At 70.5% G+C, this 115,343-nt stretch carries 102 protein-coding genes and 1 tRNA gene (2 of these 103 cut by a window edge); 37 read left to right on the forward strand and 66 right to left on the reverse strand.

Features of this window, described 5'->3' with window-relative positions:
• Nucleotides 1-253: the 5' end (the start) of an excinuclease ABC subunit UvrB gene (gene uvrB / locus N5079_RS10035; RefSeq protein WP_261583328.1), read on the reverse strand. Its footprint begins 1,859 nt before the window's first position; 253 of the gene's 2,112 nt are visible here — the first part of the coding sequence; it begins with the start codon at nt 251-253; its stop codon lies off the left edge, out of view.
• A gap of 184 nt (nt 254-437) precedes the next feature.
• On the opposite strand from uvrB, the gene N5079_RS10040 reads away from it, so the two are divergent.
• From N5079_RS10040 to N5079_RS10050, 3 genes are read left to right on the forward strand one after another with little or no spacing between them, the layout of a single operon-like run.
• Nucleotides 438-1,481 (forward strand): hypothetical protein, encoded by a 1,044-nt coding sequence (locus tag N5079_RS10040; RefSeq protein ID WP_261583329.1) that lies wholly within the window; start codon nt 438-440, stop codon nt 1,479-1,481.
• Nucleotides 1,478-2,137 (forward strand): hypothetical protein, encoded by a 660-nt coding sequence (locus N5079_RS10045; RefSeq protein ID WP_261583330.1) that lies wholly within the window; start codon nt 1,478-1,480, stop codon nt 2,135-2,137. The genes N5079_RS10040 and N5079_RS10045 overlap by 4 nt, the downstream gene beginning before the upstream one ends.
• Nucleotides 2,110-2,940, forward strand: a complete 831-nt coding sequence (locus N5079_RS10050; RefSeq protein ID WP_261583331.1) for an inositol monophosphatase family protein — start codon at nt 2,110-2,112, stop codon at nt 2,938-2,940. The genes N5079_RS10045 and N5079_RS10050 overlap by 28 nt, the downstream gene beginning before the upstream one ends.
• 10 nt (nt 2,941-2,950) lie before the next feature.
• Here the strand turns inward: N5079_RS10050 and N5079_RS10055 are convergent, their stop codons facing one another.
• Nucleotides 2,951-3,076 carry a TetR/AcrR family transcriptional regulator C-terminal domain-containing protein gene (locus tag N5079_RS10055; RefSeq protein ID WP_261583332.1) on the reverse strand — a complete coding sequence of 42 codons (126 nt, stop codon included), beginning with the start codon at nt 3,074-3,076 and terminating at the stop codon, nt 2,951-2,953.
• A gap of 11 nt (nt 3,077-3,087) precedes the next feature.
• Here N5079_RS10055 and N5079_RS10060 point away from each other — a divergent pair, with 11 nt between their 5' ends.
• Nucleotides 3,088-3,423, forward strand: coding sequence for a hypothetical protein (locus N5079_RS10060; protein WP_261583333.1), 336 nt, complete (start codon nt 3,088-3,090; stop codon nt 3,421-3,423).
• Between the two features lie 158 nt (nt 3,424-3,581).
• On the opposite strand, the gene N5079_RS10065 is transcribed toward N5079_RS10060, so the two are convergent.
• A complete protein-coding gene (locus N5079_RS10065; RefSeq protein ID WP_261583334.1) occupies nt 3,582-4,772 on the reverse strand; it encodes an SLC13 family permease in 1,191 nt (396 codons plus the stop codon).
• Between the two features lie 138 nt (nt 4,773-4,910).
• Between N5079_RS10065 and N5079_RS10070 the strand changes: the two genes are divergently transcribed.
• Nucleotides 4,911-10,586, forward strand: a complete 5,676-nt coding sequence (locus N5079_RS10070) for a TIR domain-containing protein (protein WP_261583335.1) — start codon at nt 4,911-4,913, stop codon at nt 10,584-10,586.
• 313 nt (nt 10,587-10,899) lie between these two features.
• On the opposite strand, the gene coaE is transcribed toward N5079_RS10070, so the two are convergent.
• The 4 genes from coaE to N5079_RS10090 all read right to left on the reverse strand — a co-directional run bounded on the left by coaE (nt 10,900) and on the right by N5079_RS10090 (nt 14,792).
• Nucleotides 10,900-11,493: a dephospho-CoA kinase gene (coaE, locus tag N5079_RS10075; protein ID WP_261583336.1), complete on the reverse strand. Its 594-nt coding sequence runs from the start codon at nt 11,491-11,493 to the stop codon at nt 10,900-10,902.
• A 9-nt stretch (nt 11,494-11,502) separates the two neighbouring features.
• Nucleotides 11,503-11,976 (reverse strand): GNAT family N-acetyltransferase, encoded by a 474-nt coding sequence (locus N5079_RS10080; RefSeq protein WP_261583485.1) that lies wholly within the window; start codon nt 11,974-11,976, stop codon nt 11,503-11,505.
• Nucleotides 11,977-12,050: 74 nt separating this feature from the next.
• Nucleotides 12,051-13,520 carry a 30S ribosomal protein S1 gene (gene rpsA / locus N5079_RS10085; RefSeq protein ID WP_261583337.1) on the reverse strand — a complete coding sequence of 490 codons (1,470 nt, stop codon included), beginning with the start codon at nt 13,518-13,520 and terminating at the stop codon, nt 12,051-12,053.
• A gap of 201 nt (nt 13,521-13,721) precedes the next feature.
• Entirely contained in the window at nt 13,722-14,792 is a 1,071-nt protein-coding gene (locus N5079_RS10090; protein WP_261583338.1) for a polysaccharide deacetylase family protein, read from the reverse strand.
• A gap of 53 nt (nt 14,793-14,845) precedes the next feature.
• Between N5079_RS10090 and N5079_RS10095 the strand changes: the two genes are divergently transcribed.
• Nucleotides 14,846-15,601, forward strand: a complete 756-nt coding sequence (locus tag N5079_RS10095) for a DUF2127 domain-containing protein (protein WP_261583339.1) — start codon at nt 14,846-14,848, stop codon at nt 15,599-15,601.
• Nucleotides 15,602-15,616: 15 nt separating this feature from the next.
• On the opposite strand, the gene polA is transcribed toward N5079_RS10095, so the two are convergent.
• Nucleotides 15,617-18,298, reverse strand: coding sequence for a DNA polymerase I (gene polA, locus N5079_RS10100; RefSeq protein ID WP_261583340.1), 2,682 nt, complete (start codon nt 18,296-18,298; stop codon nt 15,617-15,619).
• A gap of 98 nt (nt 18,299-18,396) precedes the next feature.
• On the opposite strand from polA, the gene N5079_RS10105 reads away from it, so the two are divergent.
• The 5 genes from N5079_RS10105 to N5079_RS10125 all read left to right on the forward strand — a co-directional run bounded on the left by N5079_RS10105 (nt 18,397) and on the right by N5079_RS10125 (nt 23,227).
• On the forward strand, nt 18,397-18,801 hold the full coding sequence (locus N5079_RS10105) for a PaaI family thioesterase (protein ID WP_261583486.1): 405 nt from the start codon (nt 18,397-18,399) through the stop codon (nt 18,799-18,801).
• Between the two features lie 369 nt (nt 18,802-19,170).
• Nucleotides 19,171-20,448 carry a branched-chain amino acid ABC transporter permease gene (locus N5079_RS10110; RefSeq protein ID WP_261583341.1) on the forward strand — a complete coding sequence of 426 codons (1,278 nt, stop codon included), beginning with the start codon at nt 19,171-19,173 and terminating at the stop codon, nt 20,446-20,448.
• A 13-nt stretch (nt 20,449-20,461) separates the two neighbouring features.
• On the forward strand, nt 20,462-21,454 hold the full coding sequence (locus tag N5079_RS10115) for a branched-chain amino acid ABC transporter permease (protein WP_261583342.1): 993 nt from the start codon (nt 20,462-20,464) through the stop codon (nt 21,452-21,454).
• Nucleotides 21,444-22,373: an ABC transporter ATP-binding protein gene (locus N5079_RS10120; RefSeq protein WP_261583343.1), complete on the forward strand. Its 930-nt coding sequence runs from the start codon at nt 21,444-21,446 to the stop codon at nt 22,371-22,373. Before N5079_RS10115 ends, N5079_RS10120 begins: the two co-directional genes overlap by 11 nt.
• Nucleotides 22,370-23,227: an ABC transporter ATP-binding protein gene (locus N5079_RS10125; RefSeq protein WP_261583344.1), complete on the forward strand. Its 858-nt coding sequence runs from the start codon at nt 22,370-22,372 to the stop codon at nt 23,225-23,227. The genes N5079_RS10120 and N5079_RS10125 overlap by 4 nt, the downstream gene beginning before the upstream one ends.
• A 123-nt stretch (nt 23,228-23,350) precedes the next feature.
• On the opposite strand, the gene N5079_RS10130 is transcribed toward N5079_RS10125, so the two are convergent.
• Entirely contained in the window at nt 23,351-24,646 is a 1,296-nt protein-coding gene (locus N5079_RS10130; protein WP_261583345.1) for an ABC transporter substrate-binding protein, read from the reverse strand.
• A 253-nt stretch (nt 24,647-24,899) separates the two neighbouring features.
• Nucleotides 24,900-25,496 carry an ANTAR domain-containing response regulator gene (locus tag N5079_RS10135; protein WP_261583346.1) on the reverse strand — a complete coding sequence of 199 codons (597 nt, stop codon included), beginning with the start codon at nt 25,494-25,496 and terminating at the stop codon, nt 24,900-24,902.
• 118 nt (nt 25,497-25,614) lie between these two features.
• Between N5079_RS10135 and N5079_RS10140 the strand changes: the two genes are divergently transcribed.
• Nucleotides 25,615-25,687, forward strand: a tRNA-Leu gene (locus tag N5079_RS10140).
• A 132-nt stretch (nt 25,688-25,819) separates the two neighbouring features.
• Here the strand turns inward: N5079_RS10140 and N5079_RS10145 are convergent.
• The 6 genes from N5079_RS10145 to pyk form a co-directional block, all read right to left on the reverse strand.
• Nucleotides 25,820-26,506 (reverse strand): class I SAM-dependent methyltransferase, encoded by a 687-nt coding sequence (locus N5079_RS10145; protein WP_261583347.1) that lies wholly within the window; start codon nt 26,504-26,506, stop codon nt 25,820-25,822.
• A gap of 172 nt (nt 26,507-26,678) precedes the next feature.
• Nucleotides 26,679-27,110 carry a type II toxin-antitoxin system VapC family toxin gene (locus N5079_RS10150; protein WP_261583348.1) on the reverse strand — a complete coding sequence of 144 codons (432 nt, stop codon included), beginning with the start codon at nt 27,108-27,110 and terminating at the stop codon, nt 26,679-26,681.
• On the reverse strand, nt 27,107-27,340 hold the full coding sequence (locus N5079_RS10155) for a CopG family transcriptional regulator (protein WP_261583349.1): 234 nt from the start codon (nt 27,338-27,340) through the stop codon (nt 27,107-27,109). Before N5079_RS10155 ends, N5079_RS10150 begins: the two co-directional genes overlap by 4 nt.
• Before the next feature lie 85 nt (nt 27,341-27,425).
• Entirely contained in the window at nt 27,426-29,288 is a 1,863-nt protein-coding gene (locus tag N5079_RS10160; RefSeq protein ID WP_261583350.1) for an ABC transporter ATP-binding protein, read from the reverse strand.
• Nucleotides 29,285-31,090 (reverse strand): ABC transporter ATP-binding protein, encoded by a 1,806-nt coding sequence (locus N5079_RS10165; protein ID WP_261583351.1) that lies wholly within the window; start codon nt 31,088-31,090, stop codon nt 29,285-29,287. The genes N5079_RS10160 and N5079_RS10165 overlap by 4 nt, the downstream gene beginning before the upstream one ends.
• Before the next feature lie 123 nt (nt 31,091-31,213).
• Nucleotides 31,214-32,644, reverse strand: a complete 1,431-nt coding sequence (gene pyk, locus N5079_RS10170; RefSeq protein WP_261583352.1) for a pyruvate kinase — start codon at nt 32,642-32,644, stop codon at nt 31,214-31,216.
• A gap of 209 nt (nt 32,645-32,853) precedes the next feature.
• Here pyk and N5079_RS10175 point away from each other — a divergent pair, with 209 nt between their 5' ends.
• Nucleotides 32,854-33,603, forward strand: coding sequence for a hypothetical protein (locus N5079_RS10175; RefSeq protein WP_261583353.1), 750 nt, complete (start codon nt 32,854-32,856; stop codon nt 33,601-33,603).
• A 9-nt stretch (nt 33,604-33,612) separates the two neighbouring features.
• On the opposite strand, the gene N5079_RS10180 is transcribed toward N5079_RS10175, so the two are convergent.
• The 4 genes from N5079_RS10180 to gltB form a co-directional block, all read right to left on the reverse strand.
• Nucleotides 33,613-33,984, reverse strand: a complete 372-nt coding sequence (locus N5079_RS10180; RefSeq protein ID WP_261583354.1) for a DUF2784 domain-containing protein — start codon at nt 33,982-33,984, stop codon at nt 33,613-33,615.
• A 78-nt stretch (nt 33,985-34,062) separates the two neighbouring features.
• A complete protein-coding gene (locus N5079_RS10185) occupies nt 34,063-35,730 on the reverse strand; it encodes a S8 family peptidase (RefSeq protein WP_261583355.1) in 1,668 nt (555 codons plus the stop codon).
• 103 nt (nt 35,731-35,833) lie between these two features.
• Nucleotides 35,834-37,318 carry a glutamate synthase subunit beta gene (locus N5079_RS10190; protein ID WP_261583356.1) on the reverse strand — a complete coding sequence of 495 codons (1,485 nt, stop codon included), beginning with the start codon at nt 37,316-37,318 and terminating at the stop codon, nt 35,834-35,836.
• Nucleotides 37,319-37,331: 13 nt separating this feature from the next.
• Nucleotides 37,332-41,858 carry a glutamate synthase large subunit gene (gltB, locus tag N5079_RS10195; RefSeq protein ID WP_261583357.1) on the reverse strand — a complete coding sequence of 1,509 codons (4,527 nt, stop codon included), beginning with the start codon at nt 41,856-41,858 and terminating at the stop codon, nt 37,332-37,334.
• A 158-nt stretch (nt 41,859-42,016) separates the two neighbouring features.
• On the opposite strand from gltB, the gene N5079_RS10200 reads away from it, so the two are divergent.
• Together N5079_RS10200 and N5079_RS10205 are read left to right on the forward strand one after the other, a co-directional pair.
• Nucleotides 42,017-43,546, forward strand: a complete 1,530-nt coding sequence (locus N5079_RS10200; protein ID WP_261583358.1) for a bis-aminopropyl spermidine synthase family protein — start codon at nt 42,017-42,019, stop codon at nt 43,544-43,546.
• Nucleotides 43,547-43,673: 127 nt separating this feature from the next.
• Complete coding sequence (locus N5079_RS10205; protein WP_261583359.1) at nt 43,674-44,522, forward strand: LLM class flavin-dependent oxidoreductase; 849 nt, start codon at nt 43,674-43,676, stop codon at nt 44,520-44,522.
• A gap of 170 nt (nt 44,523-44,692) precedes the next feature.
• On the opposite strand, the gene N5079_RS10210 is transcribed toward N5079_RS10205, so the two are convergent.
• The 14 genes from N5079_RS10210 to N5079_RS10275 all read right to left on the reverse strand — a co-directional run bounded on the left by N5079_RS10210 (nt 44,693) and on the right by N5079_RS10275 (nt 55,295).
• Nucleotides 44,693-45,553, reverse strand: coding sequence for a hypothetical protein (locus N5079_RS10210; protein ID WP_261583360.1), 861 nt, complete (start codon nt 45,551-45,553; stop codon nt 44,693-44,695).
• On the reverse strand, nt 45,550-46,269 hold the full coding sequence (locus tag N5079_RS10215; RefSeq protein WP_261583361.1) for a VIT1/CCC1 transporter family protein: 720 nt from the start codon (nt 46,267-46,269) through the stop codon (nt 45,550-45,552). The genes N5079_RS10210 and N5079_RS10215 overlap by 4 nt, the downstream gene beginning before the upstream one ends.
• Nucleotides 46,266-47,255, reverse strand: a complete 990-nt coding sequence (lgt, locus tag N5079_RS10220; protein WP_261583362.1) for a prolipoprotein diacylglyceryl transferase — start codon at nt 47,253-47,255, stop codon at nt 46,266-46,268. Before lgt ends, N5079_RS10215 begins: the two co-directional genes overlap by 4 nt.
• 78 nt (nt 47,256-47,333) lie before the next feature.
• A complete protein-coding gene (locus N5079_RS10225; RefSeq protein WP_261583363.1) occupies nt 47,334-48,080 on the reverse strand; it encodes a DsbA family protein in 747 nt (248 codons plus the stop codon).
• Between the two features lie 22 nt (nt 48,081-48,102).
• Entirely contained in the window at nt 48,103-48,597 is a 495-nt protein-coding gene (locus N5079_RS10230) for a MauE/DoxX family redox-associated membrane protein (protein ID WP_261583364.1), read from the reverse strand.
• A 172-nt stretch (nt 48,598-48,769) separates the two neighbouring features.
• Nucleotides 48,770-49,564, reverse strand: a complete 795-nt coding sequence (gene trpA / locus N5079_RS10235) for a tryptophan synthase subunit alpha (protein ID WP_261583365.1) — start codon at nt 49,562-49,564, stop codon at nt 48,770-48,772.
• 16 nt (nt 49,565-49,580) lie between these two features.
• The gene (gene trpB, locus N5079_RS10240) at nt 49,581-50,786 is read right to left on the reverse strand and encodes a tryptophan synthase subunit beta (protein WP_261583487.1); all 1,206 of its coding nucleotides are present in this window, start codon (nt 50,784-50,786) and stop codon (nt 49,581-49,583) included.
• Between the two features lie 56 nt (nt 50,787-50,842).
• On the reverse strand, nt 50,843-51,667 hold the full coding sequence (gene trpC, locus N5079_RS10245) for an indole-3-glycerol phosphate synthase TrpC (protein ID WP_261583366.1): 825 nt from the start codon (nt 51,665-51,667) through the stop codon (nt 50,843-50,845).
• Nucleotides 51,668-51,812: 145 nt separating this feature from the next.
• Nucleotides 51,813-52,244 carry a DUF2752 domain-containing protein gene (locus tag N5079_RS10250; RefSeq protein ID WP_261583367.1) on the reverse strand — a complete coding sequence of 144 codons (432 nt, stop codon included), beginning with the start codon at nt 52,242-52,244 and terminating at the stop codon, nt 51,813-51,815.
• 4 nt (nt 52,245-52,248) lie between these two features.
• Nucleotides 52,249-52,647, reverse strand: coding sequence for a CD225/dispanin family protein (locus N5079_RS10255; protein ID WP_261583368.1), 399 nt, complete (start codon nt 52,645-52,647; stop codon nt 52,249-52,251).
• 108 nt (nt 52,648-52,755) lie between these two features.
• On the reverse strand, nt 52,756-53,457 hold the full coding sequence (locus N5079_RS10260) for a Trp biosynthesis-associated membrane protein (RefSeq protein WP_261583369.1): 702 nt from the start codon (nt 53,455-53,457) through the stop codon (nt 52,756-52,758).
• Nucleotides 53,454-53,804 carry a phosphoribosyl-AMP cyclohydrolase gene (gene hisI, locus N5079_RS10265; protein WP_261583370.1) on the reverse strand — a complete coding sequence of 117 codons (351 nt, stop codon included), beginning with the start codon at nt 53,802-53,804 and terminating at the stop codon, nt 53,454-53,456. Before hisI ends, N5079_RS10260 begins: the two co-directional genes overlap by 4 nt.
• A 44-nt stretch (nt 53,805-53,848) precedes the next feature.
• A complete protein-coding gene (locus tag N5079_RS10270) occupies nt 53,849-54,559 on the reverse strand; it encodes a cache domain-containing protein (protein ID WP_261583371.1) in 711 nt (236 codons plus the stop codon).
• 4 nt (nt 54,560-54,563) lie between these two features.
• Nucleotides 54,564-55,295, reverse strand: coding sequence for a FadR/GntR family transcriptional regulator (locus N5079_RS10275; protein ID WP_261583372.1), 732 nt, complete (start codon nt 55,293-55,295; stop codon nt 54,564-54,566).
• Between the two features lie 106 nt (nt 55,296-55,401).
• Between N5079_RS10275 and N5079_RS10280 the strand changes: the two genes are divergently transcribed.
• The 4 genes from N5079_RS10280 to N5079_RS10295 all read left to right on the forward strand — a co-directional run bounded on the left by N5079_RS10280 (nt 55,402) and on the right by N5079_RS10295 (nt 59,727).
• Nucleotides 55,402-56,460, forward strand: coding sequence for an ABC transporter ATP-binding protein (locus N5079_RS10280; protein WP_261583373.1), 1,059 nt, complete (start codon nt 55,402-55,404; stop codon nt 56,458-56,460).
• A gap of 107 nt (nt 56,461-56,567) precedes the next feature.
• Complete coding sequence (locus N5079_RS10285; protein ID WP_261583374.1) at nt 56,568-57,803, forward strand: ABC transporter substrate-binding protein; 1,236 nt, start codon at nt 56,568-56,570, stop codon at nt 57,801-57,803.
• A 257-nt stretch (nt 57,804-58,060) separates the two neighbouring features.
• Nucleotides 58,061-58,933, forward strand: a complete 873-nt coding sequence (locus N5079_RS10290) for an ABC transporter permease (RefSeq protein WP_261583375.1) — start codon at nt 58,061-58,063, stop codon at nt 58,931-58,933.
• Nucleotides 58,930-59,727: an ABC transporter permease gene (locus N5079_RS10295; protein WP_261583376.1), complete on the forward strand. Its 798-nt coding sequence runs from the start codon at nt 58,930-58,932 to the stop codon at nt 59,725-59,727. Before N5079_RS10290 ends, N5079_RS10295 begins: the two co-directional genes overlap by 4 nt.
• On the opposite strand, the gene N5079_RS10300 is transcribed toward N5079_RS10295, so the two are convergent.
• Complete coding sequence (locus tag N5079_RS10300; protein WP_261583488.1) at nt 59,724-61,505, reverse strand: ABC transporter ATP-binding protein; 1,782 nt, start codon at nt 61,503-61,505, stop codon at nt 59,724-59,726. The two genes, N5079_RS10295 and N5079_RS10300, sit on opposite strands and share 4 nt — an antisense overlap.
• Nucleotides 61,505-63,295: an ABC transporter ATP-binding protein gene (locus N5079_RS10305; protein WP_261583377.1), complete on the reverse strand. Its 1,791-nt coding sequence runs from the start codon at nt 63,293-63,295 to the stop codon at nt 61,505-61,507. The genes N5079_RS10300 and N5079_RS10305 overlap by 1 nt, the downstream gene beginning before the upstream one ends.
• Nucleotides 63,296-63,520: 225 nt before the next feature.
• Here N5079_RS10305 and N5079_RS10310 point away from each other — a divergent pair, with 225 nt between their 5' ends.
• The 4 genes from N5079_RS10310 (at nt 63,521) to N5079_RS10325 (ending at nt 66,184) form a co-directional block, all read left to right on the forward strand.
• Complete coding sequence (locus tag N5079_RS10310) at nt 63,521-64,156, forward strand: TIGR03085 family metal-binding protein (protein WP_261583378.1); 636 nt, start codon at nt 63,521-63,523, stop codon at nt 64,154-64,156.
• A gap of 88 nt (nt 64,157-64,244) precedes the next feature.
• Complete coding sequence (locus N5079_RS10315; RefSeq protein WP_261583379.1) at nt 64,245-64,409, forward strand: hypothetical protein; 165 nt, start codon at nt 64,245-64,247, stop codon at nt 64,407-64,409.
• 93 nt (nt 64,410-64,502) lie between these two features.
• The gene (locus tag N5079_RS10320) at nt 64,503-64,664 is read left to right on the forward strand and encodes a hypothetical protein (protein WP_261583380.1); all 162 of its coding nucleotides are present in this window, start codon (nt 64,503-64,505) and stop codon (nt 64,662-64,664) included.
• Between the two features lie 122 nt (nt 64,665-64,786).
• Nucleotides 64,787-66,184 (forward strand): glutamine synthetase family protein, encoded by a 1,398-nt coding sequence (locus tag N5079_RS10325; protein WP_261583381.1) that lies wholly within the window; start codon nt 64,787-64,789, stop codon nt 66,182-66,184.
• Between the two features lie 16 nt (nt 66,185-66,200).
• Here N5079_RS10325 and N5079_RS10330 read toward each other — a convergent pair whose 3' ends face one another.
• Both N5079_RS10330 and N5079_RS10335 read right to left on the reverse strand, forming a co-directional pair.
• Nucleotides 66,201-66,677 (reverse strand): MarR family winged helix-turn-helix transcriptional regulator, encoded by a 477-nt coding sequence (locus N5079_RS10330; RefSeq protein WP_261583382.1) that lies wholly within the window; start codon nt 66,675-66,677, stop codon nt 66,201-66,203.
• Between the two features lies 1 nt (nt 66,678).
• Nucleotides 66,679-67,056: a DoxX family protein gene (locus N5079_RS10335; protein ID WP_261583383.1), complete on the reverse strand. Its 378-nt coding sequence runs from the start codon at nt 67,054-67,056 to the stop codon at nt 66,679-66,681.
• 109 nt (nt 67,057-67,165) lie between these two features.
• On the opposite strand from N5079_RS10335, the gene N5079_RS10340 reads away from it, so the two are divergent.
• The 5 genes from N5079_RS10340 (at nt 67,166) to N5079_RS10360 (ending at nt 71,020) form a co-directional block, all read left to right on the forward strand.
• A complete protein-coding gene (locus N5079_RS10340) occupies nt 67,166-68,170 on the forward strand; it encodes a LacI family DNA-binding transcriptional regulator (RefSeq protein WP_261583384.1) in 1,005 nt (334 codons plus the stop codon).
• Between the two features lie 40 nt (nt 68,171-68,210).
• Complete coding sequence (locus N5079_RS10345) at nt 68,211-69,185, forward strand: MDR family NADP-dependent oxidoreductase (protein ID WP_261583385.1); 975 nt, start codon at nt 68,211-68,213, stop codon at nt 69,183-69,185.
• Nucleotides 69,186-69,197: 12 nt separating this feature from the next.
• Nucleotides 69,198-69,578, forward strand: coding sequence for a MerR family transcriptional regulator (locus tag N5079_RS10350; protein ID WP_261583386.1), 381 nt, complete (start codon nt 69,198-69,200; stop codon nt 69,576-69,578).
• Nucleotides 69,579-69,867: 289 nt separating this feature from the next.
• Nucleotides 69,868-70,212, forward strand: coding sequence for a hypothetical protein (locus N5079_RS10355; protein WP_261583387.1), 345 nt, complete (start codon nt 69,868-69,870; stop codon nt 70,210-70,212).
• 328 nt (nt 70,213-70,540) lie between these two features.
• Entirely contained in the window at nt 70,541-71,020 is a 480-nt protein-coding gene (locus N5079_RS10360) for a hypothetical protein (protein ID WP_261583388.1), read from the forward strand.
• A gap of 68 nt (nt 71,021-71,088) precedes the next feature.
• Here the strand turns inward: N5079_RS10360 and hisF are convergent, their stop codons facing one another.
• The 10 genes from hisF to N5079_RS10410 all read right to left on the reverse strand — a co-directional run bounded on the left by hisF (nt 71,089) and on the right by N5079_RS10410 (nt 78,505).
• Nucleotides 71,089-71,859, reverse strand: coding sequence for an imidazole glycerol phosphate synthase subunit HisF (gene hisF, locus N5079_RS10365; RefSeq protein WP_261583389.1), 771 nt, complete (start codon nt 71,857-71,859; stop codon nt 71,089-71,091).
• Entirely contained in the window at nt 71,856-72,263 is a 408-nt protein-coding gene (locus N5079_RS10370) for a RidA family protein (RefSeq protein WP_261583390.1), read from the reverse strand. The genes hisF and N5079_RS10370 overlap by 4 nt, the downstream gene beginning before the upstream one ends.
• Entirely contained in the window at nt 72,260-72,979 is a 720-nt protein-coding gene (gene priA, locus N5079_RS10375; RefSeq protein WP_410007764.1) for a bifunctional 1-(5-phosphoribosyl)-5-((5-phosphoribosylamino)methylideneamino)imidazole-4-carboxamide isomerase/phosphoribosylanthranilate isomerase PriA, read from the reverse strand. The genes N5079_RS10370 and priA overlap by 4 nt, the downstream gene beginning before the upstream one ends.
• A gap of 2 nt (nt 72,980-72,981) precedes the next feature.
• Nucleotides 72,982-73,320: a hypothetical protein gene (locus N5079_RS10380; protein ID WP_261583392.1), complete on the reverse strand. Its 339-nt coding sequence runs from the start codon at nt 73,318-73,320 to the stop codon at nt 72,982-72,984.
• A 9-nt stretch (nt 73,321-73,329) separates the two neighbouring features.
• Nucleotides 73,330-73,968: an imidazole glycerol phosphate synthase subunit HisH gene (gene hisH / locus N5079_RS10385; RefSeq protein ID WP_261583393.1), complete on the reverse strand. Its 639-nt coding sequence runs from the start codon at nt 73,966-73,968 to the stop codon at nt 73,330-73,332.
• Nucleotides 73,959-74,111 carry a hypothetical protein gene (locus tag N5079_RS10390; RefSeq protein ID WP_261583394.1) on the reverse strand — a complete coding sequence of 51 codons (153 nt, stop codon included), beginning with the start codon at nt 74,109-74,111 and terminating at the stop codon, nt 73,959-73,961. The genes hisH and N5079_RS10390 overlap by 10 nt, the downstream gene beginning before the upstream one ends.
• On the reverse strand, nt 74,111-74,743 hold the full coding sequence (hisB, locus tag N5079_RS10395) for an imidazoleglycerol-phosphate dehydratase HisB (RefSeq protein WP_261583395.1): 633 nt from the start codon (nt 74,741-74,743) through the stop codon (nt 74,111-74,113). The genes N5079_RS10390 and hisB overlap by 1 nt, the downstream gene beginning before the upstream one ends.
• Nucleotides 74,740-75,813, reverse strand: a complete 1,074-nt coding sequence (locus tag N5079_RS10400; protein WP_261583396.1) for a histidinol-phosphate transaminase — start codon at nt 75,811-75,813, stop codon at nt 74,740-74,742. Before N5079_RS10400 ends, hisB begins: the two co-directional genes overlap by 4 nt.
• Entirely contained in the window at nt 75,810-77,117 is a 1,308-nt protein-coding gene (hisD, locus tag N5079_RS10405; RefSeq protein ID WP_261583397.1) for a histidinol dehydrogenase, read from the reverse strand. Before hisD ends, N5079_RS10400 begins: the two co-directional genes overlap by 4 nt.
• A gap of 71 nt (nt 77,118-77,188) precedes the next feature.
• Nucleotides 77,189-78,505: an RICIN domain-containing protein gene (locus N5079_RS10410; protein ID WP_261583398.1), complete on the reverse strand. Its 1,317-nt coding sequence runs from the start codon at nt 78,503-78,505 to the stop codon at nt 77,189-77,191.
• An 84-nt stretch (nt 78,506-78,589) separates the two neighbouring features.
• On the opposite strand from N5079_RS10410, the gene ybaK reads away from it, so the two are divergent.
• On the forward strand, nt 78,590-79,087 hold the full coding sequence (gene ybaK / locus N5079_RS10415; RefSeq protein WP_261583399.1) for a Cys-tRNA(Pro) deacylase: 498 nt from the start codon (nt 78,590-78,592) through the stop codon (nt 79,085-79,087).
• 4 nt (nt 79,088-79,091) lie between these two features.
• On the forward strand, nt 79,092-80,483 hold the full coding sequence (locus N5079_RS10420) for an amidase (protein WP_261583400.1): 1,392 nt from the start codon (nt 79,092-79,094) through the stop codon (nt 80,481-80,483).
• Here the strand turns inward: N5079_RS10420 and N5079_RS10425 are convergent.
• On the reverse strand, nt 80,480-80,953 hold the full coding sequence (locus N5079_RS10425; RefSeq protein ID WP_261583401.1) for a hypothetical protein: 474 nt from the start codon (nt 80,951-80,953) through the stop codon (nt 80,480-80,482). The two genes, N5079_RS10420 and N5079_RS10425, sit on opposite strands and share 4 nt — an antisense overlap.
• Nucleotides 80,954-81,007: 54 nt before the next feature.
• Between N5079_RS10425 and murA the strand changes: the two genes are divergently transcribed.
• Together murA and N5079_RS10435 are read left to right on the forward strand one after the other, a co-directional pair.
• Nucleotides 81,008-82,312: a UDP-N-acetylglucosamine 1-carboxyvinyltransferase gene (murA, locus tag N5079_RS10430; protein ID WP_261583402.1), complete on the forward strand. Its 1,305-nt coding sequence runs from the start codon at nt 81,008-81,010 to the stop codon at nt 82,310-82,312.
• Nucleotides 82,313-82,364: 52 nt separating this feature from the next.
• On the forward strand, nt 82,365-84,869 hold the full coding sequence (locus N5079_RS10435) for a transglycosylase domain-containing protein (protein WP_261583403.1): 2,505 nt from the start codon (nt 82,365-82,367) through the stop codon (nt 84,867-84,869).
• A gap of 26 nt (nt 84,870-84,895) precedes the next feature.
• Here the strand turns inward: N5079_RS10435 and dnaE are convergent, their stop codons facing one another.
• Both dnaE and N5079_RS35510 read right to left on the reverse strand, forming a co-directional pair.
• A complete protein-coding gene (gene dnaE / locus N5079_RS10440; RefSeq protein ID WP_261583404.1) occupies nt 84,896-88,414 on the reverse strand; it encodes a DNA polymerase III subunit alpha in 3,519 nt (1,172 codons plus the stop codon).
• A gap of 86 nt (nt 88,415-88,500) precedes the next feature.
• Nucleotides 88,501-89,526 carry a chorismate mutase gene (locus N5079_RS35510; protein ID WP_410007765.1) on the reverse strand — a complete coding sequence of 342 codons (1,026 nt, stop codon included), beginning with the start codon at nt 89,524-89,526 and terminating at the stop codon, nt 88,501-88,503.
• 305 nt (nt 89,527-89,831) lie between these two features.
• On the opposite strand from N5079_RS35510, the gene N5079_RS10455 reads away from it, so the two are divergent.
• Both N5079_RS10455 and N5079_RS10460 read left to right on the forward strand, forming a co-directional pair.
• Nucleotides 89,832-92,516: a serine/threonine-protein kinase gene (locus N5079_RS10455; protein WP_261583405.1), complete on the forward strand. Its 2,685-nt coding sequence runs from the start codon at nt 89,832-89,834 to the stop codon at nt 92,514-92,516.
• A gap of 45 nt (nt 92,517-92,561) precedes the next feature.
• Nucleotides 92,562-92,792, forward strand: coding sequence for an SAM-dependent methyltransferase (locus N5079_RS10460; RefSeq protein WP_261583406.1), 231 nt, complete (start codon nt 92,562-92,564; stop codon nt 92,790-92,792).
• Here N5079_RS10460 and N5079_RS10465 read toward each other — a convergent pair.
• Entirely contained in the window at nt 92,789-95,545 is a 2,757-nt protein-coding gene (locus tag N5079_RS10465; RefSeq protein ID WP_261583407.1) for an AfsR/SARP family transcriptional regulator, read from the reverse strand. The two genes, N5079_RS10460 and N5079_RS10465, sit on opposite strands and share 4 nt — an antisense overlap.
• A gap of 369 nt (nt 95,546-95,914) precedes the next feature.
• Between N5079_RS10465 and N5079_RS10470 the strand changes: the two genes are divergently transcribed.
• Both N5079_RS10470 and N5079_RS10475 read left to right on the forward strand, forming a co-directional pair.
• Nucleotides 95,915-97,588, forward strand: a complete 1,674-nt coding sequence (locus N5079_RS10470) for a serine/threonine-protein kinase (protein ID WP_261583408.1) — start codon at nt 95,915-95,917, stop codon at nt 97,586-97,588.
• A 93-nt stretch (nt 97,589-97,681) separates the two neighbouring features.
• Complete coding sequence (locus N5079_RS10475; protein ID WP_261583409.1) at nt 97,682-99,217, forward strand: serine/threonine-protein kinase; 1,536 nt, start codon at nt 97,682-97,684, stop codon at nt 99,215-99,217.
• Here the strand turns inward: N5079_RS10475 and N5079_RS10480 are convergent.
• The 3 genes from N5079_RS10480 to N5079_RS10490 are packed head-to-tail and all read right to left on the reverse strand — an operon-like array spanning nt 99,214 to nt 101,082.
• Nucleotides 99,214-100,143: an RluA family pseudouridine synthase gene (locus N5079_RS10480; protein WP_261583410.1), complete on the reverse strand. Its 930-nt coding sequence runs from the start codon at nt 100,141-100,143 to the stop codon at nt 99,214-99,216. The two genes, N5079_RS10475 and N5079_RS10480, sit on opposite strands and share 4 nt — an antisense overlap.
• The gene (lspA, locus tag N5079_RS10485) at nt 100,136-100,723 is read right to left on the reverse strand and encodes a signal peptidase II (RefSeq protein WP_261583411.1); all 588 of its coding nucleotides are present in this window, start codon (nt 100,721-100,723) and stop codon (nt 100,136-100,138) included. Before lspA ends, N5079_RS10480 begins: the two co-directional genes overlap by 8 nt.
• The gene (locus N5079_RS10490; RefSeq protein ID WP_261583412.1) at nt 100,687-101,082 is read right to left on the reverse strand and encodes a TraR/DksA family transcriptional regulator; all 396 of its coding nucleotides are present in this window, start codon (nt 101,080-101,082) and stop codon (nt 100,687-100,689) included. Before N5079_RS10490 ends, lspA begins: the two co-directional genes overlap by 37 nt.
• 521 nt (nt 101,083-101,603) lie before the next feature.
• On the opposite strand from N5079_RS10490, the gene ileS reads away from it, so the two are divergent.
• A complete protein-coding gene (gene ileS / locus N5079_RS10495; RefSeq protein WP_261583413.1) occupies nt 101,604-104,762 on the forward strand; it encodes an isoleucine--tRNA ligase in 3,159 nt (1,052 codons plus the stop codon).
• Nucleotides 104,763-104,833: 71 nt separating this feature from the next.
• Here ileS and N5079_RS10500 read toward each other — a convergent pair whose 3' ends face one another.
• The 11 genes from N5079_RS10500 to murD all read right to left on the reverse strand — a co-directional run.
• A complete protein-coding gene (locus N5079_RS10500) occupies nt 104,834-106,552 on the reverse strand; it encodes a hypothetical protein (protein ID WP_261583414.1) in 1,719 nt (572 codons plus the stop codon).
• Between the two features lie 32 nt (nt 106,553-106,584).
• On the reverse strand, nt 106,585-107,448 hold the full coding sequence (locus N5079_RS10505; protein ID WP_261583415.1) for a DivIVA domain-containing protein: 864 nt from the start codon (nt 107,446-107,448) through the stop codon (nt 106,585-106,587).
• Between the two features lie 49 nt (nt 107,449-107,497).
• A complete protein-coding gene (locus N5079_RS10510) occupies nt 107,498-107,785 on the reverse strand; it encodes a YggT family protein (RefSeq protein WP_261583416.1) in 288 nt (95 codons plus the stop codon).
• Between the two features lie 83 nt (nt 107,786-107,868).
• Nucleotides 107,869-108,417 (reverse strand): cell division protein SepF, encoded by a 549-nt coding sequence (locus N5079_RS10515; protein ID WP_261583417.1) that lies wholly within the window; start codon nt 108,415-108,417, stop codon nt 107,869-107,871.
• Nucleotides 108,418-108,535: 118 nt separating this feature from the next.
• Complete coding sequence (locus tag N5079_RS10520; RefSeq protein WP_261583418.1) at nt 108,536-109,243, reverse strand: YggS family pyridoxal phosphate-dependent enzyme; 708 nt, start codon at nt 109,241-109,243, stop codon at nt 108,536-108,538.
• Nucleotides 109,236-110,627, reverse strand: a complete 1,392-nt coding sequence (gene ftsZ / locus N5079_RS10525) for a cell division protein FtsZ (protein WP_261583419.1) — start codon at nt 110,625-110,627, stop codon at nt 109,236-109,238. Before ftsZ ends, N5079_RS10520 begins: the two co-directional genes overlap by 8 nt.
• A 226-nt stretch (nt 110,628-110,853) precedes the next feature.
• Complete coding sequence (locus tag N5079_RS10530; RefSeq protein ID WP_261583420.1) at nt 110,854-111,528, reverse strand: cell division protein FtsQ/DivIB; 675 nt, start codon at nt 111,526-111,528, stop codon at nt 110,854-110,856.
• Nucleotides 111,525-112,922 (reverse strand): UDP-N-acetylmuramate--L-alanine ligase, encoded by a 1,398-nt coding sequence (murC, locus tag N5079_RS10535; protein WP_261583421.1) that lies wholly within the window; start codon nt 112,920-112,922, stop codon nt 111,525-111,527. The genes N5079_RS10530 and murC overlap by 4 nt, the downstream gene beginning before the upstream one ends.
• Nucleotides 112,919-113,998: an undecaprenyldiphospho-muramoylpentapeptide beta-N-acetylglucosaminyltransferase gene (gene murG, locus N5079_RS10540; protein ID WP_261583422.1), complete on the reverse strand. Its 1,080-nt coding sequence runs from the start codon at nt 113,996-113,998 to the stop codon at nt 112,919-112,921. The genes murC and murG overlap by 4 nt, the downstream gene beginning before the upstream one ends.
• Before the next feature lie 18 nt (nt 113,999-114,016).
• Nucleotides 114,017-115,279 carry a putative lipid II flippase FtsW gene (gene ftsW, locus N5079_RS10545; RefSeq protein WP_261583423.1) on the reverse strand — a complete coding sequence of 421 codons (1,263 nt, stop codon included), beginning with the start codon at nt 115,277-115,279 and terminating at the stop codon, nt 114,017-114,019.
• Nucleotides 115,276-115,343 carry the end of a UDP-N-acetylmuramoyl-L-alanine--D-glutamate ligase gene (gene murD, locus N5079_RS10550; RefSeq protein ID WP_261583424.1) on the reverse strand. Its footprint extends 1,324 nt past the window's final position, so the window shows 68 of its 1,392 coding nt (coding positions 1,325-1,392); the start codon falls outside the window, past its right edge; its stop codon occupies nt 115,276-115,278. Before murD ends, ftsW begins: the two co-directional genes overlap by 4 nt.

A 115,343-nucleotide genomic window follows, 5' to 3' on the forward strand; every position in this document is an offset into this window, starting at 1 on the left:
CGTTGGCGAACTGGGCGGCGAGCGTCTTGTTCGGCTGCATGACCAGCGTGGGCCGCTGAAGCCGCTCGATCAGCCACGCCACGGACGCCGTCTTGCCGGTGCCCGTGGCGCCCAGCAGGACGTTGTCCTTCTCCCCCGCCTTGACGCGGCGCTCCAGTTCCTCGATCGCCGCGGGCTGGTCGCCGGAAGGGGTCATCTCGGTGACGACCTCGAAGGGCGCCACCTTGCGCTGCAGGTCCGTTACCGGTCTCATCGGTCGCTCACCACTCCTCGTTCCTCTGCATAACCTACGCGCGCCCACCGACAATTCCGGTGCGGCCGTCGCACGCGACGGGGTCGTCCCGCGCGGGAGCCGTACGGCATGAGCGGTCTTGGCCGGGGCATGACGCTCTCGTTACCATGCGAGGGGGCGACACGGACGGATGCGGGGCTGACCTATGGCGGGGTTCAAGCAGGCCGTCGGACGTTCCCTGACGTGGGCGGCCAAGAACGTCGACGGGGCGATCGCGCTCGTCCTGGCCGTCGTCGTCGGCGTGCTCGGCGTCCTGCCCGACTCCGTGATCCCCGACAAGGGAAACTGGAAGTCGCAGCTCATCAGCGGCACGACGCTCGTCATCCTGGCGCTCGTCGCCACCGCGCTCCTGCGGGACCGGGTCCGGCAGAAGCCCGTCGAGGACGCGATCAACGCGACCTCGGGACTCCTCGCGGAGCTGCCCGGGCGGCTGCGCCGCCTCGACGAGCTGGAGAGCCTGGTGGCCGGCACCAGGAGGGCTCTGGAGGACATGTCGATCGTCCGGGTCCTGGGCAGCCAACATGAGATCACCCAGGCTCACGCCGACGCGCGGCGCGGCACCGACCGGTGGATCTTCAAGGGCGGCACGGGCACCTACATCCGGGCGGTGACCCTCCCGGAGTGTGTCGCGGCGGCCAGGCGGGAGAAGCGGCACCTCACGATGCGACTGGAGATCATCGACCCGTCCGACGAGGACGTGTGCGAGGCCTACGCCCACTATCGCCGGTCGCTGTCCGACCGCCCCGACGGCACGGGCGAGCTGTGGACGACCGAACGCGCCCGCAAGGAGTCGTTCGCCACCGTCCTCGCCACGTTCTGGTACCGGCAGCGGTACGGCCTGCTGGACGTCGGGGTGGGCCTGTCGGCCACGATGACGACGTTCCGGTGGGACCTGTCCAGTCACGCGGTGATCATCACGGTGGAGGACCCCAACCGCGCCCTGACGGCCCTGGCCGGGACGTTCTACTACGAGAGCTGCGACACCGAACTGCGCGCGAGCTTCGAACAGGCGCGCAAGGCGCCGATCGACCGCTACAAGGCGGTGCCGCTCAGCGACGAGCCGACCATCGAGGAGGTCCGCAGGCTGTTCGACCGGATCGACCTCCCGCTGCCCAAGTCCTTCACCGACCGCGAGGTCGTCGAGATCACCCGGAAGGCCCTACGCGCCAAGGACCCGTACGCATCATGAGATATCAGGATCTGCTCGGCGAGCTGAGCGGCGATGGCGGCGGCGTCCACGACTGGGCGCTCGGCGTCCTGGGTGACATCGCCCTGGGCCGCTCGGACGTGGCCGCCGTCCGCCACCCCCTCGGGTTCCTCTGCCTGCCGCTCGAACGCTCCGGGGAGTCCGGCGTGTGCGTGCACATCTGGTCCGCCGCGCTCAGGCACGCCCGCAGCACGACCTCCCAGGTCCACTGCCACAGCTGGGATCTGGTCAGTCACGTGCTCTACGGCCAGGTGCGCAACGTCCACGCGGTCGTGACGGACGTCGCGGAGGGGGCGACCCACCGGGTCTTCGAGGTCGCCAGCGCCCCGGACGGCGACGTCATCCGGCCGACCGGGCGGACGGTCCGGTACGCCACGGGACGCGTCGAGCTGTTCGGTCCCGGCGAGACCTACACCCTCGGGGCGGGGTCGTTCCACAGCAGCGTGATCCCGGAGGACGGCGAGGCCGCCACGGTGGCGCTCGGCCGGAGCAGGCCGGGACGGGGCGACCTGTCCCTCGGCCCGCTCACCACCCGGCTCCACCACATCAGGCGGGAGCGCTGCGACGCCCGCGAGACCGCCCGTGCCGCCGAGCTCGCCAGGAGGAACCTGTGGACTTCCAACACGCCCGGCTCGTAGCCGTCGAGGCCGCGGAGGCCGCCGGGGCGCTGCTCCGCGAACGCGCGGCGGGGGTGGTGGGCGTCCGCCCGAAGGGTTCCACGGGCGACGTCGTAACCGATCTCGACCTGGCCGCCGAGCGGGCGCTCCTCGACCGGATCGGGGCGGCGTTCCCGGCTCACAAGATCATCGCGGAGGAGTCGGGGGTCCACGGAAGCGGCGAGTGGACCTGGCTGATCGACCCCCTCGACGGCACCAACAACGTGGCGATCGGCCTCTCGGCGTACGTCGTGGGCCTCGCCCTCTGCTCCGGCGGCCGCCCGGTGCTCGGCGTGGTCCACGACCCCGTCCGCGGGCACACCTGGTCGGCGATCAGGGACGGCGGGGCGCTCGGCCCCGGAGGGCTCCTCGTCGCGCCCCAGCGGCGCGACCTCCCGCACGGCCCCGTGCTGGCCTGGACCCAGGGGTACGGCGTGGCCCGCGCCGACCCGGCCGTCCGGTCGCTCAAGATGACCATGGAGGTGCGGGCCCGGCGGGTGCTCCAGCTCTGGGCCCCGCTGCTTTCCTGGGTAATGCTGGCGAGAGGCGACATCGACGGCATGATCGGCTACCGCGCCGAGGCCGTCGACCTGCCCGCCGGAGCGCTGATCGCGCAGGAGGCGGGCCTGGAGATCCGCAACCTCGACGGGGGCCCCTTCGAGGAGGACATCGACGGCCCCCGGGATGACCGCAGCTTCGTCGCCGGCCGGCCCGAGATCGTCGAGTCGCTCCTCGCCCTCGTCGCCGAGGCCAGGCGGCTGGCGCCCGCGCTGCCCCCCGCCTGAACCGGCCGGGTCAGCTCCTGCCGGCCGCGATGCCGTCGAGGACCCGTTCCAGCCCCTCGGCGAACGCCTCCTCGGGCGAGACCCGCTCGGACTCGGCGAGGATCCTCGCGAGCGCCGGATATGGCCCCGTGGCCACCGTCCGGGCGAGTGTTCGGCTGCTGCGCCTACCAGGGGGCCGCCGCCCGGGGCGGCATGGCCTGGGCGGTCGTGGACCGTACGGCGAGGCCGCCACGGCTCAAGGAGGTGCTGAGGCGCGACGAGAAGGCGCAGGCCAAGGAGATCGTCGAGTGCATGGACGTCTTCCGCGAGGAGGGGGTGGAGGCCGCCTTCCTGTTCGCCTTCGAGAGCTACAGCTACCCCTACTCGCCGGACCCGCCGTACGACCTCGATCTGGCCGCCTACGGCGTCGTCCGATGCCTGCCGGACGGGTCGTGGCGGCCCAAGGAGGCGTTCCACGCGTACGCCGCCTGGCCCCATTCGTGATCCCTCACCAATCCGTGGAGCCCTTCGCCATCGCTCCCGGCTATCGCTCCCGCCCATTGAGGCTGCCCGGCGTTCTTCGAGTTGCGGAACAGCCTGCGCCAGGCACGACGTCTGCCGCTTGAACGGGCCACCCCGCTCAGCGGATCAGAGGCGCGAGCTCACGTGGTGACCAGCAGGGCGCCGACCGTGGCGATGAGGCCGACCGCGGCGAGCCCCGCGCCGGTGGCCATGAACTTCCCGAGCGGGACCCGGACGTCGCGGCGGCGGCACCACTCGAACCACAGCAGCGTGGCGAGCGATCCCCACGGGGTGACGACCGGGCCCAGATTGGTGCCGATGAGCAGCGACAGCAACTGGGTGTGGTTGGCCACCGGGATGACCTGCTCTCCCGCGACGTAGGCGGGCAGGTTGTTCACCAGATTGGACAGCCCCGCCCCGGCGGCGGCCGCCCGGTAGGGGCCGTCGCCGTCGCCGTCGGTGCCGATGATCGCGCTCATGACGTCGGCCAGGCCGAACCTGCTGAGCGTGGGCACCACGAGGAACAGACCGGTGACGAAGACCAGGAGCCGCCACGGGATGAGGCTCCAGACGAGCTTCGAGCGGTCGCGCCAGGCGAACGCGGCGACCACGGCGACGGCCGCGACCAGGGCCGCCACCTCGATCCGCAGCCCGGCAAGGATCGCACCGATGAAGAGCACGCAGGCCGTGCCGGCCACCGTGAACAGCAGCCGGTCGTCCACCGCCGGAGCGGGCGGCGGCACGTAGCGGTCCTCGCCCCGCTCCCCGCGCCGCCAGAAAAAGACCCACAGGAAGGCCATCGTCACCGCGACGGCGACCAGTTCGGGCGCCCACATCCGGGCGGCGAACTCCCGCGCGCCGAGCGCCACCCGGTTCATCGCGAGAAGGTTCGTGAGATTGGAGACCGGCAGGAGCAGGCTGGCCGTGTTCGCCAGCCATACCGTGGTCATCGCCAGCGGGAGGGGCGCGATCTTGGCCCGGGGGGCGAGGGCCAGCATGACGGGAGTGAGCAGCACGGCCGTCGTGTCCAGGTTCAGAAATATCGTGACCAGCGACGCGAAAGCTGTACAGAGCAGGAAAAGGGCCGGATAGCTGCCACGGCCGACGATGGCGATCCGGGTCGCGATGACGTCGAAGACCTGGGCTTCCTTGGTCAGCTCCGCGAGGACGATCACCGCGCCGAGGAACAGCAGCAGGGGCGCGATCCGGTCGACGCTCTCCCTGGCGGTCGCCGCGGGCAGCAGCCCGGTGGCCACGAAGACCAGGCCCGCGGCCAGCAGGCCGATCCGGATCCAGTCGAGAACGCTCAGCCGCCGCAGCCCACCCGCCACGACCACACCCTATACAAGGATGATCGAAGCCCTCCAAACCGTCGGCCACAGCGTGAATACTGGCCTCATGAGTCAACCGATCTCAGAAGTCGGCATGAGATCGCGGCGACACGTGATCGTGGCGACGTGGCCGGTCGCATGAGCGGACGCGAGGACGCGCGGACCGAGATCCGCACGGAGATCTTCGTCAGCTACTCCCCCGCCGACGAGCGCTGGGCCACGTGGATCGCCTGGCAGCTGGAGTCCGCGGGCTACCGCACGATGCTCCAGGCATGGGACTTCGTGCCGGGCACCAACTTCATCGACTTCATGGACCGGGGCGTCAGCGAAGCGGATCTCGTCGTCGCGGTGCTGAGCCGCAACTACCTCCAGTCGCGGTACGGCAGGCTCGAATGGCAGGCCGCGCTGCGCGCCGACCCGGACAACCCGTCCAACAAGCTCGTCACGGTCCGGCTGGAGGACTGCCCGCTCGAAGGGCTGCTGTCCACGATCACCTGGGTCGACCTGGTCGGCGTGGCGGACCCGGACGAGGCGCGGCGGCTCCTGCTCACGAGGATCCGGCAGTCCCTGGCCGGCCGCGCCAAGCCCGCCGAGCAGCCCCGGTTCCCCACCGGGCCGGCGACACCGCTGCGGCCGCACATCGCCGGCGCGGAAGCCGTACCGGAAGCCGTGCGGACCCCGCGGGCGCGGCGGACCCCGGCGGCGGCCCCGGTGTTCCCGACGGCGGCGCGGCAGGGCGGGGCGGCGTCGGTCACGATGCTCCACATCGCGGGGCCGCGGTTCGGGCGCGGGCTGGCCGAGGCCGACGACCCTCTCGACGCGGGAGAGCTGCAGGCGAGCATCTGGGCGGACCTGACCCGGCTCGCCGACGCGGGGGCGCCCCGGCCGGACCTGCTGCTGGTGACGGGCGACCTGACCGAGTCGGGCAGCATCCGGGAATGCGAGCAGGCGCTGACGTTCCTGACCGGCCTGCGGGTGCTGCTCGGCCTGGAGCCCGGGCGGCTGGCCGTGGTCCCCGGGCCGAGAGACGTGACGAAGGCGGCGTGCCGGGCCTACTTCGCCACCTGCGAGGCCGACGACGTCCGCCCGCAGCCGCCGTACTGGCCGAAGTGGCGTCACTTCTCCAACCTGTTCAAGGAGATCTACCAGGGGCTGGACGGCCCGGCGTTCGACAGCGCCCAGCCGTGGACGCTGTTCGACCTGCCCGAGCTGAGGGTGGCCGTCGCGGGGCTGAACTCGACGATCGCGATGAGCCACCGCGAGGAGGACGACCACGGATACATCGGCGAGGCCCAGGCGGCGTGGTTCGCCGAGCGGCTGCGGGCCTTCGACGGATGGCTGCGGGTCGGCGTGATCGCGCATCCGCCGCAAGCCGCCCTGCGGGACGCGCTGACCTTCGAACGCCTGCTGGGCTCCCGCCTCGACCTCGTCCTGCACGGCCACGACCCCCGGCGGCCGGGCTCCGAGGACGTGTGGGAGCTCGACGGCCTGCCGTGCGTCCCCGCGCTCGCCCCCGGCCGCCACCAGCTCATCGAGGTCACCCCCCAGGGGCTGCGCCGCTGGACCCGCGACCGCGGTGACCTGCGCGCCCCCGAGTCCATCCCTCACGGCTGGCGGCAGTGGAGGCCGGAGAGCCCGCCTCCCCCCGAGCCGGAGCCGGAGTCGCCCGGCGTGGTGGACGCCGTGGAGAGCCCCGCCGGGCTGCTCCTGGACCGGATCAGCGAGGTGTGCGAGACTCGGTTCGAGCGGGCCAAGATCCGCCGAGTGGCGGCCGAGCCGCCGCACCTGCTCGTGACGCACCCCGAGGACGGCTTCGTCCGCCAGTTCATGGTCGGCGCCCATGTGGGGGCGGTCGCCGCCGACCAGGTCGAGGCGTTCCTCGGCCACGTCCGCGCCGCCGGCCTGGAGCACGGGTCCGAGCTCGTCTACCAGGGGCCCACCCCGCCGCAGGCCATGCGGGACGACGCGCTGCGGCGCGGCGTGCGGCTGCGGAGCTTCACCGAGTTCCAGGGGCTGCTCGACCTGTCCGACTACGTCGCGGGGCAGACGGCGCGGCTGCGGACCGACCGGCGCTACCCGCCCGAGCTGTACGTGCCGCAGCGCTTCCGGGAGCTCGACCGGGCGGGCGGCGGCGTCCGGGACGACCTCACCGGCGAGCTGATGCGGCTGCTCGCCGCCGACCACGGCCGCTTCGTGCTCGTGCTGGGCGACTTCGGCCGGGGCAAGACCTTCTCACTGCACGAGGTGGCCCGCCGGATCCCCGCCGAGCTGCCCCACCTGACGCCGATCCTGATCGAGCTGCGCGCCCTCGACAAGGCCCACTCGGTCGACGGCCTAGTCGCCGCGCACCTCGCCAACCACGGCGAGGAGCTGATCGACCTCAAGGCGTTCCACTACATGCTCCGGCAGGGCCGGATCGTGCTGCTCTTCGACGGCTTCGACGAGCTGGTCACCAGGGTGACCTACGAGAGGGCGGCCGACCACCTCGACACGCTCCTGCAGGCGGCCGAGGATAAGGCGAAGATCGTGGTCGCCGGCCGCACCCAGCACTTCAAGTCCCAGAGCCAGGTGATGACGGCGCTCGGCGAGAAGGTGGGCCTGCTGCCCAACCGCCGGGTGCTCACCATCGAGGAGTTCACCCAGGACCAGATCCGCGCCTACCTCGTCAACAGGTACGGCGGAGAACGTGCGGCGGACGACCGGATGGACCTGCTGCGCGGGATCGCCGACCTGCTCGGGCTCGCCCAGAACCCGCGGATGCTGAGCTTCATCGCCGACCTGCCCGAGGAGCGGCTCCGCGCCGTCGCGAGGGCCGGGCAGGCCATCAGCGCGGCGGCCCTTTATCAGGAGATCCTCGACACGTGGCTGGCCTTCGAGGAGAACCGCACTCGCGGAGTCGCGGGATCACCCGGCGGGCTCGCCAGGCAGGAGCTGTGGCGGGCCGCCACCACGCTCGCCCTCCGCCTGTGGGAGACCGGCGAGACTTACCTGCGGCACTCAGAGCTCTCCGAGGTCGCCGAGGCCCTCACCGATCTCACCGCGCATCTCAGCGCCGATCAGGCCGCGCACGCGGTCGGCGCGGGCAGCCTGCTCGTCCGGACCGACGAGGGGCTGTTCGGGTTCATCCACGCCTCGGTGGTCGAGTGGCTGGTCGCGCGGCACCTGTCCACCTCGCTCGACGCCCTGGCGCTGCGGCCGCTCTCCGCCCTCACCGTCGACTTCCTGTGCGACCTCGCCGACACCGGACGGCTCCATGCCTGGGCGGCCAGGACGCTGGCCGCCCCCGACGCCGACGACGTCTCACGGGCCAACGCCATCAAGGTGACCACGCGGCTGCGCACGCCCGCCCGCACCGACCTGCGCGGCGCCCGGCTGAGCGGCGAGGACCTGTCGTACCGGGAACTGTCCGGCGTCGACCTCACCGGCGCCGACCTCACCGACGCCCAGCTCGTCGGGGCCAACCTCTCGCACGCCGTCCTCCGCGACGCCCGCCTGGCGGGGGCGCGGCTCGACGAGGCCGTGCTCGCGGGGGCCGACCTACGCGGCGCGGACCTCACACGGGCCAGGCTCGGCCGGGCCGACCTGCGGGATGTCGCCCTCGACGGCAGCCGGTGGGACAGAGCCGCCGTCATCGACGCCACGGGCGTCCCGGCCGGCGCCCCCGAGCTGCGCGGCGCGGCCATCGCCCCAGACGCCCCGGTCACCGCCGAGCTCGCCCCCGCCCTGGTCGGCGTGCCGTACGGATATCACTTCCAGAGCAGCAGGCTGCCCGAGCCCGTCGCGTACCGGCCCGACGGCGGCGTCCTGGCGATGGGCAGCGAGGACGGCGGGGTGCTGATCTGCGACAGCGCCACGGGTTCCGTCCTGCGCACCCTGCACGGCCACCGGGGCCGGGTCTACAAGGTCACGTACGGCGCGGCCGGCCTGGTGACGGGCGCGAGCGACGGCACCGTGCGGGTCTGGGACCCGGCGACAGGAGCGGAGAGGCACGTCCTGCGGGGCCACCCCGACGGCGTGTGGCCAGTCGTCTCGGACGGCGACCTGGTCGCGGCGGGCGGGGCCGACGGCGTCATGCGGATCTGGTCCTCGGGAGACCTCGTGCTGACGCTTCCCGGGCACACCGCGCCGATCTACACCGCCGTCTTCCTGCCCGGCCTGCTGATCACCGGCGACTCGGGCGGCGCGATCCGCGTCTGGGATCTCGCGACCGGCCAGATCCGCCGGCAGCTCCACGGCCACAGCGGCGCGGTCTACCGGCTCGTCCTCAGCCCCGACGGCCGCCTATTGGCCGCCGGAGACGGCCAGGGCGTGCTGCGCCTCTGGGACCCGCGGACCGGCGAGCTGTTGCACGAGCTCACCGGCCATCCCGGGCGGATCTACACCCTCGCCTTTCATCCCGAGGGTCGCCTCCTGGCGTCGGGCGACACGGAAGGCGTCGTGCGGCTCTGGGATCCGGTGAGCGGGGAGCCCGCCGGGATGCTCCCGGGCCACCGAGGCGGCGTCTACCAGGTCCTGTTCAGCCCGTCGGGAGAGCTGCTGGCGACCGGCGACAGCGACGGGGCCGTGCGCCTGTGGGACGTGGCCGGTTCTGAGGGACGGTCCGAGGTGCGGGCCGAGCTCATGGGCCACCGGGGATCGGTGTGGCCGTTCGCGTTCCGGCCGGACGGGCAGCAGCTCGTCACCAGCAGCAACGACGGGACCACGCGGCTGTGGGACCCGGCAACCGGGCAGTGCCGCCAGACGCTGCGCGGCCACGGCCGCCGGATCACCGCCGTCCGGTTCTCCGCGGACGGCAGCACGCTCGCGACCTGTGGAAACGACGGATATGTGCGGCTGTGGGACCCGCGCACCGGTCGCCGCCTGCGGTCGATGACCGGGACCGCCGACCGGCTGGTCTCGGCCCTGTTCAGCCCGGCGGGGCCGCTGCTGGCCACGGCGAGCAACGACGGTGGCGTCTACCTGTGGAACACGGCCGCCGGAACCTACGAGCGCGAGCTCAACGTGGAGACCGACCACGTGTGGGCCGAGGCGTTCAGCCCCGACGGCGAGTTCCTCGCCACCGCCAACGACGACGACAGCGTCCGGCTGTGGTACCGCGCGACCGGCCGGCAGGTCGCCAACCTGGCCGACCACCGAGGCCGGGTCCGGTCGATCGCGTTCAGCCCCGACGGGCGGCTGGTGGCCACCGGCTGCGACGACCGCCTCGTGCGGCTCTGGGACGTGGAGAGCGGGGCGTGCTGGGCGACGCTGCGGGGCCACCAGGACCGGGTCCACTCGGTCGTGTTCAGCCCGGCGGGAGACCTGCTGGCGAGCGCGAGCAACGACGGCACCGCGCGGGTCTGGGACGCCCGCTCGGGCGAGATCCGTGACGTGCTGGACAGCGGGACGGGCCGGCTGTGGACGGCCGCGTTCAGCCCCGACGGCGAACTGCTGGCGACTGGAGGGGACGACCTCGCCGTCCGCCTGTGGGACGTGGCCTCCGGGGCACGCGTCCGGACGCTCACCGGCCACACCCGGCGCGTCTGGTCGGTCGCCTTCCACCCGTCGGGAGACCTCCTGGCCAGCGCCGGGGACGACGGCGTGGCCATCCTCTGGGACGTCGCGTCCTGGACACCGCGCGCCACGCTCCTCGGCCTGCCCGAAGGCTGGGCGGCGTTCGCGCCCAGCGGCCTCTACAAGGTGGAGGGCGACGTGGCGGGCCAGTTCTGGTACGTGATCGGCATGTGCCGGTTCGACCTGGGCGAGCTCGACGAATATCTCCCCGAGGTCCGCCGGCTCGCCCTGGACGAGCCCTTCACTCCACCCTCGCCGTGATCATGCATGGCTTCCCGGGAAGCTCGGGGACGTGCGGTTTCCCGAATCGCGATCATGCACGGATTCCGCCGTACACCGCCTGACGAGCGCCGCCACTCTTCGTGATCATGCAGTCTCCGATCCGGCGAGCGCGCCTCGTAGCGCATGATCACGCCGCACGAAACACCAGGTGGGAGGGTGCGTGCGGGAACACGTGCATGATCACGCGGTGGGAAGCACCAGGCAGGGCTGTACGTGCGGGAACATGTGCATGATCACGCGGTGGGAAGCGCCGGGCAGGGCTGTACGTGCGGGAACACGTGCATGATCACCCTCAAGGTCGAGCGCGGAGGTCGGACCAGATCTTGGACACCTGGGCGTCCAGGGCGTCCAGGGACCCCTCGTTGTCGATCACGATGTCGGCGACCTTGAGGCGGCCCTCCCGAGAGGCCTGGGCGGCGATCCGCGCCCGAGCGTCTTTCTCTGACATGTCCCGATATTTACGAAGACGTTCCAGGCGGATCTCGTCGGAGGCGTCCACGACGATCACCACGTCGTACAACGAGGCCAGGTTGTTCTCCGCGAGGAGCGGGACGTCGTAGACGACGATCGCCCCGTCGGGGGCGGCCCGCTGGAGCTCCCCCACCCGTGCGCCCACCTTCGGATGGACGATGCCGTTGAGGATCTTGAGCTTGTCCGGGTCGGTGAAGACGATCGAGCCGAGCCTCTCGCGGTCGAGCGTCCCGTCCGGACGCAGCACGCCCTCGCCGAACGCCTCGACGATCTCCGCGAGCCCCGGCGTGCCGGGCTCGACCACCTCGCGGGCGATCTTGTCGGCGTCGATGACGACCGCGCCGCGCTCCGCGAGCCTCTTGGAGACCTCGCTCTTTCCCGACCCTATGCCGCCTGTGAGGCCAACCTTCAGCACGCCCGAAGCCTATCCGGCCGCCGCGTGCGCGTCGCGGCGGAGATGAACCAGCGTGAGGTGGTCCTGCAGGCGCTCCCTGCTCGTCTCGCGGTAGCCGAGGCGGCGGTAGAGCCGCAGGTTGCCACCGGACAGGTGGCCGGTGAACAGGTCGAACGCCGCCGCCTCCGGCACCGCCTCGTGGAGCGCGGCCAGCAGGGCGCCCCCGATCCCCTGGCCCTGCCGGTCGGGGGCGACGACGAGGCGGCCGACGAGGCAGGTGGAGCCGGACAGCCGCCCACGGACCGAGCCGACGATCCGGGGCCCCGCCGTCGCCTTCAGCACGACGCCGGTCTCGACGACCTCACGGACCTGGTCGAGGGACTCGACGAGCGGCCCGATGAAGGGGTCGCCGTACAACTGGGCCTCGGTCACGTAGGCCGCCCGCTGGAGGGTGAGGATCTCCCCCGCGTCGCCGGGCAGCGCCCGCCCGATGTCCACTGCCATATCCACAAGCACGCGGTCACCCTATGACACGAAAAGGCCCCGCCGAAGCGGGGCCTTCCGTCACTGCTGAGCGGTCAGCTCTGGCCTCCGGCCAGCTTCTCCCGCAGAGCCGCCAGGGCCTCGTCGGAGGCGAGGGCGCCGCCGGTCGACTGCGCCGCGGCCGGGGTCTCACCGCTGTAGGACGACGGGGCGGCCTCGCTGGCCTCCGCCTCCTCCTGGCGGGCCTTCTCGACCTGCGACTTGTGGGCCTCGAAGCGGGCCTGGGCCTCGGCGTACTGCCGCTCCCACTCCTCGCGCTGCTTGTCGAAGCCCTCGAGCCACTCGCCGGTCTCGGCGTCGAAACCCTCGGGGTAGATGTAGTTGCCGGCGTCGTCGTAGGTCGCCGCCATGCCGTACAGCGTGGGGTCGAACTCGACGTCGGCACCGATCGCGCCCTCGTTCGCCTGCTTCAGCGAGAGGGAGATGCGGCGGCGGTCCAGGTCGATGTCGATGATCTTGACGAAGATCTCGTCGCCGACCTGCACGACCTGCTCGGGGATCTCCACGTGGCGCTCGGCCAGCTCGGAGATGTGGACCAGGCCCTCGATGCCCTCCTCGACGCGGACGAACGCGCCGAACGGCACCAGCTTGGTGACGCGGCCGGGGACGACCTGGCCGATCTGGTGGGTCCGGGCGAACTGCTGCCACGGGTCCTCCTGCGTCGCCTTGAGCGACAGCGAGACCCGCTCGCGCTCCATGTCGACGTCGAGAACCTCGACCGTGACCTCCTGGCCGACCTCGACGACCTCGGAGGGGTGGTCGATGTGCTTCCAGGACAGCTCGGAGACGTGCACCAGACCGTCGACGCCGCCGAGATCCACGAAGGCGCCGAAGTTGACGATCGAGGACACGACGCCCTTGCGGACCTGGCCCTTCTGGAGGGTGTTGAGGAACGTCTGGCGCACCTCGGACTGCGTCTGCTCCAGCCAGGCGCGGCGGGACAGGACCACGTTGTTGCGGTTCTTGTCCAGCTCTATGATCTTCGCCTCGAGCTCGCGCCCGACGTACGGCTGGAGGTCGCGGACGCGGCGCATCTCGACCAGGGAGGCCGGGAGGAAGCCGCGGAGGCCGATGTCGAGGATGAGACCACCCTTGACGACCTCGATGACCGTGCCGGTGACGATGCCGTCCTCGTCCTTGATCTTCTCGATCGTGCCCCAGGCCCGCTCGTACTGAGCGCGCTTCTTGGACAGGATCAGGCGGCCTTCCTTGTCCTCCTTCTGGAGGACCAGGGCCTCGACGTGCTCCCCGACCTCGACGACCTCAGCCGGGTCGACGTCGTGCTTGATGGAGAGCTCACGCGAGGGGATGACACCCTCGGTCTTGTAGCCGATGTCGAGCAAGACCTCGTCTCGATCGACCTTGACAACGGTGCCTTCAACGATGTCGCCGTCGTTGAAGTACTTGATGGTCTCGTCGATCGCGGCGAGGAAGGCCTCCTCGGAACCGATGTCGTTGACCGCTACCTGCGGGGTGCTCGAGGTGGCCTCAGTGCTGCTCGTCATGTGTGGAATTGCTCCGAACCGGACAGATGTCGTTGTGACAGAAGCGCGGCGGGCCTGTTTTCGTTCACCGGTGGCTGCTCGTGGAAGCTACGGATGACCGAGCGCGAGCCCGCTCCGTCCGAGACGCGCGCGAGCCCACAGCGCAGCGATCAGCATATGAGACATGGCGGGCGCGGTCAATCCGGGCTGAGCAGGCAAGCGCTAGTACGCGATGATCTCTTTTGCCTTGCTTGAGATGATTTTGCCCTCAAGTTTCTTCGGGACCGACACATGGGTGGGGTCGCCATCCGACGTGTATCGCTCCTGCGGGTGTTTGTCCAGCCAATCGAGCCAGTACGTCGTGCACCAGCGGCGGCAGTCGCCGTGTTTTCCGTTCGACTGGATCCTCGGGATCGCGTATCGGCTGAACGATTTCGCGTACGGCGAAACCGACGGCTCGGCTCCTGCGAGGAAGACGCCGTCGAAGTGATACGCCGTCCCGTCCCACTCCCCGTCATGCGCCGCGGTCAGCTTCTTCGGCCGGGAGCCGTACGGCAGCGCGAACGTCGTGGAGGCCGGGACGCCGAGCTTCTTGAGCAGCCGCTCCTGCCTGACGATCTGCTCCTTGACCTGCTTGGTGGTGAGGCGGTGGAGATCGGGATGGGAGGAGGTGTGGTTGGCGACCTCGAAGCCGTGGCCGAGGAGCCATTTCACGGCCTGGGCCTGCTGGGCGGGGTCCTTCAGCCCGAAGGGGTTCCGGTTGATCCAGAACGTCGCGACCGGCCGGAAGTTCGGGTGCTTGGCGGCGACCTCGTAGATGAGGCCCACCGCCGTGTCGTTCTTCGGCATGCCGCCCGCGTCGACCGCGAAGTGGCTCGGGTTCCCATCGTCGAACGTCAGGACGACCGGGTGCGTCCCCGCCGGAGTGTTGATGGTTCCGGACACGAACTCGGCCGCCGTGATCGGCACGTAGTTGTCCTTGGCGAGCCTCTCCAGCTCGCTCCGCACCTGCGCGGGGGTCCGGTCGATGGACGCGATCCGCTTGGGCAGCAGCCGGTGATACATGATCACCGGTATCAGCCCGGCCTCGTTGGCCTGCGCCTTTCTCGCGGACTCGGCGGTCGCGCTCACGGGCGGGGGCAGCCGGGCGCCGGGCAGCGCGGGCGCCGGCTTCACCTTGACCCGCGCCTCCGGGCGGCCCGCCGACGGGAGGAGCGCCAGCACGATGAGGCCGATGACGACCACGACCATGTTGGCGACCACCGTCACCCGGGCAAGATTGCGCACAGTCATCCGACCCTATTACCCCGCCACACACCGACGTTCATGTGTGCTGAAATTCCCTTGTGAATTGGAGTCTGAGAGCCTGCGGGCGGCACGGCCACGTCACCTACGCGCCAGTCGAGCAGCCGTTGCGCGACCGCCTGCGCGCCGAGACCGCGCTGGGCGAGGCATGGCGATGCCTGCGCTGCGGCGACTTCACCCTCGGGGAGCCGCACGGCTCCGGACCGGCGGAGGACGCGCCGATCGTGCTGCGCGGCCACGCCCTCAGGGACGCGACCATCCTGCGGCTGCTCGCCGTCTTCCGGTGGGCCAAGGGCCTGCTCGTGCTCGGCGCGGCATACGGCGTGTGGCGGTTCCGCGCCCATCACGACGCCGTCAACCGGGCCTTCCACGAGGACCTCCCGCTCCTCCAGCCGCTGGCCGACAAGCTCGGCTGGCACCTGGAGGACTCCGGCGTGCTCCACACGCTGCGGACCGTGCTCGCGGCGGAGACGCGGACGCTGACCTGGATCGGGCTCGGCCTGCTCGTCTTCGGCTCCCTGCTCATGACCGAGGGCGTCGGCCTGTGGCTGCTGAAGCGCTGGGGCGAGTACTTCGCGGTGGTCGCCACCTCGCTGTTCATCCCCATCGAGATCTACGAGATCGTCGAGAAGGTGACCTGGCTGCGGATCGTCATCCTGTTGATCAACATCGCGGCCGTCCTCTACATCCTGCTCAGCAAGAGGCTGTTCGGCCTGCGCGGCGGGCACGCCGCCTACGAGGCCGAACGGCACGAGGCGAGCCTCCTGGAGGTGGAGGCCTCAGCCGTGGCGCAGTGACCCGGGGGACCCGGTTCAGTGACCGGCGTCCTCCCAGGTCGAGCCGACCCCGACGGAGACGCCGAGCGGGACGCGCAGCTCGTAGGCCGCGCACATCTGCTCCCGCACCATCTCGGTCAGCTCGTCCAGCTCGCCCGGGGCGACCTCGAACACCAGCTCGTCGTGGACCTGGAGGAGCATCCGGGAGCGCATGCCCTCAATGGCCCGCTGCACGTTGAGCATCGCGACCTTGATGATGTCGGCCGCCGAGCCCTGGATGGGCGCGTTGAGCGCCATCCGCTCGGCCATCTCCCTGCGCTGCCGGTTGTCGCTGGTCAGGTCGGGCAGGTAGCGGCGGCGGCCGAGGATCGTCTCGGTGTAGCCGTCCTTGCGGGCCTGCGCCACGATCGCGTCGAGGTAGTCGCGGACCCCGCCGAACTCCTCGAAATACTCGTCCTTGAGCGCCCTGGCCTCCGCGACCGGGATGTTCAGCTGCCCGGAGAGCCCGAAGTCGGACAGGCCGTAGGCCAGGCCGTAGTTCATCGCCTTGATCCGGGCCCGCAGCTCGCCGTCCACCTGCTCCGGCGGCAGGTCGAAGACCCGGGCCGCGGTCGCCTGGTGGAAGTCGTGGCCCGACTCGAACGCCGCGATCAGCGACTCGTCCTGCGACAGGTGCGCCATGATCCGCAGCTCGATCTGGCTGTAGTCGGCCGTCAGCAGCGTGTCGTAGCCCTCCCCCACCACGAAGCCCTTCCGGATCCGGCGGCCCTCGGCGGTCCTGATCGGGATGTTCTGCAGGTTGGGCTTCTCGCTGGACAGCCGCCCGGTCGCCGCGATGATCTGGTTGAACGTGGTGTGGATCCGCCCGTCGTCGCCGATCTCCTTGATCAGGCCCTCGACCGTCGTGCGGAGCTTGGTCTGGTCGCGGTGCCTCAGCAGGATCGTCGGCAGCTCGTTGTCGGTCTGCAGCGCTAGCGAGGCGAGGGCGTCCGCGTCGGTCGTGTAGCCGGTCTTGATCTTCTTCGTCTTGGGCAGGCCGAGCTTGACGAAAAGGATCTCCTGGAGCTGCTTGGGCGAGCCCAGGTTGAACTGCTCCCCCACGACCTCGTGGGCGGCCTCGACGGCCTGCTTCACGGCCGCGCCGAATTCGGCCTCCAGCGCCGCGAAATACTGCCGGTCGGCGGCGATGCCGGTCCTTTCCATCTCGGCCAGCACCCGCACCAGCGGCAGCTCCACATCGATGACCAGACGCGTCCCGCCGCGCTGGGACAGGTGGCCCTCCAGGGCCTCGGCCAGGTCGCGCACGGCCTGGGCGCGCAGCGCCAGGTCCCGCGCGGCTCCGGCGTCGGCGTCGTCGAACAGCGAGCCCTGCCCGTTGGGCGCGGACTCGGCCCGCAACTCCCGGTGCAGGTAGCGCAGGACGAGGTCGTCGAGCGGGAACGAGCGCTGCCCCGGCATGGCCAGGTAGGCCGCCAGGGCCGTGTCACAGGTGAGCCCGCGCAGGTCCAGCCCGAGCGCCCACAGCGCCAGCAGCGGCCCCTTGGAGTCGTGTACGGCTTTCGCCTTCGACTCGTCGGCCAGCCACGCCGCCAGGGCGGCCTCGTCCTCGGGGGTGAGCTGGGTGGGATCGATGTAGGCCGCGCCCGTGGCGGAGGCGACGGCGATGCCGTCCAGCCGGCCCGTGCCGCTGCCGTACGCCCCCTTGAACTCCAGCCCGGCCCGGCCCTTGGGGAGGGCCTGGAGCCAGCCGGCCACCTGGCCGGGCTCCAGCACGGTCACCTCGAGCTCGAAGCCCGCCTCGGCCTCCGGCTCCGTCGTGCCGAGCGTCTTGAAGAGCCGCTCGCGCAGCTCGCCGCGGATCTGCAGCGAGTCGAGGAGCTTGTTGACCTCCTCGCGGTCCCACTGGCCCATCGTGAGGCCGGCCACGTCGGCGTCGAGCGTGACGTCGCGCTTCAACTCGGTCAGCATCCGGTTGTGGATCACCTGGCCGAGGTGCTCGCGGAGCTTGTCGCCGACCTTGCCCTTGACCTCGTCGGCCCGCCTGACCAGCTCGTCCAGCGAGCCGTACTCGGCGATCCACTTGGTCGCGGTCTTCTCGCCCACGCTGGGGATGCTGGGCAGGTTGTCGCTCGGGTCGCCGCGCAGCGCCGCGAAGTCGGGATACTGCGCCGGGGTCAGGCCGTACTTCTCGATCACGGCCTCGGGGGTGAACCGGGTCATGTCGCTGATGCCCCGCCTGGTCATCAGCACCGTGACGTTCTCGTTCACGAGCTGCAGGGCGTCGCGGTCGCCGGTGACGATCAGGACGTTCATGTCCTTGCCGGCGGCCTGCGTGGCCAGCGTCGCGATCAGGTCGTCGGCCTCGAACCCAGCCAGCCACAGGCGCGGGATCCGCAGCGCGTCGAGCAGCTCGTAGATGAGCTGCATCTGGCCGCGGAAGTCCTCAGGGGTCTCCGACCGGTTGGCCTTGTAGCCGTCGAACGCCTCATGCCGGAAGGTCGGCTCGCTCCGGTCGAAACAGACCGCCACGTGGCTCGGCTGCTCGTCGCGCAGGATGTTGGCGAGCATCGAGGTGAAGCCGTAGACCGCTTCCGTGTGCTGCCCGTCCGTCGTCATCAGGTTCGCGTCCTTCAGGGCGTAGAAGGCGCGGTACGCAAGAGAATGCCCGTCCAGAAGCAGCAGGCACGGACGGGTGGGGGTCGGTTCACTCTTCGGCACACCCGCAGCCTAGTCTCCCTCTACGACAGAAACCCCAGGCTCTTCCCACAGGAGGCGTCCCCTTGACCTTGACCGATCCCGAGGAATTCCTGGAGTTCATGAACAAGTCCGGCGAAGGCCACCTGCCCGAGCGCATGGGAATCGAGATCCTGGAGGCGAGCGCCGAAAGGGTCGTCGGCCGCATGCCCGTCGAGGGCAACACCCAGCCGTACGGCCTGCTCCACGGAGGCGCCTCCTGCGTGCTGGCCGAGACCCTCGGCTCGATGGGAGCCGCCCTGTACGCCGGGGAGGGAGGGGGCGCCGTCGGCATCGAGATCAACGCCACGCATCACCGCTCCGCCTCGTCGGGGCACGTCACCGGCGTCGCGACGCGCCTGCACGGCGGCCGGACGCTCGCGACCTACGACATCGAGATCAGCGACGACCAGGGGCGGCGCGTCTGCACCGCCCGGCTGACGTGCATGCTGCGCGACACCGGGACCGTGAACGGCTCGGCTTCCTGAAACCGGGCGCTCGCGATATTCGCCCTCATAACGGAACAGCTTGCGACTCTCTTTGCACGCGGGCCCCTCAGGTCGCTACCGTTGTGGCCCCGAGCCCGTGGGAGACCGAGTAGACAACGTGCAGAGCCGGGGAAGCTGTGCACGGACCCAAAGGTCCACCGCGGGCTCATCGGCTTTCCCGCGTTAATCGGTATGACCTGGGAAGCTTTCTCACGCCAGTGACACACCCTGGTCACCGATTGGTGACGAACGGGCCCGAATCGGGCGACCTGGGCTTATGCTCCGGCCACAACGTCGCCGACAGGGCGATGTCGCCTGTTCGGAATGGGGGGGCACCACCCCGCCATGACCTAAATAGAGGGAGCACCATTGCGCAGAGCCGTGATCGCGTTCACGGCCTTCCTGGGTGGACTCGTCCTACTCCTCTCCTCCCCCGCCTGGGCGGACGGGGAGGCACTGAAGGGCACACTCCAAAACCAAGGCCAGCCGGTGAACGGCGTGAAGATCAGCGTGACGACCCAGGACGGCAAACCCGTCGCAGAGGTCACGTCAGGCGCGGACGGCAAGTGGCAGGTGCCCGTCCCCAAGGCTGGTGAGTACAAGGTCACCCTCGACCAGAAGACGCTCCCCTCCGGGGTCGCCCTCAAGTTCAAGGACAAGGACACGCTCACCGTACAGGTGTACGAAGGCAGCCAGCGTAACGTGCTGTTCGCCCTCGGGGCCGCCGGACAGCAGGGCAACGGCCCGGCCTCCTCTGACTCGTCGTTCTGGAACCGCGTCGCCCAGCTCACCTTCGAAGGCTTCAACCTCGGCCTCATCATCGCGCTCGCGGCCATGGGCCTGTCCCTCATCTTCGGGACCACCGGGCTCACCAATTTCGCCCATGGCGAGCTGCTGACCCTGGGTGCGATGTCCGCCTACTTCTTCAACGTCGTCCTCGGGATTCAGCTGATCCCGGCGACCGTGATCGCCGTCATCGTCGGCGGGGCCTTCGGCTACCTGCAGGATCGATTCTTCTGGGGCAAGCTGCGGCAGCGGGGCAGCAGCCTGCTGGCCATGATGATCATTTCCATCGGCCTGGCCCTGTTCCTTCGCTACCTGTTCCTGTTCCTGTTCGGCGGGGAGAGCGCCGCCTACACCGACTACAACGCCCAGGCCGGCATCCAGGTCGGGCCGATCTCGGCCGCGCCCAAGAACTTCATCGCCATGGGCATCGAGCTCGCCGTTCTGTTGATCGTGGGCCTCGCGCTCCTGAAGACCCGCACGGGCAAGGCCGCCCGAGCCGTCGCGGACAACCCGGCGCTCGCCGCGTCATCCGGCATCAACGTCGACAGGGTCATCCGCATCATCTGGACCGCGGGCGGGGCCGTCGCGGCGCTCGCGGGCGTCATGCTGGGCCTCTCCCAGAACGTCGGCTACCAGATGGGCTTCCAGATCCTGCTGCTCGTCTTCGCGGGCGTCACCCTGGGCGGGCTGGGCACCGCATTCGGCGCCCTGGTCGGCTCCATCGTCGTCGGCCTCTTCATTCAGCTGTCCACCCTCGTGGTACCGACCGAGCTGAAGACCGTCGGCGCACTGCTGGTGCTCATCCTCGTCATGCTCTTCCGGCCGCAGGGCATCCTGGGCCGGCGCGAGCGCATCGGCTGATCGGAGACCACACGTGGACTGGAACAGCATCTTCGTCACCACGGTCAAGGCCTCGATCGGCCTCGAAACCGTCGTTTACGCGCTCGCCGCCATCGGCCTCAACGTCCAGTTCGGCTACGCGGGACTGCTCAACTTCGGCCAGGCCGCCTTCCTCGGCGTCGCCGCATACGGCCTGGCGGTCACTGTCGCCACCTTCCAGCTGCCGTTCTGGCTCGGCATCGTCATCGGGCTCGCCGCCACCGTCGTGCTCGCGTTCCTCCTCGGAATCCCGACCCTGCGACTGCGCGCCGATTACCTCGCCATCGTCACCATCGCCGCGGCGGAGATCGTCCGGCTCATCTTCCGGGCGGTCAAGTTCAAGGATGTCTTCGGCGGATCCGACGGCCTCCAGAGCTTCTCCGGCGACTTCTACGCGATGAACCCCTACGCGCCCGGCTCGTACGGCATCGGCTCGATCACCTTCACCGAGCGGACGATGTGGGTCCTCACGGTCGGCTGGATCCTCGTCGCGCTGTCCTGCGCGCTGGTCTACCTGCTCATGAAGAGCCCGTGGGGCCGCGTCCTGAAGGCCATCCGCGAGGACGAGGACGCCGTGCGCAGCCTCGGCAAGAACGTGTTCTCCTACAAGATGCAGGCGCTGGTCCTCGGCGGCATCATCGGCTGTCTCGGCGGGTTCGTCTTCGCCCTCGGCCAGGCCTCCGTGCAGCCCGACCTGTACGGAACCGAGTTCACCTTCTACGCGTACACGATCGTGATCCTCGGCGGGGCGGCGCGTGTCTTCAGCCCGGTCGTCGGCGCGGCCATCTTCTGGGTGCTGCTGGTCTTCATCGGCAACACGCTCGCCGAAGCGGTCGGCTCCGGGGTGATCCCCTCGTCGATCATGACGGTCAGCCAGGCCGGCTCGGTCCGCTTCATGCTCGTCGGCCTCGGCCTGATGCTGTTGCTCATCTTCCGGCCCCAGGGCATCTTCGGCGACAAGAGGGAGATCGCGCTCGATGCACGCTGACACGACCACCGCCAAGAAGGAGGCCGCGCTGGCCGTCTTCGCGGGCCTCGAGACCGAGCCGGGCGTCCCCAAGCCGGACCCGATCCTGGTCATCGACAAGGTCGTCCGCAGGTTCGGCGGCCTCACCGCGGTCGACGTCGACCACGTCGAGATCCAGCGCGGCTCGATCACCGCCCTCATCGGGCCCAACGGAGCGGGCAAGACGACGTTCTTCAACCAGCTCACCGGCTTCGACACCGCCGACGCCGGATCCTGGACCTTCAACGGCAAGCCGATGAACGGCGTCCCCGCACACCGGGTGGCCAGGCAGGGAATGGTCCGCACGTTCCAGCTCACCAAGGCCCTGTCCAAGCTGACCGTCATGGAGAACATGCGGCTGGGCGCGCAGAACCAGCGCGGGGAGAACTTCTTCCGCGCCCTCATCCCCGGCAGCTGGCGCGGCCAGGAGGACGAGATCACCGAGCGGGCCGAGGAGCTCCTCGAGCGCTTCAAGCTCGCCGCCAAGCGCGACGACTTCGCCGGCTCCCTCTCAGGCGGCCAGCGCAAGCTCCTCGAGATGGCCCGCGCCCTCATGGTCGGCCCCGAGCTCGTCATGCTCGACGAGCCGATGGCCGGGGTGAACCCCGCGCTCACCCAGTCCCTCCTCGGGCACGTCAAGAACCTGCGCGAGGAGGGCATGACCGTGCTGTTCGTCGAGCACGACATGGACATGGTCCGCGACATCAGCGACTGGGTCATCGTCATGGCACAGGGCGCGGTCATCGCGGAGGGCCCGCCGGACACGATCATGTCGGACCAGCGCGTCATCGACGCCTACCTCGGCGCCCACCACGACGCGCCGATGTCCGTCGAGGAGGCGGAAGAGCAGCTTCACGAGGCCGAGGCCGAGCTCGAGGCCGAGATCGAGGAGAAGGCATGAGCGAGCCCGAGCCGAACGGCACACCGACGGAGAGCGCGACCGCGGACATCCCGGCTGAAACCGTGGCGGACACCTCAGATGTGGGCGGCAGGGCCGCCGTCACCGACCGCACGGACCACCTCGCCGGAGCCCAGGACGCCGTCCTCCGGGCCGACGAGCTGTACGCCGGGTACGTCCCCGGCGTCAACATCCTCAACGGCGCCGACCTCTACGTGAAGAAGGGCGAGCTGATCGGCATCATCGGCCCCAACGGCGCCGGTAAGTCGACCCTGCTCAAGTCCCTCTTCGGGCTGGTCAACGTGCGCAGCGGCACGGTGACCCTGAACGGCGAGGACATCACCAACCTCAAGGCCCATTCCCTCGTCGCCCGGGGTGTCGGCTACGTCCCGCAGACCAACAACGTCTTCCCGAGCCTGACCATCGAGGAGAACCTCGAGATGGGCGCCTTCCAGGTGCCGGCCAAGTTCAAGGAGCGCTTCGAGTTCGTCTGCGAGATCTTCCCCGCCCTCAAGGAGCGGCGCAAGCAGCGGGCGGGGTCGCTGTCCGGCGGCGAGCGCCAGATGGTCGCCATGGGCCGCGCGCTCATGACAGAGCCATCCGTCCTGCTCCTCGACGAGCCCTCGGCCGGCCTCTCCCCCAAGCTGCAGGACCTGGTCTTCATCCAGGCCCAGCAGATCAACAAGGCGGGTGTGACGGTCATCATGGTGGAGCAGAACGCGCGGCGCTGCCTGCAGATCTGCCACCGCGGCTACGTTCTCGACCAGGGCCGCAACGCCTACATGGCCAGCGGCAAGGACCTCATCAACGACCCCAAGGTCATCGAGCTCTATCTGGGCACCCTCGCCCGCGCCTGACCCCGCGTCCGAAGGCCCCGGCGAACCTTCCGCCGGGGTCTCCGCCTCCGCGGCGGCCATGCCGTATACAGCACGAAGGGCCCGGTCCGAGAGGACCGGGCCCTTCTGCGCTAGAGCTGAGGATCAGCCGGAGATCTTGCCGGTGTTGAAGGCGATGTTCTTGAAGGTGTTGTCCGGGCCGTACTGGTAGATCCCGATCGTGGCCTCGGCCGGGTCACCCGCGTCGTTGAACTCGATCGGACCGGAGACACCGTCGTAGTCGATGTCCGTGCCGGCCGCGATCAGGTCGGCGCACTCCTTGAAGGTCTTGCACTTGGTGCCGCCCTCGGAGACCGTCTGCAGGTGCTTGGCGATGTCGGTGCCCGCGTCGCTCTTGGCCTCAAGGGCCGCCAGCGCGGTGAGGACCGTTGCGTCATAGGACTCGGGGGCGTAGTTGTAGACCGTCAGCGACGGGTCCACGGCCTTGAGCTTGTCCTTGAAGTCCTTCGTGGAGTCCACGCCGGGCGTGGTGCCCTTGATGCCCTTCAGGGTGCCCTTCGGGAAGTCCTTCGAGTAGTCGGCCAGGTTGCCGTCCACAAAGTAGATCTTCACCTTGTCGGGGCCGATGCCCTGCTTGATCAGTTCAGGGACGATCTTCTTGGTCTCGTCGAAACCGATCAGAGCGATCGCCTTGGGGTTGGCGGCCTTGATCTTCGACACGTCCGCCGAGTAGTCCGCGGCCTTCGGGTCGTAGATCACCTTCTCGACGACCTGGCCGCCACCGCCCTCGACGGCCTTCTGCGTGTTGTCAGCGAGGCCGGTGCCGTACGCGTCCTGGAGAGCCAGGATGCCCACGGTGTCATTGCCGTCGGCCACGATGAGGTCACCCAGGACGCGGCCCTGGAGAACGTCCGGCGGAGCCGTACGGAAGTAGAGGCCCTTGTCGTTGTAGGAGGTCAGCTTGTCGGAGGTGTTGGCGGGCGAGATCTGCACCACGCCGGCTCCCGTGATCTTGTCGATCACCGACAGCGACACCGACGACGAAGCCGCGCCGACCACCACGTCGGCCTTCTGCTGAAGCAGCTTGTCCACCGACTGCGAGGCAATGTTCGTCGACGTGTCACCCGAGTCGGTGTCGACCTCTGTGACCGGCTTACCGAGGACGCCTCCGGCGTCGTTGATCTCCTTGACCGCCAGCTTCACGCCGGCGAACTCCGGCGGGCCGAGGTAGGCGAGCGAACCAGTCTGCGGCAGCAGGGTGCCAACCGTGAAAGTGCCGTCCGCGACGACCGCCGCCGGAGCGGTCGAGGACGCCGGGGGCGCCGAGGACGCCGAGGACGCCGGCGCGGCGCTCTCCGTGCCACCGCCACAGGCTGTCAGGGCAAGGCTGGCAGCCGCGGCGACGGCCAGCGCGCGCCCAAGGGGGGCAATGCGGATCATGAAGCATCTCCTTCATCCAGGCCCGGGAAACGTCAGCGCTGCCGACCCGTCCCGATCGAATGCTGGAAAGGTACATACCTCAAGGGGCCCCTGACCAGGAAAGCATCAGAACTGTCCACACTTGGATGCGGAGTCGTAATAACTCCTCAACTTAGCGGCGCAACGCATCTGACCAGGATTCCGACCACTTCTCCCGAGTGCGCCCCGTGATCACGTGGCCCGACCTTACCGGCGGGTACGGCCCCAGCCCACCTCAGGCCGACGGCTCGGACGATCCGGCTCCCTCGTTCACGACGATCTGCGCCACCTGGCGCATGCTCATGCGCCGGTCCATGGACGCCTTCTGGATCCACCGGAACGCCTGCGGCTCGGTCCAGCCGTGCTGGGCCATGAGCAGCCCCTTCGCCCGTTCCACCAGCTTCCTGGTCTCCAGCCTGTCGGAGAGGGTGGTGACCTCCTTCTCCAGCGCCGCGATCTCCTCGTGGCGGCTGACCGCCATCTCGATCGCCGGGACCAGGTCACCCTTGGTGAACGGCTTGACCAGGTAGGCCATCGCCCCCGCGTCCCTGGCCCGCTCGACCAGGTCCCGCTGCGAGAATGCGGTCAGGATGAGGCATGGTGCGATCCGCTCGGACACGATCCGCTCCGCCGCCGAGATCCCGTCGAGAACCGGCATCTTGACGTCGAGGATCACCAGATCGGGCCGGAGCTCCATGGCCAGTTTGACCGCGCTCTCCCCATCACCGGCCTCTCCAACCACGGCGTAGCCGTCCTCTTCGAGCATCTCCTTGAGGTCGAGGCGGATCAGTGCCTCATCTTCCGCGATCACCACTCGCCGCTGCGTACTCACGCACAAGAGGTTACCGACGTCCGCTACATTAGGACCACGCCAGGGCCGCGCGGCCGATCACAGGTCCGCTAAGCTCTAGGCGACGGGTTCGGACAAACGAACATAAGTCCGGATTGAAGCCTCGGTACCCCAATGGCAGAGGGAGCGGATTCAAAACCCGCAAAGTGTGGGTTCGAATCCCACCCGGGGCACTTCAACTTGTAGGGGCAGCGAAACTGCGAGTGGTGGATGGCATGGTAGCCGCATGCAACCCCCCCACGACACCGTGGACCGCGCCCTCGTCGATGCACGCCTGAGCGACCTTAATTGGAACTGGTGCCCGGTTATGGTGCGGGAACGGCGCGGAGCCAGGTGTGGTCGGGGGTCAGGTAGGCGTCGACGACTAGACCGGCGGCCCCCAACTCAGCCGTCAACGCGTCCTGTGTAAGTCTCCGCGTGGTGAAGGAATGGGTCCAGGTCCGAGCGCCTACCTCGTAGCGCATCGTGGCGGACACCAGGCCGGGCGCCGAGCGGCTGAGCTCGGTCATCGTGAAGGTCACGCCGCCCTTGGTGCCGCCCTGACCTCGCTCCCAGGCGTCCTGGATCTCGGCGGGCTGCCATTGGATCAGCGCGCCGCCGCCCTCGGCGAGGTGATGGCGGCAGGTGTCCAGCAGCCGCCGCCGTTCATGGTCGTCGGGGGTGTTGACGAGGTGCGAGGCGAGGAGAACGGTGTCGAACCGCTGGTCCAGACGGAGATCCTGAATTCGGGCGCAGACGGTCTCGACACCGGCGACACGGGCCAGCATGTCCGGGGACTCGTCGACCGCGACCACGGAGAACCCGAGCGCGGCCAGGGCATGGGCCAGCCGACCCGGCCCGGACCCAAGGTCGAGGATCGTACGGCCGTCGCCGACAGCGGCCTGGATGATCGCGGGTTCCTCTCCGGGAGGCAGGAGCGCGTAGAACTCCACGGCACAGCCATCGGGCGCGATCGGCCCGGGGCCGCTGCCACTGTTCGGGGGGATCGCCACCACCCCACCCTACGAGCCAGCTAAACGCGCGCGAGACCGGTACCGCGGTCGCCGCCAAGGCGGTACAGGAGCACGCCGAGGCGATACGTCACGCGCAGTCGCATGGCATGCCCTCCCTTCGCGACGCCATGCTTCCAACCGGCGTCGCCGTCCCGCAACGGTTTCCCGGCTATCACCTCAGCGCTATGGGGTTGTGCCAGGTGACGCCGGGAAAGCGGGCGAAGTCGGAGTCGGCCGAGCAAACGCCGACGCCGTGCTCGAGCGCCAGGGCCGCCAGGTGGGCGTCCGTCACCAGGTTGCCGCGCACGTCGCCGCGGATCAGGAGATCTCGCAGGACGTCGGCATGCCGGGGCGTCGGCAACGGGACCCAGGCGGGTCCCGCATCGAGCCAATCCTCGACATAGCTCCACGCCTGCTCAGCAGTCAGTGGGTGCGCCGAGACGCGCGGATGGGTCGAGATGCGAAGGAACGCCGTGAGGGAAGCCCATGGCAGCCCGATCCTGACGGGGCCGTTGAGCGCGCTTTCCAGCCACTCCAGTGATGTCTTGTGGAACGGGCTCGTCTCGTCGACCGCGTAGAGCAGGATGTTGGCGTCGACGATCATCTCTCGTCCCCCAGTTCGTCGAGCAACTCCAGCGCCTCCGCGACATTGGAAACGTCGACACGCATTCCCAGCGCCTCGGTCCGTTGGCGAAACGTCTTAGGAGCCGGACGCGCTCGGAGCCCCTCGCGCACCAGTTCGTTGATGGCCTCGCTCAGGCTGATGTGCCGTTCGCGCTTCAGTTGCTCCACCGCCGCGAGAACATCGTCGTCCAGCCTTAACGTCGTCCGCATGCCCTTAAGTATGTCATCACCGATGCTGGCAGAGAAACATCAATGATGTCGCGTAGCGCCCAGGAGCCCTACAAGATTGAGGCGCTCAGGCGAGGCTGTCGAGCCAGGCCTGGTGGAGGCGGGCGAACCGGCCGGATCGGGTGATGAGGTGCTCGGGCGGGCCGTCCTCGACGACGCGGCCGCCCTCCATGACGAGCACCCGCTCGGCGATCTCCACGGTGGACAGGCGGTGGGCGATGATGATGGCGGTGCGGTCGGCCAGGATCGTGCGGAGGGCCCGCTGGACGAGCCGCTCGCTCGGCACGTCGAGGCTGGAGGTTGCCTCGTCGAGGATCAGCACGGCGGGATCGGCGAGGAAGGCCCGGGCGAAGGCCACGAGCTGCCGCTGCCCGGCCGACATTCGGCCGCCGCGCTTGCCGACCTGGGTCTGGTAGCCATCGGGCAGCGTCGCGACGAACTCGTGCGCGCCGATGGCTTCGGCGGCCTCGGCGACGGCGGCCATGGACGCCTCGGGTCGCCCGAATCGGATGTTGTCGGCGATCGTCCCGGTGAACAGGAAGTTCTCCTGGGTGACCATGACCACGTGGCGGCGCAGCGTGGTCTCGTCGAGGTCGCGCAGGTCGAGGCCGTCGAGGAGGACCCGGCCGGTCACCGGATCGTAGAAGCGCGAGATCAGCTTGGCGAGGGTGGTCTTGCCCGCTCCCGTGGTGCCGACAACGGCGACGGTCTGGCCCGAGGGGATCTCCAGGTCGAGGCGGGGCAGGACGGGCGGACCGCCGGCGTAGGCGAACTCCACGGCGTCGAACCGGAGCGCGCCGCGGGGGCGGGCCAGCGTGGCGGGGCGCCGGGGCTCCGCGACGTCCGGCTGCTCCTCCAGCACGCCGGAGAGCTTCTCCAGGGCGGCCCCGGCCGACTGGAGGGCGTTGTAGAACTGGCTGATCTCCTGCATCGGCTCGTAGAACTGGCGCAGGTAGAGCAGGAAGGCGGCCAGCACCCCGACCGTCACCGTGCCGCGCACGGCGAGCCACCCGCCGTACAGCAGGACGATGGCCACGGTGACGTTCCCGATGAGCTTGATGCCGGGCATGAAGATCGCCACGAGGCGTGAGCCGCGCGTGTTGGCGTCGCGGTAGTCGGCGTTGAGCTTCTCGAAGATCTCCTGGTTGCGGGGCTCTCTGCGGAAGGCCTGCACGGCGCGGATGCCGGTCATGGACTCGACGAAGTGCACGATGACGAGTGCGACGGTCTCGCGGGTCCTACGGTAGGCCGCGCTCGACTGGCGGCGGAACCACCGGGTGAACAGCAGCAGGACGGGCAGCGGCAACAGAGCCACCAGGCCGAGGTGGACGTCGAGCACGAGCAGCATGGCGGCCGTGCCGAAGAGGGTGAGCACGGCTGTGACGAGCCCGTCGAAGCCCGAGTCGAGCAGCTCCGCGATGGCCTCGACATCCGAGGTGAGCCGGGCGATGACCCGGCCGGAGGTGTACTTCTCGTGGAAGGAGAGGGACAGCCTTTGGAAATGGTTGAACACGCGGCGGCGCAGTTCGAGCAGGATGTCCTGCCCGATCCGCCCGGAGAGCTGGAGGAACGCCTGCCGGGTGACCGCCTGGGTCAGCGCGGCCGCGACGATGGCCGCGACGATCGTCAGGAGCGTCCCGGCTCCCCTGCCGTGTGTCATCGGCGGGATGCCGCTGTCGATGCCGGTCTTCACGAGGTACGGCAGGGCGAGGCCGGCGGCATTGGACACCACGATGACGGCGGTGAGCACGCCGATCGCCTTGCGGTGGGGCCGCAGCAGGTCGCCGAGCAGCCGGCGCGAGCGGGTCCGCAGCAGGAGCGAGACGGTCTCGGGGATGTGCTCCTTGTCCTCGGCGGCCACGCCGCGCCATCTGTCGGTCGCTTCGCCAGCCGTCGCGCCGGTCGTCTTGTCAGCTGTCGTGCCGGTCATCGCACCGCCTGCTCGGGGTCGAGGTCGGCGTCCTGGGCGAGCAGGGCGCGGTACTCCGGGACTCCGGACAGCAGGTCGGGATGCCGGCCGATGTGGGTGATGGTGCCGTCGCGGAGAAGGGCGACCCGGTCGGCCAGCAGCACGGTGGAGGCCCTGTGGGCGACGACGAGGCCGGTCGCGTCGGCGAGGACCCGGCGCAGCGCCTCCTCGACGAGGGCCTCGGTCTCGACGTCGAGGGCGGAGAGGGTGTCGTCGAGGACGAGGATCCTGGGTTTGCCGAGGACGGCGCGGGCCAGGGCCAGGCGCTGCCGCTGGCCGCCGGACAGGGACATCCCCTGCTCGCCGATCCGGGTGTCGAGCCCCCAGGGCAGGTCGTAGGCGAAGGTGGCCTGGGCGATCTCCAGGGCTTCGCGGATGTCGTCGTCGGTGGCGTGGCGGTGGCCGAGCGTGAGGTTCTCCCGGACGCTCATCGAGAACAGCGTCGGCTCCTCGAACGCGGTGGCGACGACCGAGCGCAGCGCGGGCAGGGACAGGTCGCGCACGTCGTGCCCGTCGATGGTGACCCGGCCGGCGGTGACGTCGCAGAGCCGGGGGACGAGGGCGGTCAGGGTGGTCTTGCCGGACCCGGTGGCGCCGACGATGGCGACCGTCTCCCCCGGGGCCACGTCGAGCCAGACGTCGCGCAGCACGGGCCGGTCGCCGCCGGGGAAGCGGAACTCCACGCCCTCGAACCGGAGGTGTCCGCGCGGCTCCTCGATGACGCGGGTGCCGCCGGTGATCTCGGGGACGGTGTCGAGCACCTCGATCACGCGGTCGGCGGAGGTCATCGCCTCCTGGCCCATGGCGAGGATGTAGCCGAGAGAGGCGACCGGCCAGACGAGCTGGAGCACGAGGGTGGTGAAGGCGACCAGCGTGCCGATGGTCAGCGAGCCGTGGGCGACGGCGAGCGCGCCGAGCAGCAGCACCATGGCGAGGGTGACGTTGGGGACGACTTCGAGGAACGTGAAGAACCGGGAGGCGAGGCGCACCTTGGCGAGCGACGTCCCGTGGATCTTGCGGGCGGTGTCGTCGAAGGTCTCGTAGAGGTGGCGCCGCCGGCCGAACGCCTTGATGGTGCGGATGCCCACCGCCGACTCCTCGACGAGGGTGGCGAGGTCGCCCTGCTGGTCCTGGACCTGACGGGAGATGCCGATGTACCGCTTCTCGAACCGGAGCGAGATCGCCACGATGGGCACCGCCGACGCGGTGACGAGCAGCCCGAGCGGCCAGTACATCCGCAGGAGCACGATGATCACGGCGGTGAGCTGGATGACGTTCATGACCAGGAACAGCACGCCGAACCCGAGGAAGCGGCGGATGGTCGACAGGTCGGTCGTCGCGCGGGACAGGAGCTGGCCGGACTGCCACTCGCCGTGAAAGCTCATCGGGAGGCGCTGGAGCTGGCCGTAGAGGTCGTCCCGGAGGGCGGTCTCCAGGCCGAGGACGGCCCCGATCTGGGACCACCTCCGGACGAACGTGAGGACCGCCTCCGCGATCCCCAGGCCGAGCGCGAGCAGCCCTAGCGGCAGGAGCGCTCCAAGGTCGCCATGCCTCACCGGGCCGTCGATGATCTCCTTGCCGACGAGCGGGATGACCGTGCCCGCGGCGATGCCGAGGAACGCGGCCACCCAGGACACGATGAGAACCCGGACGTAGGGCCGCAGGTAGGACCGCAGCCGCCACAGCGAGCGCCAGGAGAGCCGCCGGGCTCCCGGCCTCCTATCGGGATCGCCATAAGGATCTTGATCGGGGTCTGAAGCCATGGTCGGGCGCAGCTCTCCTCACCGGTGCATGGGACAGGATCGGACGACTCGCACCTGTCATGCTTCACCAGGAAGGTTGCTTCGATCAACCGGTTTTAGCGGGCTACCGGGGGCCCCACGCCGTCAGCGGGCGTGGGCCACCGCGGAGCCGATCGTGTGGACCCGGAGGGCGTTGGTGGACCCGGGGTTCCCGGGCGGGGAGCCGGCGACGATGACGATCTTGTCGCCCTTCTCGAACTGGCCGAGGGACAGCAACGAGGCCTCCACCTGACGCACCATGTCGTCGGTGTGGTGGACGAACGGCACCTCGAAGGTCTCGACGCCCCACGTCAGCGCGAGCTGGCCGCGCACCTGCGGGTTGGAGGTGAAGGCCAGCAGCGGGATCGGCGAGCGGTACCGGGCCAGGCGGCGGGCGGTCTCGCCGGACATGGTGAACGCCACGAGCGCCCGGGCGCCCACGATCGCGCCGACCTCGGCCGCCGCGCGGGCGATGGCGCCGCCGGTGGTCTCGGGAAGGCGCTCCAGGGTGTGCGTGGCGCGCAGCGCGGTGCCTTCGGCGGCGATGGCGATGCGGGCCATCGTGGAGACCGACTCGATGGGGTAGGTGCCGACCGAGGTCTCGCCGGACAGCATGACCGCGTCGGCGCCGTCCATGACGGCGTAGGCGACGTCGGAGGCCTCGGCGCGGGTCGGGCGGGGGGCGCTCATCATCGAGTCGAGCATCTGGGTGGCCACGATGACGGGGTGCGCCTTCTCGCGGCAGAGCTCGATGATGCGGCGCTGGACGATCGGAACCTGCTCCAGGGGCAGCTCGACGCCGAGGTCGCCGCGGGCCACCATGACGCCGTCGAACGCGTCGACGATCTCCTCGAGGCACTCGACGGCCTGCGGCTTCTCGATCTTGGCGAGGAGTGGCAGGTGGACGCCCTCCTCCTCCATGATCCCGCGGACGATGTCCGCGTCCTCGGGCGACCGGACGAACGACAGGGCGATCATGTCAAAGCCCGTGCGGAGGGCCCAGCGCAGGTCCTCCTCGTCCTTCTCGGTGAGCGCGGGGGCGCTGACGGCGACGCCGGGGAGGTTCAGCCCCTTGTTGTCGGAGATCATCCCGCCGATGACGACGCGGGTCACAACGCGGGGGCCCTCCACGGCCGTCACCTCGAGGTTGAGGCGGCCGTCGTCGACGAGGATGGTGTCGCCCGGCTTGACGTCGCCGGGGAGGCCCGCGTAGGTGGTGGAGACGATGTCCCGGTCTCCCGGCACGTCCTCGGTGGTGACGGTGAAAACGTCACCGAAGCCGAGCCGTACGGGGCCGGAGGCGAAGCGGCCGACGCGGATCTTGGGACCCTGCAGATCGGCGAGGACTCCGACGGCCTGGCCCAGCTCGTCGGCGGCGGCCCTGACCCGGTCCAGCACCTCCTTGTGGAGCTCGTGGCTGCCGTGGGAGAGGTTGAAGCGGGCCACGTTCATGCCTGCGGCGATGAGCTCGCGGAGGCGCTCCGGCGAGGAGGTGGCGGGGCCAAGGGTACAGACGATCTTTGCTCGACGACTCACAGGACCCACCCTAATTGGTACAGACCACTTGATTGCGACGACGCCCAGAGCTGTCGCCAAATGTTCAGACTTCACGCGGTCACCCGCATGTTCTACCGTTGCGCCCCATGGGACGTACCCGGATATGGAGTGCGATGGCGGCGCTGCTCACCGTAACCGCCTGCGCAGCCCAGAGTACCCAATCGAGCAAACCACCAGCGGGTGTTTCCGTGTCGCTGAACCAATGGCGCAGCGACGAGGCTTCCCATGCGATCGAGATCTCCGTGCGCAACGACACCTCTACCCCGGTGCGCTTCCATGATGTGCAGCTCGTCACCGACTCGTTCGTGACGCTTCCCCCGGCCCAGGTCGAAACGACGCTCGGCAAGACGCCGCGGACCGATTTCCAGGTTACGTACGGCGAAGCCCGCTGCGACCCGGCGAAGGTCCCTTCAGTGAAGCCGGCGACGGTGGCGGCACACCTCCAGGTGGGAAACGAACCCCTTCATGAGGTCAGGTTCGTCATTCCGCATCCGGATCCCCTCCTGGCCCAGTTGGTGACCGCCGAGTGCGGCGCCTTCATCCTGCGGCAGTCGGTGGACGTGACATTCGGGGCCTCGTGGGCCCACGTCGGGAAGACGCTGCACGGGGTGCTCATGGTGACGAGGAAGGGCGGGAACGAGCCCATCACGGTGGACGATCTCGGCAACACCACGCACTTCGACGTCAAGCCGCTGTCGGGCAGACACCGGCCTGTCATCGTGCTCGCGCCCGGCTCCAGGAGTGTGGAGATCCCGGTGGAGGTGACTCCCGCGCGCTGCGATATGCACGCGTTCGCGGAGGCCAAGAAGGCCTACCTGTTCCCGGTGTGGGCGACGGTCGGGGGCGGGAAGATGTACTGGCTCATCTCGACGCCGTCCAAGCAGACCCAGGCGACGTTCCTGTCGTACGCGGAGACGGCCTGCGGCTACGCGAGCTGACCGGTCATCCTAGAAGACGGATTTCTGTAGGGACCTCCGGCGAAGGTAGAAGCCGGCCCAGGAGACGAGCACGACGCCGACCACGATCCACCGCACGAGCACGGCGTACTCGGCGGGGTAGACGGTGCCCTGGATGTAGGTGTCGATGAAGCCGCCGGGGGCGAGGCCCCGCTCCCCGGCATGGGCGCGTGCCCAGTTCTCGATCGCCGTGAGGGGACACTCGGCCAGCCCGGCGATCTGGACGAGGCCCCAGGCGGAGATGGCGAGATGCGGCCAGAACAGCCGGGGCCACAGCCAGGCGAGGAAGCCGCCCAGGCCGATGTACGCGATGACCAGGAAGTGCGCCACCATGGTGGCTTCCCCGAGAATGCGATAAATCATGATCTGCCCTCCGACCTCGAAGGTAGATCCGGCCCCCGTCCGGCGGCATCCGTCCGCGTACTCAGATGCCTCCGCTACCTAACCTACGGCGCGGAGGGCGTTGGCGATGCCGTGGCCGTAGAACCCGTTCTTGTCCTTGCCGCCCTCGCACAGCTGCGTGCCGCCCGCGCCGTACTTCGCCGCCCGGGGTGAGGGGCAGGTCTTCTGGACGGCGGAGGCGTAGAGCAGCTTCTCGACCTTGGCCGGGTCCATGTACAGGCCGCCCTTGCCCGGCTTGCCGAACCGGCTGATGATGAGCGCGGCGATCCCCGTGACGTGGGGCGCGGCCATCGAGGTGCCCTCGAGGTACTGGTAGTAGGCGCACTTGCCGCCGTGGCACTCCTGCACGACCGCCGGGTCGTCCGGCTTGCCGTGAGCGTCGACGAGGCCCCCGGCGCGCAGCGCGCGGTACGGCGCGGCCGCCAGGATCTCCCGGCGGGCGCCCTTGAGCGGCGTGCCGCCGTCGAACATGTCGCCGCCGGGCGCGGCGATGTCGGTCTGCTCGATGCCGTAGTCGGAGTAGACGGCCTTCCGCCCGCTCGGGCCGACGGCGGAGACCGAGATGACGCCGTCGAGCTCGGCCGGGACGTTGACGCAGGAGTTGTCGACCTTGCGGTCCCGCTCCGCGCCAAGGGGGTAGTCGGGGCTGGCGGTGTCCCGCGTGGGCTTGCCGAGGTCGGTGCCGCTGTTGCCGATGGCGGTGATGAGCGTGACGCCGCGCTTGCGGGCGTAGTCGAGCGCCCGCCGCATGCCCGTGATGATGCCCCGCTGTTCGAGCTGCTGTGCCCGGGTGTCCTGCGGGTTGGCGGTGCAGTTGAAGGTCCAGGGGTCGACGTAGAAACTCATGTTGACCACGTCGATGCCCACGTCGCCGGCGTATGTCAGGGCGTCCATGGTCGGCTTGAGGAAGAAGTAGCCCGAGTCGGTGCCGGCGCGCAGGTTGACCAGGGACACGCCGGGCGCGACCCCGGCGACGCCGATGCCGTTGAGCGGCGAGCCGATGGTGCTGGCGACGTGGGTGCCGTGCCCGTCGTCGTCCACGTCGGCCGGGTCCTTGCAGCCCTTGTACTCGCAGGCGCCGTCGAACTTCTTGCCGTTGGAGTCCTTGGGGCGGTCCGTGACGAAGTTGCGGCTGAGCGCCCGGTTGAAGTTCGGCGCGATGTCCGGGTGGTTTCCGTCGACACCGGTGTCGATGATGCCCACCAGCACCTTGTGGCTGCCCCTGACCTTGGCGTACGACCCGGTGGGGGTGGCGCCGATCATCGCCATGTCCCACTGACGGCCCGACAGCGGGTCGCCCCCGGAGGTGCTGCTCCCCCGCCGTGAGACGGACGAGGCCCGAGAAGCCGTAGAAGCCCGAGAAGCCGTAGAAGAGGCCGCGGTCCGCTCCCCCGCGCGGGCGACCGCGCCGATGCGGCGGTCGAGCGTGACGCCGACCACGGCGGGGCCGGCCCCGATCCGCTCGGGCGACCCGGTCCGCGCGATCAGGTAGCCGAGCCGGTCGTCCTGCCCGTCAAGAGTGGCCCCCGCGTCCTTGACGGCCTGGAGCGCCGCCGCACGGCCGCCCTCGGCGTAGAAGACCAGGTAGTCTCCGGCCGGACCGGACGGCGCCGGCGACGGCGCCGGAATGCCGGCCGCGGTGGCTCCGGCGGCCCCCAGCAGCGCGATCGAGACGAGTGCTCCGGCGAGACGCCCCCGTGCTTTCAAGAATTCCTCCCCCAGTCCGGGCTCAGCATCCTTCAGGCAGCCGGAGACGAATGCAACCGGCTGCCTGAGATACTTCCCGTTTTGTACGGCTATCGCCCCTGTATCAGACGAGCGGCCGCGCCGTCGGAGGGATGGGCACCGGAAGGGCCGTCTGGCCCGTGAGGTACCGGTCCACCGCCGCCGCCGCCGAGCGGCCCTCCGCGATCGCCCACACGATGAGCGACTGCCCGCGGCCCATGTCGCCGGCCGCGAAGACGCCCTCCACGGCCGTCTCGTACGCCTTGCCGCGGGCCACGTTGCCCCGCGGGTCGAAGAACGACTGGGGGTCGTCCGCCAGCGCGGCGAGGTCGTTCAGCAGCGGGCCCTTCTCCGGGCCGAGGAAGCCCATGGCGAGCGTGACGAGCTCGGCCGGGATCTCGCGCTCGGTGCCGGGGATCGGCTTGAACCCCGCCTCCGGGCCCTCGACGTCGACCACGCGCAGCGCCCGGACGTTGCCCTCGGCGTCGCCGGCGAACTCGACCGTGGAGACCGCGTAGACCCGGTCGCCCCCGCCGGCCTCCAGCTCCTCGTGCGCGCTCTCCATCTTGAACAGCATCGGGTAGGTCGGCCACGGCTGCGAGCCGGGACGGCCGACCGGCGGCCTCGGCATGATCTCCAGCTGGGTGACGGACAACGCCCCCTGGCGGATGGCCGTGCCGATGCAGTCCGCCCCGGTGTCGCCGCCGCCGATCACGACGACGTGCCTGCCCTCGGCGGAGATGGGAGAGCCGGGGAGGTCCCCCTGCTGGACCTTGTTGGCCAGCGGGAGATACTCCATCGCCTGGTGGACACCCCTGAGCCCGCGGCCGGGCACCGGCAGGTCACGCCAGGCGGTGGCGCCGCCCGCGAGCACGATCGCGTCGAACTCCTCGCGGAGCTGGGCGGCGGTCACGTCGGCGCCGACGTCGACCGACGTGCGGAACTCGGTGCCCTCGGCCTCCATCTGGGCGAGACGGCGGTCGATGTGCCGCTTCTCCATCTTGAACTCGGGGATGCCGTAGCGGAGCAGCCCGCCGATCCGGTCGGCCCGCTCGAACACGACCACGTCGTGCCCGGCCCGGGTGAGCTGCTGGGCGGCCGCGAGACCGGCGGGGCCGGATCCCACGACGGCCACGCGCCTGCCGGTCTTCGCGAGCGGCGGCTGGGGGGTGACCCAGCCCTCGGCGAAGGCCCTGTCGATGATCTCGACCTCGACCCGCTTGATCGCGACGGGGTCGGAGTTGATGCCGAGGACGCACGCCGCCTCACACGGAGCCGGGCACAGGCGGCCGGTGAACTCCGGGAAGTTGTTGGTGGCGTGCAGCCGCTCGATCGCCTCGCGCCAGTCGTCGCGGTAGACGAGGTCGTTCCACTCGGGGATGAGGTTCCCCAGTGGGCATCCGTTGTGGCAGAACGGGATGCCGCAGTCCATGCAGCGGGCCGCCTGCTTGGTCAGCGCGGGCTTGGGGAAGTCCTCGTAGACCTCCCGCCAGTCGCGGATCCGCACGTCGATCGGGCGGCGCGCCGGCAGCTCCCGGCCGTACGTCATGAACCCCTTCGGGTCAGCCATCGGTGTTCCCCCCTTATCCGTGGGCAGCGGCCATGACGGCCTCGTCGATGTCCCGGCCCTCGGCCTCGGCGGCGGCCCGCGCCCGCAGGACCCGCTTGTAGTCCGACGGCATGACCTTGCTGAACCTGGTGAGGGCGATGTCCCAGTCGGCCAGCAGGTCCTTGGCGACCGTGGACCCCGTCTCCGCGAAGTGCTTGTCGACGATCTCCCTGAGGAACTCGGCGTCCTCGTCGTCCAGCGGTTCGATCTCGACCATCTCGCGGTTGACCCGCTCGTGCCTGAGGTCGATCGCGTAGGCGATGCCGCCCGACATGCCGGCCGCGAAGTTGCGCCCGGTGGGGCCGAGGACGACGGCCCGGCCGCCGGTCATGTACTCGCAGCCGTGGTCGCCGACGCCCTCGACGACGGCGGTGGCGCCCGAGTTGCGGACGCAGAACCGCTCGCCGACGACGCCCCGGACGAAGACCTCGCCGGAGGTCGCGCCGTACAGGCCGACGTTGCCGGAGACGACCTGTGTCTCGGCGGCGAACGGCGCGTCGGGGTGCGGGCGGACGACCAGGCGGCCGCCCGAAAGGCCCTTGCCGAGGTAGTCGTTGGCGTCGCCGGTGAGCCGCAGCGTGACGCCGCGGGGCACGAACGCGCCGAACGAGTTGCCCGCCGACCCGGTGAACGACACGTCGATCGTGTTGTCGGGCAGGCCGGCTCCGCCGTACCGCTTGGTCACCTCGTGGCCGAGCATGGTCCCGACCGTGCGGTTGACGTTGCGGATGGGCAGCTCCAGCGTGACCCGGTCGCCGAACTCCAGGGCGCCCTCGGCGAGCTGGATGAGCGTGTTGTCGAGGGCCTTGTCGAGTCCGTGGTCCTGCTCGACGACCTGGTGCAGCGGGGTGCCCTCGGGCAGCTCCGGCTGGTGCAGGATCGGCGACAGGTCGAGCCCGGCGGCCTTCCAGTGGTCGACGGCCTCGGCGGTGTCGAGCAGCTCGGCGTGGCCGATGACCTCGTCGAGCGAGCGGAAGCCCAGCTCGGCGAGATACTCGCGGACCTCCTGGGCGATGAACTCGAAGAAGTTCACCACGAACTCGGGCTTGCCGCTGAACCGCTTGCGCAGCTCCGGGTTCTGCGTGGCGACGCCGACCGGGCAGGTGTCCAGGTGGCAGACCCGCATCATGACGCAGCCGGAGACGACCAGCGGAGCGGTCGCGAAGCCGTACTCCTCGGCGCCGAGCAGGGCGGCGACGATGACGTCGCGGCCGGTCTTGAGCTGGCCGTCGGCCTGGACGACGATGCGGTCGCGCAGGCCGTTGAGCAGCAGGGTCTGCTGGGTCTCGGCGAGGCCGAGCTCCCACGGCGCGCCCGCGTGCTTGAGCGACGTCAGTGGCGAGGCGCCGGTGCCGCCGTCGTGGCCGGAGATCAGCACGACGTCGGCGTGGGCCTTGCTGACTCCGGCGGCCACGGTCCCGACGCCGACCTCGGAGACCAGCTTCACATGGACGCGGGCCCGCGGGTTGGCGTTCTTGAGGTCGTGGATGAGCTGGGCCAGGTCCTCGATCGAGTAGATGTCGTGGTGCGGCGGCGGCGAAATGAGGCCGACGCCGGGCGTGGAGTGCCGGGTCCTGGCGATCCACGGGTACACCTTGTGGCCGGGGAGCTGGCCGCCCTCGCCGGGCTTGGCGCCCTGGGCCATCTTGATCTGCAGGTCGTCGGCGTTGACGAGGTATTCGCTGGTCACGCCGAAGCGGCCGGAGGCCACCTGCTTGATCGCGCTGCGCCGCTCGGGATCGTACAGCCGCTCCGGGTCCTCGCCGCCCTCACCGGTGTTCGACTTGGCGCCGAGCCGGTTCATGGCGATGGCCAGGGTCTCGTGCGCCTCCATCGAGATGGAGCCGTACGACATGGCGCCGGTGGAGAACCGCTTGACGATCGACTCGACCGGCTCGACCTCCTCGATCGGGACGGGCTGGGCGCCGGGGCGCAGCTTGAACAGGCCGCGCAGCGTCATGAGCTGCTCGGACTGCCCGTCCACGAGCGAGGTGTACTCCTTGAAGATCTCGTAGCGCCGCGACCGGGTGGCGTGCTGCAGCTTGAAGACGGTCGTGGGGTTGAACAGGTGCGGCTCGCCCTCGCGGCGCCACTGGTACTCGCCGCCGACCTCCAGCCGCCGGTGGGGGTTCTCGGCGCGGGGGTAGGCCCGCTGGTGCCGCTCCACCGCCTCGCGGGCGAGGACGTCGAAGCCCACGCCGCCGAGCCGGGAGGTGGTGCCGGTGAAGCACTGGTCGATGACCTCGGCGCCGAGGCCGAGCGCCTCGAAGATCTGCGCGCCGGTGTAGGACGCGACCGTGGACACGCCCATCTTCGACATGACCTTGAGGACGCCCTTGCCGTACGCCTTGATGAGGTTGCGGACGGCCTTGCGCGGCTCCAGGTCGAGCATGCCCGTGGCGATCATGTCCTCGGCCGTCTCCAGCGCGAGATACGGGTTGATGGCGCTCGCGCCGTACCCGATGAGCAGTGCCATGTGGTGGCACTCGCGGGCCTCGCCGGTCTCCAGGACGAGCCCGACGCGGGTGCGCGACTTCTCCCGGATGAGGTGGTGGTGGACCGCGCCGGTGAGCAGCAGCGACGGGATCGGCGCCTTCTCCCGCGAGGAGCCGCGGTCGGACAGCACGATGATCCGCGCGCCGTCCCGGATGGCCGCGGAGACCTCCTGGCGGATCTCCTCCAGCCGCCGCACCAGGGCGTCGCCGCCGCCGGCCACGTCGAACAGGCCGGAGACGACGTGCGGCTGGAAGCCGGGCAGCGCGCCCTCGTCGTTGATGTGGATGATCTTGGCGAGCTCGTCGTTGTCGATCACCGGGTAGGGCAGCACGAGCCGGCGGCACGAGGCCGGGCCGGGGTCGAGCAGGTTGCCCTCGGGGCCGATGGTCGACTGCAGCGAGGTGACGAGCTCCTCACGGATGGCGTCCAGCGGAGGGTTGGTGACCTGCGCGAACAGCTGGCTGAAGTAGTCGAACAGCAGCCGCGGCTTCTCGCTCAGCACGGCCACGGGCGTGTCGGTGCCCATCGAGCCGATCGGCTCGTACGCCGACTTCGCCATCGGCGCGAGGATGATCCGCAGCTCCTCCTCGGTGTACCCGAAGGTCTGCTGCCGGCGGACCAGGGCCTCGTGCGTGGGGTGCTCGTGCTCGCGCTCGGGCAGCTCCTCGAAGCGGACCAGGCCCGCGTGCAGCCACTCGCCGTACGGCTCGGCCGCCGCGAGCTCGGCCTTGATCTCGTCGTCCTCGACGATCGTGCCACGGCCGGTGTCGACGAGGAACATCTTGCCGGGCTGGAGGCGGCCCTTGCGGACGACCTTCTCCGGCGCGATGTCCGAGAGCACGCCCGCCTCGGAGGCGAGCACGACCAGGCCGTCGTCGGTGACCCAGAACCGCCCGGGGCGCAGGCCGTTCCGGTCGAGCACGGCGCCAACGAGGGTGCCGTCGGAGAAGGTGATCGACGCGGGGCCGTCCCAGGCCTCCATCAGCGTCGAGTGGAACTCGTAGAACGCCCGCCTGGCGGGATCCATCTCGGTGTGGTTCTCCCACGCCTCGGGGATCATCATGAGCACGGCGTGCGGAAGCGACCGGCCGCCCAGGTGGAGCAGCTCCAGCGTCTCGTCGAAGGACGCGGTGTCGGAGGCGTCGGGGTCGCAGACCGGGAAGAGCCGCTTCAGGTCGCCGGGGATGAGGTCCGTGGCGAGCATGGCCTCACGGGCGCGCATCCAGTTCCGGTTGCCCTTGACGGTGTTGATCTCGCCGTTGTGCGCGATGTACCGGTACGGGTGGGCCAGCGGCCACGACGGGAACGTGTTGGTGGAGAAGCGCGAATGGACCAGCGCGATCGCGGTCACGTAGCGCTCGTCGGCCAGGTCGGCGAAGAACGGCTCGACCTGCAGGGAGGTCAGCATGCCCTTGTAGACGATCGTCCGGCTGGACAGCGACGCGAAGTAGACGTCGGCCTCGTGCTCGGCCCGCTTGCGGAAGGCGAACGTGCGCCGGTCGAGGTCGAGCCCGGTCTCGCCGCCGGGAGACGCGACGAAGAGCTGCTTGAAGGACGGCATGACCGCGCGGGCGCTCGCCCCGGGAAGGGCGGCGTCGACGGGCAGGTCACGCCAGCCGAGGACGGTGACGCCCTCCTCGGCGGCGATCTCCTCGATAAGGCGGATCGCGATGTCGCTCGCCTGCTCGTCGAGCGGCAGGAACGCGGTGCCGGCGGCGTAGGCGCCTTCGGCCGGAAGATCGAAGTTCACGACCGCGCGGAAGAACGCGTCGGGGATCTGTGTGAGGATGCCCGCGCCGTCGCCGGTGTCGGGCTCGCTTCCGCTTGCTCCGCGGTGGTCGAGATTGCGGAGCGCCGTCAGCGCCTTGGCGACGATGTCGTAGCTGCGGCGGCCGGCGACGTCGGCGACCATGGCCACACCGCAGGCGTCGTGCTCGTTTGAGGGGTCGTAAAGGCCCTGAGGCTTGGGAAAGCCTCCGGGCAGGCCAAGGCGGGCAGCAGGCATGTAGTCCCTCCCGTCGTCATCGTCTGTTGAAACAGAGGGACGACGTTGGCCCTGCTGCGGGTGTAGGTCTGTGTAGATTACCGCACCCTGCCGGAATAGTGCCCCCCCGGTCCCCTTCGCGAACCTTCACTGGTTAACGCGATGGATACAGTTGCCGCATGGCCGATCAGGACGCGATAGACCAGTTGCTGGCGCAGGCGGGCGTCTCGTTGGGCGTGGACAGCCGGCGCCTCCGCACAGCCGTTGCACTGCTCGGCGACGGCCGCTGGTGGACTCTGGCCGACCTGATCCGGGAAACCGCGACGTCGAGGCGGACGATGGAGGCGCTGCTGCGTGAGCTCCCCCTTGAGCACAGCGGCGACCGCGTCCGAATCCCGGCAGATCAGACTAGACGCTATAACAACGGGCAGCTCGCCGTTATTTCGGATCCACGCGACGCGCCGGACGCGCTCGACCGGCTGGAGAACCTGATCGCCAAGGCGCCGCGCGGGCGGCACACGCTCGACCACGTCGCCGCCACCGCCGAGACGGTCCTGCGACGCGCGATCCTGCTCGGGACCCGCTTCTGGCTGCCGGGCGCCCGCCTGCTCTGCGTCGGCGACCACGACCTGACCTCGCTGGCCGTACGGATGGTCCATCCGGAGGTCGAGGTCATGGTGGCCGACATCGACGAGCGGATCCTCGGCTACATCGACGACCAGAACCTCGGCGTCCACACCCGCTGGGCCGACCTGCGCCTGGGCCTGCCGTCCTCGGCGCGTGGCTGGGCCGACCTGGCGATCACCGATCCGCCCTACACGCCGGAGGGCATCGGGCTGTTCGCGGCCCGGGCGGCGGAGGGCCTGCGCGACCGGGACCAGGGCCGGATCCTGCTGGCGTACGGGGCGTCGGAGCGGACTCCCATGCTCGCCCTCAAGGTGCAGCGGGCGCTCTCCGACCTCAATCTGCTTAATGAAGCGATATTTCCGGACTTCAATCGCTATCACGGGGCCGAGGCCATCGGCAGCGCGGCCGACCTCTATGTCCTGCGGCCCACCACCAAGACGTGGCCCGCCATCGCCGCCCGTCTCGACCGGCTCACGACCGCGATCTACACCCAGGGGCCCCAGGCCGTCGAAGCCTCGGCGACCGGCCTCCACGGCATCGAGGCCGTGGAGGCGTTCGCCCCCGGCCTGTTCGCCGGGGACTGGCCGCGTGAGCTGCTGCCGAAGGTCCCCCGGACGAGGCTCGCCACGCTGCTCGCCAAGCCCTACGCCGCCGCCCCGGATCGGGTCGCGATAGCCGTACCGGCCGGGCTGGAGGCCGCGGTCCCCCGGCTGCTGCTCGCGACCCGCGCCCGGCACGCGCGCGTGCTCCTGGCGGGCCCGCCCGGCGACCTCCCCGCGCTGGCGCCGGTGCTGTCGCCCGTGTACGACCTCACCGCCGACGGCCCGGTCCTCGACGCCGTACGGCTCCCGCTTCCGGACGGCGGGGCGGCCCGGATCGTCCGGCGCGTCCTGGACGGCGCCCACGGCAAGGTCGCCAACCTCTGGCGGGAGGGGCTGACCGAGGCGGCCGGGCTCACGAAGAAGCAGGCCAGGGCCGCGGTCGAGGAGGCCGCTCCCTGGGCCGCCGACATGACGGCCCTCGAACTGCCCCTTCACCGCCTCGCCGAGCTTCCCGCCGCCGTGTCGCGCACGCTAACATGATCGGACTCCGAGGGTCGCGCTCCCCAGAAACACGTCGCAGAACGGGAGCACACCGCACGCGCTGACCGCGCGAGGGCGATGGAGCGGGCGGCATTCCGTTCGCATGCCCTTTCGGAGGTTAGATCCCATGAATGTAGGTCTCGGCCTGCCCATCGGCGACCCGCCCGCGCTGCTGGACTGGGCCCGCCGCGCCGACGCCGGCCCGTTCACCACGCTCGGTCTGCTGGACCGTCTCGTCTACGCCAACCCCGAACCCCTGATCACCCTGGCGGCCGTCGCCGCCGTCACCACGCGGATCCGCGTCCAGACGGAGGTCCTCCTCGGGCCCCTGCGCGAACCGGCGCTGCTGGCCAAGCAGACCGCGACCCTCGACCGGATGTCGGGCGGCCGCTTCACGCTCGGCATCGGAGTCGGCGGACGCGAGGACGACCACCTCGCCGCCGGAACCGACATCCGCAGCCGCGGGCGCCTCCTCGACGAGCGCCTGGCCACCCTGCGCCGCGTCTGGTCCGGCGAGCCGTACAGCGCCGAAGTGGGCCCGATCGGGCCGGCGCCCACCCGCCCCGGCGGGCCGGAGGTGCTGATCGGCGCGTTCAAACCCGCCGCGCTCCAGCGCGTCGCCCGCTGGGGGGACGGCTACCTGTGCGCCGCGCCTCCCGGCTACGCCCGGCACCTCTTCCAGACCGTCGAGACGGCCTGGACCACCGCGGGGCGGGCCGGACGGCCCCGCATGGTGGCGCAGGTCAACGTCGCCCTTGGCCCGGACGACACGGTGAAGGACGCCTATGAGGCGATCAACGCCTACTACGGCTTTCTCGGCGACACCTCCTGGGTCACGGACAACCTGCTCACCACGCGGGCACAGGTCGGCGACGCCATCACCGCGTTCGCGGACCTCGGCGTGGACGAGGTGATCTGCTACTGCTGGGCCCCGGACCCCGGCCAGATCGACCGTCTCGCCGACATCGTCGCCTGACAGATCCCGGCCGGGTGGCCTGCGGGCCACCCGGCACACCCGGCACCCGGCACCCGTGCATGATCACCACCACTATCGACGCATGTCAGAGCGGCCGCCGGGGAACCCGCGCATGATCACGACTGGTGTTGGGGCAAGGGTGGCGGGCCTGTCCGGGAACCCGTGCATGATCACGGCGAGATTGTGGTCTCGCTGGGGGCGGGCTCGGACGGCTGAGCGGTGTCCGCCCCCGGCTGCGCAGGCACGGCGGGCAGCCCGGCCACCGCGACGACCCGGCGGTAGATCGCCTTCTCCGCCTCCCTGGCGGCGAGCCCGAGCATGACGAAGTCGTCCTTCTCACGGGGCTCGGCGCCGTCGGCGCGGGCGACCCAGACAAGGCCGGCGTAGTGCCCCATCGCCTGGCCGCTGGACTCGCTGTATCCCCCGAAACCCGCCCTGACCGGGTCCAGCGGCAGCACCCAGCCGCCGCTGTGCAGCGTCTTGAGGCTCTCGACGAGGCCGTTCGCCCCCTGCACGCCGGCGAGGTTGAGCATCGTGTACTGGGCGACGTAGGCGCCGTCCGCGGTCGAGTAGAGGCCGCGCAGGGCCTGCGTGCAGCCCGCCTTGGCGAGCAGGTCGGCCAGCTCGGCGCCCCACACGGCGTCGGCGCAACTCGGGTCCAGGCGGCCGCCGATCCGCTTGAGGCTGACCTTGCCCACCGTGAGGGTCCTCACGCCGAAGACCTCCTGCGCGGTGAGCGGCGCGCCGTCGGCCTTTCGATCGGCGATCGGGGCGAACTCCTTGAGGGACGGCCAGGCCTGGTAGAGGTCCGGCCGGGCCTTTCCGAGAGTGTCCGGCGGCGCCTCCGTGGGCGCCGGCTCCCCGCCCGCGATGGCGTTGACCAGGAACGTCAGCAACAGCGCGGCCGCGAGGACGGCGGCGACGGACCCGACCCCGACCAGGAGCCGCTGCTGGCCGCCGGTCAGCCCCCATTCGGCGAGAGTGGGGCTCGCCCACCCTTCCTCGGACGACCGGCGCTTGCGTTTGGTCATAGACCGCCGGCTCCGATGAGCGTGCCGAGCCCCCAGGTCAGGGCCGCCGCGACGGCGCCCACGACCAACTGGCGGACACCGCTGAACCACCAGCTCCGCGCGGTCACCCGCGACACCAGGACGCCGGCGGCGAACAGCGCCACCATCGACACGATCGCCGAAAGCCACAGCCCCGTCGCGCCGAACAGGTACGGCAGGAGCGGGATCAGCGCGCCCAGGCTGAACGACAGGAACGAGGAGATCGCCGCCAGGACCGGCGAGGGCAGGTCGTGCGGGTCCACGCCGAGCTCGGCCCGCGTGTGGACCGCCAGGGCCTGCTCCGGGTTGAGGGAGATCTGCCGGGCCACCTCCCTCGCGGTCACGGGATCCACGCCGCGCTGGACGTAGAGCTGGGCGAGCTCCTCCTCTTCGGCCTGAGGGTGCCGCTCCAGCTCCCGCCGCTCGATGTCGATCTCCGCCTGGGCCAGTTCCCGCTGGCTGGCGACCGAGACGTACTCGCCGCCCGCCATGGAAAAGGCCCCGGCCGCGAGACCGGCCACGCCCGCCAGAGCGATGATCTTGGTGGTGGCCGTGCCTCCCGCGACGCCCGCGATCAGGGCGAAGTTGGAGACCAGGCCGTCCATCGCACCGAACACCGCGGGCCGCAGCCAGCCGCCGTTCACGTCCCGGTGCTGGTGGTGGATCTCGGCTCGCGCCCCAGCGCCGCCGTCGATCATCGCTGCCCTGCCTCCCCGTTGTGCACGGCGTGCGCTTCCGCGACGTCGGGCTCGTCCCGTTCGTCCCGTTCCTCCCGCTCGCCGGGCTCGTCGGCCTGGTCGCTCGCGTGGGCGGGGTCCGGGTTCTCCACCTCGCCGCCGTCGCCCGGCTCCCCCGGCTCGGAGGTCACGCCCAGCGGCTCCTCGCCCGTCTTGTTCCGGGTCAGCCAGAAGTACGCCAGCGCCGCCAGGAAGACGACCACGGAGGTCCACTGGTTGAGCCGGAGCCCGAGGATGTGGTGCGCGGGGTCGACCCGCAGCCCCTCGATCCAGAACCGGCCCAGCGTGTAGCCCGCGACGTACAGCGCGAAGAGCCGGCCGTGGCGCAGGTTGAAGCGCCTGCCGAGCAGGACGAGCAGGCCCGCGAGGCCGAGGTCCCACAGCGACTCGTAGAGGAACGCCGGGTGGTAGGTCGCCGCGCCGGGCACCGTGCCGGGGCGGCCGGGGTCGATGCGCAACGCCCAGGGCAGATCGGTGGGCCCGCCGAAGAGCTCCTGGTTGAAGTAGTTCCCCCACCGGCCGATGGCCTGGGCCACCGCGACCGCCGGAGCGAGGGTGTCGGCCACCGCCGAGAAGGAGATGCCACGGCGGCGGCAGGCGATCCACACGCCGAGGGCGCCGAGCGCGATGGCGCCCCAGATGCCGAGGCCGCCCTTCCAGATGAACAGGGCGTCGATCGGCCGGTTGGGCGCGCCGGACCCGAAGTAGAGCTGCCAGTCGGTGATGACGTGATAGAGACGCCCACCGACCAGGCCGAACGGCACGGCCCAGACGGCGAGATCGGTGATCGTTCCAGCCGCGCCGCCGCGGGCACGCCAGCGGCGCTCACCGATCCAGACGGCGACGATGACGCCGAGCACGATGCACAGCGCGTAGGCCCGGATCGGTAGGGGTCCGAGGTCCCAGACGCCCTGTGACGGGCTGGGAATCGAGGCGAGGAGGGGCATGTCAGGTGACGTTACCGTAAGAGCGCCCTGCCCCGGTGCCCAGCGCGGGAGAACAGGTCACCACACCTGTTCGGCCTGCTATTTCGCGGCATTGAGAACCGCCTCCCGCAGGGCGCTCGGCACGAACGCGGTGTCCTCCAGGCTCTGGCCGTCGAGCATGATGGTGGGCGTCCCCGCCAGCTTGAGCGCGCTCATGATCTTACTGGAGTACTCCTGGTGGGCCGCCACGTTCTTCTCGCCGCGCACGCACGAGTCGAAGCCCGTAGCGCCGGCGCCGGCTTCGTGGCCCCACTTCACCAGCTGGTCGGCCGTGAAGCCGACCGCGGTCTCACTGGGCTGCCCCTGATAGATCTTGTCGTGGAAGGCCATCCACTGTGAGCCCTCGGTCAGGCAACGCGCCGCCGACGCCGCGCGCAGCGAGTTGGACTTCGTCGGCTCGTCCGTGAAGATCGTGATGACGTGGTAGACGACCTTGGCCTTGCCTTCGGCCGCCAGGTTCTTCAGGGTCGAGCCGCTGGTCTCCTCGAACTGCTTGCAGGCGGGGCACTGGAAATCCTCGTAGACGTCCACCACGGGCGCGGTGACGCCCCGCTGTGCCATCACGACCGAGCCGTCCTCCTGGATCGAGATCGGTGCGAGGTTCCCGGTGACCTTCTCCGACGCGCTCTGCGCGATTGACCACCAGCCGACGGCTATCGCGACCACCGCGATCACGGCCACCGTCACGACCATGGTCATGCGCCTGCGCTGCTCCTGCTTGCGCAGGGCCTCGCGCTGAGCCGCGATGCGGGCCTTCGCCGAGGCCTCTCTTGTCCGCTTGCTCACGCTGCCTCCCCCAATGGCTGCGTCACCCTTCATCGTCGCCCTCTACGTCGCCCGGGAGGTACGGCTCCCGCGTCCCCGCCAGCCCGAGGGCGGAGTCCATCGCGAATCGGCCGGGAGGCCTCATCACGATCCAGGAGGCGCAGAGCACCAGCCCGAAGTCACGCAGGAGCTCCCGGAAGTAGTGAGGGTCCTCGCCCTGGCCGAGCGTGCCGGCTCCGCCGAAGCAGCCGCAGTCGATCCGCAGGCCGCGGGCCCACACCGAGGAGATGCCGACGACGAACGCGATCATCAGCACTCCGGCGATCACCGCCGCGGGGCGGGTGAGCAGCCCGATGACCAGCAGCACGCCGACGATGATCTCCAGCGCCGGCAGGCCGTACCCCACGATCTTGACGAGGGGGTCCGGAAGGAGCTGGTAGGCCCGGACCGCCTCCACCGACAGGGCGGGCGCGCCGATCTTCAGCGCGCCGGCGACGATGAGCACGCCGCCGAGCACCAGGCGCGCGACGGTCGTCACCCACGACCGCGCGGGCCTCACTGAATGTAACCGGCCAGACGCAGGTCTGCCCGATGCCAATTGAACCATCGTCTCCTCGCCCGCTTGGCAATCCCGAAGTGAACATTACTGGGATCCAAGCTCACCATGTCCCCGATAAGAGCATGGTAAGCAGGAGTTTTAGCAGGACGGGTCAGCGCCGGACGCCTTCGGCGAGCTCGTGGGCCAGCTCGCGAACCGCGGCGAGGCCCGACGCCTCGTCCGGGGCGTCGAGCAGGCGCCGGATGAAGGCCGAGCCGACGATGACGCCGTCGGCGTAGGCCGCCACCTCGGCCGCCTGCCTGCCGTTGCCGACCCCGAGGCCGACGCAGACGGGCAGCGAGGTGTGCGGGCGGGTCCGCTCGACCAGGCCCTCGGCCGCGACGTTCACCGACTCCCTGGCGCCGGTCACACCCATCAGCGAGGCCGCGTAGACGAAGCCGGTGCAGCAGGCGGCGACCCGGGCGATCCGCTCGTCAGGCGAGCTGGGGGCGACCAGGAAGACGGTGCCGAGCCCGGCCTCCTTGCTCGCCGCGAGCCACGGCTCCGACTCCTCCGGCGTGAGGTCGGGCGTGATCGTCCCCACACCGCCCGCAGAGGCGAGGTCGCGCGCGAAGCGCTCCGCGCCGTAGCGGTCGACCGGGTTCCAGTACGTCATGACCAGCGTTGCCGCGCCGGACTTGGCCACGCCCTCGACGGTGCGCATCACGTCGGCGATGCGCGTGCCGTTGGTGAGCGACCGGTGCACGGCGTCCTGGATGGTGGGGCCGTCCATGAGCGGATCGGAGTACGGCAGGCCGATCTCGATCACGTCGCAGCCGGCCTCGACCATGGCGGTCGCGGCGGCCACGGCCCCGTCCTTGGTGGGGAAGCCCGCCGGCAGGTAGCCGACCAGCGCGGCCCTGTTCTCGGCGCGCGCCTTCTCGAAGACCGTCTGGAGAGTCGTCATCGGTTGCCTTAGCGGGTCAGAGGTTGAAGTACTTCATCGCGGTGCCCATGTCCTTGTCGCCGCGGCCGGAGAGGTTCACCAGGATGGTGGCCTCGGGGCCGAGCTCCCGGCCGAGCTTGAGCGCGCCGGCGAGGGCGTGCGACGACTCGATGGCCGGGATGATGCCCTCGGTGCGGGCGAGCAGGGAGAAGGCGTCCATCGCCTCGGCGTCGGTGATGCCGTGGTAGGTGGCGCGGCCGGAGTCCTTGAGCCAGGCGTGCTCCGGGCCGACGCCCGGGTAGTCGAGGCCCGCGGAGATCGAGTGCGACTCGATCGTCTGGCCCTCCTCGTCCTGGAGGACGTAGGTGCGGGAGCCGTGCAGCACGCCGACGCTGCCCTCGGTCAGCGTGAGGGCGTGCTCACCGGTCTCCACGCCCCGCCCGCCGGCCTCGTAACCGTGGAGCTGGACGCTCTTGTCGTTGATGAAGGCGTGGAAGATGCCGATCGCGTTGGAACCCCCGCCGACGGCCGCGGCGACCGCGTCGGGCAGCCTGCCGGTGAGCTCCAGGATCTGGCGGCGCGCCTCGACGCCGATGATGCGGGCGAAGTCGCGGACGATCTCGGGGAACGGGTGCGGGCCCGCGACCGTGCCGAACAGGTAGTGGGTGTGGTCGACGTTGGTGACCCAGTCGCGGAAGGCCTCGTTGATGGCGTCCTTCAGCGTCTGGCTGCCGTTGGTGACCGGGATGACGGTCGCGCCGAGCAGCTTCATCCTGGCGACGTTGAGCGCCTGGCGCTCGCAGTCGACGGCACCCATGTAGATGACGCACTCCAGGCCCATGAGCGCCGCGGCGGTGGCCGTGGCGACGCCGTGCTGGCCCGCGCCGGTCTCGGCGATCACCCGGGTCTTGCCCAGGCGCTTGGTCAGCAACGCCTGGCCGAGCACGTTGTTGATCTTGTGGGCGCCGGTGTGGGTGAGGTCCTCGCGCTTGAGCAGGATCCGCGCGCCGCCCGCCTGCTCGGCGAAGCGCGGCACCTCGGTCAGCGTCGTCGGGCGGCCCGCGTAGGTGCGCAGCAGGTGGTCGAACTCACGGAGGAATTCGAGGTCGCTCCTGGCCTTGTCGTACTCGGCCGCCACCTCGTCGAGCGCCGGGATGAGCGCCTCCGGCACGTAACGGCCGCCGAAGATCCCGAACTTGCCGAGGACGTCCGGGTCGTTGCCGTAGACGCCGTTTCCGGCCAGGTCGGCGGAGGTGAGCGGAGTCCCTTCCGTCGTTGTCACATGGCCTCCTCTGTCGTTCACGACTGCTTCTCGGGGCCGGTGTCCTGGCGGGACGCCGGATGGGCGCCCGCGGTCACCAGGTCGTTGACCGCTGCCTTCGGATCCTTACCCGTGACCAGGCTCTCGCCGACGAGCACGGCGTCGGCGCCGGCCCGCGCGTAGGCGAGCAGGTCGTGCGGGCCGCGCACGCCGGACTCGGCGATCTTGATGACGCCCTCGGGGACCTTGGGCGCGAGCTTCGCGAAGACGTCGCGGTCGACCTCCAGAGTCTTGAGGTTCCGCGCGTTCACGCCGACGATCCTGGCACCGGCGTCGAGGGCCCGGCTGAGCTCCTCGTCGGTGTGCACCTCGACCAGCGGGGTGAGGCCGATCGACTCCGCCCGCTCGATGAGCGAGACCAGCGCGTTCTGGTCGAGGGCGGCCACGATCAGCAGGGCGAGGTCCGCGCCGTACGCCCGGGCCTCCCAGAGCTGGTAGGAGGTGACGATGAAGTCCTTGCGCAGGATGGGGATGTCGACGGCCGCGCGAACGGCGGCCAGGTCGTCGAGGGTGCCGCCGAACCTGCGCCGCTCGGTCAGCACGCTGATGACATGGGCGCCGCCCGCCTCGTAGTCGGCGGCGAGGGCGGCGGGGTCCGCGATGGCGGCGAGCGCGCCCTTGGACGGGCTCGAGCGCTTCACCTCGGCGATCACCGAGACCTTGTCGCCCCCGAGCGCGGCGTAGGCGTCCTTGGGCTCGGCCGCGCGGGCGGCCCGCCCCTTGAGCTCCTCGAGCGACACGGTCTTCTGCCGGTCTTCGAGATCCTCTCGCACGCCCAGGATGATGTCCTCGAGAACACTCACGCGCCCTCCTCTCCTTCGGCTAGGAGCTCGCGCGATTTACCTGTCCGCTCGCTCACGCGTAAGGGTCCCCTCCGGTCGGCTGCACTCCCTGTCTTGCCCTGCGATGGTATCGGCCCAACGCGCGTCGCCCCGCCACTGGGTCTCGTCACGGTGCGAGGAAATGACCAAAAGTCGTATTTCGCATCACCCAGAAGGCGATCACGACACCGAGGAGTCCCCAGATGTAGGCGGGATGGGCCAGGCTCGTGCGCGCGGGCCGTCCCTGCCATGATCGTAACGCCCAGCGGCCCCACCAGAAAACAAGGAACGGCACCGTGGCCACGGCGAGCGGGTTCAGCCCGAGGGCCGAGACGACGTCGGCGTGTCCCAGCGCGTGCATGGCACGGAGCGTGCCGCATCCGGGGCAGTAGAACCCGGTCAGGTAGAGGAACGGGCAGGTGGGGTAGTGCCCGGACTGGTTGGGGTCCACGGCGCCGACGTACGCGAACGCCGCGGCGGTGATCGCCGCCACGCCGAGCGGCGCGAGCACGGACCGCAGCCGGTCCCTGCCTCGCCGCCCGGGGACGATCTCGGTCATGTCCTCAGTATGTCGTGCTGGAAGTGTTGAGGCTGAAGACCCCGACCACCGCCGCCAGCACGTACAGCACGATCACGACGAGGCCGGCGGCCAGCGACGCGATCCACCACTTCTTGGCCGATTCCGACGCGGCGACGGCGCCCTGGTAGTCACCGGCGGTCCACTTGGAGTTGACCTGGCTGGCGTAGACGATCGACACGATGCCCAGGGGAAGGCAGCAGAGGATCGTGGTGATGATCGCCATGACGAGGTGGTTGTTCGGAGGCGTGGCGCCACCGCCGTACCCTCCGGGAGGGCCGTAACCGCCGGGCGGCGGGTAGCCTCCGCCGGGAGGGCCGTATCCCCCTCCGGGCGGCTGGGCTCCGTAGCCCCCCGTGTCGCCCGGCTGATTTCCGTAGCTCATTTGATGGCTCCTGTGAGATCAAGTTGCGGCGGAAGCTTAGCGACGCCGAGGTTCCATAGCCGGGGAAAAGTCCAGTTTGTGGATAAGTTGTGATCTAAGCGAATTTGCTTAGAACTCACCGGAACGCCCGTCCGCAGTGCCGCCGGCTTTGTCATTCGTTATGGACTCGGCCTTGAAGTCGGCTGTGGGGTCGGCTGCGGAATCGGCTGTGGGGTCGGCGCCCTCGTCGATGGCGTCCCACAGGGCGCGCTCCCCGCTCACGTGGCGGCGCGCGCGGCCTCGGCCATGGCGGTCGTACCGGCCGGACATGCCGGGCCAGCGCCCGCCTCTCACGACGGCCATCGCTCCCCCGGCCACCAGGACGACGCCCCCCGCCACGGATGCCAGGGGCCACAGCCACGTCACGGACGGCCCGGCGAACCCGCCGCTCGCGATCATCGCCACCGTCGCGTGCTCGCGCGCCACGGCCGCGATCGTCTCCGCCCGCGTGCCCGTCCAACTCCCGGCCATGACCGCGGCCCCGCATAGGGCGATCACGGCGCCGATCAGCCGGCGGGGCAGCCCGCGCGTCGCGAGCACGGCGGCGGTGGCCGCGAGCCCGGCCAGGGCGGCCGGCGTGAGGAAGGGGACGAGCTCGCTTCCCACGAGGGCCACCTTGCCGGGCCCGGGCGTCCCTTCCAACGGGTTGAAGACGAACGTGGCCCACGCGCGGCCGGCGGCCAGAAGCACGAAACCCGCCCCAGCGACGCAGGTGACCAGCCACGTCACCAATGAGCGCCTGGCCGTACGGGCGGGATCCGGCGCGGTCATGAGGCTCCGCTCACCTCGAGCACGTCGGCGTCGAAGCAGGTGCGGTCGCCGGTGTGGCAGGCGGCCCCCACCTGGTCCACCTTGAGCAGGATCGTGTCGCCGTCGCAGTCGAGGGCCACGTGCCGCACCCACTGGACGTGGCCGGAGGTGTCGCCCTTCACCCAGTACTCCCCGCGGCTGCGGGACCAGTACGTCGCCCGGCCGGTGGTCAGCGTGCGGTGCAGCGCCTCGTCGTCCATCCAGGCGAGCATCAGCACCTCTCCGGTGTCGTGCTGCTGGACGATCGCGGGCACCAGCCCGTCGGGGGCGCGCTTCAGCCGTCCGGCGATCTTCGGGTCGAGGGCCATGGGCCAATTCTGCCGCAACGGGCGGGGGGTGCCCGCCACGGGCTCTACCCGGCCGTGACCAGGGACAGCGGAAGATCCCCGACCGGCCGTACGGCGAAGCCCTCGGTGCCGCGGTAGACCGACCCGGCGACCCAGCGCGCGGTGTTCGAGGCGACGACCCGCCCCTCCGCGTTGACGAGGAACGCGGTGGCCGGGATCCGGCGGAGCGCGGGCAGCACGGCGCTCTCGAACCGCCGCACGAACACGTCCGCCGCCGCGACACCGATGAACACTCCGTCCAGGACGACCGGCACCGAGAGCGTGAGGCTGTACTCGTCGGTGCAGAGATAGTCGACGTACGGCCCGCAGATCGTCCGCTCGGCCCCGGAGTGTGGGCCGGTGTACCAGTCCCAGTGCGTGTAGTCGTAGAAGGCGCTGCTCGACGGGTCGAGGTCGCGCAGCAGCTGCACGGGATCGCCGGCGGGGTTCTCCTGCCACCATTCGAGGTACCAGGGGGCGTCGGCGAGCAGGCCGGGAGCCGCGATGAAGCCGATGCCGGCGATGAGGGCGGACAGGCGGCTGCCGTTCAGGCGCGCCCAGAGCAGCGGCCGCAGCGCGGCGAGGTCGGCCGCCACGGGGCGCCCGCCACGAGGGCGCAGGCACGCGACCGTGGCGTCGCGGACCTCCCCGAGGGCGGCGAAGACGCCGTCGGCGGCCTCGCGGACCCGCTCGACCACCGCCTCGGCGTCCGGGAGGGCGCCCGCTCTTGCGATCATGGTGTTACTCCTGGAGCCGCAGCCGAAGCTCGATGAGATGTTCTGTCGCGTCGAGCACGTGCCGCTCGGCGACGGCCCTGGCCTGGTCACCGTCACCGCGCTGGATGGCGCCGGCGATGGCCTGGTGCTGTGCCGCCATCTCAGTCGTCATCCCATCGTGCCCGCCCAGCGCCTCGTGGGAAAGCCACAGCAACGGTCCGATGTCGGCCTGTAACCGGATCTCCTCCTGAGTGAGTCGCGCCGACTGCGACGCGGCCGCGACCTCGATATGGAACCGGCCGTCCAGCCTCCGCAGCGCGCCCGGCTCCGAGGCGGCGGCCATCTCGTCGAGGGAGCGCCACAGCGGGGCGAGGTCCGAGGGAAGGGACCGCTGGGCGGCCAGCCGCGCCGCCGCGCCGGCGATGGCCGCGTAGTGGTCTCCGAGGTCGCGCAGCTCGTCCACGGCGAAGGCGAGGAGCCGCACTCCCGGGTCGAGCTCCGAGGGGACACGGACAAAGCTGCCCCCGCCGCGGCCGCGCCGGGTCTCGACCATCCCCTGCTGCCGGAGCGCCATGAGGGCCTCCCGCAGGGTCACGGTGGAGACCCCGAGCCGCGCCGCGAGCTCCGCCTCGCTGGGCAGTTGCTCCCCGTCGGCGAGCAGGCCGACGGCGATCGCGTCGGCGAGGCGGCGGACCACCGCGTCCACTCGCGCGGTGCTGTCCACCGGGGAGAAGACCGCATGGCGTGCGACGTTCACGGGCCGTCCCCTCCTTACGGACCGGCGTCCAGCCCCGCCAGAAGTTAACACGGTGATACCGGACCGGGCCTTTACGGGAAACATTTAACCCCATATGTTTTCGGTCATGCCAGACCAAGCAGTCAGCCTGCGCGGCCTCCGCAAGAGCTTCGGCAGCGTCGACGCAGTCGCGGGCGTGGACCTCGACATCGCCGACGGGGAGTTCTTCGCGATGCTCGGGCCGTCGGGCTCGGGGAAGACGACGGTGCTCCGCATGATCGCCGGGTTCGAGTCCCCCACGGCGGGGACCGTCGAGCTGGGCGGCCGGGACGTCACGCGGCTCGCGCCGTTCGAGCGCGACGTCAACACCGTCTTCCAGGACTACGCCCTGTTCCCGCACATGAGCGTGCTGGAGAACGTGGAGTACGGCCTGCGGGTCAAGAAGGTGGCCAGGGCGGCGCGGCGCGAGCGGGCACTGGAGGCGCTGGCCTCGGTCCGTCTGGAGGGCTTCGGGCAGCGGCGCCCCGCCCAGCTCTCGGGCGGACAGCGCCAGCGCGTGGCCCTCGCCCGCGCCCTGGTCAACCGGCCGCGGGTGCTGCTGCTCGACGAGCCGCTGGGCGCGCTCGACCTCAAGCTCCGGGAGGAGATGCAGGTCGAGCTGAAGGCCATCCAGCGCGAGGTCGGCATCACGTTCCTGTTCGTGACCCACGACCAGGAGGAGGCGCTCACCATGAGCGACCGGGTCGCGGTGTTCAACCAGGGCAGGATCGAGCAGGTCGGCACCCCGGCCGAGATCTACGAGCGCCCGGCCACCGCGTTCGTCGCCGGGTTCGTGGGCACCTCGAACCTGATCTCCGGCGAGGCGGCGCGGGCCGTGCTGGGCAAGGAGGGGACGTTCAGCGTGCGGCCGGAGAAGCTGCGGCTCGTCGTCGGCGACGGCGCGACGGCCGGGCCCGAGGAACACAGCGCCGCCGGGACGGTGTCCGAGGTGGTGTACGCCGGGCCGGCGACCCGCTTCGTCGTCGAACTCGACGCGGGCGGCCGCCTGATCGCCCTCCAGCAGAACCTTCAGGTCTCGTCCATGGACGTGACGGGCCTGCGCGGCAGCCGGGTCCTGCTCGTGTGGCACCGGCAGCACGAGTTCGCGATCGCCGACGCCCCTCTTCCGGAACCGGCCCGGAGCTGAAACCGGCCCCGAACTGAAACCGGCCTTGAGCTGAAACCGGCCCCGAACTGAACCGGCCCTGAGCCGACGGCCGGTCGGGCCACCCCCTCGAACCAAGGAGAACCACCATGCCGACCCCCAAGCGGGCCTCCAGGCAAGCCCCCATGCGGGCCCCCATCGTCATCGCCGCCGCCGCGCTGGCGCTCGCCGCCGCGGCGGGGTGCGGCGGCGGCTCCTCGACGCCGGCCGCCGCCCCGGGCACGGGCAAGTTCACCCCGCCGAAGATCGAGGCGCTGAAGTCCCTGGGTCAGGGCGAGGGCCAGGTCAACCTGGTGGCCTGGGCGGGTTACGCGGAGGACGGCTCCAACGACCCCAAGGTCGACTGGGTCCACCCCTTCGAGAAGGCCACCGGCTGCAAGGTCAACACCAAGACCGCCGGCACCTCGGACGAGATGGTCAACCTGATGAAGACCGGCGAGTACGACGCCGTGTCGGCCTCCGGTGACGCCTCGCTGCGGCTCATCGCCTCCGGCACGGTCGCGCCGGTCAACACCGGCCTCGTCCCCAACTACAAGGACGTCTTCGAGGGCCTGAAGCTCAAGCCGTGGAACTCGGTCGGCGGCGTGGCCTACGGCGTGCCGCACGGCCGCGGGGCGAACCTGCTGATGTGGCGGTCCGACAAGGTCACCCCGGCGCCCGACTCGTGGGGTGTCGTGTTCGACCCGGCCTCGCCGTACAAGGGGCATGTGACCGCCTATGACTCGCCGATCTACATCGCCGACGCCGCGCTCTACCTGATGTCCGCCAAGCCGGAGCTCGGGATCAAGGACCCGTACGCGCTCGACGACAAGCAGCTCCAGGCCGCGGTCGACCTGCTGAAGCAGCAGAAGTCGATCGTCGGCGAGTACTGGTCCGACTACACCAAGGCGGTCCAGTCCTTCAAGGGCGGCGACACCGTGGTGGGCACGACGTGGCAGGTCATCGCCAACCTGACCAAGGCGGAGAAGGCGCCGGTCGAGGTGACCCTGCCGAAGGAGGGCGCGACCGGCTGGTCGGACACCTGGATGGTGGCGGCCAAGGCGAAGAACCCGAACTGCGCCTACAAGTGGCTCGACTGGATCATCTCGCCGTCCGTGAACGCGCAGGTGGCGGAGTGGTTCGGCGAGGCGCCCTCGAACGCCAAGGCGTGCGCCGAGACCTCGGACAAGTCGTTCTGCGACACCTACCACGCGACCGACGAGAGCTACTTCTCCAAGGTTCACTACTGGACCACTCCGATCGCCCAGTGCCTCGACGGCCGCACCGGCGTGAAGTGCACCGACTACTCCCAGTGGACTCGGGCCTGGACCGAGATCAAGGGCTGACCGCCACCCCCAACCACGCGTGATCATGCACAAGTTCCCGCAGATGCGGGATGACCTGCGACGACACCGTTCGCGATCTGGCAGAGGTTCCCCGGGACACCGCTCGACCTCGGCGAACGGCATTCGTGATCATGCGGCCGAACCAGGCTGCATGATCACGAACGGGGTCGCCGCGGCAAGAGGCGTACGCGCGGGAAGACGTGCATGATCACGCCAAGGGTCTGAGCACGTCAACGGGCACCTTAAGGAAAGTGTGCATGATCACGCGAAGAGGGGATGAGGACATGTCGGGGAGTCTCCGGCGGCGGGCGGCGGCGTTCCTGCACCGGCATGCCCGAGTACGGCTGTCGCTGCTGCTCTCGGCTCCGCTGGCGTGGCTGGGGCTGGCCTACCTGGGAGCCCTGGCCGCGCTGTTCGTGACCGCCTTCTGGTCCACGGACACCTTCACGGGAGACCTGGTCAAGACCTTCACCCTGGCCAACTTCCAGGACCTGGCGACCGGCGAGGTCTACCGGACGATCGCCCTGCGCTCCCTCGGGGTGGCGGTCGCGGTGACGCTCATCGACCTGGTGATCGCCTTCCCGATGGCGTTCGCGATGGCGAAGCTGGCCTCCCCCCGGGCCCAGCGGTGGCTCGTCATCCTCGTCCTCACCCCGCTGTGGGCGTCCTACCTGGTCAAGGCGTACGCGTGGCGGGTGATGCTGTCGTCGGACGGCGTCCTCGGCTGGGGGTACGGCCTGACGGCCACCATCCTGACCCTCTCCTACCTGTGGCTGCCGTACATGATCCTGCCGATCTACGCGGGGCTCGAACGGCTGCCGAACTCGCTGCTCGACGCGGCCGGCGACCTGGGCGCGCGGGGCTGGCGGACGTTCCGGACGGTGGTGTGGCCGCTCTCGTTCCCGGCCGTCGTCGCGGGCTCGATCTTCACGTTCTCGCTGTCGCTGGGCGACTACATCGCCGTGAAGATCGTGGGCGGCAAGTCGCAGCTCATCGGCAACGTGGTCTACGACAACATCGGCGCGGCGAACAACCTGCCGTTCGCCGCCGCCGTCGCCACCGTGCCCGTCGTCATCATGCTGGTCTACCTCGCGGCGGTCCGCCGTACCGGAGCCCTGGAGAATCTTTGAATCTGTCGCGTACGGCTCGCGCGCTCCTCAGGATCGCGCTGGCCCTCGGCCTCGGCGTGATCTACGTGCCGCTGGCCGTGGTGCTCCTGAACTCCTTCAACTCGGACCGGACCTTCGGGTGGCCGCCCTCCGGCCTGACGTTCCAGTGGTGGCGCTCGGCGTGGAACTCGACGGGAGTCCGCGACGCCCTGTGGACCTCGATCCAGGCGGGACTCGGGGCCACGGCGATCGCCCTGCTCCTGGGCACGATGGCGGCATTCGCCGTGCAGCGCTACCGCTTCTTCGGCCGGGACACCGTCTCGCTGCTGATCGTCCTGCCGATCGCCCTGCCCGGCATCGTGACCGGCATCGCGCTGAGCAACACCTTCCACACCGTCCTCGGCGTGCCCCTGGGGCTGCTCACGGTGATCGTGGGCCACGCCACCTTCTGCGTGGTCACCGTCTACAACAACGTGCTGGCCCGGCTTCGCCGCATGGGGCGGGGCCTGGAGGAGGCCTCGGCCGACTTGGGGGCGGACACGTTCACGACATTCCGCCTGGTCACGTTCCCCATGCTGCGGTCGGCGCTGCTCGCGGGCGGGCTGCTGGCCTTCGCGCTGTCGTTCGACGAGATCATCGTGACCACGTTCACCTCCGGCGCGGGCGTGCGGACGCTGCCCATCTGGATCTTCGAGAACCTGTTCCGGCCCAACCAGGCGCCGGTGGTGAACGTGGTCGCCGCCGCCCTCATCGTCTTCTCGGTCGTCCCGATCTACCTGGCCCAGCGGCTCTCCGGCGAAGCTCAGACCCACTAGGACGAGTGCGTGCCGGCCGTCCACGAGGCGTAGAGGTCGGCGTAGACGCCGGGCTCCTCCACGAGGACGGCGTGCGGACCGCGCTGGACGATCCGCCCGTGCTGGAACACCAGGACCTCGTCGGCCGCCTGGGCGGTCGAGAGGCGGTGGGCGATCGAGACGGCCGTCCGGCCACGGGTCACCCCGTCGAGGGCCCGCGCGAGCCGCACCTCGGTGGCCGGGTCCACGGCGGAGGTGGCCTCGTCGAGCAGGAGCAGATCCGGGTCGGCGAGGTAGGCGCGGGCGAGGGCGACGAGCTGGCGCTCTCCCGCCGACAGCGACTCGCCGCGCTGGCCCACGGGGGTCTCCAGGCCCGCCGGTAGGCCGTCGAGCCAGTCGGCCAGCCCCAGCTCGGTCAGGGCCAGCCGGATGTGGTCGTCGGTCGCCGAGGGCAGCCCGAACCGGATGTTCTCGGCCAGGGACGAGTCGAACAGGAAACCGTCCTGCGGCACCATCACGATCCGCTCCCGCAGCGAGGCGAACCGCACGCTCCGCAGGTCGACGCCGTCGACCAGGATCCGGCCCGACGTGGGGTCCATGAGCCGGGTGAGCAGCTTGGCGAAGGTCGTCTTGCCCGACCCGGTCTCCCCCACGACCGCCACCCGTGTGCGCGGCGGGATGTCCACCGACACGTCGTGCAGCACCGGGGCGCCGCCCGGATAGGCGAAGCCGACGCCCTCGAACTCGACGGAGATCGGCCCGCGCGGCAGCGTCGCGCCGTGGGCGGGGTCGGCCACGTCGGCCGGGGTGTCGAGCACGCCGAGGATGCGGCGCCACCCGGCGATGGCGTTCTGCGCCTCGTTGAGCACCTCGGTCGCGGTCTGCAGCGGGCTGATGAACAGCGTGATCAGGAAGAGGAAGGCGATGAGCCGGCCGGCCGTGATCGACCCGGTCATGCCGAGCTCGACCCCCAGCAGCACCACCCCGGCGATGGCGACCGAGGCGACCAGCTCGGTGATCGGGAAGGTGAACCCGACGATCCGCTGGGCCCTGATCTGGGCCTTGCGCTGGGCGTTCACCGCGGTGTCGATCCGCGCCGCCGTACGGTCCTCGGAGCCGTAGGCCCGGATGACCGCGCTGCCGACGACCGACTCGCTCACGGCGGCGAGGACGTCGCCCGCCCGCTCGCGCACCCGGGTGTACGCCCCGGCAACCAGCCGCTGGAATCGGGGCAGGGCCACGACGAGCGGCAGGAAACAGGCCCAGACCAGCAGCGTGAGCTGCCAGGAGTAGATCGCCATGAGCACGGTCGCGACGAGGAGCTGGCCGAAGGCGATGATCACCATCAGCCCGCCCCACTGCATGAACGTGCTGATCTGGTCCACGTCGCCGGTCACCCGGGAGACGAGCGCGCCGCGCCGCTCGGTGTTCTGGGTCAGCACCGACAGGTCGTGCACGTGCCGGAAGCCCTTGCCGCGGAGGGTGGCCAGGCCGGACTCGGTGGACCGGTAGAGCCTTACGTTCATGAGGTAGCCGCACAGCGCGGTCAGCACCACGGCGAGCGCGCACAGGCCGATGGCGTTCCTGATGAACGACACGTCCGGGGTGCCGCCGCGCAGGCCGCGGTCGATCACCTGCTGCACCGCGATCGGCACGATGACCTTGCCGAGGGTCGCGAGCACGGCCAGCGCCAGTGTCCCGCCGAGACCGCGCCGGAACTCCGGCGACAGCCGCAGGCCGTGCCGTACCGTCTCGAAGGCCGTCCGCTCCGCCGCCCGCAGGCCGGTCGCCAACGCCATCACGCCACTACCTCCTCATCGGCGTCGGTGTCCAGCGCCGCTCGTTCGGCCTCTTCGCGCTCGTACGCGGTGACCAGGTTGCGGTAGCCCTCGCAGCGGGCCAGGAGCCGCTCGTGGGTGCCGTGGCCGGCCACCACGCCGTGCTCCAGGTAGACGACCTCGTCGGCCAGGGCGATCGTGGCCATCCGGTAGGCGACGACGATCACCGTGGAGTCCGCCGACCCGTCCCGCAGGCCGTACAGGATCCGCTTCTCCACCTGTGGATCCACGCTGGAGGTGGCGTCGTCGAGGATGAGCAGCCGGGGCCGGCGCACGAGCGCGCGGGCGAGCGCGATCCGCTGCCGCTGGCCGCCGGACAGCGTCGCGCCGCGCTCGCCGACCCGGGTGTCCAGACCGGACGGCAGGGCGCTGACGAACCCGTCGGCCTGCGCGAGGCGGAGCGCCGCCCAGACGGTCTCGTCCGGTACGGCGAGGCCCAGCGTGATGTTGCCGCGCACGGTGTCGTCGAACAGGAACGTCTGCTGGGGCACCAGCGCCACGGAGGCGCTCACGCCGCCCTTGGCGACCTCGCGCAGGTCGGTCCCGTCGATCCGCACGGCGCCGCGGTCGGGGTCGATGAGGCGGGCGAGGAGCTGGGTGAGCGTGGACTTGCCCGCCCCGGTGGGCCCCACGACGGCGACCGTCCGCCCGGGGGCGACGGTGAAGCTCACGTCGCTGAGGACCGGGGCCTCGGGGTCGTAGCCGTAGGCGACGTCGTCGACCTCGAGTTTCGCGGGCCCGTCAATAGGCCCGTCCAGGGCCGCCGTGCCGTACTCCATGGACCCGGTCGCGTCGAGGACCTGCTGGACGCGGGTCCAGCCGACGACGCTGCGCGGCAGCTCGGCGAGAACCCAGCCGAGCGCGCGGATCGGGAAGGCGAGCAGCGTGAACAGGTACGCCACCTGGATGAGGTCGCCGGCCGCGATGTCGTGCGCCTCGAGCCGGAGCGACCCGACGAGCAGCACGGCGAGGACACCCAGGGTCGGGAGCGCCTCCAGCAGCGGGTCGAACAGCCCGCGGACCCGGCCGACCAAGACGTTGGCGTCGCGCAGCTCGTCGGCGCGCGCCTGGAACCGCGCGGCCTCCGCGTCCTCCCTGCCGAGGGTCTTGACGACGAGCGCGCCGTCGAAGCTCTCGTGCGCGACCTCGCTCACCTCGGCCCTGAGCTGCTGCGCCCGCATCGCCAGAGGCGACAACTTGCGCTGATAAATCAGGTTCAGTACGGCTATCGCCGGAAATATCAGGAAACCAACGAGGGCGAGGACCGGGTCCACGAGCAGGATCGCCCCGGCGGCCGTCACGAGCATCACGATCACGCCCACGGCCATCGGCAAGGGGGCGAGCGGCGCCCAGGCGGCCTCGGCGTCGGAGTTGGCGTTGGAGAGCAGCTGTCCGGTCGGGTGCCGGTGGTGCCAGGCGAGCGGCAGCCGCAGGTACTGCCGGGTGACCGCACGCCGCGACCGGGCCTGCATCCGATACTGCATGACTCCCGCGAGGATCCGCCGCCCCATGACCCCGGCGGCCTTGAGCACGGCCACCCCGACGATGAGCAGCGCCGCGACGACGAGCGTGCCGGTCCCGGCCCTGCCCTGGCGGAACGACGGGAGCACCACGTGGTCGGTCGCCCAGCCGAGCGCCCACGAGGACCCGACCGTCGTCACGCCGTAGAGGGCGCTGGAGAGCACCGCGGCCGTGAACACGCGGGGCTCGGCCCTGATGGCGACGCCGATCACTCGGAGGCCTTGGACCATGACTGACCTGCTCGGCCGCGGCGGGGACTCCTTCGTCGGCACGCGGGGGTTCCTTTCGATCGGGGGTGGGGGCCGCTCTGCCGAGCGCCCATCGAATCCGGACGTTACATACCCGGGTGCGCTTTCCGGATCAGCCGCCCGACCGACGCGACACCAAGCCTTTAGTCCTAGTTACTCCCTATCATCCCGATCAACCGGATTATTCCAGCAAGTAGGCTGACCACCATGAGCAACGCCAGGGACGAACGTGCCGCGCTGTGCGACCTGCTGGACCGGCTCGGTCCCAGCGCCCCCACGCTGTGCGAGGGCTGGACGACCGCCGACCTGGCCGCCCACCTCGTGCTCCGCGAGCGCCGCCTCGACGCGGCTCCGGGGATCTCCCTCGCGCCCCTGGCGGGCTACACGAGCTCCGTGCAGGAGGGTCTCAAGGCCCGGCACCCCTACCCCGAGCTCGTCGATCTCGTACGGCAGGGCCCCCCGAAGTGGTCCCCGTACAGCCTGATCCCGGGCGTGGACGACCTCGTGAACACCGTGGAGCTGTTCGTCCACCACGAGGACGCCCGCCGGGCCCAGCCGGGCTGGGAGCCCCGCGCGCTCCCCCGGGACTACGAGGACGCGCTGTGGAAGCGGCTCAAGAGCGGCGCCCGGCTGTTCCTGCGAAAGGCGCCCGTCGGGATCGTGCTCCGCCGCACCGGAGGGGAGAAGGCGGCGGGCAGGAAGGCCGAGCCCGCGGTGGTCGTCAGCGGCGACGCGCCGGAGCTGGTGCTGTTCGCCTTCGGCCGCCAGGCGCATGCCCGGGTGACCTACGAAGGAGACACCGAGGCGGTCGCCCGGCTCCGCGAGGCCCATCTGGGGGTCTGACCCCACGCAAAACGATCTAGACGAAATCCACACCTTGTCATGGCGGCATGGGGCAGCATGAGGGCAGCGCATCACGGTTGGAGCCCCGATGAACGTCAAGAAAGTCGTCACCTATGTGGCGGTCGCATTCGTGATCTTCTACCTGTTCACCCAGCCAGCGGGGGCTGCCGCCGCTGTCAAGGGGCTGTTCGGAAGCGTCAGCACCGGAGCCGAGCGCCTCTCTCAGTTCTTTACTTCCCTCGTGTCGAGCTGAGAGGCGGTAGGGCCTCATGACCTTGCGGCTAGTTATGATCATTACTGTCGCCGGGTACAACCAGCCGGGAAACTGACTGCAGGAGGCCCCCCAATGCAGGTCAAGAAGGTTCTTACGTACGCGGCCATCGCGTTCGTGGTCTTCTACCTCTACAACCAGCCGCAGGCTGCCGCTGGTGCTGTGAAGGGCGTGTTCGACACGGTCAACACGGGCGCTAGCCGGTTGGCGACCTTCTTCACGACGGTTCTGCGGTGATGTGAACCGGCCGGTGCGACGGCGGTCCCGCCGTTCCATCGGCCCCTCTCCCACCACCCGCTCACCGCGCCATCTGGCGCGGTGACGTGGCGGCACTCCGTCTTATGTGTTACGCAGACAGGGTGAGAGAGCGCCAGAGCGTCGCCCACCAACTCGATCCCGCGGCCCGGCGGGTCCTCGAACGCGTAGAGGTGGACGGCGTCGAGCTCGTCCGCTTCCTCTACGCCGACCACGGCGGGGTGATCCGCGGCAAGGCCGCCGGACGGTCACGCCTGGCGGAGCGTCTCGGCACGGGCATCGGCCACACGGTGGCGATGATGGCCATGTCGATCCTCGACCACCTCCAGCCGGTCGAGGGCATGGGCCCGGTGGGTGAGGTCCGCATCGTCCCCGACCCGCGGACGTTCGTCGCCCTCCCCTACGCGCCGGGGGCCGCGGCCATGGTGTCGGACCTGCGCGACCTCGACGGAGGGCCGTGGGCCGCCTGCCCGAGGACGTTCCTCAAGGACGCCATCGCCGCCCTGGAGGCCGAGGGCTACGCGGCGGTCGCGGCGTTCGAGCCGGAGTTCACGCTCGGGCGGCGGCTTCCCGACCCGGCGGGTGGCCCGGACCGCCTGGTCCCGCTCGACGACAGCCCGTGCTACGCCACGTCGGGCTTCGACCTCGCGCACGACTACACGATGCAGCTCGTGCGCGCCCTGGAGTCCCAGGGGATGCCGATCGAGCACTACTACCCGGAGCTGGGCGCGGGCCAGCAGGAGCTGTCGATCCGGCCCGCCACCGCGCTGAAGGCCGCCGACAACCACGTGATCTATCGGGAGACCGTGCGCGGCGTGGCGTTCCGGATGGCGATGTGGGCCACACTCGCGCCCAAGCCCATAGCGAACCAGGCGGGAAACGGCGCCCACCTCCACGTCTCCCTCTGGGATCCCGCGCTGGAGCACAACCTGTTCGCCGACGGCCACGGCGGCCTGTCCGCGCTGGGCCGTCACTTCATCGGGGGCGTGCTTCGCCACCTGCCCGCTCTGGTGGCCCTGACCTGCGGGAGCGTCAACAGCTACCGGCGTCTCCAGCCCCGCTCATGGTCCAGCGCGTACACCTGCTATGGCATGGACAACCGGGAAGCCGCCGTCCGGATTTGCTCCCCCATGTCGGGAAATATCGAGGCAACGACCAATCTGGAGATCAAGCCCTCGGACTCCTCGGCGAATCCCTATCTGTCGCTCGGGGCCGTCATCCACGCCGGGCTCGACGGCATCCGGCGGGAGCTCGACCCTGGAGACGCCGTCAACGTGGATCCCGCGACGCTGACCGACGAGGAGCGGGCCCGCCTGGGCTGCGCCCGGCTGCCCGCCTCACTCGGGGAGGCGCTCGACGCGCTGGAGGCCGACGAGCTGCTGATGGAGGCGCTCGGGCCACTGCGACGCGCCGCCTACCTGGCGGTCAAGCGCTCCGAGGTCGCGGACTTCGCCGCCCAGGACGTCGCCTACGAGACCTTCCACCACCTGCGGGTCTACTAAGGTCGTGTCTCCCTGGTCAGCAGGGCGGGTTCTCGCCGGGGCAGGAGACCACGCCCGAGACGACGGCGCCGAGGGCTTCGGCCAGCGCTTCGGCCTGCGCGCAGTCGAGATGGTCGAAGATCAGCCGGCGGACGTCCTCCACGTGCCGGGGAGCGACCTCCTCCAGCAGCGCCCGGCCGCTGGAGGTGATCTCCGCGAGGGAGGCCCTGCCGTCCCCGGGGCAGGGCCGTACGACCACGAGGCCCCGGCTGATGAGCTTGCTCATTCGGTGGCTGAGCCGGCTCTGTGACATCTTGAGCGCCGCCGCTAGGTCGCTCAGCCGGAACACCTTCTCGTTCAGCGCCACGAGCACGGCGTACTCCACGCCCACGAGCCCATAGCGCCGGTGTCCTCGCTCGACCTCCGGAAGGACCAGCATCGCGAAGGCTATGAGGCCCTGCCACGCTCGTGTCTCAGTCTCGTCCAGCCATCCGCCCTCGGGTTTCCTTGCCACATCAGAAAGCGTACGGACCAAACCTCCCCCACGCGACGACGACGGCGACGATCAGCAGCACGACGTTGATCACGATCGGCTGCGTCTCCTTGCGCCGGCCGTGCGTGATGGCCGCGCCCACCATGAGCAGGACGGCGCCGACCGCCGCGAGAGGCGTGAGCACCGGCGCGATGCCGGTCAGGCCGGGGAGGATCAGGCCGATCGCGGCGAGCACCTCAAGCGCCCCGATGGTCTTGATCGTTGGCTGCGAGAAGTCCTCCGTCCAGGCCATGTTGGGGTTGGCGGCCAGCTTCTCCTTCGGCTGGGCCAGCTTGCCGGCACCCGCGGCCAGAAAGACAAGGGCGAGTAGTCCTTGGAGGATCCACAGGACGACGTTCATATACGACTCCTTTGTTGACGCTTCAACCATGCTAGTGGCAACAAACTTGAAGCATCAAGTTCCACGGCCGGCGTTATGCCTGGGAACGGGCGTTGGTACGTTTCGACAGATGGAGCCGGTCAGCATCAGGGAGGTCGCGGCACTCGCCGGAGTCTCCCCGGGCACGGTCTCGAACGTGCTCAACCGCCCCGAGAAGGTCGCCGCCTCGACCCGCGAACGCGTCGAGCGGGCGGTGCGCGAGCTCGGGTTCGTCCGGCACGGCTCCGCGTCGTCGCTGCGGGCGGGGCACACCAGGACGATCGGGCTGTCCGTCATCGACATCGGCAACCCCTTCTTCACAGACATCGCCGCCGGAGTCGAGGAGACGGCGAGCGAGCTCGGCTACGCGGTGATCCTCAGCAGCTCCGCGGGCGACCGGTCGAAGGAGGAGCGCAACCTGCTGGTCCTCGCCGAGCAGCGGGTGCGGGGCGTGCTGATCACTCCCTGCGGCGAGGACACGGCCGCACTGGATCGCGTCCGCGAACGCGGCATCAACGTCGTCCTGATCGGCCGACCGGCCCTCCGGCCCGACCAGTGCTCCGTCACGGTCAACGACGTCACCGGGGGTTTCCTCGCCGTCACCCACCTGCTGGAACGGGGAGCCCGCCGGATCGCCTACGTGAGCGGACCGCTGACGATCCCGCAGTGCCAGGACCGGCTGGAGGGAGCCCGCCGTGCCGTACGGCAGGCCGGCCTCGACCCGGCGGCCACGCTCAGCGAGCTCACCATGCCCGCCATGAACGCCCGATCCGGCCAGCAGGCCGCCGAGAAGCTGCTCGCGTCCCTGCCGGACGCCGTGTTCTGCGCCAACGACCTCCTGGCGCTGGGCCTGCTGCGCGTCCTGCTCCAGGCGGGCGTCCGCGTCCCCGGCGACGTGGCGCTGATCGGCTACAACGACATCGAGTTCGCCGCCGCCTCGGCGGTGTCGCTCAGCTCGGTCCGCCAGGCCACCCACCGGCTCGGGCGCATCGCCACCCAGTTGCTGCTCGACGAGTGCGACAACCCCGGGGGCCACGCCCACCAGCAGATCACGTTCCAGCCCGAGCTCGTCGTCAGGGAGTCGACCGGTTCCTAGCTTGACCTTGCCGCAAGGGTCAATGTCTACCGTCACGGCCATGACTCAGATCACCACGGCACACGAGGTCCGGCTCACCGCCCATGGACGTCCGGGGCTTGAGCGCTTCCGAATCGTGGAGACTCCAGTGCCCGTCCCGGGACCGGGGCAGGTCCTCGTCCGCAACCGCTACCTCGCCATGCGTGCCGCCATGGGCCTGCTGATGGCCGGCGGTGAGCCGACCATGCCGGCCTACCGGCCCGGCGAGGCGATGTGGGGGCCCGCTGTGGGCGAGGTCGTCGCCGGCGACTGGACGCCCGGCATCCTGGTGGCCCACGACCTCGGCTGGCGGGAGTACGCCCTGCTGGAGGCGGCCGGGGTGCGCGAGCTGCCCGAGCTCGCCGACCCCGTCGCCCACCTCGCGCAGGCGGAGACCGCCTATGCCGGCCTGGTAGAGGCCGCACGGCTCCGTCCGGGCGACACCGTGTTCGTCTCCAGCGCCGCAGGCTCCATCGGCACGATGGCCGGGCAGATCGCCAGGCTCAAGGGCGCGGGGCGAGTGGTCGGCAGCGCGGGGTCCGCGGCGAAGGTGGCTTGGCTGGTCGGCGAACTGGGCTTCGACGCGGCGTTCGACCACCACGAGGAAGCCTTGGCGGAGCGGCTGCGCGAGGTCGCGCCCGAGGGCGTCGACGTCTACTTCGACAACGTGGGCGGCGAACAGCTCGTCGCGGCCATCGAGGTCGCCAATCCCGGCGCGAGGATGGCGCTGTGCGGCGCGCTGGCCGGGCAGACAGGGCGGACAGGGCAGGGTCTCGCCACGGTGGACACACGCGCGCTCATCGCCAAGCGGATCTCCCTGCGGGGCTTCACCGCGCGCGATCATCCGGGGCTCGGCCGTGAGGAGATCGCCGGCTGGCTCCGGGACGGCCGCCTCACCGTGCCGGTGACGCGGTTCGCCGGTCTGAGGGAGGCTCCCCGCGCCCTCCTGGAACTACTGGACGGCAGGCACACCGGTACGGTGATCGTGGAATTGTGAGGAGGCATGCCGATGAGGATCGGCGAGGTGGCGGAGGCGGCGGGCACCACGACCCGCGCGCTTCGCTATTACGAGCAGCAGCACCTGCTGACGGCCCGCCGGACCGCGACCGGCTACCGGGACTATGACGAGCAGGCCGTACGGCGGGTGCGCAACATCCGCGAACTCCTGTCCATCGGGTTCACCGTGGACGACGTCCGGACCTTCGCCGACCTGCTCGACAGGGACCTGCCCGAACGGTTCGCCGTCCTCGACGCCGGCACCTGCGCCGAGGCGATGCGGGTGGCCCGGGAACGACTGCGGGTCCTCAGCGAGCGCATCGAGCGGCTCACGAGCCTTCACGAACAGCTCAGCGCCCGCCTGGTCTCAGGCACTGGCAAGGAACGGCCGTAGGCGCCACCTTCCCTCTTTTCTAGAGAAAATGCTTCGTATTTCGCTAAATCGTCCAGGAGAGGCGGACTCTTTGGGTGGCGTCCCGGTTGCATCGGCCCGGTCGTATGGCGGGAATCCAATGCCCGCCCGGCCGCCCAGGGAGGAAAGGCACTTCCATCGGCCGGAATGGATTTACGGTTGGATCGCCCTTATTCCGGGTGATTCACCTAGACGTGCTCCAGAGCCGGGGTCAACGATGGAGTGACATTCCCGATCGCCGCGACGCGGCCCTGATCGGACAGGAGAACCCATGCAAGCAAAACGACTTCCGATGCTGCTCGGCCTCGCCTTCCTTCCCGCCCTGGCCTTCGGCCCGGCGCAGACGGCGCAGGCCTCGTCCGTTCCGACCTCCGCGAAGGTGTCCCTCACCAGCGCGCAGAACGATCCCGTGACCGACGAGTCCGAGGAGTCCGAAGAGTCCGGGCTGTCCGAGCGATCCAGAATGCCGGAACAGCGATCCGGGATCTCCGAGGAGTCCGAGGAGGCAGGCCAGCCCGCGGGCCGTGCTCACCAGAGCGAAGAGATCAACCGGCAGGGCGAGGGCTGGTCGGACCGGACCAGCGAGCACTCCCGCGGATACAACTGGGGCGGCTGATCGTCCCACCGGCGAGGACCGGTAAAACCAGCCTTCGCCGATGAATCCGCCATATGAGAAAGAACGCGGCCCCCGCCTATCGGGGGTCGCGTTTCTTTATGCATTTCAGGATATAGGCCAGATCGGGGAAACCCGAATCACTTCCGCTGCGCAGGGACTTCTCCCTGAGTAGTAAAAAGCTTGCTTGATCGTGAACTGTCACGAGCACACAAGTGCCGGCGGCGCCTGATACCCCTATGCCATGCGGGCATGCGCTACCCGGCCACGTACGGCCGGCGTCCCCGCATCTCCTATCGGAGTCCGACCCCCCGGGGGTACCCTCATGAACATGCAGGACGAGCTGGACGACCTGAAGGACCGGCTGACGCGGCTGGAGCAGCGATACGACACGGCGGTCCTCGCCGGCCAGATCGCCGCGGGCAGCTGGTCCACTGAGATGAGCCAGAAGATCAACACTCTGACCGGCGAAGTCGGTTACCTTCGGACGAAGGTCGACACGTTCGACGCCAAATTCGAGGCGATCGACGCCCGCTTCGCGCAGGTCGACGCACGGTTCGAGGCGATCGACGCGCGCTTCGCGGAGGTCGACGCCCGCTTCGCGCAGGTCGACGCTCGGTTCGACGGCATCGACCGCCGTCTCGATTCGTTCGACGACCGGCTCGCGCGGGTGGAGGACATCGTCAAGGCGACCAGCCAGGGCGTTGTCCACCTGCTCGACACGACGCAGAGCCTCACGGACACCGTTCAGGCGCTGTCGAGGACGGTCCAGAGCATCGCGGAGCGGCTGCCGCCCCCAAGCCCCAACTGAGGACGCCGCCGCCCAACTGGCGACGGCGTACGGCCCGTGCCCTTTCGTGGCGCGGGCCGTGCGCGCGTTCAGCGGACGGGGTGACCGGCGGCGCGGAGGGTGTCCTTCACCTCGTGGATCTTGAGCTGGCCGAAGTGGAAGACGGACGCCGCGAGCACGGCGTCGGCGCCCGCGTCGATGGCGGGCGGGAAGTCCTCCAGCTTGCCCGCGCCCCCGGAGGCGATGACGGGCACGGTCACCGCCTTACGGACGGCTCTGAGCATCTCCAGGTCGTAACCCGACTTGGTGCCGTCGCCGTCCATGGAGTTGAGGAGGATCTCGCCCACGCCGAGCTCCTCGCCGCGCCTGGCCCACTCGACCGCGTCGATGCCGGTGCCGCGGCGGCCGCCATGGGTGGTCACCTCGAACCCCGACGGTGTGGGCGGGCCGTCGACGACCCGGCGGGCGTCCACGGACAGCACGATGCACTGCGAGCCGAACCGCCGCGACGCCTCGGTCAGCAGCTCGGGCCGGGCGATGGCGGCGGTGTTGATGCCGACCTTGTCGGCTCCGGCCCGCAGGAGCCGGTCCACGTCCTCGACCGCGCGCACTCCCCCGCCCACCGTCAGCGGGATGAAGACCTGCTCGGCCGTACGGCGGACCACGTCGAGCATGGTCTCCCGCTCGCCCGACGACGCGGTGATGTCCAGAAATGTCAGCTCATCGGCGCCTTCGGCGTCGTACCGGCGGGCCAGCTCGACGGGGTCCCCGGCGTCCCGGAGGTTCTCGAAGTTGACGCCCTTGACCACGCGGCCGGCGTCGACGTCGAGGCAGGGGATGACCCTGACGGCGACCGTCATCCCGTCCCCTCCCCTCGGTATGCCTCTACCTCCACCTCTACCAGCATGCGCGAGTCGACGAGGCCGGCGACCTGCACGCTCGTGCAGGCGGGCCGTACGGTCCCGAAGACCTCGCCGTGCGCGCGGCCGACCGCCTCGAAGTCGTCGGCGTTCACCACGTAGAGTCTCGTGCGGACGACCTCGGAGATGGAGATCCCCGCCTTCTCGACGGCGTCAAGGGCGATGGAGATCGCGGTGAGGGTCTGGTTGTAGGCGTCGCCGACATGCTGGATCTCCCCGCCCACGGTGGCGGTGCAGCCGGACACCAGGACGTGAGGCCCGGCGACGACGGCGCGGGCGTAGCCGTAACGGTCCTCCCACGGGCCGCCGGACGAGATCCGGGTGAAAGACATGCCACTGGTCATCTGGCGCTCACCGCCGCGAGCGCCTCTTCGAGCGTGAACGCCTGGGCGTACAGCGCCTTGCCGACGATGGCTCCCTCGACCGGGACCTGCGTCGCCAGGGCGCGGAGGTCGTCGAGCGAGGACACCCCGCCGCTGGCGATCACGGGCCGGTCGGTCCTGGCGCAGACCTCGCTGAGCAGGTCGATGTTGGGGCCGCGGAGCGTGCCGTCCTTGGTCACGTCCGTGACGACGTAACGCGGGCAGCCCTCCGACTCGAGCCGGTCGAGGACCTCCCACAGGTCGCCGCCCTCCTTGGTCCAGCCCCGGGCGGCCAGGGTGGTGCCGCGGACGTCGAGCCCGACCGCGATCTTGTCGCCGTGCTCGGCGATCGCCTTGGCGCACCACGCCGGGTCCTCCAGGGCCGCGGTGCCGATGTTCACGCGGCGGCAGCCCGTGGCCAGCGCCGCGTCGAGTGTGGCGTCGTCACGGATGCCGCCCGACAGCTCGACCTGGACGTCGAGGGCGCCGATGACGGAGGCGATCAGCTCGCGGTTGTCCCCCCGGCCGAAGGCCGCGTCGAGGTCGACCAGATGGATCCACTCGGCGCCGGCCTCCTGCCAGGCCAGCGCGGCGGCGAGCGGGTCCCCGTACGAGGTCTCCGTACCCGCCTGACCCTGCACCAGACGGACGGCCTGGCCGTCCGCGACATCCACGGCGGGGAGCAATACGAGTGACATGGTCACGACCTCCGGTCAAAGACAATGGTGACGAGCACGGGGATCAGCAGGATCGACCCGGCGAAGACGCCGAGCCGGGCCATCCAGCCGTCGAACAGGATCCAGGCGATCACCTGGACGAGGAACCACAGCGCCGCCACGACGGCGTTCTCGGTGCGGCGCCGGCGCGCGAGGTAGCCGCCCTGGCGGGCCACCCGCACCGGGCGCGGCAGCACCGCGGTGACCCGGCCCCGCAGCTCGCGCCGCCGGGCCGCCCTGGCTTCGCGCGCGGCCCGGGCCGCCGTGAGGCGTTCCCGCTCGGCCTCGCGCTCCGCCCGGCGCCGGGCGCGCTCCTTGCTCATGGGGCCTCCTCAGAGCGTGTGGAGCCAGTTGGCCAGCAGCGCGGCCCCGGCGTCGCCGGACTTCTCGGGGTGGAACTGGGTGGCCATGAGCGGGCCGTTCTCGACGGCCGCGACGAACGGCACGCCGTGCTCGGCCCAGGTCACGAGCGGCTGGGCGAAGCCGGGACCGGCCTCCAGCTTCCAGTCGCGCACGCCGTAGGAGTGGACGAAGTAGAAGCGGGTGCCGGCGTCAAGCCCCTCGAACAGGACGCTGCCGGCGGGCGCGGTGACGGTGTTCCAGCCCATGTGCGGCAGCACGGGCGCGTCGAGGCGCTCGACCGTGCCCGGCCACTCGCCGCACCCCTGGGTGTGGACGCCGTGCTCCACGCCCTTGTCGAACAGGATCTGCATCCCGACGCAGATCCCGAGAACCGGACGCCCGCCCGACAGGCGGCGGCCGACGATCTGGTCGCCGCGGACGCTCCTGAGCCCCTCCATGCAGGCGGCGAACGCGCCGACGCCGGGGACGACCAGGCCGTCCGCCTCCAGGGCCGCGTCCCAGTCGGCGGTCACCGTCACGTCGGCTCCGGCCCGGGCCAGCGCCCGCTCGGCGGAGCGCAGGTTGCCCGAGCCGTAGTCGAGCACCACGACACGCTTGCCTACTGCCACCACATCACCCCTGCTGTGATCGCCAGCGCGGCTCCCGCGCCGGCCAGCACCGCGAGCACCTTGAGGCCCTGCCGCACGGCGGAGATGACCCCGCCGATGAGGAAGAGGCCGATGAAGATCATGCCGCCCGACGCGAAGGTCATCAGAGGACGCCCTTGGTGCTCGGCACCCCGGTCGCGCGCGGGTCCCGCTCGGACGCTTCCCGCAGCGCCCGCGCGAGGGCCTTGAACTGCGCCTCGACGATGTGGTGGGCGTTGCGCCCGTACGGCACGTGCACGTGGAGGCACACGGCGGCCTGGGCGACGAACGACTCCAGGATGTGCCTGGTCATGGTCGTGTCGTACTCCGGCCCGATCATGGGCGCCATGCCCTCGGGCTCGGTGTGCACGAGGTACGGCCGGCCGGACAGGTCCACCGTGACCTGGGCCAGCGCCTCGTCCAGCGGGCACGACGCGCTGCCGAAGCGGCGGATGCCCGACTTGTCGCCCAGCGCCTCGCGGAACGCGGCTCCCAGCGCGATCGAGGTGTCCTCGATCGTGTGGTGTGAGTCGATGTGCAGGTCGCCCTCGGTCTTCACGGTCAGGTCGAACAGCCCGTGCTTGCCGAGCTGCGCCAGCATGTGGTCGTAGAAGCCGACGCCGGTCGCGACATCCACGACGCCGGTGCCGTCGAGGTTGACCTCGACCAGCACCGACGTCTCCTTCGTGCTGCGCTCGACGCGGCCGCGGCGCTCGTCGCCCGCGGCAGTTCCCGTCACCGGGCGCGCGTCACTCATCCGAGGACCCCCTCCAGGGCGGCGCGGAACGCCGCCATCTCTTCACTTGTACCGATCGACACGCGGAGCCATCCCGCGGGACCGGTCTCCCTGATCAGCACGCCGTGCTCAAGCAGCCCCTCCCACACGACGCGCCGATCCGGAAAACTACCGAATAGCACGAAGTTCGCGTCGGAGTCAGCGACCGCCAGGCCACGATGCCGTAGCCAGTCCACCGTGGCGTCCCGCTCGGCCCGCAGCGCGTCCACCGTGCCGAGCAGCTCGGCCCGGTGCGCCAGGGCCACCCGGGCGGCCGCCTGGGTCAGGGTGGACAGATGGTACGGCAGGCGGACGAGCAGCATGGCGTCGACGACGGCCGGGTCGGCGGCGAGGTATCCGAGGCGGGTCCCCGCCATGGCGAACGCCTTCGACATCGTCCGGGTGACGATCAGCCGGGGGTTGCCCGGCAGCAGGGTCAGCGCCGACGGCGTGCCGGTCCGGGCGAACTCGGCGTAGGCCTCGTCGACCACGACCATCCCGGGCGCCGCCTCGAGGATCCGCTCGATCACGCCGAGCGGCAGCGCCGTACCGGTCGGGTTGTTCGGAGAGGTCAGGAACACCACGTCGGGGCGGTGCCGCTCGATCGCGGCGACTGCCGCGGCCACGTCGATCGAGAAGTCCTCCTCGCGGGCGCCCTCGATCCAGCGGGTGCTGGTGCCGCCGGCGATGATCGGGTGCATGGAGTAGGACGGCTCGAAGCCGATGGCCGACCGCCCCGGGCCGCCGAACGCCTGAAGGATCTGCTGGATGATCTCGTTGGACCCGTTGGCCGCCCAGAGCTGGCGTGCCGTGAGGCTGTGGCCGAGGTAGTCGGCGAGATCCTTGCGCAGCTCGACGGAATCCCTGTCGGGGTAGCGGTTGAGCGTGGCCGCGCCGTGCCGTACCGCCTCCGCGAGGTCGCCGATCAGCGCGGCCGACGGTGGGTAGGGGTTCTCGTTGGTGTTGAGCTGGACCGGCACGTCGAGCTGCGGCGCGCCGTAGGGCTGCTTGCCGCGCAGGTCGTCGCGGATCGGCAGGTCGTCAAGGGTCATGAGGGCACTTCCCAGTCGAACCGGGCACGGATGGCGGCGCCGTGCGCAGGCAGGTCCTCGGCGTCGGCCAGCGCGCAGACGTACGGCGCGGCCTCGGCGAGCGCCTCGCGGGTGTAGTCGACGACGTGGATGCCGCGGAGGAAGGTCTGGACGGACAGGCCGGACGAGTGGCAGGCGCAGCCACCGGTCGGCAGCACGTGGTTGGATCCGGCCATGTAGTCGCCGAGCGAGACGGGCGCGTAGGGGCCGACGAAGATCGCCCCGGCGTTGCGGACCCGGGCGGCCACCTCGTGGGCGTCGGCCGTCTGGATCTCCAGGTGCTCGGCCGCGTAGGCGTCCACCACCTTCAGGCCGTCGTCGACGCTCGACACGAGCACGATGCCGGACTGCCGGCCGCCGAGGGCCTCGGTGATCCGCTCGGAGTGGCGGGTGGCGGCGATCTGGCCGGGGAGCTCCTTCTCGACCGCGTCGGCGAGCTCCGGGCTCGTGGTGACCAGCACGGCCGCCGCGATCACGTCGTGCTCGGCCTGGCTGATCAGGTCGGAGGCGACGTGGACGGGGTCGGCCGTCTCGTCCGCCAGGATCGCGATCTCGGTCGGACCGGCCTCGGAGTCGATGCCGATGCGGCCTTTGAGCAGCCGCTTGGCCGCGGCGACCCAGATGTTGCCCGGCCCGGTGACCATGTTGACCGGGGGGCACTCCTCGGTGCCGTAGGCGAACATCGCGACGGCCTGGGCCCCGCCCACGGAGTAGACCTCGTCCACCCCGAGCAGGGCGCAGGCCGCGAGGATCGTGGGGTGCGGCAGCCCGCCGAACTCGCGCTGCGCGGGCGAGGTGACGGCGAGCGAGCCGACGCCGGCCTCCTGGGCGGGCACGACGTTCATGACCACGCTGGAGGGGTAGACGGCCCGGCCTCCCGGGACGTACAGCCCAACGCGGCCGACCGGCACCCAGCGCTCGGTCACCGACCCGCCGGGCACGACCCGGGTCGTGGTGTCCGTGCGCCGCTGGTCCCGGTGGACGAGGCGGGCCCTGCGGATCGACTCCTCCAGGGCCGCGCGCACGGCCGTGGGGAGCTCGTCGAGGGCCCGCCCGATGGCCTCCACGGGCACCCGGGTGGACTCCAGCTCGACCCCGTCGAATCTCGCCGTCAGCTCCCGCACGGCCGCCACGCCGCGATGGCGAACCTCCTCGCAGATGGGCCGCACCTTCTCCAGGGCGGCCTCGACGTCGAGATCGGCGCGGGGCAGCACGTCGCGCAGGTCGCCGGGCAGCGAGCCACGCAGATCGATACGGGAAATCACTGTCCTAGTCTACGGATGACCAGGGAGGAATCTTCTCCCGTCCAGTCCTTAAGACGGTCTGGGTGATCTCATCAGGACACCCGGAACGACTGCGCGGCCGTGCCGTTGCAGGTGTACTGCTGGAGCTGGACGGAGTCGGCGGCCGAGGCCCCGGGCACGTCGAGGCATTTCCCGCTGAGACGGCTCACGAAGTGGTAGTACCCGCCGCCTTCGGAGACCGCCTGCCATTGCTGGTTGTTCCCGCCGCTGTACGCCCACAGCTGGAGTAGAGCGCCATCCGCCGAGGAAACGTTGGTCACGTCGATCACCTGGGCGCTGTTGTTCCGGTTGTTGATCCGCGCGAAGCCGCCGCTGGTCGGCTGGAACTGCCACTTCTGGGCGGTCGTGCCGTTGCAGGAGTACTGCTGGACCGCGGTGCCGTTCGCCGTCGCGGCTGCCCGGGCGTCCACGCATTTGCCGTTGCCGCGGTTGACGACGCTGTACCACGCGGTGGGGTCCGGGCTCGTGGTCGGAGTGGTCGTCGGGGTGGTCGTCGGTGTGGGGCTCGGGGTCGGGCTCGGGGTCGGGGGCGCGGTGGCCCCGCCCAGCCACAGCAGGCCGTCGATGACGAACCGGTTCTGGGTGTCACTGGCGAATGTCGAGGACAGCGGGGTGTTCGTGCTGTAGTTCATCGCGTTGTGGCCGAAATTCGCGTACAGCATCTTGTAGTTCTTGTTCGTCCACATGATGGGGTAATAACCGCTGTACCAGGTCTGGTTGGGGTCGGTCCCGACCGGGAAGCTGGAGGAGTCAATCGACCCGAGGATCTTGATGTTCGGGTTGTTCCGCAGGTCGTTGTTCCAGCTGTACCACTCGCTCACCGACGAGGTGAAGGTCGCGGGGAGCCGGGCCGTCGAGGGGTGGCTTCCCCCCTCGTTCCGGGTGGTGACCGAGGTGGGCCCCCAGGTGTTGGACTTGAACGCGCCGGTGCCCAGGAACTCGTTGTGGTACCAGGACCAGCTCTGCGGGTTGGTGTTGAAGGCGGACACGTGGAAGCCCATCCAGGCCCCGCCGCCCCGCATGTACTGCTCGAAGGCCGACCGCTGCGCCGCCGTCTGCGGCAGGTCGTCGAGGAACATCACGACCTGGTACTGGGAGAGGGTGGCGGCGTTCAGCTGGTCCCAGTTGTTGGTCGCGGTGTACGAGAAGTTGTTCTGCGTGGCGACCTGGGGGAACCACTGGTTGGCCTCTTTGACGAAACTGATGTGGGCGTCGTCGTAGGTGCCGCTGTAGAACGCGAGGACCTTGAACTGCGGCGCGGCGGACGCCGCGTTGACGGTGAAGAGGGTCGCGCCGACGGCGACGGCGAACAGGGCGAGTAATCGCCCCAGTGCCACACGGGTCCTCACAGGTAACCTCCGGGGGGTTCTTTGGTAACTTAATTCAAATATTGCTAAAACCCCGGTGTCAAGGATCTCTGTAGGCTGAGCGACGTGAGTAAGACCAGGAGCAAGGGCGGGCAGGGAACCCCGGCGACGGTCGCTTTGACCCAGGCCAAGGCGGAGTTCACGCTCCACCCCTACGATCACGACCCGAACGCCCAGGCGTACGGCGAGGAGGCGGCCGACGCGCTCGGCGTGCCGTACGAGCGGATCTTCAAGACCCTCGTCGCCGAGACGGAGTCGGGCCTGGCGGTGGCCGTGGTGCCCGTCGCCGGAAAGCTCGACCTCAAGGCGTTCGCCGCCGCGCTGAAGGGCAAGCGGGCGGCGATGGCCGACGCGGTCAAGGTGGAGCGGGTCACCGGCTACGTCGTCGGGGGCATCAGCCCCCTCGGGCAGCGCAAGAAGCTGCCCACAGTGATCGACGAGTCGGCGCTCGGGTTCGAGACCGTCTACTTCTCCGCCGGCCGCCGCGGACTGCAGATCGAGACGGCCCCGGCCAACCTGGTCTGGCTCACCCAGGCCGTCACCGCCGCCATCGCGAAGAATTGAGCCCATGACCGAGCTGCCCGACCTCACCGCGACCGAGATGTCCGGCCTGCTCCGCACGCGGCAGGTGAGCGCGGTGGAGCTCACGGAGGCGTGCCTGCGGCGGATCGGCGAGGTGAACGGCCAGGTCAACGCCATCGTCACGCTGGTGCCCGAGCGCGCCCTCGACCAGGCGGCGCAGGCCGACGCCGACCTCGCCCGCGGCCACTGGCGCGGCCCGCTGCACGGGCTCCCCGTCGCGCACAAGGACCTCGTCGACACGGCCGGGATCAGGACGACGTACGGCTCGCCCCTGTTCGCCGATCACGTGCCGGTGACCGACGACCTGATCGTACGGAGGATCAGGGAGGCGGGTGGCATCGCGGTCGGCAAGACCAACACGCCCGAGTTCGGCACGGGCTCCCACACGGTCAACGAGGTGTTCGGGGCCACCCGCAACCCGTATGACCTGTCCAGGAGCGCGGGCGGGAGCAGCGGCGGGGCGGCGGCGGCGCTGGCGACCGGCATGGTGCCGCTGGCCGACGGCTCGGACATGGGCGGCTCGCTGCGCAATCCCGCGTCGTTCTGCAACGTGGCGGGGCTGCGGCCGACCCCCGGCCGGGTGCCGTCGAAGTCCGCCAACGCGGCCTGGTTCACGCTGGCCGTGCCGGGGCCCATGGCCCGCACGGCGGCCGACCTCGCGCTGTTCATGAGCGCGATCGCCGGGTTCGACCCGTGCTCGCCGTACGCGGTCAGGGAGGCGTTCGGCGGGCCGCCGGAAGGTGATCTCCTAACCCGCGACTTCACCGGGGCGCGGATCGCGTTCAGCCCCGACCTGGGCGGGCTGCCGGTCGACCCGGAGACGGCGCGGGTCACGGCCGGCGCGGCGACCGCGCTTGCCGGGCTCGGAGCCAAGGTGGAGCGGGTCGATCTCGACCTTTCCGACGCCGAGGACGCCTTCCGGATCTACCGGTCGTGGTACTACGCCCTGAACTACGGCGACCTGACGGAGGTCGGCCCCAACGTCGCGTGGAACGTGGAGCAGGGCAGGAAGGTCACCGGGGCGGACCTCGCGCGGGCCGAGCGGCTCCGCACCAAGCTGTTCCACCGGATGAACGCCTTCTTCGACGACTACGAGTTCCTGGTCGCCCCGGTCAGTCAGGTGCCGCCGTTCCCGGTGGACGATCCGTACGTCCTGGAGATCAACGGCCGGCGGATGCCGGACTATCTCGCCTGGATGCGGTCCTGCTACTGGGTGTCCGTCCTGCACGCGCCCGCGATGTCGATTCCCGCCGGGTTCACGCCGGGCGGCCTGCCGGTGGGCGTGCAGATCATCGGCAGGCCGTGGGCCGACCTCGACGTCCTGCGGCTCGGGCACGCGTTCGAGCGGGCGACCGGGCACGGGAAGAGGCGGCCCTAACTCCGCTGGCGGTAGGTCACCACGAACTCGACGGCCCAAAAGATCGCGGTGGCCAGGACCGGCCAGGCGAACAGCACACCGTGCGCGGTCAGGCCGAGCGACGCCGTGCCGGTGACCCCGCCGGGGCCCGCGGCCTGGACCGTTCCCTTCGCTGACCTGCCGACCAGGAACGCGATATATCCGGCCAGCAGGCCGCCGCCCGCCAGCCCCAGCAGGGCCGCGACCGGCCGCCGGCGCGCCAGGACGTACGCCGCCACGCCGCAGACCAGGCCGAACCCGCCGGTGACGACGGCGAACCAGCCGTCGGCGTCGATGAGCGACTGCGACTCCGGGTCGGCGACCTGCGGCCCCACGTCGGTCAGCACGTAGAGCGAGGAGGGCGCGAGCCCCGACCACGCGAACCCGGCGGCCACTCCCAGCAGGGCCAGCACGAGCACGGTCATGACCAGCGTCGCCAAATGATGCCGCACCGTCCAGATGGTACCTACATGGCGATGGGGCGAAGCGCCGTTACTCTTTAGGGCGTGAGTGAAGAGGTGTGGCAGATCGACCCGTCAGGCCCGCTACGCGGGGACGTCGAGGTGCGGGGATCCAAGAACGCGGTCTCCAAGCACATGGTCGCGGCGATGCTGGGCACAGGCCCGAGCACGCTGCACAACGCCCCGGAGGTCGGCGAGGTCGGGCTGACCGCGGCGATGCTGGAGGCGCTCGGCATCCACGTGGAGATCACGCCGGGTGAAATCACGATCGAGCAGAGCGCCGAGATCCGGCCGCGCGTCCCCGAGGAGTACACCGGGCTCAACCGCATCCCGATCCTCATGCTCGGCCCGCTGCTGCACCTGGCCGGGGAGGCGTTCGTCCCGCTCGTGGGCGGCGACCCGATCGGGCGGCGGCCGGTCAACTTCCACGTCGAGGCGCTGCGCTCGATGGGCGCCGAGATCGAGGTCGGCGACACCGGCATCACGGCCAAGGCCACCCGCCTGCGCGGCAGCCGCATCACGCTCCCCTACCCCAGCGTCGGCGCTACCGAGACCATCCTCATGACGGCGGTGCTCGCCGAGGGCAAGACGGTCATCAAGGGCGCCGCGATGGAGCCCGAGGTGGTGGAGCTCGCGCTGTTCCTCCAGCGGATGGGCGCCATGATCGAGCTCAGCCCCGACCGGCGCATCGTCATCGAGGGCGTCGAGCGCCTGCGCGGCGCCTCGACATGGCTCGCCGGGGACCGCATCGAGGCGTTCTCCTACCTGGTGGCCGGGCTCGTCACCGGCGGCGAGGTGCGGGTCCACGGCTGCCCGCAGGACCGGCTCGTCACCGCCATCACCACGCTCGCCCGGATGGGCGCCAGGTTCGACATCACCGACGACTGGCTGACCGCCTCCGCGCCGGACGGCCTGCGGGCCGCGGCCGTGCAGACCGACACGCATCCCGGGTTCATGACCGACTGGCAGACGCCGCTGATGGTGCTGTTCACCCGCGCCGAGGGCATGTCCGTGCTGCACGAGACCGTCTTCGAGAACCGGCTGGTCTACGTGCCGGCCCTGCAGAAGATGGGCTGCGAGATCGAGGTCTTCGCGCAGTGCCTGGGCGGCCCCGCCTGCCGCTACCACGACACCAACGCCAAGCACTCGGCCGTCGTGCGCGGAGTGTCCAAGTTGCGCGGTGCCGACGTCACGCTGCCCGACATCCGCGCCGGGTTCTCCGCGGTGCTGGCGGCCGCGGTCGCCGAGGGCACCTCGACCCTGCGCGGCGTCAACCACATCGAGCGCGGCTACCACCGCCCCTTCGAGCAGTTCACCTCTCTGGGGCTGAAGATCAGCCGAGGAACGTAAAGCTTTCGGCGTCCGGCGTTTGGAGACGGCCATCGGGTCGCACTGATATTCCGTGACCTCTCGTCTCCTCAGCGCCGCCGCCGCGCTGGGTCTTTCCGGCGCGCTGGGAGGTGTCCTGGTCGCCGCGCTGGCCATGCCGCTGGTGAGCGGGGCCGGGTTCGCCGCGAAGGGAGCCGCGTCCACCTTCACAGACTTGCCCCCTCCGCCGCGCGAGGACCCGCTTCCGGAGATGACCCGCCTGCTCGACCGGAACGGCAGGCAGATCGCCCAGTTCTACTACCAGAACCGGGAGTCCGTGCCGATCGACAAGGTGGCCCCGGCCATGCGGCAGGCCATCGTGGCGATCGAGGACTCCCGGTTCTACGAGCACGGCGGCGTCGACATCAAGGGGACGCTCCGGGCGCTCATCGCCAACACGCAGGCGGGCGGCATCCGGCAGGGCGGCTCGTCGATCACCCAGCAGCTCGTGAAGAACATAATGGTCAACCGGGCCGAGTCGGCCCACGAACGCGCCCTGGCCCGCATGCGCAGCATCCAGCGGAAGATCGACGAGGCGCGGTACGCGCTCGCGCTGGAGAAGAAGTACTCCAAACAGCAGATCCTGGAGCGCTACCTCAACATCGCCTACTTCGGGGCGGGCGCGTTCGGGATCCAGGCCGCGGCGCGGCGGTTCTTCGGCGTCGACGCGGCCGACCTGACGCTCCTCCAGTCGGCCACGCTCGCCGGCGCCGTGCGCACGCCGTACGACACCGACCCGTCGCTGGGCAAGGCGCAGCAGGAGCGGCTGCTGGAGCGGCGCGACACCGTGCTCGACCGGATGGCCGAGCTGAAGATGATCACGACGGAGGAGGCCCACGCGGCGGCCCGCAGCCCGCTGGACCTGCGCCTGCGCGGGGAGCCGGGCGGCTGCGAGGGCAGCGCCTACCCCTACTTCTGCGTCTACGTGGAGCAGGAGGTGCTCACCAACCCCGCCTTCGGATACAGCAGGGCCGACCGGGAGCGACGCCTCCAGCGGGGCGGGCTCACCCTGTGGACCTCGATCGACCCGGCCGCGCAGAAGGCCGCCGAGCGGGCGATCGCTGCGCGCGTGGCCCCGCGGGACACCCAGGTGGCGGCCGAGACCATGGTGGAGCCCGGCACCGGCCTCATCCGGGCGATGGCGGCGAGCAAGCGCTACGGGCGCAACCCCCGCGACCGCAAGGCCGGGCCGCGGACGACCTACAACCTGGCCGCGGACAGGACGCACGGCGGCGGCGACGGCTTCCAGGCCGGGTCGACGTTCAAGGCGTTCACGCTGGCCACGGCCCTGGCCCAGGGCTGGCGGTTCGGGGACGGCTTCGACACGCCCGGTTCCTACGTGCCGTCGAGCGGCTACCGCGACTGCTCGGGGAAGCCCGTCAACGCCCCCTCGGCCACGATCTACAACGCCAGCGGAGAGGGCACCGGCGGGCCGTACAGCCTGGAACTGGGCACCTGGAAGTCGGTCAACATCTTCTACATGAAGCTGGAGCGGGAGGTCGGCCTGTGCAACGTCGTCAGGACGGCCAGGGCGCTCGGCATCTCGAGGGCGGACGGCACGCCGCTGCGCGAGGTGCCCACCTTCACGCTGGGCGTCAACGAGATGGACCCGACGACCGTCGCGGCGGCGTTCGCGGCGTTCGCGGCGCGCGGGCGCCACTGCCGGCCCATGGCGATCACCGACATCGTCGAGCGGGACGGCACGCGGACCTCGGTGCCGCCGAGTTGCGTGGAGGTCCTCGACCCGGAGGTCGCCGACGCGGTCAACCACGTGCTGTCCGGGGTCTTCACGAAGGGGACGATGCACGGGCAGTCCATCGGGCGGCCCGCGGCGGGCAAGACGGGCACGAACAACGGGTACACCTCCGCCTGGTTCGCCGGGTACACACCCCACCTCGCGGCCGCCGTCAGCGTCGGCGACATCCGCGGCTCCTACCGCTACCCCCTCACGGGCGTCACCATCGGCGGCCAGTACTACGGCGCCGTTCAGGGCGCCTCGCTACCCGGCCCGATCTGGGTCGACTCCATGCGGTCCGCGTTGCGGGACATCCCGCCGTCGGACTTCGTCCCACCCGACATGCGGCGCTTCGGCGGCGGCTTCACGCCCGGCCTCAAGGAGTTCCTCGAAAGGGAGAAGAAGCACAGAGATCGGGAGGTTTCAGGCCACGGCGGCCGGCGCGACGCCGACCACAGCGGGGACCACGGCGGGGACCACAGCAGGGACCACAGCGGGGACCACGACACAGCCCATGACACGGGCCACGAGGCCGGTCACGACACAGCCCGCGACACGAGCCACGACACGAGCCACGACACCGGCCGGTTCGCCTATCAGAAGCACGCCGGCCAGAACCCCGACCCCGCCCACGCCCCCGCCCAGCCCATGGGCCGGTCTCATGCCCGTCCCCCGGCCCGCAACGGCGGCCACGACGATCACCACGCCGGCCGGCGGAACGCGGGCCATGGCCACAGCAGGCACCACAGGAACCACCACCCGGCCCATCGTCACAGGCCGGGCCGAGCGCACAACGACCGCTGAGCCGTGCGCCGCGCGGGCCGTACGGCTCAGGCGAGGCAGGCGGAGCCGAGGAGCTGTTTGAGGTCCCCCATGAGCGCGGGCGAGGGGGTGACGCGGAGCCGGTCGTCGAGGCGCACGACGGTGGTGCGCGGGCCGTTGTGCACCTGGAGGTGCACCTCGGTCGTGCCCGGATGTGCGATCAGGACCTCCTTGAGCCGGCCCACGACGGGCGGAGTGCAGCGGTCCATCGGCAGGCGGACGACGAGCGGGCCGCCCGACTCGGCCGTCAGGTCGGGGGCCGTCACCTCCATGGCGACGATCTTTGCCACGTCCTCGCGCTTGTCGATCCGGCCCTTGACGAAGACGATCGCGTCCTCGGCGAGGATCGTGGCGCAGAGCTGGTACGCCGAAGGGAAGATCATCACCTCGATTGCGCCCTCCAGGTCCTCCAGCATGGTGATGACCCAGGTGTCGCCCTTCTTGGTGACCTTCCGCTGGAGACCGGTCAGCAGGCCGCCGACCGTGATGATCTGGCCGTCGGGACGGTCCTCCGACTGGAGGGCCGCCACCGAGCAGTCCGCGCCGGACGCCAGGATGTGCTCCACGCCGAGGAGCGGGTGGTCGGAGACGTACAGCCCGAGCATCTCCCGCTCGAACCGCAGCAGCGTGGTCTTGTCCCACTCCCCCGGCGGGATCTGGACGTCGAACGTCTGGTTCTCCGCGCCGTCGACCACGCCGAACAGCGAGTCCTGCCCGATGGCCTCGTTCTTCGTGATGTCGGTGATCGCGTCGACCGCCTGCTCGTGGACCATCAGCAGGCCCTTGCGGACGTGGTCGAACGAGTCGAAGGCGCCCGCCTTGATCAGGGAATCGATGACGCGCTTGGTGCAGACGATCGGCGGGACCTTGCGCAGGAAGTCCGTGAAGTCGGCGAACCTGCCCTTCTCCTTGCGTGCGGCGATGACGCCGTCGACCACGCTGCCGCCGACGTTGCGGATGGCCGACAGACCGAAGCGGACGTCGGTCCCGCGCGGGGTGAAGCCGGAGTCGGAGTCGTTGACGTCCGGCGGCAGCACCTTGATGCCCATGCGGCGGCACTCGTTCAGGTAGAGCGCCGACTTGTCCTTGTCGTCCTTGACGGACGTGAGCAGGGCGGCCATGTACTCGGCCGGGTAGTTGGCCTTGAGGTAGGCCGTCCAGTAGGAGACCAGGCCGTATCCGGCGGTGTGGGCCTTGTTGAACGCGTAGCCGGAGAAGGGCAGGAGGATGTCCCACAGCGCCTTCATGGCGGCGGCCGAGAAGCCGTTGTCCCGCATGCCCTTCTCGAAGAACTCGAACTGCTTGTCCAGCTCGGACTTCTTCTTCTTGCCCATCGCGCGGCGGAGCAGGTCGGCGCCGCCCAGGGAGTAGCCCGCGACCTTCCGCGCGATGGCCATGACCTGCTCCTGGTAGACGATCAGGCCGTAGGTCGTGTCGAGGATCTCCTTGAGCGGCTCCGCCAGCTCGGGGTGGATCGGGGTGATCTCCTGCCGGCCGTTCTTGCGGAGCGCGTAGTTGGTGTGCGAGTTGGCGCCCATCGGGCCGGGCCGGTAGAGCGCGAGGGCGGCGCAGATGTCCTCGAAGTCGTCGGGGCGCATGATGCGCAGCAGCGAGCGCATGCCGCCGCCGTCGAGCTGGAAGATGCCGAGCGTGTCGCCGCGGCCGAGCAGCTCGTAGGTGATCCGGTCGTCGAGCGGCAGCTTCAGCAGGTCGATCGGCTCGCCGCCGTTGATCTCGATCATCTTCAGGCAGTCGTCGATGATCGTGAGGTTGCGCAGGCCGAGGAAGTCCATCTTCAGCAGGCCGAGCGTCTCGCAGGTCGGGTGGTCGAACTGCGTGATGATCGCGCCGTCGGAGTCGCGCCGCATGATCGGGACGTTGTCGACGAGCGGCTCGGCGGACATGATGACGCCCGCGGCGTGCACGCCGGTCTGCCGGATCAGGCCCTCCAGGCCCTTGGCGAGGTCCATCGCCGCCTTGACGTCGACGTCCTCCTCGTACAGCTTCCGCAGCTCGCCGGCCTCGTTGTAGCGCGGGTGGCCGGAGTCGAAGATGCCGCTCAGCGGGATGTCCTTGCCCATCACGGCGGGCGGGAACGCCTTGGAGACCTTGTCGCCCAGGGCGTACGGATAACCGAGGACGCGGGCGGCGTCCTTGATGGCGGCCTTCGCCTTGATGGTGCCGAACGTCGCGATCATGGCGACCTTGTCGGCGCCCCACCGCTCCGTGACGTAACGGATGACGTCGGCTCGCCTGCGCTCGTCGAAGTCGATGTCGACGTCGGGCATGGACACGCGCTCGGGGTTGAGGAACCGCTCGAAGATCAGGCCGTGCGGGATGGGGTCGAGGTCGGTGATGCCGAGCGCGTAGGCCGCGAGGGAGCCCGCCGCCGAGCCACGGCCGGGGCCGACCCGGATGCCGTTGTTCTTGGCCCACATGACGAAGTCGGCGACCACGAGGAAGTAGGACGGGAAGCCCATCTGAAGGATGACCTCGATCTCCTTCTCCGCCCGCCGCCGGTGCTCGTCGTCGAAGCCGTCCGGGAAGCGGCGCTCCATACCCTCCCAGACCCGCTTGCGGAACCAGCTCTCCTCGGTCTCACCGTCCGGCACCGGGAAGCTCGGCATCAGGTTCTTGTAGCCGAACATGTTCGCGGGGTCGACCTTCTCGGCGACCAGCAGCGTGTTGCGGCAGCCCTCCTGCCACAGGTCGGAGGAGTCGACGGCCCGCATCTCGTCGGCCGACCTGATGTAGTAGCCGCTGCCGTCGAACCGCAACCGGTCGGGGTCGGAGAGCCGCTTGCCGGTCTGGATGCACAGGAGCGCGTCGTGACTCGCCGCGTCGGCCTCGTAGGTGTAGTGCGAGTCGTTGGTGACCAGCGGCGGGATGTCGAGCTCCCGGCTGATCCTCGTCAGCCCGTCCCTGACCCGCCGCTCGATGTCGAGCCCGTGATCCATGATCTCCAGGAAGTAGTCGTCCTTCCCGAAGATCTCCTGGAACTTCGCGGCGGCCTTCAGCGCCTCGTCGTACTGCCCCAGGCGCAGGCGCGTCTGTACCTCGCCCGACGGGCAGCCGGTGGTCGCCATCAGGCCGTCGGAGTGCTCGGCGAGCAGGTCGGCGTCCATCCGAGCCCAATTGCGGACGAATCCCTCGGTGTAGGCGCGGGAGCTGAGCCGCATCAGGTTGCCGAGACCGGTCCGGTTCCTGGCCCAGATGGTCATGTGGGTGTAGTAGCCGCCCGCCGAGACGTCGTCGCTCTTCTGGTGCGGCTCGCCCCACAGGACCGGTTCCTTCCGCAGCCGCGACTCCGGCGCGACGTACGCCTCGATGCCGAGGATCGGCTTCACCCGGGCGTCGGTGGCCTGCTTGTAGAAGTCGTAGGCGCCGTGCATGTTGCCGTGGTCGGTGATCGCGATCGCGGGCATGCCGAGATCGCCCACGAGTTTGAACAACTGCTTCAGCCGAGTGGCCCCGTCGAGCATCGAATACTCGGTGTGGACGTGCAGATGCACAAACGAATCACCCATGAGACCCCCAACATCGCCGCCGCTTCCGGGTGCGGATCAGAGCCTGCGCGTGATCGCGAACCCGTGGGACTCAGGTGATTCAAATCCTATCCGGCGTCGGGAGTTGCCAGGTCAGACCCCCGGCGCTCCTCCTCGGCCAGATGGAGGCCGGCCTCGATGACGGCGTTCATGACGGGCGCGAGGCGTGCCTCGCCGAGACGGGGAGCGCGGCGCGCCATGGCCGCGACCAGACGGCGCTCCCGCTCCATGTCGCGGCCCCGGAAGCCCCCGACGGGCTTCAGCCGCTGGATCGTCCCGGCAAGCCCGGCCCGGCGCTCCAGGAGGATCGCGAGGGCCGCGTCGACCCGGTCGATCGCCTCCCTCGCGTCTGCGACCCTTCCGTGCGCCTCCGGCCGTACGAGAGCGGCCAGGACCGTGGCGGCCTCGTGCGCCGCCTCGGCGGTCGCCTGCGAGGCGGCGGGGGCGAGCAGCAACCCGTCCGCGCCGGCGGCGACCGCCGCGCCCGCGAGCGCCGGGTCGTCGCCCAGGTAGGCGAGCACCGGACGGCCCGAGCGCCGCCGGGCGGCCCCCATCAGCGCGAGGTCCAGCGTGACGTCTCCCAGATCGGCACGGCCATCCAGATCGGCACGGCCATCCAGATCGGCACGGCTCCCCGGATGGGTGCGGCCGCCCAGATCGGCACGGCTCCCCGGATGGGTGCGGCCGCCCAGATGGGTACGGCTGCCGCTCTCGCACAGCACCACCCGTTCGTTCCCCTCGGCGGCGCAGAGGTCCGCGACGGCCAGCCACTCCTCCAGCGTGGCCGTGTGGCCGCGCTGGACGACGACCGGCAGGCCGAGCCGCGCCACCGCCCGCACGAGGTCCAGGTCGTGCGCCCACGCGGCGCCGACGACCACGGCGTCGGCCGGTTCCGCGACCGCGGCCAGGTCGTCGGCCCCGGAGGGCTCCACGAGCAGCGGGCCCTGCCACGCGGCGCGCATCTCCTCTGCCGGGACGCGGCCTCTCACCCATCGGGCGTGGTCCCCGCCGATCACGGCGACGGGCATGCCGTCCCCGATGGCGAGATCCCCGATTCGTACCGCACCGCGGTCGAGCTGGGCTACCTGCGACATTTCGGCTCCTAGTGGCCTAGTGGGCCGGCCCATCAACCGGCTCGTTGACAACGAAAAAGGCAGAGACGCGATGTCTCTGCCTTCAGCCGGCTCCGGATGGTCGCTAGATCACGATCGGGCGACCGGCCCTCCCGGAGCCGGCTGCGTAAACGTGAAATACCTAGCCACGAACCCGACCCTAGCAGGCCCCCCCACAGCCTGGAACAGCATGTCTCACATACCGGAATGCCGGTAGTGGCAGGACTTCGGGGAGGTTGATCCCTTTGCCATCCATGGGACGATTCATGGGTCCGGGAGGGGATTAGATGTCACAAACGGAAGGCCGGCTCGTCGGAGGCCGGTACCACCTTGTGGAGCCGATCGGCCGGGGTGGCATGGGCGTCGTGTGGCGGGCGCACGACGAACTGCTGGACCGCGAGGTCGCGGTCAAGGAGGTCCGTTACGACAGCGCGATGGGCGACGAGCTCAGCGATCTCAACCGGCGCACCATGCGGGAGGCGCGGGCGGCGGGCCGCCTCACCCACCCCAACGTGGTCGTCGTCCACGACGTGATCGAGGAGGACGGCCGCCCCTGGATCATCATGCAGCTCGTCAGGTCACGCTCGCTCGGCCAGGTGATCCGCGAGGACGGACCGCTCTCACCCGACCGGACCGTCGAAATCGGGCTGCAGATCCTCGACGCCCTGCGCGCCGCCCACCGGCAGGGCGTGCTGCACCGGGACGTCAAGCCGGAGAACGTGCTGCTCACCGACGACGGGCGGGTGGTCCTGACCGACTTCGGCATCGCCCGTCTCGAGGCCGATTCGACGATGACCCGCACCGGGCTCGTCGGCACCCCGGCGTTCATCGCGCCTGAACGGCTCCGCGGCGGCCCCGCGCAGCGCGAGTCGGACCTGTGGTCACTGGGCGCCACGCTGTACTCCGCGGTTGAGGGCAAGCCCCCGCACGACCGCGGCATGGCCATGGCCACCATGCACGCCGTGCTGAACGACGAACCCACGCTTCCGAGCAGGGCAGGACGGCTGGGGCCGGTGCTTCTGCGCCTGCTCGCCAAGGAACCGGCCGACCGGCCGGGCTACGACGAGACGGCCAGGCTGCTGAAGCAGGCGGCCCGTCCCACTCCCACCGGCACCGCCGTCATGCCGGCCGTACATCTGTCGACCGAGCCCCCCGCATCAAGTGAACCGGGTCCGGGCGCGGGTTCCGGTTCGGCGTCCTCGGCTCCGGGTGCCGGTGCCGATGGGGGTCCAGGTGGCGGCGGGGGTGCGCCCAGGCCGACACCGTCCCCCGCCGCGAAGCCCCCCGCATCGGCGAAGCCCCCGGCGTCCGCGGCCGCGAGAGGTGCGGCAAGCCCTGCCGGGTCCCCGGTAGGCGGCCTCCCTCCGGCATCGGCCGGAGAGAGGTCTTCCGGCCAGGCGAAAGCCGTTCCAGCTTCAGAGCCGGGCTCCGGCCGCGGAGCGGGGGACCCGGCCGCCGAGCCCGGACGCCAGCACCCCCGTAAGGCAGGCGACGAAAGCCCCTCGGCGGCGGGCGATGACCGCGCGGCAGCCGCAGAGTCGCGACAGGGCTCCCCCTCACCGGGCGCGCGGAGTGCCACGACGTCGGGCGACCACGGCGGCTCCCCCGCGCCGGGCGACCGGAGAGGGCCGGCGGCCTCTCGCGACGGGCGCGACCGCGACGAAGACTCACCTGACATGCGGAGCCCCGCACTCGCCGGCTCCGACTTGGCCGACGACTGGAGCGCCCAGAACCCAGGGACCCAGAACCCAGGGACCCAGCACCCAGGGACCCAGCACCCAGGGACCCAGCACCCGGAGAGCCGGCACCGGGACGACCAGCACCGGGACGACCACGATCCCGGTGACGGCTACGGGAGCGGCCAGGAGGCGGCACCGGGTGAGATCACCTCACCCATCCCGGTCGTCCGCGAGAGCGGCCGGCCCGCTGGCGCAACCCCGTCCTCGGCCGCCCCCACTCCCTCGCCCTCGTCCCCTGCGCCCGCGCCTCCGCCTGCGTCCAAGCCCGCCGTATCTCCCGGCCCGCCGGCCTCGTCCTCCCCCACGACGCCTCCCTCTGCCCGCCGTCAGCCGATGCCGGAGACGGGTGCGCAGGCCGCACCCACCAGGCGCGACAGCCCGCCCTTCGGCCGGCGCGCCGACGACGCGGGACCGGGTTGGGGCGGGGCGGCAGCCGTGCCGACCGCCGACCAAGGGGGCGCTCCGGCCGTGCCCACGCAGCGGAGCGAGATCTGGCGCGGGGACGCGCAGACCGGGCCGGTCGAGCGGCGTCCGAGGCCCATGCTCAAGGCGGCCCTTGTGATCGTCCCAGCCTTGCTTGTCATCGCGGGCATCGCGGGATATCTCGGTCTTCGCGCGGGCAAACGCGACTCGGGGAACGGCGCGACGGACGGCAAGGCGTCATCTTCCGCACCGCCGTCCCACAAGCCATCCCCGCCATCCGCGTCGGCCTCCGAGAAGCCCAGTCAGGCGAGTTCCACGCCGACCCCCTCTGACAAGCCGTCGCCGACCCCCACGACATCGAAGCCCGCTGACGTTCCGGACGGCTGGCACCGGTACAAGGACAAGAGCGGCTTCTCCGTCGCCCTGCCCAAGGGCTGGGACGTCAGCAAGCGAAGCGGCACAACGGTGTGGCTCCGCGGTCCCGGCACTCCAGGCTTCCTGCTCATCGATCAGACGGACACCCCGCGGAAGGACGCGAAGAAGGACTGGGAGAACCAAGAGCGGAGCCGGCGGTACTCCTTCGCCAACTACAAGCGCGTGAAGATCGTGTCGGTGGACTACTGGAAGGAGGCGGCCGACTGGGAGTTCACGTTCGGATCGGGGTCAGGCCGCACGCACGTGGTCAACCGCGGGTTCGTCACCGACAAACACCACGGCTACGCGATCTACTGGAGCACTCCGGACAGCCGCTGGGACAAGGACCACCACTTCTTCGAGACCTTCACCACCACCTTCAAGCCCGCCAAATGATCGACGTGAGCGTTCCCGGCGAGCCTCCACGACGAGGGGCGACCGTTGACGGTTTCGAGCCGGCCCAGGCGTCCGGCGCTCGCATCTACAACTACCTACTCGGCACATGGCGGCGCCGGTCACCTTCCGCACCAAGGGGAGATAGCCCGGTTCTTCGACGGCCTCGACCTCGCGCCGCCAGGCCTGGTGTTCGTTGAGCAGTGGGCTCCAGGTTTCGCGCGTGAGCGTGAGCCCATCCCGCTGGAAATCCTCGCCGGTGTGGCGGTCAAGCGCTAACCCCCGAGATTGGAGCGTGCCGCTGCCGCCGCGGCGGCACGCTTGTTCAGGCAGCGCACCCGCAGATACGGGGCGGTGTCTCCCTCATAAAGGTCCGCGGCCTCCCCGTACCGGTCGGCCGCCTCGCCGTACCGGCCAAGCCCGGCGAGGGCGTCCCCGGCCAGATCAGCGAACGATCCTTCTCCGGCCCGGTAGCCGAACATCCGCATGAGCGCCCACCCCCGGGACGCCAGGGCGAGCGCGTCCTCGAAGTGGCGGCCGGCGAGTTGCACGATGGTGAGGAGCCGCAGCGTGTAGGCCTCATCCGCGCGTTGCCCCGTCTCCTGGGCGATCCTTTCAGCGCAGGCCAGCGCGTCCCCGACCAGGGTGATGGCCGTGTCGGCGTCCCCGAGCCCGGCGTGGACCAGCCCGAGCGACCGCACGCATGCCATCTCGGAGTAGATGTCACGGGCGGCGCGGGCCGTTCGCAGGCCGCGCTGGGCGTCCTCGGCGCCCTGCTTGAGGTGGCCGTCACGGTCCGGCAGGTCCGGGTCCTGGGTCAGGACCCAGGCCGCGAACGCGCGTGCCGCCAATGACCTCGCCAACCCCTGCTGGTCTCCCGTGTCGGCGAAGAACGCCACGCAGGTGCCGAGCATGGGGATGGCGCGGGCCGCCCCACCGGGCAGGCGGCTGATCAGCACGGCCAACCGCAGGCGCGCCTCAGCGGCCAACGCCGGGTAACCGGCTGCGGCGGACTGCATCACCAACCGCCACATGTATTCGGTGTCCCAATCCCTGCGCGACCAGAACAGGTAGCTGCTGGCCGTGAGGGCGAGCCACATCGCCTTGCGGATGTGGCCCTCTCGGCAGGCCAGCCGGATCACCGCGAGGACGTTGGTGATCTCCTGGTCGAACCACTCACGGGCGCCGGACTCGACGAATTTGAGCGCGCACGGTGGGGCGTCCAAGCCCTGGGCCAACTCCGGAGTGGGCGGGTGGTGAGGCTCGTGCTGGATGTGGGAGTCAGCACGTGCGGCCAACGCCAGCCACCCGTCCCAGAGGCGGCACATCGCCGCGTCGCGTTCAGCGGTGTTCTCGGCCAGCCGGTCGGCCGCGTAGGAGCGGAGCAGGTCATGCTGCCGATAACGGGGCTGCCCGAGCCGGTCCGCACCGGCGGGGGTGATCAGGCTGCGCGTGGTGAGCGTCTCGACACGCTGGTCCGCGTCGTTGTCGCCGGTCAGCATGGCCACGAGCCAGGCTGCCCAGTCGCCCGGTCCGGCGAGTGAGAGCACGCGGAACGCGTGCCGCGCCCCCGCGTCAAGGGCCTCGTAGCTGCCGGCGGCGATCCTGGTGCTCACCTGTGTGCCGTCAGCGTCGCGGACACTGTCGCCGAGCAGCCCGGCGAAGTACCGCAGGCTCCAGTGTGGCTGGCTCGACAGCCGCGACCCCGCGACCCGGATCGCCAATGGCCATCCGCCGCACGCGGCGGCGATCGTGGCGGCCTCGTCGGGTTCGGCCCGCACCCGGCCGGGGCCGATGATCTCACCGAGGAGACGGGTCGCCTCCCGCGCAGGCAATGGGTCCAGCCGCAGATGGCGCATCGCCCCGTCCGCGAGGTGGGCGCGGGACGTGATGATGACCGCGCACCCCGCCGTCCCTGGGGCGAGGTCGTGGACCTCGTGCGAGCCGGCGTCGTCCAGCAGGACCAGGACGCGCCGCCCGGCCAGCAGGGACCGGAACAGCGCTGTCCGTTCGCGGCTCGTGCGGGGCATCTCCCCGCGAACGCCGAGAGAGCGGAGAAACTCGGCCAGGACATCGCCGACGGGCCGCGCGTGGCCCGACGTCGCGTCGAGGTGCGCGTAGAGTTGCCCGTCCGGGTAGTGGTGCCGGATGTGGTGCGCGACGTGTGTGGCGAGGGCGGATTTGCCGATCCCACCGGGGCCGTAGATCGCCGCGATACGCACCCCCGTGTCGCCCGGGGCGGGGGTGAGGACCTCGACCAGGCGGGTGATCTCCTCGGCGCGGCCGGTGTAGTCCATCACGTCGGGTGGGAGTTGGCCCGGCACCGGCACCGCGTCCCCGCTCCCGCTCCCGGGGCGGTCGGCGGCCAGTTCGTCGCGAAGGTCACGCAGCCGGGTGCCTACTCCCGCTCCGGTCTCCTGGATCATGCGCGTATCGGTGGCCTCGAAATGCCGGAGCGCCTCGGCGCGCTGACCCGACCGGTACAGCGCACGCATCAGCAGCCCATGCAATTGCTCAGATAGCGGGGCATCGGCCAGTGCGCGGCGCACCTCCCTGACGACCTCGCGGTGCTCCCCAAGGCCCAACTGCGCCTGGAACAGCGCGGCCTGCGCCTCCAGCCGCTCCTCCAGGAGCTCGTCGCGGAGCACGCGCATCTGTGCGGACTCCTCCGGGAGATCCGGCAGAGGAGCGCCGCGACCCCACAGGTCGACCGCGCGGTGCAACAGCGCCGCGGCCGCCTGATCGTCGGCACCCATGAGAGGCCGTGCCTGTTCGACCAGGGCGCGGAACTCCTCCAGGTCCAGGCCGTCACCCGGCTCCAACAGGAGCCGGTACCTCCCCGAACGGCCGCGGGGGACCCGGGCGTGCCCGAGGGCGCCGCGAAGGAAACTGACGGCGGACTTCAGGGTCCCCTCGTGCGCGGTGGCGTCGGCCTCCCCCCACACGGCTTCCAGCAGCGCGTCAGAGGAGATCCCGCCGTCACCGACCAGTAGCAAGGCGCACAACACCCGTCGCCGGATCGGCGGGAGCACGATCGGCGTCCCCCCAGACGAAACCCCCACCTGCCCCAAGATCGAGAAATGCACACCAGCCCCCGGAGTAGGTCATAAACGCCAAAACTGTCACATGCCGCGTGCGGCAATTTACTTCTGATCTACCTGGTGATGGTGATCTTCCACAACCTCTTAAATTAAGACGTTCCGATGACCTCCGTTTCTCCCGCGCTCCGGGCTCCGAACTGCGCGTGTTCATCTCGCCGGCCACAGCCCCTACCGCCACGACCCACCCCGATCAGGGCGCCGCGCCGGAGAAGCCCCAACCACCCCGGATGCGCTAAGCCCGGGCCAGCCGATCGGCTCTTGACTTGTGGGACGATTCAGAGGTTTCGAAAGGGGGCGAGGGTGGCGGAAGGGCGTCGTGTGGCGGGCAGGTACCACCTGCTCGAACCCATCGGACGTGGCGGCATGGGGATCGTCTGGCGCGCCCACGACGAGCTGCTCGACCGTGCCGTGGCCGTCAAAGAGGTCCTCTACCACCCGATGGGAGAGGAGGACCAGGAGGCCTTCAACCGCCGGACGATCCGCGAGGCCCGCGCCGCCGGCCGCATCTCCCACCCGAACGTCGTGGTGGTCCATGACGTCATCGAGGAGGACGGCCGTCCCTGGATCGTCATGCAGCTCGTCCGGGCCCGATCGCTCGGCGAGGTCCTGCGTGAGCATGGGCCACTCATCCCCGAGCGCGTCGCGTCCATCGGCCTCCAGGTGCTCGACGCTCTCCGTACGGCTCACGCCGCCGGTGTGCTCCACCGCGACGTCAAGCCGGAGAACGTCCTGCTCAGTGGCGACAACCGGGTCGTGCTGACGGACTTCGGCATCGCCACCATGCCGGAGGAGACCGGGCTGACCATGACGGGCGTCGTCACGGGCACCCCGGCGTTCCTCCCGCCCGAGCGGCTCAACGGCGAGCCCGCCACGCCCCAGTCCGATCTGTGGTCCCTCGGCGCGACCCTCTACGCCGCCGTCGAGGGCAGGCCTCCCTTCGACCGGAACTCGCCCATCGCCACCATGGCCGCCGTACTTCACGAGGAGCCTGAGCCGCCCCGCCGCGCGGGCGCTCTGACGCCGGTGATCGAGGGGCTGCTGCGGAAGGACCCGGCCCAGCGGATCGACGCCGTCGAGACCGCCGAGCTGCTCCAGGCCGCCGCGTCGGGCGGAGCGAGCCGTCTCCAGCCCGGCGTGAACCCTTTCGAAGGCACGCACGGCGGGCATCAGACGGCCGGCGATGCCCCGGGTCCGGCCGGGGGCTACTACTTATCGAACCAGGGGAATACGCACGGCGGCCTCGGCCACGGAGGGACCGTCGGCAACGTCGGAGGGACCGCCGGAGGACCGCCACGGCGCCCGTTCCGGGTCCGGGTGGTCCTGCTCATCCTGCTTCCTGTGCTGCTGGCAGGGGTGGGCGTCGGCGGCTGGTACGGCTACCAGGCACTGATCGAGCCCCACGCCGGCGCGTCCGGCGCGTCGGGGCATCCATCGCCGGGCCCGGCGTCGCCCACCGCGACGGACAAGGGATCGGCGTCCCCGTCGGAACCCGTGGCGTCGGCTTCACCGTCCCCCTCCCGGACGGCCACCCTCCCGAAGGGCTGGAAGACGCACTCCGACACGCTGGGCTTCTCGATCGCTCTCCCTCCGGGCTGGACGGAGTTCGACCGAGGAAACACGCGAGTGAGGTTCCACTGGCCGAGCATGCCGGGCAGCTACCTCCAGGTCGACCTCACCCCGTGGACGGATGACGACCCTGTCGCCGCCCTCACGACAGTCGAGGCGACATCGACGAAGAAGGGCTACCTCCGCGACTACAAGCGGATCCGCCTGATGAAACAGCGTTACCGCGGTCTACCGGCCGCGGACTGGGAATTCACCCACGCGCTCAAGGCGGGCAAGGTCCGGGTGCTCGACCGGGCCTTCATGATCGACGGGCAACAGGTCGCGATCTACTGGCAGACGCCCGACAGCCGCTGGACGACAGGTATGTCCTACTTCCCGGTCTTCGCGAACACCTTCCGGCTTGAATAACGATTTGGTGGAGTTGCCCAGGTCCGGGCGGATACTGACAACGAATAGTCACGCTCTGGAATGGCATGGGCCAACTCGGGTAGCGCGAGATCCATGGCTGATGCGCAGATCTCCGATCGAGTCGTCGCTGGACGGTACCGCCTGATCGAGCCGCTCGGGCGAGGCGGCATGGGGACGGTCTGGCGGGCCATGGACGAGGTTCTGCAGCGTGAGGTGGCCGTCAAGGAGCTCCTCGCGTCCGCCGAGCTGACGGGGCCAGAACGCGAGGTCTTCACCGTACGGACCTTCCGCGAGGCGAGAGCCGCCGGACGGCTGAGCCATCCGGGCGTGGCGGCCGTCTACGACGTCTTCGAGGAGAACGGCCATCCCTGGATCGTTCTTGAGCTGGTCCCGTCGCGGACTCTCGGCTCGATCGTCCGCGAAGAGGGCCCGCTGCCGCCCCAGCGGGTGGCGGAGATCGGCCTCCAGGTGCTCGGGGCTCTCAGGGCCGCCCACGCGGCGGGGGTGCTGCACCGGGACGTCAAGCCCGACAACGTGCTGATGGCCCACGACGGCCGGGCGGTGCTCACGGACTTCGGCATCGCCGCCATGGAGGACGACTCCCCCGTCACCCGGACCGGCATGCTGATCGGCACGCCCGCGTTCATCGCGCCCGAGCGGGCCGCCGGCGCGCAGGCACAGCGCGCCTCGGATCTGTGGTCTCTCGGCGTGACGCTGTTCCTCGCGGTCGAGGGCCGGTCGCCGTTCCACCGCGGCCACGCGCTGGCGACGCTGGCGGCGGTCATGTACGAGGAGCCGGGGCCGCTGCACCGGGCCGGCCCGCTGGCTCCGGTCATCACCGGCCTGCTGATCAAGGACCCGTCCCGCCGGATGACGGCGGAGGAGGCGGCGGCGCACCTGATGGCGGTGTCCGCCGGACAGGCGACGGACCCGATCGTCCCGGCGCCGAGGAACCCCCGTTTCGCGCGTCTCTCGCCCGCGAGCGCAGCAAGCGCCGCGAGCCCTGCCGCCGCCGGCGTCTCGACTCCGACCCCCATCCCCTACCCGGTGACCTCCCCGGCCCTCTCCACCGCTCCGCCGCCCCAGCCTCGGCGCGTACGGTGGGGACTCGTCGCCGGAGCGGGAGCCCTGGTCGCCCTGGTGGGCGTCTCCGTGGGCGGAGTGGCCTACATGACGGCCCGCATGCCGGACCCGGGGACGCACCCGATCAGCACGCCCACCGTGACGGTCTTCGCCACGCGGACGGCCGAGGCGGCGCCGACCGGGCACCGGACGGAGCCGACGTCCCGGGAAGAGACCGGCCCCGGCTACCGTACGGCGGGCTCTACCGGCCCGACCGGCCACCATAGGAGCCAGAGCCCGACGGCGAAGCCCAGCCCGAAGCACAGCCCCAAGCACAGTCCCACGCCCAAGGCGTCACCCACGAAGAGCCCCGGCGACGGAACCGTGGAGCCCTCTACGGGAAAAGCCGGCGGCAAGGACAAGAACGGCAAGGACCAGAAAAAAGACACAAACAAGGATAAAAAAGGGAAGAAAAGTGAAGCGTGGGACGGAGCGGCCGGCGAGCAGGACAACGGTCTCACCGGCCAGGACGGCGACTTCGGCGACAGCGACTGGGCGGGAAGCTAGCTCTCGTCGTCGACGATCTTGAGCGCGCGCTCCAGATCATCGGGATAGTCGCTGGTGAAGGAGACCCACTCCCCCGTCGCCGGATGCTCGAAGGCCAGCGAGACTGCGTGCAGCCACTGCCGGGACAGCCCGAGCCGGGCGGCCAGCGTGGGGTCCGCGCCGTACATGAGGTCGCCCACGCAGGGATGCCTCAGGGCCGACATGTGCACCCGGATCTGGTGGGTCCGGCCGGTCTCCAGCTTGATGTCCAGCAGCGACGCCGCCCGGAACGCCTCGATGGTGTCGTAGTGGGTGACGGAGTCCTTCCCGCCGGCCACGACGGCGAAGCGGCCGTCCCCTGACGGGTGACGGTCGATCGGGGCGTCCACGGTGCCGCGCAGCGGGTCCATGTGCCCCTGCACGAGCGCGTGGTAGCGCTTGTCGACGGTGCGCTCCTTGAAGGCCCTCTTGAGGTGCGAGTACGCCCGCTCGCTCTTGGCCACCACCATGGCTCCAGTGGTGTTCGCGTCGAGCCGGTGGACGATGCCCTGCCGCTCGGCCGCGCCGCTGGTGGAGACCCGGTGGCCGGTGCCCAGGAGGCCGCCGAGCACAGTCGGTCCGGTCCACCCGACGGTCGGGTGCGCGGCCACGCCGATCGGCTTGTTGACCACGACGATGTCGTCGTCCTCGTAGATGATCGCCATGCCGGGCACGGGCTCGGCCACGGGCATCGGGGCGGCCGGGGGCGGCGGGATGGTCACGTCGAGCCACGCTCCCGCGTGGACCCGGTCGGACTTCGCCGGGAGTGAGCCGTCGACCAGCACCTCACCCGAGGCGATCAGCTCGGCGGCGCGGGTGCGGGAGAAGCCGAACAGCCGGGCCAGGGCGGCGTCGAGGCGCTCGCCCTCCAGGCCGTCGGGGACGGGCAGGCTCCGCTGGTCAGCCATCCGAAGCCTCCCCCGTCCTGGCGTCCCCCGTCTGGCGGGTGCCGTCGATCTGGTAGCCGCGCCAGGCAAGGAACACGGCAAGGACGCCACCGCAGACGATGGCCGAGTCGGCGAGGTTGAACACCGGGAACCCGGTGACGGGGAAGGCCTGGAGGAAGTCGACCACGTGTCCCTGCAGCGGCGCGGGCGACCGGAAGATCCGGTCGGTGAGGTTGCCGAGGGCTCCGCCGAGCAGCAGGCCCAGCGTGATCGCCCAGGGCAGGCTCCGGAGCTGCCGTGCCGTACGGAGGATGGCGACGACCACACCGACGGCGATCACCGTGAAGATGATCGTCATCCCGGTGCCGATGCTGAACGCGGCACCGGGATTGCGGATGACGTTCAGCACCAGCACGCCGGGGATGACGGTGACGGGCTCCTTGTGCTCCAGGAACTTCACCACCAGGAACTTGCTCACCACGTCGAGCGCGTACGCCACCGCCGCGACGGCGACGAGGAGGGCGACCCTCCGCGCGCGATCGGGCCGCGTGTCCGTCTCTCCGCTCAGCGGCGCTCCTCCCGCTGCTTGCACGCTACGCACAGCGTCGCCCTCGGGAACGCCTGCAGACGCTCCTTGCCGATCGGCTTGTGGCACGATTCGCACTCTCCGTAAGTCCCTGCGTCGACGCGGGCGATCGCCCGCTCGTTCTGCGCGAGCAGGTCGCGCGCATTCAGGGTAAGGGCGATCTCACGCTCGCGCTCATAGGTCTTCGCCCCGGCATCCGCCGGATCGTCCCCCGCGCCCTCGCTGGCGTCCCCCGCGGCCAGCTCCGCCTCGGCGCGGGTGATGTCGGCGTTCAACTCCTCGATCTCGTGGAGGAGCCGCTTGCGGACCTCGGCGAGCTCGTCCGCGGACCAAGTATCTTCGCTGGTGGCGGTTCTCGCCGCACGCGTGGCCATGAGGGCCTCCCATTATTCAGCAGTGGTGATCAAGCACATGAGCAGTTCGGGCAGCATAGGTCGCTGATAACGGATCGGCAAACGACTCGCCGACGGTTTTACCCCTCTCAGAGCCGGGCGGCACACACAATGCGCAGCGCCCCGCCGTACACCGGGAAACCGGCGAACGCGGGGGCACTTACCCTGACAACAACCGAGGCACCGCCGTATGTTCCTTCGAGGGAAGCCTCGGCGGCCCGTCTGCGTTATCGTTTTAGTCTGCAAGGCGTTGATGGGGACGAGTACCTCCGCACCCACTCGCGTGAGCGACCCGGGGACGGTGCGAGCCCGGGGCGAGCCGCGGAGGGAAGATCACCCCGGAGCCGCCGGAAGAAAGGCCCTCGGGCCGAGTAGAACCGGCAGCGAATCAAACGAGAGGGCGCCCATCGGTTACGGGGGCGTCAAGGAGGGTGGTACCGCGGAGCCGTCCCGGCTTCGTCCCTTCGCGCCATGTCAGCCACGCGTGGAGGTCCCGCCCGACGATGTCTTCCCATTACTTCCGCTCTCTTCCCGCGCAGGTCGACCTGCCGGCCCTCGAACGCGAGGTGCTCGAACGCTGGCGGGACGGGAAGGTGTTCGAGCGCTCCCTGGAGCAGAACGCGGACGGCCCCTCCTGGGTGTTCTACGAGGGCCCGCCCACGGCGAACGGCATGCCGGGCGTCCACCACGTCGAGGCCCGCGTCTTCAAGGACGTCTTCCCCCGCTACAAGTCCATGCGCGGCTACCACGTCCCCCGCAAGGCCGGCTGGGACTGCCACGGCCTGCCCGTGGAGGTCGCCGTCGAGAAGGAGCTCGGCCTCTCCGGCAAGCCCGAGATCGAGGCGTACGGCATCGCCGAGTTCAACGCCCGCTGCCGCGAGTCGGTCCTGCGGCACGTCGACGCGTTCGAGGAGATGACCGAGCGGATGGGCTACTGGGTCGACATGTCCCAGGCCTACCGCACGATGGACCCGTCGTACGTCGAGGCCGTCTGGTGGTCGCTCAAGACCATCTGGGACAAGGACCTGCTGTTCCGCGACTTCCGGATCACGCCCTACTGCCCGCGCTGCGGCACCGGCCTGTCCGATCACGAGCTGGGCCAGCCGGGCGGTTACGAGACCGTCTCCAGCCCGTCGGTTTACGTGCGGATGCCCGCCACGTCCGGCCCGCTCGCCGAGCTGGGCGCCTCTCTCCTGGTGTGGACCACCACCCCGTGGACCCTGGTGTCCAACACGGCGGTGGCCGTGCACCCCGAGGTGACCTATGTGGCGGCGCGCCACGGCGACGAGGTGCTGGTGGTGGCCGAGCCGCTGCTGGAGCGGGTCCTCGGCGACGACGCCGAGGTGGTGGCCTCCTTCGTCGGCGCGGATCTGGAGCACACGACCTACTCGCGGCCGTTCGACCTGGTCGACATCCCGGGCGCGCACTATGTCGTCCTGGGCGACTACGTCACCATCGAGGACGGCACCGGCCTGGTCCACCAGGCTCCCGCGTTCGGCGCCGACGACATGACCGTCTGCAAGCGGTACGGCCTGCCGGTCGTCAATCCGGTCGGGCCCGACGGCCGGTTCCTCCCGGACGTTCCGCTCGTGGGCGGCCTGTTCTTCAAGGACGCCGACGAGCCGCTCACCGAGGACCTGCGCGAGCGCGGCCTGCTCTTCCGAGGCGGGCACTTCGAGCACAGCTACCCCCACTGCTGGCGCTGCCACACGCCGCTGCTCTACTACGCCCTGCCGTCCTGGTACATCAGGACCACCTCGATCAAGGACCAGCTTCTCGCCGAGAACGAGCGGACCAACTGGTTCCCCGAGACGATCAAGAACGGCCGTTACGGCGAGTGGCTCCGGGGCAACGTCGACTGGGCGCTGTCCCGCTCCAGATACTGGGGCACGCCGCTGCCGCTGTGGATCTGCTCGGTGGACGAGTCGCACGTCACCTGCGTCGGCTCCCTGAAGGAGCTCGGCAGGCACGCCGGCATGGACCTGTCCGCGCTCGACCCGCACCGGCCGTACGTCGACGACGTGACCTTCCCCTGTCCCACCTGTGGCGGGGAGGCCAGGCGCGTCCCCGACGTGATCGACGTGTGGTACGACTCCGGCGCCATGCCGTTCGCCCAGTGGGGCGCGCCGCATCGCAACGAGGACGTCTTCGAGAGGTCCTACCCGGCCCAGTTCATCTGCGAGGCCATCGACCAGACCCGCGGCTGGTTCTACTCGCTGATGGCCGTCGGCACGCTGGTCTTCGGCAGGTCGTCGTACGAGAACGTCCTGTGCCTCGGCCTGATCCTCGCCGAGGACGGCCGGAAGATGAGCAAGCACCTCGGCAACGTGCTCCAGCCCATGCCTCTGATGGAGCAGCACGGCGCGGACTCCCTCCGCTGGTACATGGCCACCTCCGGCTCCCCCTGGGCGCCCCGGCGGATCGGCCACGCCGCCCTGGAGGAGATCGTCAGGAAGGTCCTGCTGACCTACTGGAACACCGCGTCGTTCTTCACGCTCTACGCCAACGCCGAGTCGTGGTCGCCGGACCGGCTCTCCGAGGCCCCGGCGTACGGCGAGCGCCCGCTGATCGACCGGTGGGCCCTGGCCGAGCTGCACCGGACGGTCGCCGAGGTCACGGCGTCGCTGGAGGAGTTCGACACGACCCGGGCCGGCCGCCGCCTGGCGGACTTCCTGGACGACCTGTCGAACTGGTACGTCCGGCGGTCCCGCCGCCGGTTCTGGTCGGGCGAGGCGTCGGCGTTCGCCACGCTCTACGAGTGCCTGGAGACCGTCACCCGGCTGATGGCGCCGCTGGTGCCGTTCCTCACCGACTACGTGTGGGACGTGCTCCGCGGAGCCGACGCCCCGCCGTCGGTCCACCTGGCCACCTGGCCGGAGGTGAACAGCACGCTGCTCGACCCGGTCCTGTCGGAGCGGATGGCGCTGGTCCGCCGCCTCGTCGAGCTGGGCCGCTCCGCCCGCGCCTCGTCGTCGGTCAAGACCCGCCAGCCGCTTGGCCGGGCCCTGATCGGCGCACCGGGCTGGGCCACCCTCCCGGGCGAGCTGCGCGAGCTGATCGCCGACGAGCTGAACGTCCAGAGGCTGGAGGACATGTCCGGATTCTCGGCCGACCTGGTGACCTTCACCGTCAAGCCGAACTTCCGGGCCCTCGGCAAGCGGTTCGGGTCACAAACCAAGCTGGTGGCCGGCGCCGTCAGCGGCGCCGACCCCGCCGCCCTGGCCCAGGCCCTCCGGTCCGGTACGGCCGCCGCCGTCGACGCCGGAGAGCTGGGCGTCGTCGAGCTGGGCCCGGACGACGTGATCGTCACCGAGCAGCCGAGGACGGGCTGGGCCGTGGAGACCGGCGCGATCGACACCGGGACCGGCGAGACCGTCGCGCTCGACCTGGCGATCACCGACGAGCTGCGCCGTGCGGGCCTGGTCCGCGAGGTCATCCGCCTCGTCCAGGACGCCAGGAAGTCGACCGGCCTGTCCATCACCGACCGGATCGACCTGTGGTGGTCGGCCGACGGCGACCTGGCGGAGGCCCTGCGCGGCGGCGGCCAGACCGTCGCCGACGAGGTGCTGGCGGCGAGCCTCACCGAGGGCTCCCCCGACGAGGATCTGCCCCGGCAGGAGGACGCCGACCTCGGCCTGACGTTCCACCTCCGCAAGGCCTGACCGAACGAGAAGACCCCGTCAAGCGCATACGGCTTGGCGGGGTCTTTCGCATGTCCGTCGCGGAACGGAACTTATCGGGCCTGACAGACCGAGCAGTGGGTGAGGCCGGCCTCTTCGGCGTCCTCCCGGGTCATGACCTCGATGCCGGCGTCGTCCATGCCGGCGATCAGGGGGCACTCCGAGCTGTGGTATCGGCGGGTGCCGACCATGACCTTCACCGATCCCGGAGGCGTGGCGCCGATCCTGCGGGTCTCGATCGTGTGGTCGCCCTCGTCGTCTTCGGACGCGCCCTCGTCGCCGGCCTGCTGTACGGGACTGGACACGGAGGTGGAGCCGGAAGGGACCGTGAACCCGGCGCGCCCGGGTTCCTCGGTCTCGGCCGGCTCCACCGGCTTCGTGTTCGCCGTCCGGTCCTCGGCCGCATCCACCGCGTCGTCGGCGTCGTCGGCGTCATTGGCGTCGTCGGCCTCGTCCGAGCCAGCGGTGTCGTGGCTATCGGCGGTGTCGCGGGTGTGGTCAGCGTCGTCAGCGGCCGGCTCGGGCGCGGCCGGTGCGGGCTCGGGCTCGGGCTCGGATTTATCCGCCTTGTCGGCCTTGTCTGCCTTGAACCAGTCGGACTGGGGCGGTGCCGATTCCGTGTCCACGGACGTGGTGTCTTCGGATGTGGTGTCCTCGGGCACGGTCGCGTCGGGTTCTGGCCGGGCGGCCTCTGGTTTGCCGGCCCACCCGGACATGCCCCAGCCGGACGTCGCCCAAGGGGACCGGGCGGTCTCCGTCTCAGGCGTCGGCTCCAGCGGGGAGGAGGGAGACGCGTCGCGCTTGAACCAGTCGAGAGGGGCCGACTGGGGCTTGATCACCGGGATCTCCCCCGTGTCGGGTTCCGGGGCGTCGGACTCGGCGGTGTCCGGTTCCACGGCCACAGGGCCCACGGTCACAGGGCCGGCGGTGACAGGACCGGCGGTGACAGGGCCGGCGGTCACGGGGTCGGCGGTGACAGAGCCGGCGGTGTCCGGTTCCACGGCCACAGGGTCGGCGGTCACGGGGTCGGCGGTGACGGGTCCGGCAGTGATGGGTCCAGGGGTGACGGGTCCGGCAGTGGCCTCCGGTGTGACCGGCTCGGGCTTGGCGGGCTGCGGGACGACCGCGGCCGGCGTGCCGAGAGGGCTCTCCCGGTTCTCCCGGCTCTCCCGGCTCTCCGCCAGGTCCTCGGCGTCGCCCGCCGGACGGGCGGATGCCTCCGGCAGGCAGGTGGTGCAGGGGGTGAAGCCCTCCTCGCGGGCTTCCTCGTGGGTCAGCTCCTCGACCTCGCGCCCCACGAGCTGCCGGCAGTTCGGCAGGTGGAAGCGCTTGCGGCCGGGGATGACCAGCACGATGGTCTCAGGGCCGAGACCGCGACCGGCGCTGGCCGGTGGACGGGTGATCGGCGCCGTCGCCGGGACCCGCGGCGACGGGAACGTGTGCGGCGGCAACCCCCCGTGATGCGTGACCGGCGGCACCGCCACCATGGGCGAGGCCACCGGATGGGCCGGCGCCCCGCCGTACACAGAGGCGCCGGTATGCGCCAACTGCGGGACGGGGGAACCCTGGGGGGTGAGAACCGGCCCGTCGGCGGCGCGTCCGCCGGCGGGGAACAGCTCATGGCGCCTCAGTAGAGCCCCGATCAGCAGGCAGACCGCAGAGAGCACGCTGATCACGATCGACCACATCACGAGAAAAGCCTTCGCCAGGACAACGCCCGCGATGAGCAGGACGATGGCGGCGAGCACCAGTGCGGCGCTGATGAGGATCACTGGGGGTTTCTCCGGGGTGGGGGGCCCGCTGCCTACCGGCGGTCGTTGTGCGGGCCCTCAGGACCCTGGAACGCGCCGGAGTGCTGCGGGGGCTCCTGGCCGAACGGGTTGGGGCCCGCAGTGATCGGCTGGCCACCGGGAGCGACGGCGTGCGCCATCGCCGGGGGGCCGCCCACGATCGGGAAGGCGCCGCTGCCCTCGGCGGAGACGTTCAGCTCGGCGAGCTGGTTCTCCAGGTACAGCTTCAGGCGGCTGCGGTACTCCCGCTCGAAGCTGCGCAGCTCCTCGACCTTGCGCTCGAGCTCGTCACGGGTCTGCACGAGCGAGCCCATGGCCTGGCGGTGCCGCTCCTGGGCGTCGCGCTCCAGCGTCTCGGCCCGGGCGCGGGCGTCGCCGATGATCTGCTCGGCCTGGCGGCGGGCCTTGCCCAGGATGTCGTCGGCCTCGCGCCGGGCGCGGGTCACGGTCTCGTCCGCCTCGCGGCGGGCGTCGGCGATGGCCTGGTCGGCGGTCTGCTGCGCGAGGGCGAGCACGCGGGCCGCGGTGTCCATGTTGTCCTCGGCGGGCGGGAGGCCCATGCCGACGGGGACGGGCTCGGGACGGGCCGGCTCCGGGGGCTTGATCGGCTCAGGCTGGGGGGCCATCATCTCGGGCTTGGGCTCGGCGACCGGGGCGGGCGCCATCTGCATGGAACCGGCCATGCCCATGCCCCCGGGGACCTTGCCCCTCAGGCACTCAGCCAGCTTCGCACGGAGCTCCTCGTTCTCCTGAATGAGTCGGTCGAGCTCGGCCTCGACCTCGTCGAGGAACGCGTCAACCTCCTCCTCGTCGTACCCCGGCCTGAGCCGGGTGGTACTGAACTGCTTGTTCCGCACATCAGCGGGCGTCAACGGCATTTGGGTCTCCTTGGCGCGCTTGGAGTCTGTCCGGCGGGACGGTACCCGATCAACGAAGCGCGTTCACGACTTGGATCAAGACCAAAACCACAATGAACAGCACTGTGAAGCTCAGGTCAAAGGCCACCGTACCCAACCTGAGGGGCGGAATGAAACGGCGGAGGAATTTGAGAGGAGGATCGGTCGCCGTGTAGGTGACCTCCGCCAGCACCAGGACGACCCCCGAGGGCCGCCAGGAACGGGCGAAAGCCTGCACCGTCTCAAAGATCATTCTGCCGATCAACAGAACCAGGTACAGAGTCAGGGCGACGACCAAGATCTCGCTAACGATCCCCACGGTCCAGCCCCGCCTCCATCTGGGTCCACTGCCTCCGGTCCCATTGGGTACCGCTCGGCCGGTCACTGTTCATAGATGGAACTCTAGCTCTGGTTGAAGAAGCCTCGTTCCGCGATTCGGGCCTTGTCCTCGGCGGTCACCTCAACGTTGGCAGGGGACAACAGGAATACCTTGTTGGTAACACGTTCGATGCTGCCGTGTAGGCCAAAGACGAGACCTGCCGCGAAATCGACAAGCCGCTTCGCGTCGCTGTCAACCATCTCGGTCAGATTCATGATGACCGGAGTCCCCTCGCGGAAGTGCTCCCCGATCGTGCGCGCCTCGTTGTACGTGCGGGGGTGAAGGGTCGTGATCCGCGCCAGATCGGTCGTACGGCGCTCCAGCACCGTCGTGGGGGGCCTGGGTGCCGGGACGGCCGTTTCGCCGTCCTCGTCGCGCTCATGGGCCGCCACATGGGCGGCCCCAGCCGCCGGGGCACCGGACGGCCCGACGACGAAGCCGCGCCTCGGCGACTCGTAGTCGTCGTCGCCGTAATCCTCGTCGCCGCCGTACTCGGTCCCGTACCTGTCGTCGTAGCGGTCGTCCTCCACGAGACCGAGGTAGACCGCCATCTTGCGCATCGCGCCGGCCATCGCTCGTCGTCCTCCGCGTTTTCTATGGGAAGGCCAGGGCGGTAGCCGTACCCCCCTTGGAGCTCACCGCTGATCGACCTCTACCTGAGCGCGGACACCAAGGTCCACTTGGGGGACATTACCTGACGAAGGGCTTCCGGCGACCGAGCAACGCCGTACCGACACGCAGGTGTGTCGCGCCGTTGGCTATCGCTTGGGCAAGATCCCCACTCATGCCCGCTGAAATCACATTCGCGGAGGGTTGTTCCTTCTGTACGGCTTCCGCCACCCCCCGCAGCCGGGCGAATGCCTCCCCCGGGTCCTCCCCGAGGGGCGCGACCGCCATGACGCCGCCCAGCCACAGGCCCTCCGCCGAGGCGATGGCGCCGGCCAGCTCGGAAACGTCCTCGGGCCGGACGCCGCCCCGGCCGCTGGGGGCCTCCGGGTCCAGCGTGACCTGGATGAGGCACCCCACCTCACGCCCGGCCCGTACGGCCTCGCGGCTGAGCGCCTCGGCCAGCCTGAGCCGGTCGACCGAATGGACGAGGTGGGCGTAGGACACGACGGACCGGACCTTGTTGGTCTGTAACTGCCCGATGAAGTGCCACGTGAGCGGGAGATCGGCACAGTCGGCGGCCTTCCGCGCCGCCTCCTGGTCCCGGTTCTCGCCGATGTCGGACACCCCGAGCTCCGCGAGCAGCCGCACATCAGAGGCGGGATAGGTCTTGGTCACCGCGATGAGGGTGATCTCCGACCGGGCCCTGCCCGCGGCGCGGCACGCCTCCTCGACGCGCCGCTCCACCTCTGTCAGGTTTCTCGCGATCTCCGAGCGTCGATCGTCATACATTCGGGCCCGGTTTGAGGAAATCCGGCACGTCCAGCTCCTCCTCCTGCTCCTCGAACACCACCGGGCGGCGGGGAGCCGGCTGGGTGACGCGCGAGGTGATGGGGGTGGGCGGCTCGGGCGTGGGACGCGGAATGGACAGCGGCCCGGTGTTCGCCGCGGCCGGCTCGGGACGCGGCGGCTCCGGCGTAACCGCAGGGGGCGGCGGCACGGCGGACACGGACGGCGCCGGGGCGGGCGCCGGGCTCACGTACGGACGCGGCGCGGGCTGCTCGGCGCGCGGCTCAGGCTTGGGAGCCGGCGCGGGGACCGGGGCCGGAGCGGGCGCGGGGACCGGCGTGGGAGCCGGGGCCGCCGCGACGGGGCGGGACGGCGGGGGCGCCGCCGGCGGGCGGGACGGCTGCGACCGCGACAGCGGGGCGGCCACCGGCTTGGTGGCGACCGGCTCGTCGAACCCGGCGGCGATGACCGTCACGCGGACCTCGTCGCCAAGCGCGTCGTCGATGACCGTGCCGAAGATGATGTTGGCGTCGGACGCCGCCGCGTTGGAGACGAGCTGGGCCGCCTCGTTGATCTCGAAGAGACCGAGGTCGGACCCGCCCGCGATGGACAGCAGCACGCCGTGGGCGCCGTCGATGCTGGCCTCCAGCAGCGGGCTGGAGACCGCCATCTCGGCGGCCGCCACGGACCGGTCGTCGCCTCTGGCGTGGCCGATGCCCATGAGGGCCGAGCCCGCGCCGGACATGACCGACTTCACATCGGCGAAGTCGAGGTTGATCAGACCCGGAGTGGTGATGAGGTCGGTGATGCCCTGGACACCGGACAGGAGCACCTGGTCGGCGGCCTTGAAGGCGTCGAGCACGCTGACCTGGCGGTCCGAGATGGACAGCAGCCGGTCGTTCGGAATGACGATGAGCGTGTCCACCTCCTCGCGCAGGGTCTCTATGCCGGCCTCGGCCTGCATGGCCCGGCGCTTGCCCTCGAAGCTGAAGGGCCGCGTGACGACGCCGATGGTCAGGGCGCCCAGCGATCGGGCGATACTGGCCACGACCGGCGCGCCGCCGGTGCCGGTGCCGCCGCCCTCGCCGGCGGTGACGAACACCATGTCGGCGCCCTTGATGACCTCTTCGATCTCCTCGCGGTGGTCCTCCGCGGCCTTGCGGCCCACCTCCGGGTTGGCGCCCGCGCCGAGACCTCGGGTCAGCTCGCGCCCGACGTCGAGTTTCACATCGGCGTCACTCATCAGCAGCGCCTGGGCGTCGGTGTTGATGGCGATGAACTCGACGCCCTTGAGTCCCTCCTCGATCATCCGGTTGACGGCGTTCACTCCGCCGCCGCCGATGCCGACGACCTTGATGACCGCGAGGTAGTTCTGCGGTGCTGCCACGACGAGGGGCCTTTCCGCTCGTTTACGTTTCGTGCGGGCGGTGCCCGCGCTGTCTCTTCTAACTCTCACCCTCAAGTTGAGATTTAGAGTTATGTCAACCTGAGGATTGATACGGACAGTAGGGTTGCGCCTCCCCCAGGGTCAACTAACCGCGCCGCAAGGCCGTCCGGCGTGTCGCGCACTGTCCCATTCGCACGCTCCCCCTCCGTGCGGCCGGTGAGAAATCTCACTTGACCGTCACCACGCCGGGTGAGCTGACGTCGTAGCTGGTCGCGGGCTTGCCGAGGACGGCCAGGAGGAGCCGGCCCTTCTCCGCGGCGCGCCGCGCGTCGCCCCAGACGACCGTGCGGCCGTCGGTGAGCGTGAGGGTCACCGACTTCGGGGACGGCGCCCGGACCTCCCGGACGCGGCGCAGCACGTCCTCCGGAAGGCGGCTCAGCACGGTGAGCGCCGACCCGGTGGCCGGGTCCTCCGCCGCGAAACGCTGGACCCGCAGCACGGGCAGCCGGGGCGGGACCACGGCCACCTCCCGCAGGGCCACTCCGAAGCGGTCCACGACCACCGACCTTCCGCGGCCCAGCGGCACGGCGGCGACCGGCGTGCGCTCCACCACGGTCACCCGCACCGTGCCCGGCCAGCTCCGCTCCACGCGGGCCGACTCGACCTCCCGGACGGCTTCCACCCGCTGCTCCACCGCGTCCAGGTCGACGGTGGCCAGCGGCGTGCCGGTCCGCACTCCGGCGGCCAGGCGGAGCTGCTCGGCCGGCACCACGGTGTTCCCCGTGATCTCGACCACCCGCACGCCCAGAACCGGCGAGAAGAACACCACCCAGGTCGCGGCGCCCACCACCCCGCCCGACAGCAGGGTGGCGATCGCCGCACGCCGGACGGCGGGCCTCACCGGGCGGCCAGCTCCGCGACGATGCGGGGGCCCAGCTCGGTGATGTCTCCCGCGCCCATTGTGAGGACGATGTCTCCCGGGCGGGCCCGGTCGGCGACCAGCGGAGGCACCGAAGCGCCGTCGGGGACGTATGCGACGCACTCTGACGGCAGCGGCACCTTCCCCGCGACGAGCGCGCCCGAGACTCCGGGCTCCGGATCCTCCCTGGCGCCGTACACGTCGAGGACGATCGCCTCGTCGGCCAGGCCGAGGGCCGCGCCGAACTCCGCGGCGAAGAACCGGGTGCGCGAGTAGAGATGCGGCTGGAACACCGCGATCACCCGCCCGCCGCCGGAGACCACGTCACGGGCGGCGCGCAGGTCGGCCGCCAGCTCCGTCGGGTGGTGGGCGTAGCTGTCGTACACCGACACGCCGCCCGCCTCACCCTTGGCCTCGAACCGCCGCTTGGCCCCGGTGAACGCGGCCAGGCCCTCCCTGACCTCCTCGAACGGCAGGCCGAGCTCCATCGCCACGGCGACCACCGCGGTGGCGTTGAGCGCGTTGTGCCGCCCCGGGACGACCAGCCGGACGCTGCCGTGCCCGGCCACGGTGAACTCGACGCCGAGCCCGCGCGGGACGACGTCGGCGGTACGGAAGTCGGCGTCGGCGGCCTCGCCGTACGTGACGACCTTGAGGCCGCGGGCCCGCGCGATGGGCCCGAGGGCCGCCGCGCCGGGATCGTCGGCGCAGAGCACGAGCACCGAGCCGATCCGCTCGACGAAGCGGGCGAAGCTGTCGTGGACGGCCTGCGGGTCGCCGTAGTTGTCCAGGTGGTCGGCCTCGACGTTGGTGACGACCGCGATGCGCGGCGCCAGCATGAGGAACGACCCGTCACTCTCGTCCGCCTCGGCCACGAAGACGTCGCCCGCGCCCTCGTCCGCGCCGAGGCCCGTCGTGACGAGCTGGCCGCCGACGCAGTACGACGGGTCGGCGCCGCACTTCTGCAGCGTGACGGTGAGCATCGAGGTGGTCGTGGTCTTGCCGTGGGTGCCCGCGACCGCGATGCCGTTCCGGCCGGCCATCACGGCGGCGAGGGCGGCGGCCCGCGGGATGACCCGGAGGTTCTGCCGCAGGGCCTCCCCCAGCTCCGGGTTGGAGTCGCGGATCGCGGTGGAGACGACGACCGTGTTGACGTCCTTGATGTGGGAGGCGGCGTGGCCCACGTGCACGGTGGCGCCGAGGTCGCGCAGCTCGCTCAGCATCTCGGAGGTGCGCGCGTCGCTGCCCGACACGGGCACGCCACGCTTCAGGAGGATCCGGGCGATCCCGGACATGCCGGCACCACCGATGCCGATGAAGTGCACCCGGCCCAGTTCCCCCGCCGGGATGGGCTCCACGAGCTTCACAAGACTCATCGCGAGGCGATCTCCAAAACCTTGCGGGCGAGCGTCACGTCGGCGTCCTTGCGGCCCAGCCGGGAGGCGGCCTCGGACATCGCGACGACCCGCTCGGGGTCGTTCAGGATCGGCAGCAGCACCTCGACGATCCAGGCCGCGGACAGGTCCGCGTCGTCGACCATCAGGCCGCCCCCGGCCTGCACGATGGGCTGGGCGTTGAGCCGCTGCTCCCCGTTGCCGTGCGGCAGCGGCACGTACGCCGCGGGCAGGCCGACGGCGGTGAGCTCCGCGCAGGTCATCGCGCCGCTGCGGCACAGCACCAGGTCGGCCGAGGCGTAGGCGAGGTCCATGCGGTCGACGTACGGAAGGATCACGTACTGCGGGTCGCCGGGCGGCGGCTCCTGCTCGACCGTGTTCTTCGGCCCGATCACGTGGAGCACCTGGATGCCGGCCGCCCGCAGATAAGGCGCGGCGTCGAGGGCCGCCTGGTTGATCGAGCGGGCGCCCTGCGAGCCGCCGAAGACGAGCAGCGTCGGCCGGTCGGACTCCAGCCCGAAGTAGGACCTCGCCTTGTCCCCCAGGGACAGGCGGTCCATCATCGAGACCTCGCGGCGCAGCGGAATCCCGACGTACTGCGCGTTGGGCAGCGACGCGTCCGGGTGGCCGGTGAAGACGTGGTCGGTGAGCCGGGCGCCGAGCCGGTTGGCCAGGCCGGGCCGCGGGTTGGCCTCGTGGACCACGATCGGCACGCCGCGCCGCCGCGCCGCCAGGTAACCCGGCGTCGCGACGTAGCCGCCGAACCCGACGAGGACGTCGGCCTGGACCCGGTCGAGGATCCCGGCCGCCGCGTTGATCGCCCCGGCGAGCCTTCCCGGCACCGCCAGCAACTGGGGGGTGAGAGCCCGGGGCAGCGGCACGGCGGGCACCAGGGCCAGCTCGTAGCCGCGGGCGGGCACGAGCCGGGTCTCCAGGCCCCGCTCGGTGCCGAGGCAGGTGATCCCGATCGCGGGGTCCTGCTGGCGAAGCGCATCGGCCAGCGCGAGCGCCGGCTCAATATGGCCGGCCGTCCCGCCGCCGGCGAGGACCACCCTCATGTCACTCCCTGTTCCGTGTCATCGCCTCGGGCGGCCACCCAGGCCAAGCCAGCTTAGAGCCCTGGCGGCGGGCCCGGGTCCACGGGCGGCCAGGGCCTCGGCCGCGCCGGGCTCCCGTTTGGCGAAAGACAACAACATGCCAAGCGCGGCGAGGGTCGGCAACAGGGCCGATCCTCCGTAGGACACCAGGGGCAGCGGGATGCCGGTGATCGGGAAGACGCCGATGACGGCGCCGATGTTGACGATCGCCTGCCCGGCGATCCACGCGACCGCCGCTGCGGATGAAAGCCGGATGAACGGGTCGTCGACCCGGGAGGCGATGCGCAGCCCGGCGTACCCGAACAGGCCGAACAGCGCCACGACGACGAGGGTGCCCATCAGGCCCAGCTCCTCGCCGAGGATCGAGAAGATGAAGTCGCTCTCCGCGTGGGGCAGCCAGTTCCACTTCTGCCGGCTGCTGCCGAGGCCCAGGCCGAACCAGCCGCCCGAGCCCATCGCGATCTGCCCCTGCGCCGCCTGCCACCCGGCGCCGTGCACGTCCTTCCAGGGATCCCAGAAATCCGTCAGGCGGGCCACCCGGTACGGCTCGACCATGATCATGATGACCGTGGCCAGCACGAGCAGCAGGAGTATCCCCCCGAACAGCCGCACGGGCGCGCCGACCACCCACAGGAGCGCCAGGAAGATCAGCATCAGCACGAGGGTGGTGCCGAGGTCGCGGCCGAGCATGACGAGGACGGCGATGAGGGCCGTCCCAGGCATGAGCGGGATCAGCAGGTGCCGCCACTCGATCCGGCCGCCCCGCGCCTTCCTGGCGAGCAGGTCGGCCCCCCACAGCACCAGGCCGAGCTTCGCCGGCTCCGACGGCTGGAAGGAGAACGGCCCGATCGCGATCCATCGCTGGGCGCCCAGCAACTCCTGGCCGATGAAGATGACCATCAGGAGGCCGAGGATCGAGATGCCCATCAGCGGATATCCGGCGAGCCGGAAGAACCGCTGCGGCATGCGGGAGCAGACCCACATCAGTGGGAGGCCGATGGCGACCGACATCGACTGCTTGAGGAACCAGTAGAACGGGTTCCCGGTCTTCTGCAGCGCCTCGATGCTGGAGGCGGACAGCACCATCATCAGGCCGAGGGTCAGCAGCAGGGCGCTGCACCCCAGCACCAGGTAGTACGACGTCAGCGGGCGGCCCAGCAGCTCGCGGAGCGCCCCGAGCTGGGTGCGGCTCCAGCCCGGCGCGGTCTCCTCCGCCTGCTGCGCCGTTTGCTGGGCGGTCACCGCTCCGCCAGGCGGTGCACGGCTCGCGCGAAGGCCTCCCCACGGGCTCCATAACTGGCGAACA

It is taken from the genome of Planotetraspora sp. A-T 1434 (assembly GCF_025420585.1).
Lineage (GTDB): Bacteria > Actinomycetota > Actinomycetes > Streptosporangiales > Streptosporangiaceae > JAOEGB01.

Bases quoted from the DNA above. Each gene is read 5' to 3' on its own strand.
- N5079_RS10040 (WP_261583329.1), top strand. From the start codon at position 438: ATGGCGGGGTTCAAGCAGGCCGTCGGACGTTCCCTGACGTGGGCGGCC.
- N5079_RS10045 (WP_261583330.1), top strand. From the start codon at position 1,478: ATGAGATATCAGGATCTGCTCGGCGAGCTGAGCGGCGATGGCGGCGGC.
- N5079_RS10070 (WP_261583335.1), top strand. From the start codon at position 4,911: ATGAGCGGACGCGAGGACGCGCGGACCGAGATCCGCACGGAGATCTTC.
- N5079_RS10080 (WP_261583485.1), bottom strand. From the start codon at position 11,976: ATGGCAGTGGACATCGGGCGGGCGCTGCCCGGCGACGCGGGGGAGATC.
- rpsA (WP_261583337.1), bottom strand. From the start codon at position 13,520: ATGACGAGCAGCACTGAGGCCACCTCGAGCACCCCGCAGGTAGCGGTC.
- N5079_RS10090 (WP_261583338.1), bottom strand. From the start codon at position 14,792: ATGACTGTGCGCAATCTTGCCCGGGTGACGGTGGTCGCCAACATGGTC.
- N5079_RS10105 (WP_261583486.1), top strand. From the start codon at position 18,397: ATGAACAAGTCCGGCGAAGGCCACCTGCCCGAGCGCATGGGAATCGAG.
- N5079_RS10120 (WP_261583343.1), top strand. From the start codon at position 21,444: ATGCACGCTGACACGACCACCGCCAAGAAGGAGGCCGCGCTGGCCGTC.
- N5079_RS10125 (WP_261583344.1), top strand. From the start codon at position 22,370: ATGAGCGAGCCCGAGCCGAACGGCACACCGACGGAGAGCGCGACCGCG.
- N5079_RS10130 (WP_261583345.1), bottom strand. From the start codon at position 24,646: ATGATCCGCATTGCCCCCCTTGGGCGCGCGCTGGCCGTCGCCGCGGCT.
- N5079_RS10150 (WP_261583348.1), bottom strand. From the start codon at position 27,110: ATGATCGTCGACGCCAACATCCTGCTCTACGCGGTCGACGAGACGAGC.
- N5079_RS10155 (WP_261583349.1), bottom strand. From the start codon at position 27,340: ATGCGGACGACGTTAAGGCTGGACGACGATGTTCTCGCGGCGGTGGAG.
- N5079_RS10160 (WP_261583350.1), bottom strand. From the start codon at position 29,288: ATGACCGGCACGACAGCTGACAAGACGACCGGCGCGACGGCTGGCGAA.
- N5079_RS10165 (WP_261583351.1), bottom strand. From the start codon at position 31,090: ATGGCTTCAGACCCCGATCAAGATCCTTATGGCGATCCCGATAGGAGG.
- N5079_RS10180 (WP_261583354.1), bottom strand. From the start codon at position 33,984: ATGATTTATCGCATTCTCGGGGAAGCCACCATGGTGGCGCACTTCCTG.
- N5079_RS10190 (WP_261583356.1), bottom strand. From the start codon at position 37,318: ATGGCTGACCCGAAGGGGTTCATGACGTACGGCCGGGAGCTGCCGGCG.
- gltB (WP_261583357.1), bottom strand. From the start codon at position 41,858: ATGCCTGCTGCCCGCCTTGGCCTGCCCGGAGGCTTTCCCAAGCCTCAG.
- N5079_RS10200 (WP_261583358.1), top strand. From the start codon at position 42,017: ATGGCCGATCAGGACGCGATAGACCAGTTGCTGGCGCAGGCGGGCGTC.
- N5079_RS10205 (WP_261583359.1), top strand. From the start codon at position 43,674: ATGAATGTAGGTCTCGGCCTGCCCATCGGCGACCCGCCCGCGCTGCTG.
- N5079_RS10210 (WP_261583360.1), bottom strand. From the start codon at position 45,553: ATGACCAAACGCAAGCGCCGGTCGTCCGAGGAAGGGTGGGCGAGCCCC.
- N5079_RS10215 (WP_261583361.1), bottom strand. From the start codon at position 46,269: ATGATCGACGGCGGCGCTGGGGCGCGAGCCGAGATCCACCACCAGCAC.
- lgt (WP_261583362.1), bottom strand. From the start codon at position 47,255: ATGCCCCTCCTCGCCTCGATTCCCAGCCCGTCACAGGGCGTCTGGGAC.
- trpA (WP_261583365.1), bottom strand. From the start codon at position 49,564: ATGACGACTCTCCAGACGGTCTTCGAGAAGGCGCGCGCCGAGAACAGG.
- N5079_RS10250 (WP_261583367.1), bottom strand. From the start codon at position 52,244: ATGACCGAGATCGTCCCCGGGCGGCGAGGCAGGGACCGGCTGCGGTCC.
- N5079_RS10255 (WP_261583368.1), bottom strand. From the start codon at position 52,647: ATGAGCTACGGAAATCAGCCGGGCGACACGGGGGGCTACGGAGCCCAG.
- N5079_RS10260 (WP_261583369.1), bottom strand. From the start codon at position 53,457: ATGACCGCGCCGGATCCCGCCCGTACGGCCAGGCGCTCATTGGTGACG.
- hisI (WP_261583370.1), bottom strand. From the start codon at position 53,804: ATGGCCCTCGACCCGAAGATCGCCGGACGGCTGAAGCGCGCCCCCGAC.
- N5079_RS10270 (WP_261583371.1), bottom strand. From the start codon at position 54,559: ATGATCGCAAGAGCGGGCGCCCTCCCGGACGCCGAGGCGGTGGTCGAG.
- N5079_RS10280 (WP_261583373.1), top strand. From the start codon at position 55,402: ATGCCAGACCAAGCAGTCAGCCTGCGCGGCCTCCGCAAGAGCTTCGGC.
- N5079_RS10285 (WP_261583374.1), top strand. From the start codon at position 56,568: ATGCCGACCCCCAAGCGGGCCTCCAGGCAAGCCCCCATGCGGGCCCCC.
- N5079_RS10290 (WP_261583375.1), top strand. From the start codon at position 58,061: ATGATCACGCGAAGAGGGGATGAGGACATGTCGGGGAGTCTCCGGCGG.
- N5079_RS10300 (WP_261583488.1), bottom strand. From the start codon at position 61,505: ATGGCGTTGGCGACCGGCCTGCGGGCGGCGGAGCGGACGGCCTTCGAG.
- N5079_RS10305 (WP_261583377.1), bottom strand. From the start codon at position 63,295: ATGGTCCAAGGCCTCCGAGTGATCGGCGTCGCCATCAGGGCCGAGCCC.
- N5079_RS10310 (WP_261583378.1), top strand. From the start codon at position 63,521: ATGAGCAACGCCAGGGACGAACGTGCCGCGCTGTGCGACCTGCTGGAC.
- N5079_RS10315 (WP_261583379.1), top strand. From the start codon at position 64,245: ATGAACGTCAAGAAAGTCGTCACCTATGTGGCGGTCGCATTCGTGATC.
- N5079_RS10320 (WP_261583380.1), top strand. From the start codon at position 64,503: ATGCAGGTCAAGAAGGTTCTTACGTACGCGGCCATCGCGTTCGTGGTC.
- N5079_RS10335 (WP_261583383.1), bottom strand. From the start codon at position 67,056: ATGAACGTCGTCCTGTGGATCCTCCAAGGACTACTCGCCCTTGTCTTT.
- N5079_RS10340 (WP_261583384.1), top strand. From the start codon at position 67,166: ATGGAGCCGGTCAGCATCAGGGAGGTCGCGGCACTCGCCGGAGTCTCC.
- N5079_RS10345 (WP_261583385.1), top strand. From the start codon at position 68,211: ATGACTCAGATCACCACGGCACACGAGGTCCGGCTCACCGCCCATGGA.
- N5079_RS10350 (WP_261583386.1), top strand. From the start codon at position 69,198: ATGAGGATCGGCGAGGTGGCGGAGGCGGCGGGCACCACGACCCGCGCG.
- N5079_RS10355 (WP_261583387.1), top strand. From the start codon at position 69,868: ATGCAAGCAAAACGACTTCCGATGCTGCTCGGCCTCGCCTTCCTTCCC.
- N5079_RS10360 (WP_261583388.1), top strand. From the start codon at position 70,541: ATGCAGGACGAGCTGGACGACCTGAAGGACCGGCTGACGCGGCTGGAG.
- hisF (WP_261583389.1), bottom strand. From the start codon at position 71,859: ATGACGGTCGCCGTCAGGGTCATCCCCTGCCTCGACGTCGACGCCGGC.
- N5079_RS10370 (WP_261583390.1), bottom strand. From the start codon at position 72,263: ATGACCAGTGGCATGTCTTTCACCCGGATCTCGTCCGGCGGCCCGTGG.
- priA (WP_410007764.1), bottom strand. From the start codon at position 72,979: ATGTCACTCGTATTGCTCCCCGCCGTGGATGTCGCGGACGGCCAGGCC.
- N5079_RS10380 (WP_261583392.1), bottom strand. From the start codon at position 73,320: ATGAGCAAGGAGCGCGCCCGGCGCCGGGCGGAGCGCGAGGCCGAGCGG.
- N5079_RS10390 (WP_261583394.1), bottom strand. From the start codon at position 74,111: ATGACCTTCGCGTCGGGCGGCATGATCTTCATCGGCCTCTTCCTCATC.
- hisB (WP_261583395.1), bottom strand. From the start codon at position 74,743: ATGAGTGACGCGCGCCCGGTGACGGGAACTGCCGCGGGCGACGAGCGC.
- N5079_RS10400 (WP_261583396.1), bottom strand. From the start codon at position 75,813: ATGACCCTTGACGACCTGCCGATCCGCGACGACCTGCGCGGCAAGCAG.
- N5079_RS10420 (WP_261583400.1), top strand. From the start codon at position 79,092: ATGACCGAGCTGCCCGACCTCACCGCGACCGAGATGTCCGGCCTGCTC.
- dnaE (WP_261583404.1), bottom strand. From the start codon at position 88,414: ATGGGTGATTCGTTTGTGCATCTGCACGTCCACACCGAGTATTCGATG.
- N5079_RS35510 (WP_410007765.1), bottom strand. From the start codon at position 89,526: ATGTCGCAGGTAGCCCAGCTCGACCGCGGTGCGGTACGAATCGGGGAT.
- N5079_RS10455 (WP_261583405.1), top strand. From the start codon at position 89,832: ATGTCACAAACGGAAGGCCGGCTCGTCGGAGGCCGGTACCACCTTGTG.
- N5079_RS10475 (WP_261583409.1), top strand. From the start codon at position 97,682: ATGGCTGATGCGCAGATCTCCGATCGAGTCGTCGCTGGACGGTACCGC.
- N5079_RS10480 (WP_261583410.1), bottom strand. From the start codon at position 100,143: ATGGCTGACCAGCGGAGCCTGCCCGTCCCCGACGGCCTGGAGGGCGAG.
- N5079_RS10490 (WP_261583412.1), bottom strand. From the start codon at position 101,082: ATGGCCACGCGTGCGGCGAGAACCGCCACCAGCGAAGATACTTGGTCC.
- ileS (WP_261583413.1), top strand. From the start codon at position 101,604: ATGTCTTCCCATTACTTCCGCTCTCTTCCCGCGCAGGTCGACCTGCCG.
- N5079_RS10505 (WP_261583415.1), bottom strand. From the start codon at position 107,448: ATGCCGTTGACGCCCGCTGATGTGCGGAACAAGCAGTTCAGTACCACC.
- N5079_RS10515 (WP_261583417.1), bottom strand. From the start codon at position 108,417: ATGGCCGGCGCGATGCGCAAGATGGCGGTCTACCTCGGTCTCGTGGAG.
- N5079_RS10520 (WP_261583418.1), bottom strand. From the start codon at position 109,243: ATGTATGACGATCGACGCTCGGAGATCGCGAGAAACCTGACAGAGGTG.
- murC (WP_261583421.1), bottom strand. From the start codon at position 112,922: ATGAGTCTTGTGAAGCTCGTGGAGCCCATCCCGGCGGGGGAACTGGGC.
- murG (WP_261583422.1), bottom strand. From the start codon at position 113,998: ATGAGGGTGGTCCTCGCCGGCGGCGGGACGGCCGGCCATATTGAGCCG.